General features: G+C 60.2%; 102 protein-coding genes and 1 tRNA gene (1 of these 103 running past the window's edge). 50 read left to right on the top strand and 53 right to left on the bottom strand.

Features of this window, described 5'->3' with window-relative positions:
• The 9 genes from AC07S6_RS13495 to AC07S6_RS13455 all read left to right on the top strand — a co-directional run.
• Nucleotides 1-204 carry the end of a KdsC family phosphatase gene (locus tag AC07S6_RS13495; RefSeq protein WP_003188588.1) on the top strand. The gene continues 321 nt to the left of window position 1, outside the view, so only the last 204 of its 525 coding nucleotides appear in the window; its start codon lies beyond the left edge, outside the window; the stop codon is at nt 202-204.
• 8 nt (nt 205-212) lie between these two features.
• Complete coding sequence (gene lptC, locus AC07S6_RS13490) at nt 213-785, top strand: LPS export ABC transporter periplasmic protein LptC (protein WP_014716937.1); 573 nt, start codon at nt 213-215, stop codon at nt 783-785.
• Nucleotides 772-1,305: a lipopolysaccharide transport periplasmic protein LptA gene (gene lptA, locus AC07S6_RS13485; protein WP_032893554.1), complete on the top strand. Its 534-nt coding sequence runs from the start codon at nt 772-774 to the stop codon at nt 1,303-1,305. Before lptC ends, lptA begins: the two co-directional genes overlap by 14 nt.
• Nucleotides 1,305-2,030 (top strand): LPS export ABC transporter ATP-binding protein, encoded by a 726-nt coding sequence (gene lptB, locus AC07S6_RS13480; protein WP_003188582.1) that lies wholly within the window; start codon nt 1,305-1,307, stop codon nt 2,028-2,030. The genes lptA and lptB overlap by 1 nt, the downstream gene beginning before the upstream one ends.
• A 184-nt stretch (nt 2,031-2,214) precedes the next feature.
• Entirely contained in the window at nt 2,215-3,708 is a 1,494-nt protein-coding gene (locus AC07S6_RS13475; RefSeq protein ID WP_490614985.1) for an RNA polymerase factor sigma-54, read from the top strand.
• Between the two features lie 75 nt (nt 3,709-3,783).
• Nucleotides 3,784-4,089 (top strand): ribosome hibernation-promoting factor, HPF/YfiA family, encoded by a 306-nt coding sequence (gene hpf, locus AC07S6_RS13470; protein WP_003171804.1) that lies wholly within the window; start codon nt 3,784-3,786, stop codon nt 4,087-4,089.
• Between the two features lie 10 nt (nt 4,090-4,099).
• Nucleotides 4,100-4,564: a PTS IIA-like nitrogen regulatory protein PtsN gene (gene ptsN / locus AC07S6_RS13465; RefSeq protein WP_034126311.1), complete on the top strand. Its 465-nt coding sequence runs from the start codon at nt 4,100-4,102 to the stop codon at nt 4,562-4,564.
• Between the two features lie 2 nt (nt 4,565-4,566).
• Nucleotides 4,567-5,424, top strand: coding sequence for an RNase adapter RapZ (gene rapZ / locus AC07S6_RS13460; protein WP_019816957.1), 858 nt, complete (start codon nt 4,567-4,569; stop codon nt 5,422-5,424).
• Between the two features lie 16 nt (nt 5,425-5,440).
• Complete coding sequence (locus AC07S6_RS13455; protein ID WP_014716931.1) at nt 5,441-5,713, top strand: HPr family phosphocarrier protein; 273 nt, start codon at nt 5,441-5,443, stop codon at nt 5,711-5,713.
• 113 nt (nt 5,714-5,826) lie between these two features.
• Here AC07S6_RS13455 and AC07S6_RS13450 read toward each other — a convergent pair whose 3' ends face one another.
• The 6 genes from AC07S6_RS13450 to pmbA all read right to left on the bottom strand — a co-directional run bounded on the left by AC07S6_RS13450 (nt 5,827) and on the right by pmbA (nt 11,080).
• On the bottom strand, nt 5,827-6,720 hold the full coding sequence (locus AC07S6_RS13450) for a ZIP family metal transporter (RefSeq protein WP_014716930.1): 894 nt from the start codon (nt 6,718-6,720) through the stop codon (nt 5,827-5,829).
• A gap of 32 nt (nt 6,721-6,752) precedes the next feature.
• Nucleotides 6,753-7,364, bottom strand: coding sequence for a superoxide dismutase (locus AC07S6_RS13445; protein WP_490614986.1), 612 nt, complete (start codon nt 7,362-7,364; stop codon nt 6,753-6,755).
• Nucleotide 7,365: 1 nt separating this feature from the next.
• Complete coding sequence (locus tag AC07S6_RS13440) at nt 7,366-7,794, bottom strand: DUF2753 family protein (RefSeq protein ID WP_014716928.1); 429 nt, start codon at nt 7,792-7,794, stop codon at nt 7,366-7,368.
• A 27-nt stretch (nt 7,795-7,821) separates the two neighbouring features.
• Entirely contained in the window at nt 7,822-9,198 is a 1,377-nt protein-coding gene (locus AC07S6_RS13435) for a class II fumarate hydratase (RefSeq protein ID WP_495112474.1), read from the bottom strand.
• On the bottom strand, nt 9,191-9,586 hold the full coding sequence (locus AC07S6_RS13430; protein ID WP_003188570.1) for a hypothetical protein: 396 nt from the start codon (nt 9,584-9,586) through the stop codon (nt 9,191-9,193). The genes AC07S6_RS13435 and AC07S6_RS13430 overlap by 8 nt, the downstream gene beginning before the upstream one ends.
• A gap of 147 nt (nt 9,587-9,733) precedes the next feature.
• Nucleotides 9,734-11,080, bottom strand: a complete 1,347-nt coding sequence (pmbA, locus tag AC07S6_RS13425; protein ID WP_137270416.1) for a metalloprotease PmbA — start codon at nt 11,078-11,080, stop codon at nt 9,734-9,736.
• A 108-nt stretch (nt 11,081-11,188) separates the two neighbouring features.
• Here pmbA and yjgA point away from each other — a divergent pair, with 108 nt between their 5' ends.
• On the top strand, nt 11,189-11,710 hold the full coding sequence (gene yjgA / locus AC07S6_RS13420) for a ribosome biogenesis factor YjgA (RefSeq protein ID WP_003188568.1): 522 nt from the start codon (nt 11,189-11,191) through the stop codon (nt 11,708-11,710).
• Between the two features lie 45 nt (nt 11,711-11,755).
• Here the strand turns inward: yjgA and tldD are convergent, their stop codons facing one another.
• The 8 genes from tldD to mreB all read right to left on the bottom strand — a co-directional run bounded on the left by tldD (nt 11,756) and on the right by mreB (nt 22,913).
• Nucleotides 11,756-13,198, bottom strand: coding sequence for a metalloprotease TldD (tldD, locus tag AC07S6_RS13415; protein WP_197865228.1), 1,443 nt, complete (start codon nt 13,196-13,198; stop codon nt 11,756-11,758).
• Nucleotides 13,199-13,214: 16 nt separating this feature from the next.
• Nucleotides 13,215-14,063, bottom strand: a complete 849-nt coding sequence (locus AC07S6_RS13410; RefSeq protein WP_014716924.1) for a carbon-nitrogen hydrolase family protein — start codon at nt 14,061-14,063, stop codon at nt 13,215-13,217.
• Between the two features lie 48 nt (nt 14,064-14,111).
• The gene (locus tag AC07S6_RS13405; protein ID WP_495112473.1) at nt 14,112-17,927 is read right to left on the bottom strand and encodes a YhdP family protein; all 3,816 of its coding nucleotides are present in this window, start codon (nt 17,925-17,927) and stop codon (nt 14,112-14,114) included.
• 78 nt (nt 17,928-18,005) lie between these two features.
• On the bottom strand, nt 18,006-19,463 hold the full coding sequence (gene rng, locus AC07S6_RS13400) for a ribonuclease G (RefSeq protein WP_003188562.1): 1,458 nt from the start codon (nt 19,461-19,463) through the stop codon (nt 18,006-18,008).
• 70 nt (nt 19,464-19,533) lie between these two features.
• Entirely contained in the window at nt 19,534-20,130 is a 597-nt protein-coding gene (locus AC07S6_RS13395) for a Maf family protein (protein WP_259038636.1), read from the bottom strand.
• Nucleotides 20,131-20,180: 50 nt separating this feature from the next.
• Complete coding sequence (mreD, locus tag AC07S6_RS13390; protein ID WP_003188558.1) at nt 20,181-20,669, bottom strand: rod shape-determining protein MreD; 489 nt, start codon at nt 20,667-20,669, stop codon at nt 20,181-20,183.
• Nucleotides 20,669-21,736 (bottom strand): rod shape-determining protein MreC, encoded by a 1,068-nt coding sequence (gene mreC, locus AC07S6_RS13385; RefSeq protein ID WP_073451631.1) that lies wholly within the window; start codon nt 21,734-21,736, stop codon nt 20,669-20,671. The genes mreD and mreC overlap by 1 nt, the downstream gene beginning before the upstream one ends.
• Nucleotides 21,737-21,875: 139 nt before the next feature.
• Nucleotides 21,876-22,913, bottom strand: coding sequence for a rod shape-determining protein MreB (gene mreB / locus AC07S6_RS13380; RefSeq protein ID WP_002555108.1), 1,038 nt, complete (start codon nt 22,911-22,913; stop codon nt 21,876-21,878).
• A 210-nt stretch (nt 22,914-23,123) separates the two neighbouring features.
• Between mreB and gatC the strand changes: the two genes are divergently transcribed.
• Genes gatC through AC07S6_RS13350 form a run of 6 tightly spaced genes read left to right on the top strand, consistent with a single transcriptional unit; the run spans nt 23,124 to nt 28,247 of the window.
• Complete coding sequence (gene gatC, locus AC07S6_RS13375) at nt 23,124-23,411, top strand: Asp-tRNA(Asn)/Glu-tRNA(Gln) amidotransferase subunit GatC (protein ID WP_003188556.1); 288 nt, start codon at nt 23,124-23,126, stop codon at nt 23,409-23,411.
• Between the two features lie 16 nt (nt 23,412-23,427).
• Nucleotides 23,428-24,879 carry an Asp-tRNA(Asn)/Glu-tRNA(Gln) amidotransferase subunit GatA gene (gene gatA / locus AC07S6_RS13370; RefSeq protein ID WP_014716920.1) on the top strand — a complete coding sequence of 484 codons (1,452 nt, stop codon included), beginning with the start codon at nt 23,428-23,430 and terminating at the stop codon, nt 24,877-24,879.
• A gap of 10 nt (nt 24,880-24,889) precedes the next feature.
• Complete coding sequence (gatB, locus tag AC07S6_RS13365) at nt 24,890-26,335, top strand: Asp-tRNA(Asn)/Glu-tRNA(Gln) amidotransferase subunit GatB (RefSeq protein ID WP_495112472.1); 1,446 nt, start codon at nt 24,890-24,892, stop codon at nt 26,333-26,335.
• 54 nt (nt 26,336-26,389) lie between these two features.
• On the top strand, nt 26,390-26,761 hold the full coding sequence (locus AC07S6_RS13360; protein WP_034126298.1) for a septal ring lytic transglycosylase RlpA family protein: 372 nt from the start codon (nt 26,390-26,392) through the stop codon (nt 26,759-26,761).
• A 59-nt stretch (nt 26,762-26,820) separates the two neighbouring features.
• Nucleotides 26,821-27,867, top strand: coding sequence for a calcium/sodium antiporter (locus AC07S6_RS13355; RefSeq protein ID WP_186607427.1), 1,047 nt, complete (start codon nt 26,821-26,823; stop codon nt 27,865-27,867).
• Nucleotides 27,864-28,247, top strand: a complete 384-nt coding sequence (locus AC07S6_RS13350) for a carboxymuconolactone decarboxylase family protein (protein ID WP_034126296.1) — start codon at nt 27,864-27,866, stop codon at nt 28,245-28,247. The genes AC07S6_RS13355 and AC07S6_RS13350 overlap by 4 nt, the downstream gene beginning before the upstream one ends.
• Before the next feature lie 124 nt (nt 28,248-28,371).
• Here AC07S6_RS13350 and AC07S6_RS13345 read toward each other — a convergent pair whose 3' ends face one another.
• From AC07S6_RS13345 to kdgD, 5 genes are all read right to left on the bottom strand, one after another.
• Nucleotides 28,372-29,313: an AEC family transporter gene (locus tag AC07S6_RS13345; protein ID WP_034126295.1), complete on the bottom strand. Its 942-nt coding sequence runs from the start codon at nt 29,311-29,313 to the stop codon at nt 28,372-28,374.
• Between the two features lie 187 nt (nt 29,314-29,500).
• Nucleotides 29,501-31,054, bottom strand: a complete 1,554-nt coding sequence (gene garD, locus AC07S6_RS13340) for a galactarate dehydratase (protein WP_495112471.1) — start codon at nt 31,052-31,054, stop codon at nt 29,501-29,503.
• A 10-nt stretch (nt 31,055-31,064) separates the two neighbouring features.
• On the bottom strand, nt 31,065-32,429 hold the full coding sequence (locus AC07S6_RS13335) for an MFS transporter (RefSeq protein ID WP_003188541.1): 1,365 nt from the start codon (nt 32,427-32,429) through the stop codon (nt 31,065-31,067).
• 183 nt (nt 32,430-32,612) lie between these two features.
• Nucleotides 32,613-34,058, bottom strand: coding sequence for an aldehyde dehydrogenase family protein (locus tag AC07S6_RS13330; RefSeq protein WP_495112470.1), 1,446 nt, complete (start codon nt 34,056-34,058; stop codon nt 32,613-32,615).
• 54 nt (nt 34,059-34,112) lie between these two features.
• A complete protein-coding gene (gene kdgD, locus AC07S6_RS13325) occupies nt 34,113-35,024 on the bottom strand; it encodes a 5-dehydro-4-deoxyglucarate dehydratase (protein ID WP_003188537.1) in 912 nt (303 codons plus the stop codon).
• Nucleotides 35,025-35,257: 233 nt separating this feature from the next.
• Between kdgD and AC07S6_RS13320 the strand changes: the two genes are divergently transcribed.
• Nucleotides 35,258-36,415: a phospholipase gene (locus tag AC07S6_RS13320; protein WP_495112469.1), complete on the top strand. Its 1,158-nt coding sequence runs from the start codon at nt 35,258-35,260 to the stop codon at nt 36,413-36,415.
• A 141-nt stretch (nt 36,416-36,556) separates the two neighbouring features.
• Here AC07S6_RS13320 and AC07S6_RS13315 read toward each other — a convergent pair whose 3' ends face one another.
• From AC07S6_RS13315 to rplM, 8 genes are all read right to left on the bottom strand, one after another.
• Nucleotides 36,557-37,306, bottom strand: coding sequence for a FadR/GntR family transcriptional regulator (locus tag AC07S6_RS13315; RefSeq protein ID WP_003188534.1), 750 nt, complete (start codon nt 37,304-37,306; stop codon nt 36,557-36,559).
• A gap of 159 nt (nt 37,307-37,465) precedes the next feature.
• A complete protein-coding gene (locus tag AC07S6_RS13310; RefSeq protein ID WP_014716912.1) occupies nt 37,466-37,885 on the bottom strand; it encodes a ClpXP protease specificity-enhancing factor in 420 nt (139 codons plus the stop codon).
• Between the two features lie 17 nt (nt 37,886-37,902).
• A complete protein-coding gene (locus AC07S6_RS13305) occupies nt 37,903-38,520 on the bottom strand; it encodes a glutathione S-transferase N-terminal domain-containing protein (RefSeq protein ID WP_003188529.1) in 618 nt (205 codons plus the stop codon).
• Between the two features lie 148 nt (nt 38,521-38,668).
• Nucleotides 38,669-39,448: a cytochrome c1 gene (locus AC07S6_RS13300; RefSeq protein ID WP_014716911.1), complete on the bottom strand. Its 780-nt coding sequence runs from the start codon at nt 39,446-39,448 to the stop codon at nt 38,669-38,671.
• Nucleotides 39,448-40,659: a cytochrome b gene (locus tag AC07S6_RS13295; protein ID WP_003188526.1), complete on the bottom strand. Its 1,212-nt coding sequence runs from the start codon at nt 40,657-40,659 to the stop codon at nt 39,448-39,450. The genes AC07S6_RS13300 and AC07S6_RS13295 overlap by 1 nt, the downstream gene beginning before the upstream one ends.
• Nucleotides 40,659-41,252 carry a ubiquinol-cytochrome c reductase iron-sulfur subunit gene (gene petA / locus AC07S6_RS13290; RefSeq protein ID WP_003188524.1) on the bottom strand — a complete coding sequence of 198 codons (594 nt, stop codon included), beginning with the start codon at nt 41,250-41,252 and terminating at the stop codon, nt 40,659-40,661. Before petA ends, AC07S6_RS13295 begins: the two co-directional genes overlap by 1 nt.
• 266 nt (nt 41,253-41,518) lie before the next feature.
• Nucleotides 41,519-41,911, bottom strand: a complete 393-nt coding sequence (rpsI, locus tag AC07S6_RS13285) for a 30S ribosomal protein S9 (RefSeq protein ID WP_002555064.1) — start codon at nt 41,909-41,911, stop codon at nt 41,519-41,521.
• A gap of 14 nt (nt 41,912-41,925) precedes the next feature.
• On the bottom strand, nt 41,926-42,354 hold the full coding sequence (gene rplM, locus AC07S6_RS13280; RefSeq protein WP_003188508.1) for a 50S ribosomal protein L13: 429 nt from the start codon (nt 42,352-42,354) through the stop codon (nt 41,926-41,928).
• 250 nt (nt 42,355-42,604) lie between these two features.
• On the opposite strand from rplM, the gene AC07S6_RS13275 reads away from it, so the two are divergent.
• Complete coding sequence (locus AC07S6_RS13275) at nt 42,605-43,645, top strand: NADP(H)-dependent aldo-keto reductase (protein ID WP_495112468.1); 1,041 nt, start codon at nt 42,605-42,607, stop codon at nt 43,643-43,645.
• Between the two features lie 144 nt (nt 43,646-43,789).
• On the opposite strand, the gene AC07S6_RS13270 is transcribed toward AC07S6_RS13275, so the two are convergent.
• The gene (locus tag AC07S6_RS13270; protein WP_054897031.1) at nt 43,790-44,926 is read right to left on the bottom strand and encodes an acyl-CoA dehydrogenase family protein; all 1,137 of its coding nucleotides are present in this window, start codon (nt 44,924-44,926) and stop codon (nt 43,790-43,792) included.
• 220 nt (nt 44,927-45,146) lie between these two features.
• Between AC07S6_RS13270 and AC07S6_RS13265 the strand changes: the two genes are divergently transcribed.
• The gene (locus AC07S6_RS13265) at nt 45,147-46,067 is read left to right on the top strand and encodes a GlxA family transcriptional regulator (RefSeq protein WP_169918830.1); all 921 of its coding nucleotides are present in this window, start codon (nt 45,147-45,149) and stop codon (nt 46,065-46,067) included.
• Nucleotides 46,068-46,205: 138 nt separating this feature from the next.
• Here AC07S6_RS13265 and zapE read toward each other — a convergent pair whose 3' ends face one another.
• The 3 genes from zapE to AC07S6_RS13250 all read right to left on the bottom strand — a co-directional run bounded on the left by zapE (nt 46,206) and on the right by AC07S6_RS13250 (nt 49,381).
• Nucleotides 46,206-47,300 (bottom strand): cell division protein ZapE, encoded by a 1,095-nt coding sequence (zapE, locus tag AC07S6_RS13260; RefSeq protein ID WP_003188500.1) that lies wholly within the window; start codon nt 47,298-47,300, stop codon nt 46,206-46,208.
• Nucleotides 47,301-47,379: 79 nt separating this feature from the next.
• On the bottom strand, nt 47,380-48,735 hold the full coding sequence (locus tag AC07S6_RS13255; RefSeq protein ID WP_495112467.1) for a tryptophan--tRNA ligase: 1,356 nt from the start codon (nt 48,733-48,735) through the stop codon (nt 47,380-47,382).
• Between the two features lie 16 nt (nt 48,736-48,751).
• Nucleotides 48,752-49,381: an alpha/beta hydrolase gene (locus AC07S6_RS13250; protein ID WP_073843252.1), complete on the bottom strand. Its 630-nt coding sequence runs from the start codon at nt 49,379-49,381 to the stop codon at nt 48,752-48,754.
• A gap of 146 nt (nt 49,382-49,527) precedes the next feature.
• On the opposite strand from AC07S6_RS13250, the gene AC07S6_RS13245 reads away from it, so the two are divergent.
• Nucleotides 49,528-49,965: a Z-ring associated ZapG family protein gene (locus AC07S6_RS13245; RefSeq protein WP_003171734.1), complete on the top strand. Its 438-nt coding sequence runs from the start codon at nt 49,528-49,530 to the stop codon at nt 49,963-49,965.
• A gap of 196 nt (nt 49,966-50,161) precedes the next feature.
• Here AC07S6_RS13245 and AC07S6_RS13240 read toward each other — a convergent pair whose 3' ends face one another.
• From AC07S6_RS13240 to AC07S6_RS13230, 3 genes are all read right to left on the bottom strand, one after another.
• On the bottom strand, nt 50,162-51,886 hold the full coding sequence (locus tag AC07S6_RS13240; protein WP_495112466.1) for an ABC transporter ATP-binding protein/permease: 1,725 nt from the start codon (nt 51,884-51,886) through the stop codon (nt 50,162-50,164).
• A 99-nt stretch (nt 51,887-51,985) separates the two neighbouring features.
• On the bottom strand, nt 51,986-52,546 hold the full coding sequence (locus AC07S6_RS13235) for a response regulator transcription factor (RefSeq protein ID WP_134658702.1): 561 nt from the start codon (nt 52,544-52,546) through the stop codon (nt 51,986-51,988).
• Nucleotides 52,539-53,801 carry an ATP-binding protein gene (locus AC07S6_RS13230; protein ID WP_003188495.1) on the bottom strand — a complete coding sequence of 421 codons (1,263 nt, stop codon included), beginning with the start codon at nt 53,799-53,801 and terminating at the stop codon, nt 52,539-52,541. Before AC07S6_RS13230 ends, AC07S6_RS13235 begins: the two co-directional genes overlap by 8 nt.
• Before the next feature lie 214 nt (nt 53,802-54,015).
• On the opposite strand from AC07S6_RS13230, the gene AC07S6_RS13225 reads away from it, so the two are divergent.
• From AC07S6_RS13225 to AC07S6_RS13165, 13 genes are all read left to right on the top strand, one after another.
• Nucleotides 54,016-56,463 (top strand): dermonecrotic toxin domain-containing protein, encoded by a 2,448-nt coding sequence (locus tag AC07S6_RS13225; protein ID WP_495112465.1) that lies wholly within the window; start codon nt 54,016-54,018, stop codon nt 56,461-56,463.
• Nucleotides 56,464-56,588: 125 nt separating this feature from the next.
• A complete protein-coding gene (locus AC07S6_RS13220; protein WP_495112464.1) occupies nt 56,589-57,302 on the top strand; it encodes an SIMPL domain-containing protein in 714 nt (237 codons plus the stop codon).
• Nucleotides 57,303-57,487: 185 nt separating this feature from the next.
• Nucleotides 57,488-60,850 (top strand): dermonecrotic toxin domain-containing protein, encoded by a 3,363-nt coding sequence (locus AC07S6_RS13215; RefSeq protein ID WP_495112463.1) that lies wholly within the window; start codon nt 57,488-57,490, stop codon nt 60,848-60,850.
• A gap of 103 nt (nt 60,851-60,953) precedes the next feature.
• Entirely contained in the window at nt 60,954-62,555 is a 1,602-nt protein-coding gene (locus tag AC07S6_RS13210; protein WP_495112462.1) for an ABC transporter substrate-binding protein, read from the top strand.
• A gap of 258 nt (nt 62,556-62,813) precedes the next feature.
• Complete coding sequence (locus tag AC07S6_RS13205; protein WP_495112461.1) at nt 62,814-64,442, top strand: ABC transporter substrate-binding protein; 1,629 nt, start codon at nt 62,814-62,816, stop codon at nt 64,440-64,442.
• 356 nt (nt 64,443-64,798) lie between these two features.
• Nucleotides 64,799-66,352, top strand: coding sequence for an ABC transporter substrate-binding protein (locus AC07S6_RS13200; protein ID WP_371920470.1), 1,554 nt, complete (start codon nt 64,799-64,801; stop codon nt 66,350-66,352).
• Nucleotides 66,353-66,523: 171 nt separating this feature from the next.
• Nucleotides 66,524-67,918 (top strand): OprD family outer membrane porin, encoded by a 1,395-nt coding sequence (locus tag AC07S6_RS13195; RefSeq protein ID WP_003188488.1) that lies wholly within the window; start codon nt 66,524-66,526, stop codon nt 67,916-67,918.
• 80 nt (nt 67,919-67,998) lie between these two features.
• Nucleotides 67,999-69,597, top strand: coding sequence for an ABC transporter substrate-binding protein (locus AC07S6_RS13190; protein WP_032893592.1), 1,599 nt, complete (start codon nt 67,999-68,001; stop codon nt 69,595-69,597).
• A gap of 76 nt (nt 69,598-69,673) precedes the next feature.
• Nucleotides 69,674-70,684 carry an ABC transporter permease subunit gene (locus AC07S6_RS13185; RefSeq protein ID WP_003171721.1) on the top strand — a complete coding sequence of 337 codons (1,011 nt, stop codon included), beginning with the start codon at nt 69,674-69,676 and terminating at the stop codon, nt 70,682-70,684.
• Between the two features lie 10 nt (nt 70,685-70,694).
• Nucleotides 70,695-71,606, top strand: coding sequence for an ABC transporter permease subunit (locus AC07S6_RS13180; protein WP_003188486.1), 912 nt, complete (start codon nt 70,695-70,697; stop codon nt 71,604-71,606).
• A gap of 10 nt (nt 71,607-71,616) precedes the next feature.
• A complete protein-coding gene (locus AC07S6_RS13175; protein WP_034126279.1) occupies nt 71,617-72,585 on the top strand; it encodes an ABC transporter ATP-binding protein in 969 nt (322 codons plus the stop codon).
• Nucleotides 72,585-73,556 (top strand): peptide ABC transporter ATP-binding protein, encoded by a 972-nt coding sequence (locus tag AC07S6_RS13170; protein WP_003188483.1) that lies wholly within the window; start codon nt 72,585-72,587, stop codon nt 73,554-73,556. The genes AC07S6_RS13175 and AC07S6_RS13170 overlap by 1 nt, the downstream gene beginning before the upstream one ends.
• A 401-nt stretch (nt 73,557-73,957) precedes the next feature.
• A complete protein-coding gene (locus AC07S6_RS13165; RefSeq protein ID WP_495112460.1) occupies nt 73,958-76,216 on the top strand; it encodes a TonB-dependent siderophore receptor in 2,259 nt (752 codons plus the stop codon).
• Between the two features lie 79 nt (nt 76,217-76,295).
• Here the strand turns inward: AC07S6_RS13165 and AC07S6_RS13160 are convergent, their stop codons facing one another.
• From AC07S6_RS13160 to AC07S6_RS13150, 3 genes are all read right to left on the bottom strand, one after another.
• Nucleotides 76,296-76,550: a hypothetical protein gene (locus tag AC07S6_RS13160; protein ID WP_072447040.1), complete on the bottom strand. Its 255-nt coding sequence runs from the start codon at nt 76,548-76,550 to the stop codon at nt 76,296-76,298.
• 95 nt (nt 76,551-76,645) lie between these two features.
• Nucleotides 76,646-76,891, bottom strand: coding sequence for a hypothetical protein (locus tag AC07S6_RS13155; RefSeq protein WP_072447037.1), 246 nt, complete (start codon nt 76,889-76,891; stop codon nt 76,646-76,648).
• A gap of 153 nt (nt 76,892-77,044) precedes the next feature.
• Nucleotides 77,045-78,628: a peptide chain release factor 3 gene (locus AC07S6_RS13150; RefSeq protein ID WP_034126275.1), complete on the bottom strand. Its 1,584-nt coding sequence runs from the start codon at nt 78,626-78,628 to the stop codon at nt 77,045-77,047.
• 331 nt (nt 78,629-78,959) lie between these two features.
• Between AC07S6_RS13150 and AC07S6_RS13145 the strand changes: the two genes are divergently transcribed.
• The 5 genes from AC07S6_RS13145 (at nt 78,960) to AC07S6_RS13125 (ending at nt 84,018) form a co-directional block, all read left to right on the top strand.
• The gene (locus AC07S6_RS13145; protein ID WP_003188475.1) at nt 78,960-79,676 is read left to right on the top strand and encodes an ABC transporter permease; all 717 of its coding nucleotides are present in this window, start codon (nt 78,960-78,962) and stop codon (nt 79,674-79,676) included.
• Nucleotides 79,677-79,696: 20 nt separating this feature from the next.
• Nucleotides 79,697-80,590 carry a glycine betaine ABC transporter substrate-binding protein gene (locus AC07S6_RS13140; protein WP_495112459.1) on the top strand — a complete coding sequence of 298 codons (894 nt, stop codon included), beginning with the start codon at nt 79,697-79,699 and terminating at the stop codon, nt 80,588-80,590.
• A 12-nt stretch (nt 80,591-80,602) separates the two neighbouring features.
• A complete protein-coding gene (locus tag AC07S6_RS13135) occupies nt 80,603-81,256 on the top strand; it encodes an ABC transporter permease (RefSeq protein WP_003188473.1) in 654 nt (217 codons plus the stop codon).
• Nucleotides 81,253-82,410 (top strand): osmoprotectant ABC transporter ATP-binding protein OsmV, encoded by a 1,158-nt coding sequence (locus AC07S6_RS13130; protein WP_057726113.1) that lies wholly within the window; start codon nt 81,253-81,255, stop codon nt 82,408-82,410. The genes AC07S6_RS13135 and AC07S6_RS13130 overlap by 4 nt, the downstream gene beginning before the upstream one ends.
• Before the next feature lie 444 nt (nt 82,411-82,854).
• Nucleotides 82,855-84,018, top strand: coding sequence for a type III PLP-dependent enzyme (locus tag AC07S6_RS13125; RefSeq protein WP_014716890.1), 1,164 nt, complete (start codon nt 82,855-82,857; stop codon nt 84,016-84,018).
• Nucleotides 84,019-84,139: 121 nt separating this feature from the next.
• On the opposite strand, the gene AC07S6_RS13120 is transcribed toward AC07S6_RS13125, so the two are convergent.
• Together AC07S6_RS13120 and AC07S6_RS13115 are read right to left on the bottom strand one after the other, a co-directional pair.
• The gene (locus AC07S6_RS13120; protein WP_054919361.1) at nt 84,140-84,883 is read right to left on the bottom strand and encodes a tetratricopeptide repeat protein; all 744 of its coding nucleotides are present in this window, start codon (nt 84,881-84,883) and stop codon (nt 84,140-84,142) included.
• Between the two features lie 2 nt (nt 84,884-84,885).
• Nucleotides 84,886-85,566 (bottom strand): Fe2+-dependent dioxygenase, encoded by a 681-nt coding sequence (locus tag AC07S6_RS13115; protein ID WP_495112458.1) that lies wholly within the window; start codon nt 85,564-85,566, stop codon nt 84,886-84,888.
• Between the two features lie 205 nt (nt 85,567-85,771).
• On the opposite strand from AC07S6_RS13115, the gene AC07S6_RS13110 reads away from it, so the two are divergent.
• Nucleotides 85,772-88,057, top strand: coding sequence for a TonB-dependent receptor (locus AC07S6_RS13110; protein ID WP_495112457.1), 2,286 nt, complete (start codon nt 85,772-85,774; stop codon nt 88,055-88,057).
• Between the two features lie 123 nt (nt 88,058-88,180).
• Nucleotides 88,181-90,706 (top strand): PepSY domain-containing protein, encoded by a 2,526-nt coding sequence (locus tag AC07S6_RS13105; protein WP_495112456.1) that lies wholly within the window; start codon nt 88,181-88,183, stop codon nt 90,704-90,706.
• A gap of 116 nt (nt 90,707-90,822) precedes the next feature.
• Here the strand turns inward: AC07S6_RS13105 and AC07S6_RS13100 are convergent, their stop codons facing one another.
• From AC07S6_RS13100 to ptsP, 4 genes are all read right to left on the bottom strand, one after another.
• The gene (locus tag AC07S6_RS13100) at nt 90,823-92,364 is read right to left on the bottom strand and encodes an alkaline phosphatase D family protein (protein ID WP_495112455.1); all 1,542 of its coding nucleotides are present in this window, start codon (nt 92,362-92,364) and stop codon (nt 90,823-90,825) included.
• 190 nt (nt 92,365-92,554) lie between these two features.
• Nucleotides 92,555-94,264: a PTS fructose-like transporter subunit IIB gene (locus AC07S6_RS13095; RefSeq protein WP_073843081.1), complete on the bottom strand. Its 1,710-nt coding sequence runs from the start codon at nt 94,262-94,264 to the stop codon at nt 92,555-92,557.
• A gap of 11 nt (nt 94,265-94,275) precedes the next feature.
• Nucleotides 94,276-95,196, bottom strand: a complete 921-nt coding sequence (gene pfkB, locus AC07S6_RS13090) for a 1-phosphofructokinase (protein WP_490615500.1) — start codon at nt 95,194-95,196, stop codon at nt 94,276-94,278.
• Nucleotides 95,197-98,055: a phosphoenolpyruvate--protein phosphotransferase gene (gene ptsP, locus AC07S6_RS13085; RefSeq protein WP_495112454.1), complete on the bottom strand. Its 2,859-nt coding sequence runs from the start codon at nt 98,053-98,055 to the stop codon at nt 95,197-95,199. It lies immediately after the preceding gene.
• Between the two features lie 284 nt (nt 98,056-98,339).
• Between ptsP and cra the strand changes: the two genes are divergently transcribed.
• Complete coding sequence (gene cra / locus AC07S6_RS13080; protein WP_057976816.1) at nt 98,340-99,335, top strand: catabolite repressor/activator; 996 nt, start codon at nt 98,340-98,342, stop codon at nt 99,333-99,335.
• Nucleotides 99,336-99,337: 2 nt separating this feature from the next.
• Nucleotides 99,338-100,114, top strand: coding sequence for a TatD family hydrolase (locus tag AC07S6_RS13075; protein ID WP_197880110.1), 777 nt, complete (start codon nt 99,338-99,340; stop codon nt 100,112-100,114).
• On the opposite strand, the gene AC07S6_RS13070 is transcribed toward AC07S6_RS13075, so the two are convergent.
• From AC07S6_RS13070 to AC07S6_RS13050, 5 genes are all read right to left on the bottom strand, one after another.
• A complete protein-coding gene (locus tag AC07S6_RS13070; RefSeq protein ID WP_197880109.1) occupies nt 100,061-100,489 on the bottom strand; it encodes a hypothetical protein in 429 nt (142 codons plus the stop codon). The genes AC07S6_RS13075 and AC07S6_RS13070 overlap by 54 nt on opposite strands.
• A gap of 125 nt (nt 100,490-100,614) precedes the next feature.
• On the bottom strand, nt 100,615-101,319 hold the full coding sequence (locus tag AC07S6_RS13065; protein ID WP_371264140.1) for a methyl-accepting chemotaxis protein: 705 nt from the start codon (nt 101,317-101,319) through the stop codon (nt 100,615-100,617).
• Between the two features lie 1,476 nt (nt 101,320-102,795).
• Entirely contained in the window at nt 102,796-103,632 is an 837-nt protein-coding gene (gene ampE / locus AC07S6_RS13060; RefSeq protein WP_495112453.1) for a regulatory signaling modulator protein AmpE, read from the bottom strand.
• The gene (ampD, locus tag AC07S6_RS13055; protein ID WP_197880107.1) at nt 103,629-104,192 is read right to left on the bottom strand and encodes a 1,6-anhydro-N-acetylmuramyl-L-alanine amidase AmpD; all 564 of its coding nucleotides are present in this window, start codon (nt 104,190-104,192) and stop codon (nt 103,629-103,631) included. The genes ampE and ampD overlap by 4 nt, the downstream gene beginning before the upstream one ends.
• Before the next feature lie 61 nt (nt 104,193-104,253).
• Nucleotides 104,254-106,401 (bottom strand): DUF1631 domain-containing protein, encoded by a 2,148-nt coding sequence (locus AC07S6_RS13050; protein ID WP_495112452.1) that lies wholly within the window; start codon nt 106,399-106,401, stop codon nt 104,254-104,256.
• A gap of 245 nt (nt 106,402-106,646) precedes the next feature.
• On the opposite strand from AC07S6_RS13050, the gene nadC reads away from it, so the two are divergent.
• Nucleotides 106,647-107,495 (top strand): carboxylating nicotinate-nucleotide diphosphorylase, encoded by an 849-nt coding sequence (gene nadC, locus AC07S6_RS13045; protein ID WP_197880105.1) that lies wholly within the window; start codon nt 106,647-106,649, stop codon nt 107,493-107,495.
• Between the two features lie 170 nt (nt 107,496-107,665).
• On the opposite strand, the gene AC07S6_RS13040 is transcribed toward nadC, so the two are convergent.
• From AC07S6_RS13040 to AC07S6_RS13030, 3 genes are all read right to left on the bottom strand, one after another.
• Nucleotides 107,666-107,971: a DUF6388 family protein gene (locus tag AC07S6_RS13040; protein WP_034126255.1), complete on the bottom strand. Its 306-nt coding sequence runs from the start codon at nt 107,969-107,971 to the stop codon at nt 107,666-107,668.
• Between the two features lie 151 nt (nt 107,972-108,122).
• Nucleotides 108,123-108,198 (bottom strand) — tRNA-Thr (locus AC07S6_RS13035).
• A 64-nt stretch (nt 108,199-108,262) separates the two neighbouring features.
• Nucleotides 108,263-108,676, bottom strand: coding sequence for a pilin (locus AC07S6_RS13030; RefSeq protein ID WP_034126254.1), 414 nt, complete (start codon nt 108,674-108,676; stop codon nt 108,263-108,265).
• A gap of 201 nt (nt 108,677-108,877) precedes the next feature.
• Between AC07S6_RS13030 and AC07S6_RS13025 the strand changes: the two genes are divergently transcribed.
• From AC07S6_RS13025 to yacG, 4 genes are read left to right on the top strand one after another with little or no spacing between them, the layout of a single operon-like run.
• Nucleotides 108,878-110,086: a type II secretion system F family protein gene (locus AC07S6_RS13025; RefSeq protein WP_495112451.1), complete on the top strand. Its 1,209-nt coding sequence runs from the start codon at nt 108,878-108,880 to the stop codon at nt 110,084-110,086.
• Nucleotides 110,083-110,949 (top strand): prepilin peptidase, encoded by an 867-nt coding sequence (locus AC07S6_RS13020; protein WP_495112450.1) that lies wholly within the window; start codon nt 110,083-110,085, stop codon nt 110,947-110,949. The genes AC07S6_RS13025 and AC07S6_RS13020 overlap by 4 nt, the downstream gene beginning before the upstream one ends.
• Nucleotides 110,946-111,569 carry a dephospho-CoA kinase gene (gene coaE / locus AC07S6_RS13015; RefSeq protein WP_197880102.1) on the top strand — a complete coding sequence of 208 codons (624 nt, stop codon included), beginning with the start codon at nt 110,946-110,948 and terminating at the stop codon, nt 111,567-111,569. The genes AC07S6_RS13020 and coaE overlap by 4 nt, the downstream gene beginning before the upstream one ends.
• On the top strand, nt 111,566-111,766 hold the full coding sequence (gene yacG, locus AC07S6_RS13010; protein WP_003188437.1) for a DNA gyrase inhibitor YacG: 201 nt from the start codon (nt 111,566-111,568) through the stop codon (nt 111,764-111,766). The genes coaE and yacG overlap by 4 nt, the downstream gene beginning before the upstream one ends.
• Here yacG and AC07S6_RS13005 read toward each other — a convergent pair.
• The gene (locus tag AC07S6_RS13005) at nt 111,763-111,978 is read right to left on the bottom strand and encodes a hypothetical protein (protein ID WP_003171680.1); all 216 of its coding nucleotides are present in this window, start codon (nt 111,976-111,978) and stop codon (nt 111,763-111,765) included. The two genes, yacG and AC07S6_RS13005, sit on opposite strands and share 4 nt — an antisense overlap.
• Before the next feature lie 64 nt (nt 111,979-112,042).
• Nucleotides 112,043-112,732, bottom strand: coding sequence for an energy-coupling factor ABC transporter permease (locus tag AC07S6_RS13000; RefSeq protein WP_197880101.1), 690 nt, complete (start codon nt 112,730-112,732; stop codon nt 112,043-112,045).
• 129 nt (nt 112,733-112,861) lie between these two features.
• Between AC07S6_RS13000 and AC07S6_RS12995 the strand changes: the two genes are divergently transcribed.
• The 3 genes from AC07S6_RS12995 to AC07S6_RS12985 are packed head-to-tail and all read left to right on the top strand — an operon-like array spanning nt 112,862 to nt 115,078.
• Nucleotides 112,862-113,491: a DUF1780 domain-containing protein gene (locus tag AC07S6_RS12995; protein ID WP_003188431.1), complete on the top strand. Its 630-nt coding sequence runs from the start codon at nt 112,862-112,864 to the stop codon at nt 113,489-113,491.
• Between the two features lie 54 nt (nt 113,492-113,545).
• On the top strand, nt 113,546-113,719 hold the full coding sequence (locus AC07S6_RS12990; protein WP_034126248.1) for a DUF3094 family protein: 174 nt from the start codon (nt 113,546-113,548) through the stop codon (nt 113,717-113,719).
• A gap of 60 nt (nt 113,720-113,779) precedes the next feature.
• Nucleotides 113,780-115,078 carry an NAD(P)/FAD-dependent oxidoreductase gene (locus AC07S6_RS12985; RefSeq protein WP_032903990.1) on the top strand — a complete coding sequence of 433 codons (1,299 nt, stop codon included), beginning with the start codon at nt 113,780-113,782 and terminating at the stop codon, nt 115,076-115,078.
• Nucleotides 115,079-115,343 lie beyond the last annotated feature (265 nt).

Here is a 115,343-nt window from a genome sequence, read left to right as displayed (position 1 = left end):
TATCTGGGCGACGACCTGCCAGACCTGCCGGTGATTCGCCGGGTGGGCCTGGGCATGGCCGTCGCGAATGCCGCGGCGTTTGTCCGCGAACACGCCCATGGCATCACCACCGCCCGTGGCGGCGAAGGTGCCGCCCGCGAGTTCTGCGAGTTGATCCTGCGTGCCCAGGGCAGTCTTGAAGCGGCCCACGCCGCCTACCTATAGAGCGTTATATGCTGAGCAAAAAGATTCGCAACTTCCTGTTATTCGGGGTCATCGCCGCGCTGCTCCTGGCGGTGGGCTACTGGAATATCAGCCCGGAGCGCTTTCTCGACAAGCCTGTTGCGCAGGTTGACGAAGGCCTTATCGACTATTACGCCACCAATGCCTACAGCATTCAGTACCTGCCCGACGGCAAGGTGCAGTATGAGATGACATCGGACAAGGTCGAGCACTTGAAGGCTTCCGAAGTCAGCCTGCTGACCAATCCGGACCTGAACCTGTATCGCGGCACCGAATTCCCCTGGCACGTGACCAGCAAGCGTGGCGAAGTCAACCCTGACGGCACCGAAGTTGAACTGATCGACTCGGTTCGCGTCGCACGTACAGACGCGCAGAACCGCGACACCATCATTACCAGCAGTCGCATGACCGTATTCCCACAGAAGCAATATGCGCAGACCGAGCAAGACGTTAGAATCGACGGCGCTGGCGGTGTATCGACTGGCAAGGGAATGAAAGCGTATTTGAAAGAAAGCAGGATACACCTGCTATCGAACGTAAGAGGACAGTATGAGGCTCGTTAAAACTCTCCCTATTTTGCTCGGTCTGGGCGCAGCACTGGGAAGCGTGAGCGCCTGGGCTCTGCCGAACGATAGCCAGCAACCGATCCACATCTCGGCTGACGATGCGCAGCTCGATGACAAGCAAGGTGTCGCCACCTACACCGGCGGCGTGATCATCACCCAAGGCTCGATGAAGATTACCGGCAACACGGTGACCCTGACTCGTACCAAGACCGGCGATATCGATGTGGTGACTTCGGTCGGCAACCTGGCTTATTTCGAGCAGAAGCAGTCCGCTACCGATACAGGCCCCATGAAAGGCTACGGCAAGACTATCCAGTATCACGCCCAGCAGAACCGCATCGTACTGATTGATCAGGCCAAGGTGCTGAGCCCGGACGGCAACTCCACGGAAGGTGAAAAAATCACCTATGACACCGTGAAGCAGATCGCTAACGCCGGTCGCGCCAACGGCAACAAGGTCACCGCACCCCGCCCACGCATCGACATGGTTATCCAGCCGAAGAAGAAGGCCGAGTAATGGCAACCCTGAAAGCCCAGCATCTGGCCAAGGCCTATAAAAGCCGCCAGGTGGTACGCGACGTCAGCCTGTCGATCGACAGCGGCCAGATCGTCGGCCTGCTCGGCCCTAACGGTGCCGGCAAAACCACCTGCTTCTATATGATCGTCGGGCTGGTCCAGGCGGACCAGGGTCGCGTATTGATCGACGACCTGGACGTCAGCCACCAACCCATGCACGGTCGTGCACGGGCAGGTATCGGCTATCTTCCGCAGGAGGCGTCGATCTTCCGTAAACTGTCGGTAGCCGACAACATCATGGCGATCCTCGAGACCCGCAAGGAACTCGATCGCGATGGTCGCCGCCAGGAGCTGGAAAGCCTGCTGCAGGAATTCCACATCAACCATATTCGCGACAACCTCGGCATGAGCTTGTCCGGTGGTGAACGTCGTCGCGTGGAAATCGCCCGCGCCCTGGCGACCGCGCCGAAATTCATCCTGCTGGATGAACCCTTTGCCGGTGTCGACCCGATTTCAGTGGGCGACATCAAGCAGATCATCCATCACCTCAAGGCCAAGGGCATTGGCGTGCTGATCACCGATCACAACGTGCGCGAAACCCTCGATATCTGCGAAACCGCGTATATCGTCAACGATGGTCAGCTGATTGCCGAAGGCGATGCCGAAACCATCCTGGCCAACGAGCTGGTGAAGGAAGTGTACCTGGGTCACGAGTTCCGCCTGTAAACACAGGGGTATCGCGCTCTTACCTGGAGCGTGCGGGAGTCAATGGAAACCTCGGTTTTTTTATTGTTACCGCGCTCTAGGCAAAGGCCCCGAGATCAGGCATATAATTTGCTTATGTTTGGCGCTCACGCGCCCTGTCGTGGATGGCGCATTGCGCCGGCGAATAAGGTGTTAAGCCCCTGCCATGAAACCATCGCTAGTCCTGAGAATGGGCCAGCAGCTGACGATGACACCGCAGCTGCAACAGGCCATCCGCCTGCTCCAATTGTCGACCCTGGACCTGCAACAGGAAATCCAGGAGGCCCTGGAGTCCAATCCGATGCTCGAACGCCAGGAAGAAGGCGACGACTTCGATAATGCAGACCCGCTGGCCGACAACATCGAGCAAAAACCCAATCCCGACGTGCAGGAACCCTCCTATCAGGAAACCGCCCCGACGGTGGACAACCTGGAGGAAGGCGACTGGAACGAACGCATTCCCAACGAGCTTCCCGTGGACACCGCCTGGGAAGACGTCTACCAGACCAGCGCCAGCAGCCTGCCAAGCAGCGATGATGACGAGTGGGACTTCACCACCCGCACGTCGGCGGGCGAGAGCCTGCAGAGCCACTTGCTGTGGCAACTGAACCTGGCGCCGATGTCCGATACCGATCGCCTGATCGCGGTCACCCTGATCGATTGCATCAATAACCAGGGTTACCTGGACGAAACCCTCGACGAGATCCTCGAGGCCTTCGACCCGGAACTGGATATCGAACTGGACGAAATCGAAGCCGTCCTGCACCGCATCCAGCAGTTCGAGCCCGCCGGCATTGGTGCCCGCACACTCAGCGAGTGCCTGTTGCTGCAACTGCGCCAATTGCCGGCCAAGACCCCATGGCTCACCGAAGCGCAACGCCTGGTCAGCGACTACATCGACCTGTTGGGCAGTCGCGACTACAGCCAACTGATGCGCCGTATGAAGCTCAAGGAAGATGACTTGCGCCAGGTCATCGAGCTGGTGCAAAGCCTCAACCCGCGCCCAGGCTCGCAGATCGAATCCAGCGAAGCCGAATATGTGGTGCCCGACGTCATTGTGCGCAAGGACAACGAACGTTGGCTGGTGGAGCTGAATCAGGAGTCGGTACCGCGCCTGCGGGTCAACCCGCAATACGCAGGTTTTGTGCGCCGCGCCGACACCAGCGCCGATAACACCTTCATGCGCAACCAGTTGCAGGAAGCGCGGTGGTTCATCAAGAGCCTGCAAAGCCGCAACGAAACCCTGATGAAAGTCGCAACCCAGATCGTCGAACACCAGCGCGGTTTCCTGGAGTACGGCGACGAGGCCATGAAGCCTCTGGTGCTGCACGACATCGCCGAAGCCGTCGGCATGCATGAATCGACGATTTCCCGAGTTACCACGCAGAAATTCATGCATACCCCACGGGGTATTTATGAGCTGAAATACTTTTTCTCCAGCCACGTCAGCACCTCTGAAGGCGGTGAATGCTCGTCCACGGCGATCCGCGCGATCATCAAAAAACTGGTTGCCGCTGAAAATCAGAAAAAGCCGTTGAGTGACAGCAAGATCGCTGGTTTACTGGAGGCACAAGGCATTCAGGTCGCCCGTCGAACCGTCGCCAAGTACCGCGAGTCCCTAGGGATCGCGCCTTCCAGCGAGCGTAAGCGTTTGATGTGACGGGCGGGCCACAGCGTTCCAGTGGTGGGTATTCCTGCCCACCGCTTTATGCACTGGCAACGAAGGAGAAGCTGTATGCAAGTCAACATCAGTGGACACCAGCTGGAAGTCACCAAGCCCCTGCGTGAATACACCGAGAGCAAACTGAACAAGCTTGCGGGGCATTTTGACAAGATCACCAACGTGCAGGTCATCATGGAGGTCGATAAGCTCAAGCAGAAAATCGAGGCCACCCTGCACGTACCGAATGCCAAGCTCGTTGCCAATGCAGAACATGAAGACATGTATGCGGCAATTGACTCGCTCTACGACAAGCTCGACCGCCAACTCATAAAGCATAAGGAAAAGAATCTGCACCTGATGCAAGGTACAGGTCGTTAACTCTCCCCCCATGATCCGACTTGAAAACATCCTGACCCCCGGCCGTTCCCTCGTGAACGTGCCGGGCGGCAGTAAAAAGCGCGCCCTCGAACAAATTGCCAACCTGATCGCCCGGGAAATTCCGGATCTGGAGATGCAAGATGTCTTCGAAGCTCTGATTGCCCGTGAAAAACTCGGCTCCACCGGTTTTGGCAACGGCATCGCGATCCCTCACTGCCGCCTCAAAGGTTGTGATAAACCTGTGAGCGCGCTGATGCACCTGGACGCTCCGATTGATTTCGACGCCATCGACGGCGCCCCGGTCGACCTGCTGTTTGTGCTGCTGGTCCCGGAAGCCGCCACCGATGCGCACCTGGAACTGCTACGGCAGATCGCCAGCATGCTGGACCGCAAGGATGTACGCGACAAACTGCGCAGCGCCTCCAGCAATGAAGCGTTGTACCAAGTTGTCCTGGATGAACAAAACGGGCAGTAATCATGCGTTTGATCATCGTCAGCGGTCGCTCCGGGTCGGGTAAGAGCACCGCCCTCAATGTGCTTGAGGACAACGGCTTCTATTGCATCGACAACCTGCCCGCCGGCCTGCTGCCAGAGCTGGCGGAACGCGCACTGATCCATACCGAATTGGCGCAGCCGCTGGTAGCGGTCTCGATTGATGCGCGCAACCTGCCTAGCCACCTCTCGCGGTTCCCGGAACTGTTGGAAGAAGTGCGTGCCAAGCACATTCATTGCGATGTGCTGTACCTGGATGCCGACGAAGAGACCTTGCTCAAGCGGTTCTCCGAAACCCGTCGACGCCACCCCCTCAGCAGCGCCAACCGCTCCCTGGCCGAAGCCATCGAGGACGAGACCAAGCTGCTCGGGCCGATCATTGACCTGGCCGACCTGAAGATCAACACCACCAATCTGAACCTGTATCAGTTGCGCGACGCGATCAAGCTGCGCCTGCTGAACCAGCCTGAGCCGGGGACGGCGTTTCTGGTCGAGTCATTTGGCTTCAAGCGCGGCATGCCGGTAGATGCCGACCTTGTGTTCGATGTGCGCTGCCTGCCCAACCCTTACTGGAAACCGGAGTTGCGCGATCAGTCCGGGCTGGATCAGCCTGTGATCGACTACCTGGCCGCACAACCGGATGTGGAAGAGATGTTCCAGGACATCTCCAGCTACCTGCTCAAATGGTTGCCGCGCTTTGCCGCCAGCAATCGAGCCTATGTCACCATTGCCATTGGCTGCACCGGCGGCCACCACCGCTCGGTCTATTTGACTGAACGGCTGGGCCAGGTGCTGCAACAAACCCTCAAGAACGTCCAGGTTCGCCACCGCGACCTGAGTTGAAAGGAACACCTGCGCGATGCCTGCTCTGGAAATTGAAATCATCAACAAGCTGGGCTTGCACGCCCGGGCGTCGGCTAAATTCGTCGGCGTGGCCGGCCAGTTCCCCTGCCAGATCCGTGCTGGGCGTACGCCAGAGTCCATGGTCGATGGCAAAAGCATCATGGCGATGATGATGTTGGCGGCCGGCAAAGGCACCAAAATCCATCTGCGCACCGAAGGCGAGCAAGAAGACGAAGCAATGGCCGCACTGGTCGCGTTGATCAACAACTACTTCGACGAAGGCGAATAACCCTACTGTAGGAGCTTGCTCGCGAAAAACGTCAACGATAACGCGGGCATCCTGGTTAACGCAGTGCTCTCAGTTTTTTTTTCGAGCAAGCTCGCTCCCACAGGGAACCACCCTCAGCCTAACGCCGTATCCATCACCATCATCAGGCAAAACCCGAGGCACAGCCCAAGGCTGGCGAGATTTTCATGGCCATTGCGGCGTGACTCGGGGATGACTTCATGAGTCACGACCAGCAACATTGCCCCGGCGGCCAACGCCAAACCCAGCGGCAACAACACTTCGGCAAGGCTCACCAGCCATGCACAGAGCACCGCAAATACCGGCTCAACCAAGCCTGATGCAGCGCCAATCAAAAAGGCTTTGATCCGCGACATTCCCGCCCCAGCCAATACCAGCGCAATCACCAGCCCTTCAGGCACATCCTGCAGGGCAATGCCCATGGCGAGGCTGTCGGCATCCGCCATGCCTCCGCCCGCAGAAACCCCCACAGCCATGCCTTCCGGAATGTTGTGCGCAATGATGGCAAACACGAACAACCAAATACGCGGCGGGATAACCGGTTTATCCGGTGTACCCACCAGCATTTCCGGGCTGGCGCCAGAAACCTTGCGGTCTACGAGGTACAGGCCGAACGCCCCGAGCATGATGCCGAAGCTGATCAAGCCACTGGCGCCCCAAGGTGAAAGTCCCAGGCTTTCGGCGGCGGCGATACCCGGCACCACCAGAGAAAACGCAGTCGCCGCCAGCATCACACCGGCACCAAAGCCCAGCAGGGTGTCGCTAAGCGCCATCGGCATGCGCCGAATCACCAACACCGGCACCGCGCCCAGCGCCGTGCCAAGCGCGCAGATCGCCCCACCCTGCAAAGCACGCAGTATGCGCGGTTCCAGGTTCAACCAGGCCAGCCCATGGGCCACCAATAACGCAGTACCTGCCAACAGCAGCAGCGTGCCAAACGCATAACGAAACATTCGCACGCTACCGATCGCCAGTGTTTGAGTGCCCATAGTCGGCCTTAGATCTTGTTATGGAGTGAATGTCAGGCCAAAGCGGCCTGATAGCGCGCGGCAACCTCCGGCCAGTTGATGACGCTATAGAATGCATTGATGTACTCCGGTCGTCGGTTTTGATATTGCAGGTAGTAAGCGTGCTCCCAGACGTCCAGGCCCAGCACCGGCGTATTGCCGCTCATCAGCGGGCTGTCCTGGTTGCCGCTGCTTTCCACCACCAGCGTTTTTTGTGGCGTAACGCTCAGCCAGGCCCAACCGCTGCCGAATCGCGTCAAGGCCGCCTTGGTGAACGCCTCCTTGAAGCTGTCGAAACCACCCAATTGCTCGTCGATAGCCCTGCCCAGCGCGCCCTCGGGTTTGCCGCCCCCTGTCGGTGACATGACTGCCCAGAACAACGAGTGGTTCGCATGCCCGCCTCCTTGGTTGACCACAGCAGCGCGTAATTTCTCCGGCAATGTTTGGACGCTGGACACCAGCTTCTCCACCGGCCAGCCGGCGAACTCAGTACCCTCGACCGCAGCATTGAGGTTATTGATGTAGGTCTGGTGGTGCTTGGTGTAGTGAATTTCCATGGTTTGCGCGTCGATATGCGGCTCGAGGGCGTCGTAGGCGTAAGGCAAGGCCGGCAAGGTATAAGTCATATCAATGTGCTCCATAGTGGGACGTGGACGTTGGCGTCGCAGCACTGCCCAGCAGCCGATGAGTGCGTGGGTATTCGCCGTGATCGCTGATGAAATTCAGCAGCTCGACGTAGGTCTTGCTGCTTTGGCGCAGCGCGGCCTCGCGCAGTGACGGGCTGAGCCGCGGGTTCTGCATGGTCTGTAAGAGGCGCTGATGGATAGCGCAGAGGTATTCGGCGCTTTCCTCAGGCTGGTTCAGGCGCAAGTGCAGGTCCGCCAGGTTGTGATGGGAAATGACGCAAGCCGCCACTGCTTCGTCAGCATCCGCCCAGCGTTCGAACAACACTTGGGCCAGGGCCAGGGCTTGCAGATAGGCCTCGCGAGCGTCAACCAGCTCACCCGCCATAAAGCAGCGATTGGCCCGTTCGATCGTGCGTTTCCAGTGCTCCATGGTGAGCCTCCAAAGCAGGGTCGTTGATTACACGCCGCCGGCGGTGAGCTTTTCCGGGTCCAGCAGGACTTCCAGTTGGCTGCGAGACAGGTCGGTGTGTTCGAGGGCGACATCGATCACCGGGCGGCCTTGCTGATACGCCCTCTTGGCGATTTCAGCGGCTTTCTGGTAGCCGATGATCGGGTTAAGTGCGGTGACCAGGATCGGATTGCGCGACAGCGCTTCCTTGAGCTTGGGTTCGTTGACCTTGAAGCTGGCAATGGCCTTGTCCGCCAGCAACCGGCTGGCATTGGCCAGCAACTCCAGGCTGCTGAGCAGGTTTTGGGCGATGATCGGCAGCATCACATTCAGCTCGAAATTGCCCGATTGGCCGGCCACCGTGATCACTGTGTCATTGCCGATGACCTGGGCGGCCACCATGGCGGTCGCTTCCGGGATGACCGGGTTGACCTTGCCCGGCATGATCGACGAGCCCGGCTGCAGCGCCTCCAGTTCGATTTCACCCAGGCCGGCCAATGGCCCGGAGTTCATCCAGCGCAGGTCATTGGCGATCTTCATCAGCGACACCGCCGAGGCTTTCAACTGGCCAGAGACTGCAACGGCGGTGTCCTGGGAGCCAATCAGCGCAAACAGGTTCTTGCCGGGTGTGAACTTCACTCCGGTCAACAGGCTCAGTTGCTGGCTGAAACGCCCGGCAAACTCGGAGTGCGCATTGATCCCGGTACCGACCGCCGTGCCGCCCTGAGCCAATGCTTGCAGCGCCGGAAGCAGGTCCTGCAAGTGGCCGATATTGGCCTTGAGCTGCTGCGCCCAGCCGTTCAGCACCTGACTCATGCGCACCGGCATGGCGTCCATCAAATGCGTGCGGCCGGTCTTGATGAACGGGTGAACCGCCTCGGCTTTTTGCTCGATGACCTGCACCAGATGCAGCAGGGCCGGCAACGTTTGCTCGTGCAGCACCAACGCAGCACTGACGTGAATGGTGGTGGGGATGATGTCGTTGCTGCTCTGGCCGCAATTCACATGATCGTTGGGGTTGACCGCCTCGCCCAGCAAACGGCTGGCAAGGGTCGCGATCACTTCATTGGCGTTCATGTTGGAGCTGGTGCCGGAGCCGGTCTGGAAGATATCCACGGGGAAGTGCTGCATGTAGTCGCCTTCCAGCAAGCCTTGGGCAGCATCGACAATAGCCTTGCCCTGCCCTTCGCTGATTTGCTTGAGGTCGACGTTGACCTTGGCCGCGGCTGTCTTGGCCAGGATCAGCGCGCGGATGAATTGCGCCGGCATGGGTTGATGACTGATCGGAAAGTTGTTCACCGCACGCTGTGTTTGTGCGCCATACAAAGCTTCTTGCGGCACATGCAGTTCGCCCATGCTGTCGCGTTCGATACGGGTGTTACTCATCATTAGATCCTTGCACCAAGTCAGAAACGGAAATCGAAGGCAGTAATTCGCAGCTCGCCAATTGCCAGGCAAAGGTCTGCCAGCGCTTGAGGCGGCAGGCACAGTGGGAGAGTTTTTCCAGGTCGCGCAGTGGTCGCCAGGCCTGGTCCAGGCACAGGGAGCGCCAATGCCAGGGCAAGGCGACATCAGCGGCGGTGTCGATCAACAAACGAAATGAGGTTTCAGCGATGGTCCACGGATGGGTTGCGGTGCAACACGCCAGGTATCGACCTTCGTTCAGGTAATGCTCAATCAGGCGGGGTTCATTGGGATCCAGGCCACAGCGAATCTGGCGGCTCATCCAACGCCAGCTTTCCAGATAGGGATCCTCATGCAAGACAGAACTCATGAGACACACTCATTCGGTAATGATATTTATTATTAAATGATATTGAGAATCAAAACAAGAGTAGCCCATTAATCCTGTCAAAAGAGGCGCAATAAAAAAGGCGCGCCATCTTTGCGATGGCGCGCCTTTCAGAACGTGCGGGAGGGATTAGCTGCCAGCGACCGTCATGCGTTCAATAAGCACCGAACCCGTGCGGATATTGCTGCGCAGTTCAAGGTCGTTACCCACGGCAACGATCTGCTTGAACATATCGCGCATATTGCCCGCGATGGTCACTTCCTGGACGGCGAACTGAATCTCGCCATTCTCCACCCAGAAGCCCGCCGCACCCCGCGAGTAGTCACCGGTGACCATGTTCAGGCCATGGCCCATCAATTCAGTCACCAGCAACCCACGCCCCATCCGCCGCAACAACGCCGCCTGGTCTTCATCACCGTGGGTCACGAACAGGTTATGCACGCCGCCTGCGTTAGCGGTGCTTGGCAGGCCCAGCTTGCGACCGGCATAAGTGCCCAGCACATAGGACACCAGCTCACCTTGCTCGACAAACGGCTTGGCATAGGTCGCCAGGCCATCGCCGTCGAACGACGAACTGCCCATCGCGCGCATCAGATGCGGGCGCTCGTCGATGGTCAGCCACTCAGGGAACAGCTTCTGGCCGATGGCGCCTTCCAAGAACGAAGACTTGCGATACAGGTTGCCACCGGAAATCGCGCCGAGGAAGCTGCCGAATAAACCACCGGCCAGCTCTGCGGAAAACAGCACAGGCACTTCGCAGGTCGGCACCGGGCGCGCGCCCAGGCGGCTCGCAGCCCGTTGCGCCGCACGCAGGCCAATGCTTGCAGGGTCTGCCAGTAAATCGCCTTGGCGGTTTACGTCATACCAGTAATCACGCTGCATCTGCCCGTTGGCTTCGGCGATCATCACGCAACTGAGGCTGTGACGCGTGGACGCATAGCCACCGATAAAGCCATGGCTGTTGCCGTAGACGCGGCAACCCTGATGGGTACTCAAGGTGGTGCCGTCCGCATTCTTGATGCGGGCATCGGCATCGAAGGCTGCCGCTTCGCAGGTCAATGCCAGCTCGATAGCTTGTTCAGGGCTGATATCCCAGGCATGGAACAGGTCGAAATCCTGCACATCCTTGGCCATCAGCGCCTTGTCGGCCAGGCCCGAGCTTTCATCCTCGGACGTGTGCTTGGCAATCGCCAGTGCTGCGGCGACGGTCTCGCGAATCGCCTCAGGGCCACTGGCGGAAGTGCTGGCCGAGCCTTTGCGCTGGCCCGCATACAAGGTAATGCCAAACCCTTGGTCGCGATTGAATTCAACCGTTTCCACTTCCCGCTGGCGCACCGAAGTCGACAACCCTTGCTCCAGCGACACCGCCACTTCACAGGCGCTGGCCCCCTGGCGCTTGGCTTCGGCAAGGATCTGCTCGACTTGTTCCTGCAGGGCCGGTAACGCTTGTGGACCGACGCTTTGGGCTGCACTCATGGTTTTCTCCACTCAAATTCTGCTTTCGGTAATGGCCATCGAGCGACCGGGCCGGACAAGCGGCCCCCGACTGGTTATCATGGCGGCGTTTCTTTGCGGACTGCCACCATGGTTGATTCTTACGACGACTCCCTCGATGGGGAGAAAAGCAAAACCCAGGTCAAACGTGAGCTGCATGCTCTGGTTGACCTTGGCGAGCGCCTTACAACGCTCAAAAAAGATTTGGTTGCCAAACTGCCACTGACCGACGAAATGCGTCGGGCCCTGGCCGATGCGCCCAAGCACACCGCGAATATTGCGCGTAAACGGCACATCTCGTTTATCGGCAAACTGATGCGCGACCAAGACATTGACGCCATTCTGACTTTGCTCGATCAAACCGATGCCTCCACTCGCCAGTACAACGAACGCTTCCACAACCTGGAACGTTGGCGTGACCGCCTGATCTCGGGCGATGACGCGGTGCTGGAGAAATTCGTACTGGACTACCCGGACGCGGACCGCCAGCAATTGCGCTCCCTGATCCGTCAGGCCCAGCACGAGCTGGCGCATAACAAGGCGCCGGCCACCAGCCGTAAAATCTTCAAATACATCCGTGAGCTGGACGAGACTCAACGCGGCCTGCGCTGATCCTCTTCTCCGGGTGGCGGTCTTCGCCACCCGAAGCTTGCGTTCCTACGATCCCGTACCACCCACGGTGATCGCATCAATTTTCAAGGTTGGCTGGCCGACACCTACCGGCACCGACTGCCCATCCTTGCCGCACGTGCCCACCCCGCTGTCCAGCGACAGGTCGTTACCGACCATCGACACCTTGCTCATGGCTTCCGGGCCGTTACCAATCAGCGTCGCCCCTTTGACCGGCGCGGTAATCTTGCCGTCTTCGATCAGGTACGCCTCGCTGGTGGAGAACACGAACTTGCCGCTGGTGATGTCCACCTGGCCGCCGCCGAGGTTGGCGCAGTAGATACCGCGTTTTACCGAGGCAATGATTTCTGCCGGATCGCTTTGGCCACCGAGCATGTAGGTGTTGGTCATGCGCGGCATTGGTAGATGCGCATAGGATTCACGACGACCATTACCGGTGCGCGCCACGCCCATCAGGCGCGCGTTGAGCTTGTCTTGCATGTAGCCCTTGAGCACGCCGTTCTCGATCAGGGTGGTGCACTCGGTCGGCGTGCCTTCGTCATCGACACTTAGCGAACCACGGCGGCCGGCCAGGGTGCCGTCATCGACAATGGTGCACAGCTTGGACGCAACCATTTCGCCCATGCGCCCACTGTAGGCGGAACTGCCCTTGCGGTTGAAATCGCCTTCCAGGCCATGGCCCACGGCTTCGTGGAGCAACACGCCAGACCAACCCGAGCCCAGCACCACCGGCAAGGTGCCGGCGGGTGCCGGAATCGCTTCCAGGTTGACCAATGCCTGGCGCAGCGCCTCACGGGCATAGCCCATGGCACGGTCGTCAGTGAGGAAATAACGGTAGTCGGTGCGCCCGCCGCCGCCATGCCCACCGCGCTCGCGGCGCCCGTTCTGTTCGACGATCACACTCACATTGAAACGCACCAGCGGCCGTACGTCCGCCGCCAGCCCACCGTCGGTGGACGCCACGAGGATGCGCTCCCACACGCCAGCCATGCTCACGGTCACTTGCTGGATACGCGGGTCCAAGGCACGGGTAGCAGCGTCGATACGCTTGAGCAGCTCGACCTTTTCCGCACGGCTGATCACTTCCAAGGGGTTATCCGGCGCATACAACTGCGCCACGTCCTGGGTACTGAACGCCTGCACCGTGCCATTCTGCCCGGCACGGGAAATCGAACGGGCGGCACGCGCCGCCAGGCCCAGGGCCTCCAGGGTTATCGCATTGCTGTAGGCAAAGCCGGTTTTCTCACCCGATTGCGCGCGAACGCCTACGCCCTGGTCAAGGTTGAAACTGCCTTCCTTGACGATCCCATCTTCCAGCGCCCAGGACTCGGAAATCTGCCCCTGGAAATACAGGTCAGCCGCATCGATACCCGGCCCGGCCAGATCGCCGAGCACGGTTTGCAGGCTTTCGATGGTCACGCCACCGGGTGCCAGGAGGTGATCACTGACTGAGGACAACAACTCGCTCATAGGTTTGGCCTTAAATTCATCGTTCTGAAGCAGGCCGCTGCGCGCCCTGCGAGAAAAAGCGCCGGTGATTGGCCACCGGCATGCGCGCCCGTATCGACGCCTGTTCACTGCTATCGCGTTCGGCCAATAACACCGCCTCGCCTTGATCCTGTTGCGCCAGCACTCGGCCCCAAGGGTCGACAATCGCCGCGTGGCCAAAGGTTTCCCGTGGGCCGGGGTGCACACCGCCCTGGGCAGCTGCCAGCAGGTAGCACTGGGTTTCGATGGCACGTGCGCGAATCAGCACATCCCAATGCGCAGCCCCGGTCACCGCCGTGAAGGCCGAGGGCGCGGTAATCAGTTCAGCCCCCGCCGCACGTAACTCGCTGTACAGCTCGGGGAAACGCAGGTCGTAACACACCGTTAACCCCACACGGCCCACCGGCGTATCCGCCACCACCACCTGGTTACCGAAAGCATAGTCGTCAGATTCGCGATAACGACCGCGAGCATCCGCTACGTCCACATCAAACAGGTGGAGTTTGTCGTAGCGAGCGACGATTTCACCCTGATCGTTGATCAGCAGCGAGCAAGCATTGGGTTTGGCGTGGGGCTGGTCCTTGGGTGGCAGCGGCAAGGTGCCGGCCACTATCCATAAGGTGAGGTCGCGGGCGGCCTGTTTCAACCAGGGCAGCACAGGGCCTTGCCCCAACGCCTCGGCGCGGCCAATGTCGGCCACATCGCGGCGCCCCATGGCGGCGAAATTCTCTGGCAGCACCGCGAGTTTCGCGCCATCGGCCGCCGCCTGCTCCAGCAGGCGACGCGCCTGGGCGAGGTTGGCCAGCACGTCACTCTGGCTGACCATTTGAATTACCGCAAAGGACATGGGCCGACACTCCATACAGGGCATGGGGCCATGCTACTCCACAGGCTCTCAGTTTGGCTTTTCAAATGGCTTGTCGAAGGTGATTTTTGGATCCTTCCAGGGGCCTTGCACCTTGTATTGCACACTGGCGAAGCGCGAAACCCGGTCACCGATCAGCTTGTCGATCAAAAACAGCGCACCACCAATGGCCGGCGCACCGACAATCAGCGCCGCAATCGGCAGGTTGTTGGTCACAGGCAAGGTGACCAGCAATTTGGCGTCGACGCGATCGGCAACCAGATCCAGGGTGCCGTTAAGCTCCAGATTGGTGGAAGGCCCGGTCATGGTGATGGGCTCGCGGGTCACGAACACGCCATTACTGGCGGCCAACAAGCCTTTGACCCTATCGTAGCTCAAGCCCTTGCCGAACAAGTCGGAAAAGTCCAAACGCAAACGCCGGCCAATGGAGTTGAAGTTAAGCAGGCCAAACACTCGCAATGCCTGGGCCCCGCCCTCCACTTCGACGAACTGACCTTTACGGAACGCGGCATCCAGGCTGCCGGAAAACCGCTTGGGCCCGACCCAAGCAGGCGAGCCCGGCCAGCGGCCATCCACGTCCAGATGAAAGTCTTCGCTGGTCACCGTAGGCGCAAAACCCCAGCCCTTGAGCACGTCGGCAATGTTGCGCCCATCGAGGCGGCCCTTGTACCAACTGCTGCTGGCGCCTGGCGCACCTTCCCAACCCCCAGCGCCCTTGAGCAGCATGCCCTTGAGGCCAAGGTCGAGGTTATTGAAGGCCAGGCCCTTGGCGGTGGGGCGGATTCTCAGCGACCAGGCCCCGATCAGGTCCGAGCCCTGGAACAGCTGGTCGACGGCAATATCCAGTGCCGGAATGCTCTTGGGGTCGATATCGGCCAGCGGGTCCGGCGCGTTTTCGTCCGCCTGCGCGGTCGGGTCTGGCGCAGGCAATTTCACATACTTGAGGTTGACCGCAATCGGCGCGCCTTTGGCGTCCGGCAGGTTCACCGCGCCCTTGGCTTGCTGGCTATCGAGTTGCAGGCCCCAGGCCGCTGGTTTGCGATCGAGCTGCAAGCTGACCTGGTCAAACTGGGTACCAAACCCGGTCAGCTTGCCCACTTTGAAGTCCGCACCGCTGAGCAGTTGCTTGGCGTTGCCACCTGGATCATTGCCCGCGTAGCGATCCACAAGTTTCTTCCAGGGATCGATATCCAGTTCCGACAGCACGCCACGAATGCGCAGGCCCTTGGCACCGGGCAACACGGCATCACCGTCGCCGAGGAACAGTTCGCCACGGCCATCATTGAACTTGTCCGGCGGCGCAGCAAAGGTGAAGTTAGCCAACTCGCCGTAATCAAACCAGTAACGGCGTTCAGCGCCCTGCAAAGTCATGCGGAAGGTGCTGTCACGTCCCTGGCTGGCCGGCATGCCGAACGGTGCCGGCAGGTCCACCGCGACACCCTTGAGGTTGGAGTTGACCATCAACTGGCTGTCCGCGCCGTCCAGGATCACTTGCAACTGGTACGGAATATCGCCGGAGACCGGCAACTGCTGGCTGATTTTCAACCAGTCCGTAAGGCGCTTGACGGTGACCTGGCCATTGGCAGTCACCCGCGTGCTGATATTACCCGGTTTGCCTTCGGCAAAGATCTGCGCCGTGATGGGGCGGTCGAACGCCTGGGCCGAGATCTTCTGCCCGCTCAGGCCCTTGGCGCTGTCGAAGCGAAAATCACCCTTGAGCTGGGTCAGGTCCAGCGGCGGCTCGGCCAATTGCAGACGCGCCTTGTCGGTCTTGAAGTCCACCACGATCTTGGGCTCGGCGCCTTTGGCCAGCGGTACGTCCAGGTCCAGGCTACCTTGCAGGTCGCCCTCGCCTTTCCAGCCGGCGAACGTAGACGCCGTGCCGATAGGGGCTTCTTGAAGGATCTTCAGGCCGTCGCCCAAACCGCCAAAGAACCCGCCCGTAAGCAGCAGATGACTGTCCCCGCCCGCTGGGGCGTGGGGGATATTGACGTAGACATCCTTGACCTGGGTGTCGAGCAATTGGCCCTTGCTCGCCAGAATGCGTACCCCGCTCTCCTCGACGAACACTTCGCCATTGACCTTGTTCACATGAGGCCAGCCCGGCTGGAAGGCCAGTTCGGCATCATGCACCTTGAAGAACAGGCTGATATTGCGCGACGCGGGCAGTGCATTGTGGCTGAGCGAACCCTGGTACTGAAAGAAGCCTTCGTCCACCGCGCCTTTGAGGATCGCCGTGCGCAACCACTCATCCAGCGCCGGGCTCAACACGGCGGGCAGGTACTTGGGGGTGAAACGGCCATCGCCATCGACCATGCCGACCCGCAGGTCCATGTAGTCTTCCTGGCTGTGGTCGAAATGCAGGCGAATCAGGAAGTCCGCCGCCACCTTGCCTTCCTCGCCCAGTACCTTGATATATGGGGCGATCAGGGTGAAGCCTTGCTTGTCCAGCTTCCAGGTCAGACGTGCATTGGCCTGGATGTACTGCCACGGCTTGGCGAAGATCGGATACAGATGCAAGGAAAAGTCCTTGCTGTCCATGCGCAACTCGCCCTGGCCCAGGTCGCCACTGATGCTGCCGGACACATTGCGTGCGGCCGGCGCGCCAAAGTAGGCATCGAAGCCGACACGCTCCAGGTTGGCGGCAAAACTGAGTTTTCGGTCGGTGGTGTCTTGCGGTCGGAAGTCCACCAGCACATTGCGTAACAGGCCAGTGGCTTTGAGGTGTTCGACGGCCTTGGCGAAACCGTCCGGCAGCGGCGCCAAGGCGTTGAGCAGTGGGGTAATGGGGGTCAGGTCGAGACGGTCGGCCTGCAATTTCCACACCTCCTGTTCTTTGTCGGTCGCCAGGTTTTGCTGCAATTGCAGGCGCGATTCCCAGCGGGTTTCGCCAATGTTCATCGCCAGGGAATCAAACAGCACCTTGAGGCCAGTGTCACTGCGTTGCAGGTAGGCGGTCAGGGCCAGGTTTTCAAGGTGCACCGGCTTACGGTCGGCGTAGCTGCCCTTCACTTGGGGCGAATTGAGGCGTACCGCCGCGCTTTGCACCGTGCCTTTGGCCCAACTGAGCCAAAACTCGCCGCCGGCCTTCAATTGCGTCAGCTTCCATTGCTGGGTCAGCCTGGCGGGAATCCACTTGGCCCAGTCGCTTTGCGGCAGGCTCAAGTAGGCATCGACCTCAGCGTCTTGCCACTGGCTGGCACGAATGCGGCTACGCAGGCTGACCGCCAACGGTTGGCCATCGGGCAATGTCAGGCGAGCATCCAGACGCTGCTGGCTCATGCCGGTATGCAGGCTCAGGCCCACATAAGTCACGGTCACTGGTGCCTGGTCGAAGGGTTGCAGAGTCACCTGGCTGTCCAGCACCGACACGCGCTTGACCATTTGCATGCGCGTCAGCAGTTGTTGCGGGTCCAACGGCTGGTCGTCCTGCACCGGCAAGCCTTGCAGGGTCCAGCGGCCGTCCTGGTCTTCCTTGACACTCAGTTGCAAGCCACTGACTTGCAGATGGGCGATACGCACTTCGCGGGCCAACAGGCTGGCCCACATATCCGGCACCACTTGCACCTGGTCCAGGCGCAAGGCACTGCTGCCCTCGCCGACCATGACGTCGTGGGCCAGCAATACCGGGGCAAACCCGCTCCAGCGGCCTTCAAGGCTGCCGATATGCAGCGGCGTATCCAGCGCAGCCTGGGCCTTGGCCTCGACTTCGGCGCGGTATTCGGCCACGAGCGGGGTGAGTTCGCGCCCCAGGCTCACGTACACCGCCGCCAATACCAGCAACAACGCACACAGGCCCAGGCCCCAGCGGGTCAAAGCGGCAAAAAAGCGTATCAGACGCTCCATGTCAGGCGACCCTCAAAAAACGGTTAGCGGACGGCAGATCAAGGTCTGCCGGTCTCGAAGAAAGTGCACAGTTGGGGATCAGAGCAACACCACGTCGTATTGTTCCTGGGAATACATGGTTTCGACCTGGAAGCGAATCGTGCGACCGATAAAACTTTCCAGCTCGGCGACGTTACCGGACTCTTCGTCCAGCAGGCGATCCACCACCTTCTGATTGGCAAGCACTCTATAACCTTCGGCCTGATAGGCGCGTGCCTCCCGCAGGATCTCGCGGAAAATCTCGTAGCAAACCGTTTCCGGGGTCTTCAATTTGCCGCGCCCCTGGCAACTGCTGCACGGTTCGCACAGTACCTGTTCCAGGCTTTCGCGCGTGCGCTTGCGGGTCATCTGCACCAGGCCCAACTCAGTGATGCCGATGATGTTGGTCTTGGCGTGATCGCGCTCCAGTTGTTTTTCAAGCGTACGCAGCACCTGGCGCTGGTGCTCTTCATCTTCCATGTCGATGAAGTCGATGATGATGATGCCGCCCAGGTTACGCAGGCGCAGTTGACGAGCGATGGCCGTGGCCGCTTCGAGGTTGGTCTTGAAGATCGTCTCTTCAAGGTTGCGATGGCCCACGAAGGCACCGGTATTGACGTCGATGGTGGTCATGGCTTCTGCCGGGTCTACTACCAGGTAGCCGCCGGACTTGAGTGGCACCTTGCGCTCCAAGGCTTTCTGGATTTCGTCTTCGACGCCATACAGGTCGAAGATCGGCCGCTCGCCGGGGTAGTGTTCCAGGCGATCGGCAATTTCTGGCATCAACTCAGCGACAAATTGCGTGGTGCGCTGGAAGGTTTCCCGCGAGTCGATGCGGATTTTCTCGATCTTCGGGCTGACCAGGTCGCGCAGCGTGCGCAGCGCCAGGCCCAGGTCTTCATAGATGACGCTGGGCGCACCGATGGTTTTGATCTGTGCGTCGATCTGGTCCCACAGGCGCCGCAGGTAGCGAATATCCATGAGAATTTCGTCGGCACCGGCGCCTTCAGCGGCCGTACGCAGGATAAAACCGCCCGCTTCCTTGATGCCCTCGGCAGCCACGCAGTCGCTGACTACTTTTTTCAGGCGTTCGCGCTCGGCTTCGTCTTCGATCTTCAGGGAAATGCCGACATGGGCGGTGCGCGGCATGTACACCAGGTAGCGCGAGGGGATCGACAACTGGGTGGTCAAGCGTGCGCCTTTGGAACCGATTGGGTCCTTGGTGACTTGTACCACCAGGCTCTGCCCTTCGTGCACCAGGGCGCTGATGCTTTCTACCGCAGGGCCTTCACGCAGGGAAATTTCCGAAGCGTGGATAAACGCAGCGCGGTCCAGGCCGATATCGACGAATGCCGCCTGCATACCTGGCAGTACGCGCACCACCTTGCCTTTGTAGATATTGCCGACAATCCCGCGCTTCTGGGTGCGCTCGACATGCACTTCTTGCAGAACACCGTTCTCTACCACCGCCACGCGCGATTCCATCGGCGTGATATTGATCAGAATCTCTTCACTCATGGCTGGGTCTCGTTCAGGCGTTTTCACAATAGTGACCGGTCGCTTAAGGCTGGGCGCTGGAGGACGACGTTCAGCGCACGGTAAGGTTTTGCCAACAGGGTATGCCGAATTGCGCCAGGAGTTGCGCGGTTTCGCACACAGGCAGGCCCACCACCGCGGAATAACTGCCATTGAGCCCGGCAACGAACACCGAACCCAACCCCTGGATAGCATAGCCGCCGGCCTTGTCCTGCGGTTCACCACTGTGCCAGTAGGCGGTAGCCTCCTGAACAGAAACCTCGCGAAAACGTACACGACTGCTTACACATCGGGTTTCGCAACGCTGGCCGTCAGTCAGGGCGATGGCGGTGAGCACTTCATGTTCTCGACCGGAAAGCGCCATCAGCATCGCCAGCGCATCGGCCTGGTCAACGGGCTTGCCCAGGATCTGGCCATCCACGATCACAGCCGTATCGGCGCCCAATACACAGGCGCCCAGGGTTTGGCCAAGCGCAAAAAAACCCGCCGTCGCCTTGCCGCGCGCAAGACGCTCGACATAGGCAACGGCAGGCTCGTTGGCAAGAGGGGTTTCATCAATAGCGGCGCTGACCACGGTGAAGGGCACACCGATCTGGGTCAACAGTTCACGTCGCCGCGGGGAGCCCGAGGCCAGGTAAAGCGAATTCATTGCAGCCTCTCCCTGTTGAGTTCGATAACCAGGCAGAGCCTCGCAACCATTCAATTGATTTTATAGCGACGACGCAGCCCGCGCAGGCCAAAACTGATCCAGGGCCACAACAATGCACTGACCAGCGCCGGCAAGACCAACGCCAGCGTAGGCTGACGGTTGCCGGTCAAGGCGCTCAGCCACAGTTGCACCAACTGCGCCAGGCCGAAGATCACCAGGATCACCAGGCACTGCTGCCACATCGGGAACATGCGCAGGCGCTGTTGCAACGACAGCACCAGGAAGGTAATCAGTGTCAGGATCAACGCGTTCTGGCCCAGCAAGGTGCCATACAGCACATCTTCGGCCAACCCCAGGCACATGGCCGTGACCATGCCCACCTTGTGCGGCAGGTTCAATGACCAGAACGCCAGCAACAAGGCCAGCCAGAGCGGGCGCAGGATTTCCATGAACTGCGGCAGCGGCGAAACGCTGAGCAGCAAGCCGATGGCGAAGGTCAGCCAGACGATCCAGCCATTGCGTGAATGAGTACCCGCCATTAGTCCCCCCTCTGCGGTGTGGTGGCCGGAGCGGCGGTCGGTTTAGCCGGGCGCGCGTTATGCGCGGCAGGTTTGGCCGGCGTTGCCACAGGTGCTGCCGGTGCAGGTGACGTGGCTGGCGCGGGTGCAGGCGGACCAACAAAAGCAGGTTTTGGCACCGTGGCCGGCACGATAGGCGCGGTGCCATTCTGCTGGTCCTCCGCTTCCTGGGCCTGGGCAGCGTCGTTAGCGCGCTCTTCCGGGGTGCGGTTGTCGCTGAACACCAGCAGCAGGTAACGGCTGCGGTTCAGCGCGGCAGTCGGTACCGCCCGAACGATAGCGAACGGCTGGCCGGAATCGTGGATCACCTCTTTGACCGTCGCCACCGGATAACCCGCCGGGAAGCGCTGGCCCAGGCCAGAGCTGACCAACAGGTCGCCTTCCTTGATGTCAGCGGTGTCCGCCACATGGCGCAGCTCCAGGCGTTCCGGGTTACCGGTGCCGCTGGCAATTGCGCGCAAGCCGTTACGGTTGACCTGTACCGGAATGCTGTGGGTCGTATCCGTCAGCAACAGCACCCGCGAGGTGTAGGGCATCAACTCCACCACCTGACCCATCAGGCCACGGGCATCGAGCACCGGCTGGCCAAGCACCACACCGTCGCGCTCACCCTTGTTGATGATGATGCGGTGTGTAAAGGGGTTGGGGTCCATGCCGATCAGCTCGGCCACTTCGACCTTTTCGTTGACCAGCGCGGAAGAATTGAGCAACTCGCGCAGCCGAACGTTCTGCTCGGTGAGGGCCGCCAGCTTTTGCATGCGCCCCTGCAACAGCAGGTTTTCAGTCTTGAGTTTCTCGTTCTCGGCGACCAGTTCGGTGCGGCTGCCAAATTGGCTGGACACGCCCTGGAAGAGACGTTGCGGCAGGTCGGTGATCCAGTAGGTCTGCATCAACACCAGCGACATCTGGCTGCGCACCGGCTTGAGCAGTGCAAAGCGGGCATCGACCACCATCAGCGCGACCGAAAGCACGGTCAGCACCAATAAGCGCACACCCAATGAGGGGCCTTTGGCGAAAAGCGGTTTAATAAGCCGCTCCTCCCAGGCAAATGTTCTCTTTATTCATACGGCATCAAACCGGCCTGGATGCAGATTGAAGAAGATAAACGCCAACAGGCAGCACTGCAAAGTGCTGCCTGCCGACGAAGCATGAACCATCCAGGCAATCTTATTCGCTGGAGAGCAGGTCCATGGTGTGTTTATCCATCATTTCCAGCGCACGACCACCGCCACGGGCAACGCAGGTCAGCGGGTCTTCGGCGACGATCACTGGCAGGCCGGTTTCCTGGGCCAGCAACTTGTCGAGGTCGCGCAGCAAGGCGCCACCACCGGTCAGTACCAGGCCACGCTCGGCAATATCGGAAGCCAGCTCCGGCGGCGATTGCTCCAGGGCACTTTTCACCGCCTGAACGATGGTGGCCAGGGACTCTTGCAGAGCCTCCAGCACTTCATTGGAGTTCAGGGTGAAGGCACGTGGAACGCCTTCGGCCAGGTTGCGACCGCGCACATCGACTTCGCGCACTTCACCGCCTGGGTAAGCGGTGCCGATTTCCTGCTTGATGCGCTCGGCGGTGGATTCGCCGATCAGGCTGCCGTAGTTACGACGCACATAAGTGATGATCGCTTCGTCGAAGCGGTCGCCGCCCACGCGCACGGATTCGGCATACACCACACCGTTCAGGGAAATCAGGGCGATTTCGGTAGTACCACCACCGATATCCACCACCATCGAACCGCGCGCTTCTTCCACCGGCAGGCCGGCACCGATCGCAGCCGCCATTGGCTCTTCGATCAGGAATACTTCACGGGCACCGGCGCCAAGGGCCGATTCACGGATGGCGCGACGCTCCACCTGGGTAGACTTGCACGGAACGCAGATCAGCACGCGAGGGCTGGGCTGCAGGAAACTGTTTTCGTGAACTTTGTTGATGAAGTACTGCAGCATCTTTTCGCAGACGCTGAAATCGGCGATCACGCCATCCTTCATCGGACGAATGGCAGCAATATTGCCTGGTGTACGGCCGAGCATGCGCTTGGCCTCGGTGCCAACGGCAACGACACTTTTCTGATTACCATGGGTCCGAATGGCCACAACCGATGGCTCATTCAGAACGATACCGCGCTCGCGCACGTAAATAAGGGTGTTGGCAGTGCCCAGGTCAATGGAGAGATCGCTGGAAAACATGCCACGCAGTTTCTTGAACATGGGGAAAGGACCCTAGGCAACGCGTGGGTAAAAAAGTGCGGCAAACTCTAACAACGACAGGGATTTTGGGCAAGGCGCCAATGTGCTAAATTGGCCGACTTTCTGTGCACCAACCCCCACAATCGCGGCCTTATGACCGTAGAAATGCGGTAGTGTTCCGACAATCTAACACACGGACGCCCTCCGTTCTGTTTTCCACTGGAGAATCCCATGGCGCTTGAACGCTCCGACGTGGAAAAAATCGCACATTTGGCCTCGCTTGGCCTTAATGATGCCGATCTTCCACAGACCACCGCAGCCCTGAACAGCATTCTCGGGCTGGTCGACCAAATGCAGGCCGTGAATACCGACGGCATCGAGCCCCTGGCTCACCCACTGGAAGCCAGCCAGCGCCTGCGCGCAGACGTCGTGACCGAACGCAATAATCGCGAGGCCTACCAGTCCATCGCGCCAGCGGTCGAAAACGGCCTGTACCTGGTTCCGAAAGTCATCGACTAAAGGGAAAGAGCCTTTCATGCATCACATGACTCTGGCCGAGATCGCCCGCGGTCTCGCCGACAAATCGTTTTCTTCCGAAGAGCTGACCCAGACCTTGCTGGCGCGTATCGCCGCGCTCGATCCGAAGGTCAACAGCTTCATCAGCCTCACCGAGGAGCTGGCCCTGAGCCAGGCCAAGGCCGCCGACGCCCGTCGCGCCAACGGTGAGAACGGTGCGCTGCTCGGCGCACCGATCGCCCACAAGGACCTGTTCTGCACCCAGGGCATTCGCACCAGCTGCGGCTCGAAGATGCTCGACAACTTCAAGGCCCCCTACGACGCCACTGTGGTCGCCAAGCTGGCCGCCGCCGGCGCCGTGACCCTGGGCAAGACCAACATGGACGAATTCGCCATGGGTTCGGCCAACGAGTCCAGCTACTACGGCGCGGTGAAAAACCCGTGGAACCTGGAACACGTCCCGGGTGGTTCGTCCGGTGGTTCGGCGGCGGCCGTGGCCGCGCGCTTCCTGCCGGCCGCTACCGCCACCGATACCGGCGGTTCGATCCGCCAGCCAGCCGCCTTCACCAACCTCACCGGCCTGAAGCCGACCTACGGTCGCGTTTCCCGCTGGGGCATGATCGCCTACGCCTCAAGTCTCGATCAGGGCGGCCCCCTGGCACGCACGGCTGAAGACTGCGCAATATTGTTACAAGGCATGGCAGGCTTCGATAAACAGGACTCCACCAGCATCGACGAGCCAGTGCCGGACTACAGCGCCAGCCTGAACACCTCGATCAAGGGCCTGCGCATCGGCGTGCCGAAGGAATACTTCAGCGCCGGCCTCGACCCGCGTATCGCCGAACTGGTGCAAAACAGCATCAAAGAGCTCGAAAAGCTTGGCGCCGTGATCAAGGAAATCAGCCTGCCGAACAACCAGCACGCGATTCCCGCCTACTACGTGATCGCGCCAGCAGAGGCCTCTTCCAACCTGTCGCGTTTCGACGGCGTGCGCTTCGGCTACCGCTGCGAGAACCCGAAAGACCTCACCGACCTGTACAAACGCTCCCGCGGCGAAGGCTTCGGCAGTGAAGTGCAGCGCCGGATCATGGTCGGGGCCTACGCCCTGTCCGCCGGCTACTACGACGCGTACTACCTCAAGGCGCAAAAAATCCGTCGCCTGATCAAGAACGATTTCATGGCCGCCTTTGAAGAAGTCGATGTGATCCTCGGCCCGACCGCGCCAAACCTGGCGTGGAAGATCGGCGCCAAGACCGGCGACCCGATCGCCGAGTACCTGGAAGACCTCTACACCATCACCGCCAACCTCGCGGGCTTGCCGGGCTTGTCCATGCCCGCAGGTTTCGTCGATGGCCTGCCGGTGGGCGTGCAATTGCTCGCCCCATATTTCCAGGAAGGCCGCCTGCTCAATGTGGCGCACCAGTACCAGTTGAACACCGACTGGCACACCCGCACCCCTACCGGCTTCTGAGGAGAACACTATGCAATGGGAAGTTGTGATCGGGCTGGAGATTCATACCCAGCTCGCCACCCAATCGAAGATTTTCTCCGGTAGCGCCACCACGTTCGGCTCCGAGCCCAATACCCAGGCCAGCCTGGTCGACCTGGGCATGCCCGGCGTGCTGCCGGTGCTGAACCAGGAAGCGGTGCGCATGGCCGTGATGTTCGGCTTGGCGATTGACGCCGAAATCGGCCAGCACAACGTGTTTGCGCGCAAGAACTACTTCTACCCGGACCTGCCCAAGGGCTACCAGATCAGCCAGATGGAACTGCCGATTGTCGGCAAGGGCCACCTGGACATTCCCCTGGAAGACGGCACCATCAAGCGCGTCGGCGTCACCCGTGCACACCTGGAGGAAGACGCCGGCAAAAGCCTGCACGAAGAATTCCCGGGCGCTACCGGTATCGACCTGAACCGTGCTGGCACGCCGCTGCTGGAGATCGTGTCCGAGCCGGACATGCGCAGCGCCAAGGAAGCCGTGGCCTACGTCAAGACCATCCACGCGCTGGTGCGCTACCTGGGCATCTGCGACGGCAACATGGCCGAAGGCTCGCTGCGTTGCGACTGCAACGTGTCGATCCGCCCCAAGGGCCAGGTCGAGTTCGGCACCCGCTGCGAGATCAAGAACGTCAACTCGTTCCGCTTCATCGAGAAGGCGATCAACAGCGAAGTACGTCGCCAGATCGAGCTGATCGAGGACGGCGGCAAGGTGATCCAGCAAACGCGCCTGTACGATCCGAACAAAGACGAAACCCGCGCCATGCGCAGCAAAGAGGAAGCCAACGACTACCGTTACTTCCCCGACCCTGACCTGTTGCCAGTGGTGCTGGAGGATTCCTTCCTCAATGACATCCGCGCCACCCTGCCGGAACTGCCGCAGCAAAAACGCGAGCGCTTCCAGGAGCAGTTCGGCCTGTCGGTCTACGATGCCAGCGTCCTGGCCTCCAGCCGTGAACAAGCCAACTACTTCGAAAAAGTCGTGAGCATTGCCGGGGACGCCAAGCTGGCGGCCAACTGGGTGATGGTCGAGCTGGGCAGCCTGTTGAACAAACAGGGCCTGGAAATCGACGAAGCGCCGGTCACCGCCGAACAACTGGGTGGCATGCTGCTGCGCATCAAGGACAACACCATCTCCGGCAAAATTGCCAAGACCGTGTTCGAAGCGATGGCCGCCGGTGAAGGCAATGCCGACGAGATCATCGAGAAGCGTGGCCTCAAGCAAGTCACCGACAGCGGCGCGATCTCGGCCGTCCTCGATGAAATGCTCGCGGCTAATGCCGAACAGGTCGAGCAATACCGCGCCGCAGACGAAACCAAGCGCGGCAAGATGTTCGGCTTCTTTGTCGGCCAGGCGATGAAAGCCTCCAAGGGCAAAGCCAACCCGCAACAGGTGAACGAACTGCTCAAAAGCAAGCTCGAAGGCTGATCCATGATCGTTCCCACGCTCTGCGTGGGAACGATCCAACGGGGACATCTTGAAATGAAGCGTCTACTCGGCCTCCTGGCCCTGTCCTCCCTGCTGGCCGGTTGCGCCAGCGGCCTCATCGACCCCAACGGCTACGACGAAACCGGCACCGCGTCCTATTACGGCGCCAAGCACCATGGCAAGAAAACCGCCAGCGGTGAACCTTTCAACCAGAACGCCTTGACCGCCGCCCATCGGCGCCTGCCCTTCGGTACGCAGGTCAAGGTGACCAACCTCGACAACAACCGTTCTGTCGTGGTGCGTATCACTGATCGCGGCCCGCATACCCGTGGCCGCCTGATCGACGTTTCACGCAAAGCTGCCGAGCAGTTGCGCATGCTGCGCAGCGGTACCGCACGGGTACGCGTGCAAGCCCTGAACAACTGATCGAGGCAGCCTTGAGCATTTTCGGATTGAACGCCCTCTCACCCTGGAGCCTGCTCGAACTGGTGGGCGGCCTGATCTTGCTGATCATCGGCGCTGAAATCCTGGTACGCGCCGCAGTACGCCTGGCGGCGAGCCTCAAGGTGCGGCCACTGATCATCGGCTTGAGCATCGTCGCCTTCGGCAGCAGTGCGCCGCAGATGACCGTCAGCCTTCAGGCCACGCTGGCCGGCAACACGGATATCGCTGTGGGCAGTGTCATCGGCAGCAGTATCTTCAACATCCTCGTGACCCTGGGTTTGTCCGCACTGATCATTCCGTTGCGGGTCTCGCGGCAACTGGTGCGCGTAGATATCCCGGTGATGATCGTCGCCGGCCTGCTGGTATTTATCCTGGCGGCTAACGAAATGCTGACGCCCTTCGATGGCGCCGTGCTGCTGGTGGCGCTGGTGGCCTACCTAGGCGTATTGCACTACCAGACGCGTCATTCCCGCCGCCCGCGCACTCTGGACACCGTGGCGAAGGCGCCATGGCTGAGCAGTGTGCTGCTGATGCTCGGCGGTTTGCTGGTGCTGGTGCTGGCCGGGCATTTGTTGCTCGGCGCAGCGGTGGATGTAGCGGGCGATCTCGGATTGTCGGAGCGCGTCATCGGCCTCACGTTGATCGGCGTCGGCACCTCGCTGCCGTGCCTTGCCACGTCGCTGATCGCCGCGTTGCGTGGCGAACGGGAGATCGCCGTGGGCAACGTGATCGGCAGCAACCTGTTCAACCTGCTCGGCGTGCTGGGCTTCACCGCACTGGTGGCGCCGACGCCGCTGTCGGTCTCGCCCAACGCCCTGGACTTCGATTTACCGGTGATGCTCGGCGCCATCATCCTGTGCCTGCCGGTGTTCTATACCGGCTATCGGGTAACACGTATCGAAGGGCTGGTGCTGCTGGGGCTGTACCTGGCGTACGGTCTGCATGTCATGGCCTTCACCACTGGCATGCCGCTGGCCAACAAGCTTGAACAATTGATGCTGTATTACGTCCTGCCAGCGTTAGGGGCTCTGCTGTTGTTCACCTCACTGCGCGCCTGGCACCGCCAACACAAGAGGGAATCGCAATGACCGAACAGAAAAAACCCGGGGTTGAAGTACGTCGCCAGGTCATGGGCGATGCGTTCGTCGACCGCGCCCTGGGTAATGCCACGGCGTTCACCCAACCGCTGCAGGACTTCGTCAATGAGCACGCGTGGGGCAGCGTCTGGAACCGCGAAGGGTTACCGCTCAAGACCCGCAGCCTGATCACCCTCGCCGCCCTCACCGCCCTCAAGTGCCCGCAGGAACTCAAGGGCCATGTGCGCGGTGCGCTGAATAATGGCTGTACGGTGGAGGAGATCCGCGAAGCGCTGCTGCATTGCGCGGTGTATGCAGGGGTGCCGGCGGCGATTGATGCGTTTCGGGCGGCGCAGGAAGTGATTGAGGCGTATCAGGCCGATCAGCAGTGACTGTCCTGTAGCTATCGCAGGCAAGCCAGCTCCCACACTTGAGGGTATTCACACGTCCACATGTGGGAGCTGGCTTGTCGGGTCGCCGCATCGCTGCGATAGGGCCTCAAGCTGCCCGCCGATTTCAGATCCAACCACCCGCCTGCAACACAAAAATCCCGATATTCGTGGTCACCGCCGCCATCAACGTGGTGATCACGATAATCGCGGCCGCCAGCTCATGATTACCCTGCGCCGCCCGAGCCATCACAAAGCTTGCGGCGGCGGTCGGCGCGCCGAAATACAGAAACAGAATCCCCAACTCCGGCCCTCGGAACCCCAGCAACCAAGCGCCCAACGTGGCGATCACTGGTAGCCAGATCATCTTCATCAGGCTCGCGCTCAATGCCATGTTGCCGCTCTTGCGCAGCGCGGCCATGGACAAGGTGCCACCGATGCAAATCAACGCCAGCGGCAACGTGGTATCGGACAGGTACTGCAAGGATTTCTCAAGCCAGCCGGGCACGCCGATCTGGAAGTACGCGAACGGCGTGGCGACGATCACGCTGATAATCAGCGGGTTGGCCAATACACTTTTGAAGATGCTCCACGGGTCGGACTTGATCACCGGGCTATAGACCGCTAGCACAATGGTCGACAGCGTGTTGTAAAAGAGGATCACCAGCGCGGCGAGGATCGCGCCCAGCGATATACCGTAGTCGCCGTACATACTGGCCGCCAGTGCCAGGCCGATGACCCCGTTATTGCCACGAAACGCGCCTTGGGCGTAGATGCCTCGGTCTTCGCGCTTGCAGCGAAAGATCGCCCAACCCCAGGCCACGGCAAAGCTCACCAGGGTGGCGACGCAGAAGTAGATGAGCAGGCCCGGCTTGAGCGCCGAGTGCAGGTCGGCATGCAGAATGCCAAGGAACAGCAGCGCCGGCATGGCCACGTTGAACACCAGGGACGATGCGGTGTGGATAAAGTTGTCATTGATCCAGTTGATGCGCTTTAGAAACACGCCCAGGAACAGCATGGCAAACACCGGCGCGGTGATGGTGAGGGTGGTGAGGAAGATTGCCAGCATGCCGGGGAGAACCTTGGTGGGCGTCGTTAGTTGGCTAATGATAAGCCAGTCCGAGCGGGTTCGTGTGGGCAACGCCATTCAAATGTGGGAGCTGGCTTGCCTGCGATGGCGATATGTCAGCCGATGCACTCATAATTGATGCACCGCTATCGCAGGCAAGCCAGCTCCCACAGGTTAGCGCCTGGTTTCAGGTAATCGGCGCCGGGTTGAACAGCGTGATGTCGTTATGCAGCTTATGCCGCTCTGCCCAGGTCTGCTTCTTGCCGCTGGCCACATCCAGATAGAAGTGGAACAGCTCCCAACCCAGCTCCTCGATACTCGCCCGACCCGTCGCAATGCGCCCGGCGTCGATATCGATCAGGTCCGGCCAACGCTGGGCCAGTTCGGTGCGGGTGGAGACCTTCACCACCGGCGCCATCGCCAGCCCGTACGGCGTGCCGCGCCCGGTGGTGAACACGTGCAGGTTCATCCCCGCCGCCAGTTGCAAGGTGCCGCAGACAAAATCACTGGCCGGTGTGGCGCAAAAGATCAGGCCCTTTTCCTTGAAGCGCTCGCCAGGGCCAAGCACGCCGTTGATGGCACTGCTGCCGGATTTGACGATGGAGCCCAACGACTTCTCGACAATATTCGACAGCCCGCCCTTCTTGTTACCCGGGGTGGTATTGGCGCTGCGGTCTGCCTCGCCCTTGGCCAGATAACGGTCGTACCAGTCCATTTCCCTGACCAGCTCGCGGGCGACGTCCTGGTTCTGCGCGCGTGAGGTCAGCAGGTAAATCGCGTCACGTACTTCAGTCACTTCGGAAAACATCACCGTCGCGCCAGCGCGCAGTAACAGATCCGAGGCATACCCCAGCGCCGGGTTGGCAGTGATCCCGGAAAACGCATCGCTGCCGCCGCACTGCATGCCCAGGATCAACTCGGAGGCCGGCACGGTTTCGCGGCGGCGCTGGTCGAGTTTCTTCAAGCGCACGTCGGCCAGGGCCATGATCTGCTCGATCATTTCAGTAAAGCCGTGGCTGGAATCCTGCAAGCGATACAGCCATGGCTCGCTGAGGTCCACGGAGCTGTCGTTATCGTGCATCACCTGCCCTGCCTGAAGCTTTTCGCAGCCCAGGCTGATCACCAAGGCCTCGCCGCCCAGGTTGGGGTTGCGCGCCAGGTTGCGCACGGTGCGGATGGGGATATAGGCATCCGTCGCCGTAATCGCCACGCCGCAGCCGTAGCTGTGGGTCAGCGCCACCACGTCATCGACATGCGGGTAGTTGGGCAGCAACTCGTCCTTGATGCGCTTGACCGCATGGTCCAGCACGCCGGTCACGCATTGCACGGTGGTGGTAATGCCGAGGATATTGCGCGTGCCCACGGTGCCGTCCGCATTGCGATAGCCCTCGAAGGTAAACCCCTCCAGGGGCGCCTGGGTTTCAGGCACCTCGGTGGACAGCGGCAAGCTGTCCAGCGGCGGTGCGGTGGGCATGCGCAACTGGTCCTCCTGCACCCAACTGCCGCGAGGAATCGGCGCCAGGGCATAACCGATGGTCTGGCCGTAGCGAATAATCTGGCCGCCCTCGGGGATGTCTTCCAGCGTCACCTTGTGGCTCTGCGGGATGAAATCCACGGTGACCAGGCCGTCGGGAAACTCGGTACCGGCGGGTACCCCTTGATCGTTCACCACGATCACCACATTGTCGCGCTCGTGCAAACGTATCGAGCGCGGCGAGTCGGCATGTTCAATCAACTGCATCACACGAACCTCAGGAATGCGCTTGAGAAAGGTTGGTCAACTCAGGGCCCTGGGTAGGCGGCTCCTTGAGCACCACGCGCTTGATCGGGCCGACAATCACCAGGTAACTGAACACCGCCACCAGCGCGTTGGCGCCGACGAACACCAGGGCCCATTTGAACGAGCCGGTGGTGCTGATGATGTAGCCAATCACAATCGGCGTGGTGATCGACGCCAGGTTACCGAAGGTGTTGAACAAGCCGCCACTGAGCCCGGCGATTTGTTTCGGCGAAGTGTCGGACACCACTGCCCAACCCAATGCGCCAACGCCTTTGCCGAAGAAGGCCAAGGCCATGAAGCCCACCACCATCCATTCGATGTCCACGTAATTGCACGCCACGATGCTGCTGGAAATCAGCAGGCCACCGATGATCGGCGCCTTGCGTGCGAAGGTCAGCGAATGGCCTTTGCGCAGCAGGTAGTCGGAAATCACCCCGCCGAGCACCCCGCCGATAAAGCCGCAGATCGCCGGTAACGAGGCAATGAATCCGGCCTTGAGGATGGTCATGCCACGCTCCTGCACCAGGTACACCGGAAACCAGGTCAGGAAGAAGTAGGTGATGCCGTTGATGCAGTACTGGCCCAGGTAGACGCCGAGCATCATGCGGTTGGTCAGGAGCTGGCGGATGTAATCCCACTTCGGCCCGTCGGTTTTCTTACCCTTGCCCTTGTCCTGATCCATATCGACCATCGCGCCATTGGCGGCGATGTGATTGAACTCGGCCTCGTTGATCATCGGATGCTGGCGCGGGCTGTGGATAACTTTCAGCCAGATCAGCGAGAAAACAATGCCGATCACGCCCATCACGATAAACACGTGCTGCCAGCCAAAGCGATAGACGATCCAGCCCATCAACGGCGCGAACAACACCGTGGCGAAATACTGGGCCGAGTTGAAGATCGCCGACGCAGTGCCGCGTTCCGCCGTAGGAAACCACGCCGCAACAATACGGGCATTTCCCGGAAACGACGGCGCCTCGGCCAAGCCCACCATAAAGCGCAGCATGAACAGCGCGACCACCGCAGTGGAGACGCCAAACTCACCGACATAGCCTTGCAGCACGGTGAACAGCGACCAGGTGAAGATGCTCAGGGCATAGACTTTTTTCGAGCCGAAACGGTCGAGCAGCCAGCCACCGGGAATTTGCCCGGCCACGTAGGCCCAACCGAATGCAGAGAAGATATAACCGAGGGTGACCGCGTCGATGCCGAGGTCTTTTTGCAGGCTGGAGCCGGCGATAGCGATGGTGGCCCGGTCGGCGTAGTTGATCGTGGTCACCAGGAACAGCATGAGCAGGATCAAATAGCGGACATGGGTCGGCTTGGTCGCTTGCATGTAGAAGTACTCCCACTAATTATTTTTTTTGCGGGTAATCATTTTTTTTGCCCTGGAAACCGCACTATGTGGGAGCCGGGCTTGCCCGCGATGCAGGCACCTCGGTGTGTCAGCGAGACCGAGGTGAGGCTATCGCAGGCAAGCCAGCTCCCACCTGGAGCCGGTGCCACGGGGTGCTGCGTGTTACGAACCGATGTAGCTGGTTTTCACCACGGTGTAGAACTCTTGCGCATAGCGACCTTGCTCACGCGAACCGTAGGATGAGCCCTTACGGCCACCAAATGGAACGTGGTAATCCACCCCCGCCGTCGGCAGGTTGACCATCACCATCCCAGCCTGGGAGTGGCGCTTGAAGTGGTTGGCATATTTGAGCGAGGTGGTGGCGATGCCGGCCGACAAGCCGAACTCGGTGTCATTGGCCATGGCCAGCGCCGCCTCGTAGTCCGCCACGCGCACCACGTTGGCCACCGGGCCGAAGATCTCTTCACGGCTGATGCGCATCGCCGCTTCACTGTCGGCAAACAGTGTGGGCGCCAGGTAATAGCCTTCGGTGTCGCAGGTGACCAGGCCGCCACCGCTCACCAGCCGGGCGCCTTCGCTCTGGCCGATGTCGATGTATTTCATGTCCTGATCCAACTGGGCCTGGGACACCACCGGGCCAATGTCGGTACCACTATGCAAAGCGTGGCCGACCTTGATCGACTTCATGCGCTCGGCCATGGCGGCGACAAACTGGTCGTGGATCCCCGCGGTGACAATCAAGCGGCTCGACGCGGTGCAACGCTGGCCGGTGGAGTAGAACGCACTCTGTACCGACAGCTCGACGGCCTGCTTGAGGTCGGCATCGTCGAGAATGATCTGCGGGTTCTTGCCACCCATCTCCAACTGCACCTTGGCCTGGCGCGATACACAGCTGACGGCGATCTGACGCCCAACACCTACAGACCCGGTGAAACTGATGCCATCGACTTTCGGGCTGTTGACCAGCACGTCGCCGACCACACGGCCACTGCCCATCACCAGGTTGAACACACCGGTGGGGAAACCGGCGCGGGAGATGATTTCGGCCAAGGCCCAGGCGCAGCCCGGCACCAGCTCGGCAGGCTTGATCACCACGCAGTTGCCGTAGGCCAGGGCCGGGGCGATTTTCCACGCGGGGATGGCGATCGGGAAGTTCCACGGGGTGATCAGGCCCACCACACCTAGGGCTTCGCGGGTCACTTCAACGTTGACGCCCGGGCGCACCGAAGGCACGTAATCGCCCGACAGGCGCAGGCACTCACCGGCGAAGAATTTGAAAATATTGCCGGCGCGGGTCACTTCACCAATGGCTTCGGGGAGGGTCTTGCCCTCTTCGCGGGCCAGCAGGGTGCCGAGTTCTTCACGACGGGCGAGAATCTCGCTGCCGACTTTATCCAGCGCATCGTGACGCGCCTGGATACCGGAGGTGGACCACGCCGGGAACGCGGCGCGGGCAGCGTCGATGGCCGCGTTGACTTGGGCCACGTCGGCTTTGGCATATTCGCCAATGGCGTCGGACACATCCGAGGGGTTGATGTTGGTGCAGTAGTCGGCGCCGGTTACCCATTCACCATTGATGTAGTTCTCAAAACGCTTTGCTTGGGACACGAATCTTCTCCTGACGCAAAAGGCCGCTGATTGCTCAGCGGCCTTGTGGATAATTTATTGCGCGCCTTGCTTGTCAATCAGCGCGGCGAGGGCTTCGTACTCTTCCGGCAGCAGGTCGGTCAGTGGCGTGCGCACGGGGCCGGCGTCATAACCGACGATTTTCGCACCGGCCTTGACGATGCTCACCGCGTAACCGGCCTTGCGATTACGGATATCCAGGTACGGCAGGAAGAAGTCGTCGATGATCTTGCCGACGGTGGCGTGATCTTCGCGGGCAATGGCATGGTAGAAATCCATCGCCGTCTTGGGGATGAAGTTGAACACCGCCGAGGAGTACACCGGCACGCCAAGGGCCTTGTAGGCCGCGGCGTAAACCTCTGCGGTCGGCAAGCCACCGAGGTAGCTGAAACGGTCGCCCAGGCGACGGCGGATCGACACCATCAGCTCGATATCACCCAGGCCATCCTTGTAGCCGATCAGGTTCGGGCAACGCTCGGCCAGGCGCTCCAGCAGCGGTGCGGTCAGGCGGCAGACATTGCGGTTGTACACCACCACGCCGATCTTGACCGACTTGCACACGGCTTCAACGTGGGCGGCAACCCCGTCCTGGCTGGCTTCGGTGAGGTAGTGCGGCAGCAGCAGCAACCCTTTGGCGCCGAGGCGTTCGGCCTCTTGGGCGTACTCGATGGCTTGGCGGGTAGCACCGCCCACACCGGCCAGGATCGGCACGCTGGACGCGCAGGTATCCACGGCGGTTTTCACCACCTGGGAATATTCGCTGGCCGCCAGGGAGAAAAACTCACCTGTGCCGCCTGCGGCGAACAAGGCGCTGGCGCCATAAGGGGCCAGCCATTCCAGGCGCTTGATGTAACCCGCCTGGTGGAAATCACCCTGGGCGTTGAAATCGGTCACCGGGAAAGACAGCAGACCGTGGGAGAGGATGGACTTCAGTTCTTGTGGATTCATTATTCGAACACCCTGGGCGAAGACTTTCTAACGAAAGGTTGTTGTTGGTTTTGATGATGTCGTACGTCATCGTACAACTATAAATAAATTCGTCAACTGCAATTCATCCGGCGTACTCCTGCGAAGGCTTAAGACGCGGCTCTTGACGTAGGAAATTTCTCACCTATGATTCTGATAACTGTATGAATATACAGTTATCACCGAAGATTCCTACGACATAGCAAGGAGCTAACATGTCAGGTCTTGAACTCGCAGCACCCGAAAAAAACCCGCCTACCCTGCGTTTCGAAGGCGGTGAACACACCGCCATCGGCGATGACACCCTGCTTCGCTTCAGCAAGGACGCCCCGGCCATCCCTGCGCGCCAAGTCGAACTGCACCTGCCCAACGGGCTCGCGCTGACCTATGGTCAAGTAATCGCCCTGGGCGGCGACTTCTATGGCATCCCCGGCCAACCGATCAGCGATGGCAACTCCCCGTCCGAGCGCGTGCAACGCTTCACCGCCGCTTTCAACTCTCTCGCCGTGTTGCCCGCTTCACGGCAAGAAGCGCAGAAGATCCTGGTGGTGATGCAAAAGGAGATCAACGCCGTCAACCAGGCGATCAAGGACGGCAAACAGCCGCACGAAGCCTACGACGCCCTGGGTGATACGTTGTCCGAAGAGTGGAACCGCATCACCGGCGGCGGCAGCGCTGTTTCGGCCCTCGTGCCACTGGGCCGCTACTTGAAACTGGCAGCGGACAACGCCGACCACTTCGGTGAGTGGGCCTTGTCGGCCTACATGGCCGGCCATACGGCAGCACTGCAACAGGCAGTGGTGGCCCATCAGACCGGCACCGACCAGGCGCTGGAATTGGCTTACGCCATGAACAGCTTTGCCGATCACTTTTTGACCGATCTGTTTTCCGCCGGCCACCTGCGGGTACCGCGTAAACAACTGGCGGCAGTGGTGACGCCAGGAGAACTCGGCTCGCTGATCAGCCGCTTCATGCACGATGAAGACAGTAAATTCGGGCTCAAGGTGCGCAATGCCATGGGCGCTCAGTGGCATGCCTACGGCGACAAGCGCTACTTCGACAACATTGACGCCGACAATCGCGTGCAGGTCAAACGGGCAGTACAGGCCTCGGCAGATGAAATCTTCGAAACCTTCATCAGCGGCATCGCGCCCTCCCCGGCTGAATTCAAGGCACCGCTGTATGTGCCCGACCTGAACGCCGCGCAAAACCCGGCGAATAACTTCTCGCCGCTGTTCAAGATGGAGGGGGACAAGGTGCTGCGGCGCAAGGACGTCAACGATTTGAACGACAAGCACTGGACCAATGATTGGTGGGGGTGGAGTACGTATTTGCTGCTTAAAGACTACAAGCCAAACCAACCCGCCAACTAACGGCTGGCATGATCGTTCCCACGCTCTGCGTGGGAATACAGCCTATGACGCTCCGCGTCACCCTGCGAGGGCTTGAGAAATTCACGCGCATCGGGACGCGGAGCGTCCATAGAGGCGTTACCACGCAGAGCGTGGGAACGATCAGCCCCGCTGCGCCTCTGCCTCTTCATGGGCATGGCGCAGTCGCTCGCGACTGTTGGTCAAATGCAAGCGCATCGCCGCCCGTGCCGCATCCGAATCCTGGCGGGCAATCGCCTCGTAGATCTCTTCGTGTTCGCGGCTCAAGCGGCTCATGTAGTGCTGTTGGTCATCATGGGCCAGGCGCGCCGAATTCAGGCGGGTACGCGGAATGATGCTGGTGCCCAGGTGGGTCATGATGTCGGTGAAGTAGCGGTTGCCGGTAGACAGCGCAATTTCCAGGTGGAAGGCAAAGTCCGACGCCACCGCATCGCCGGCGTGGGCCGCACTTTCATTCAAGGCATCAAGGGCCGCACGCATGGCCGCCAGTTGCTCATCGCTGCGACGCAGCGCCGCGAGGCCCGCAGACTCCACTTCCAGGCTGATACGCAACTCCAGAATCGCCAGCACATCACGCAAGGTCACCACGGTGGCCGGGTCTATGCGAAAACCGCTGGGGCTTGGCGTGTCCAGCACGAAGGTGCCGATACCATGGCGAGTCTCGACCTGCCCCGCCGCCTGCAGGCGCGAGATGGCTTCACGCACCACCGTCCGGCTGACGCCATGGGCGTCCATGATCGCCGACTCGGTGGGCAACTTGTCGCCGCGTTTGAGCTGGCCATCGCGGATCTGCTCGGACAACACCGTGACCAATTCCTGGGCAAGGCTGCGGCGCTTGCGGGGAAGACGTGGGGCGGCGCTGGCGTTTTCCATGATGAACCATCTTTCTCGACGAACTAAAGACCGCATCATAGCCCATGGTGGTTGTACGATCACCGTTCTGGCGCGACTTTCATCCATATCCTTCACGCAAAAAAAATGCCCCGACAGACGTCGGGGCATTTTTCAGATGGGTCTGTAAGCGAAATCCGCCTACTTCACCACTTTCAAGCTTGGCCGACCGCTAGGGCGCGGCGGCTCGGTATCCGGTGGCGGTACATCATCACCGTCTTCGCCTTCGATCGTTTCGTCATCCTCTAAAGGCGACTCCAGATCGAACACCATGCCCTGGCCATTTTCCCGGGCGTAGATCCCGAGGATGGCACCGATGGGCACGAACAGCGTATGGGGCACACCACCGAAACGCCCTTCGAAGCTCACCGCTTCGTTGTCCATGTGCAGGTGGCGCACGGCACTGGGCGATACATTCAGCACAATTTGCCCGTCACTGGCAAAACCCTGGGGTACCTGAACCGCAGGAAATTCGGAATTGACCAGCATGTGCGGGGTGCAATCGTTGTCCACAATCCACTCATAGAGCGCGCGGACCAGGTAAGGTCGACTGGAGTTCATCAACGGCTCCTTAAGCCTTAGCGCATATCGCGTTCGGCGCCAGACAGACTCGCCTGGAAAGCCTCACGCGCAAACTGGCGCTCCATGTAATCAAGCAACGGCTTGGCCGGCCGTGGCAGTTCAATGCCCAGAATCGGCAAGCGCCAGAGTATGGGTAATAGGCAGCAATCCACCAAGCTTTGTTCCTCACTGAGGAAAAAAGGTTTATCGGCGAACAACGGCGAAACGCCGGTGAGGCTCTCACGCAATTCCTTGCGCGCCTGCACCCGAGCGGCTTCTTTGGAACGCGAATCCAGAATCACATCCACCAGCCCGCACCAGTCACGCTGGATCCGATGGATCAGCAGGCGGCTGTTGGCACGCGCCACCGGGTACACCGGCAGCAAAGGCGGATGAGGGTAACGCTCATCCAAGTATTCCATCACCACGGTCGACTCCCACAACGCCAGGTCACGATCGACCAGGGTGGGCAAGCTGCCGTAAGGGTTCACTTCGATCAGCTTCGGCGGCTGACGGCCCGCCTCCACACTGATGATCTCGGCGCTGACACCCTTCTCTGCGAGCACGATGCGTACTCGGTGGGAATAGTGGTCGGCGGGGTCGGAGTAACAGGCCAACCGGTTGGTCACGCCCATGGCGGTCCTCCTCGCTTGTTGAAATTATCGAAAGCTCAAAAACGAGCGCGCCCAGAAAGCATCCCTGTAACGACCGGTTCAAACCGGCGCTACGTGTTCAGAGATGCCGCTGGGCGCGCAAGATTAACAGCAATTGCTTACGGTTGGATCAATGCACATCCTTCCAGTATTCACGCTTGAGCAAATAAGCGAATACGAAGAAGAAAGCCAGGTACAGCAAGACGTAGGTACCGATGCGCTGATGCTGCAGTTTGACCGGGTTGGCCGAGTAGGCCAGGAAGGTCACCAGGTTCTTGACCTTCTCGTCGAACTGCTCTTCGTTCAGCGTACCGGTCTTGGGCACGATGGTCAGTTGATCGCACGCTTCATGGGTCAACGGCGTGCCGGTCAACGGATCATATTGCTTCTTGCCGTCTTCAACGACCTGAACCTGCTTGCATCCTACCACTTGGCGCCCCTGCAGGCCGACCAGAACGTTCGGCATGCCGACGTTCGGGAAGACTTTGTTGTTCACGCCATAGGGGCGTGCAGGGTCTTCGTAGAAGGACTTGAGGTAACCGTAGAGCCAGTCGGTACCGCGTACACGGGCCACCAGGGTAAGGTCGGGCGGTGCGGCGCCGAACCAGGTCTTGGCGTCGGCCGGTTGCATGCCGATGTTCATGTGGTCGCCGATCTTGGCGCCTGTGAACACCGCGTGGCTGAGCATCACTTCATGGGGAATGCCCAGGTCATCGGCAACGCGCTCGTACCGTTGGAACTTGGCGCTGTGGCACCCCATGCAGTAGTTGGTGAATGTACGCAGCCCATCCTGCATGGCGGCTTTGTCAGACACATCGATATCGACTTTTTCCAGCTGCGCACCATGTTCGGCAGCGAAGGACAGTAGCGGCAGTGCCGCAAGCACGAATGCAACGAGTAATTTTTTCATCAGCCAGTCACCCTTTCCGGAACCGGTTTGGTCTTCTCGAGCCGGGTATAGAACGGCATCAGAATAAAGTAGGCGAAGTACAGGAAGGTGCAGACCTGCGACAGCAACGTCCGCTCAGGGGTGGGCGCCAATACACCCAACACACCCAGGATCACGAACGAAATGCAGAACACCCACAGCCAGATCTTGCTCAGCCAGCCTTTGTAGCGCATTGACTTGACCGGGCTACGGTCGAGCCACGGCAGCACGAACAGCACCGCGATGGCCGCGCCCATGGCGATCACGCCCATGAGTTTGTCGGGGATCGCGCGCAAGATCGCGTAGAACGGCGTGAAGTACCAGACCGGGGCAATGTGCTCAGGTGTCTTGAAGGCGTTGGCCTGTTCGAAGTTAGGCTTCTCCAGGAAATAACCACCCATCTCCGGGAAAAAGAACACGATCGAGCAGAACACAAACAGGAACACGACCACGCCGACAATGTCTTTCACGGTGTAGTACGGGTGGAACGGAATGCCATCCAGCGGGATGCCGTTCTCGTCCTTGTGCTTCTTGATGTCCACGCCATCCGGGTTGTTGGAACCCACTTCGTGCAGCGCCAGGATATGCAAGACCACCAGGCCCAGGATCACGATCGGCAAGGCAACCACGTGCAGGGCGAAGAAGCGGTTCAGGGTAATGCCGGAGATCAGGTAGTCACCACGAATCCACTGGGTCAGGTCGTTGCCGATCACCGGGATTGCGCCGAACAGCGAGATGATCACCTGGGCGCCCCAGTACGACATCTGGCCCCAAGGTAGCAGGTAGCCCATAAAGGCTTCGGCCATCAGTGCCAGATAGATCAACATGCCGAAGACCCACACCAGCTCACGAGGCTTCTGGTACGAGCCGTAGAGCAGGCCGCGGAACATGTGCAGGTAGACGACGATAAAGAACGCCGACGCACCGGTGGAGTGCAGCAGGCGCAGGATCGAGCCGTACTCGACATCACGCATGATGTATTCAACAGAGGCAAACGCCTCTTCCGCCGACGGCGTGTAGCTCATCGTCAACCACACGCCGGTGACGATCTGGTTGACCAGCACCAACAAGGCCAGGGAGCCGAAGAAGTAGAAGAAGTTGAAGTTTTTCGGCGCGTAATATTTGCTGAGATGGTCTTCCCACATTTTAGTGGCGGGGAAGCGCGCATCCACCCAATCCATGAACTTGCTCATCACGCGTTCTCCTTGTCGAGGCCAATGACAATGATGTCGTCAGATTCGTAATTGTGAGGAGGAACCGGCAGGTTCAGGGGCGCGGGCTGGGATTTGTAGACGCGGCCGGCGAGGTCATAGTGGGAACCGTGGCACGGGCAGAAATAACCGCCGACCCAGTCTTTGCCCAAGTCGACAGGCGCCACTTCCGGGCGGAAGGTAGGTGAACAACCCAAGTGGGTACACAGACCAACCAGCAGCAGAATCTCTGGCTTGATCGAACGCGCTTCGTTCTTGGCGTAGGCGGGCTGGTCGGACTTTTCGGACGTCGGGTCAGACAGCTGGCCTTCGATCTTCTTCAGATTCCCCAGGATTTCCTCGGTACGACGAACAATGAAAACCGGCTGGCCGCGCCACTCAGCAATCATCTGCTGGCCTGGCTCGATCTTGCTGACATTCACCTTCACCGGTGCACCTGCGGCTTTCGCCTTGGCACTGGGAAACCATGACCCCACGAACGGGACCGCAGCCCCCACCGCTCCTGCAGCACCCACCACGGATGTGGCTGCTACCAAGAAGCGACGCCGGCCTGCATTCACGCCGTCATTGCTCATTCAGTCCTCTCCCATCAGCTTTTTGGCCTGTTAAATCAGGCGTCTACTAAGTGTTGAATCTTTACTTATAAAAATTTTGACGGATGGTAATGAAAAGCCCCACGTATGACAAGGGAATTGCCCGGGGCTCCGCCTCCAGGCCTTGTAGTATAGGGGGTCTACGGATGTGGCAAGTTGTCACGGCGAAAAATGTGCATAAATCGCAGGCAATAAAAAACGCCCAGCTCCGTGAGGAGGCTGGGCGTTTTTGTGGAACGTAAAGCGAATTAACGCTTCGAGTACTGCGGACGCTTACGCGCTTTACGCAGACCGACTTTCTTACGTTCAACTTCACGAGCATCGCGAGTCACGAAGCCAGCTTTGCGCAGAGCGCCACGCAGGGTTTCGTCGTACTGCATCAGAGCGCGAGTGATACCGTGGCGGATTGCGCCAGCTTGACCACTTACACCGCCACCGATAACGGTGACGTAGATGTCGAACTTTTCAACGGTCTCGGTCAATTCCAGCGGCTGACGAACTACCATGCGGGCAGTTTCGCGACCGAAGAAGTTGTCCAGGGAGCGGTTGTTGATCGAGATGTTACCAGTGCCCGGACGCAGGAAAACGCGTGCGGTTGCGGTTTTGCGACGGCCAGTGCCGTAATTTTGAGTCGCCGACATAATGAACTATTCCGTTAAAACTTCAGTTCTTGGGGCTGCTGAGCAGCATGAGGGTGTACAGCGCCCGCATAGACTTTCAGCTTGCGAAACATATCGCGACCCAGTGGGCCCTTAGGCAGCATGCCTTTGACCGCGATTTCGATCGGGGCTTCAGGCTTCTTGGCAATCAGGCCTTCGAAGTTGGAAGACTTGATACCGCCTGGGAAACCGGAGTGACGGTAGTACATTTTGTCGCTTGCTTTGTTGCCGGTTACACGAACCTGCTCAGCGTTGATGATGACGATGTAGTCGCCGGTATCAACGTGCGGGGTGTATTCAGGCTTGTGCTTGCCACGCAGACGGCTGGCGACTTCAGTGGCCAGACGACCCAGGGTCTGACCAGCGGCGTCGACGACAAACCAGTCGCGCTGAACTGTTTCCGGTTTTGCAGTAAAAGTTGTCATTCTTTAATAGCCTCAGGGGCCGCCTGTAAATTTAGACGGCGGATCTTACTGAATAGTGCGTACTTTGACAAGGTCAAAGGCAGCCGGATACAGACGCTATCGGGGGCTCGGGTCGGCGCGTCCGTTCAACGGCAAGATTCTTCGGCAGGCGGCGCATCACTTCCACTGCAGAAAGAGGTGGGCAATTATGCAGATTGCGAAAAAAAATTCAACCTGCTTTTATGATTGTTTTACCCCGAAGGAGTACCCGATGGATTACCGACAGCTGGGCCGCACCGATCTGAATGTCAGCGCGATCGCGTTGGGCACCATGACCTGGGGCGAGCAGAACAGCGAGGCAGAGGCCTTCGCGCAGATCGAACGGGCCAAGGCCGCGGGGATCAACTTCCTCGACACTGCAGAAATGTACCCGGTGCCGCCCAAGGCCGACACCTACGCCACCACCGAGCGCTACATCGGCAACTACTTCAAAAGCCGTGGTGACCGCGCCGACTGGATCCTTGCCAGCAAAATCGCCGGCCCCGGCAACACCATCGACTATATCCGCGATGGCCACCTGCGCCACAACCGCAAGCACATTGGCGCAGCCCTCGACGCCAGCCTCAAGCGCCTGCAGACCGAGTGGATCGACCTCTACCAACTGCACTGGCCGGAGCGCAGCACCAACTTCTTCGGCCAGTTGAGCTACAAGCACAAGGACGAAGACGACCTCACCCCACTGGAGGAAACGCTCGAAGCCCTGGATGAACAGGTAAAGGCCGGCAAGATCCGCCACATTGGCCTGTCCAACGAAACGCCGTGGGGCACCATGAAGTTCCTCGCCCTGGCCGAAGCCCGCGGCTGGCCACGTGCAGTGTCGATCCAGAACCCCTACAACCTGCTCAACCGCAGCTTTGAAGTGGGCCTGGCGGAGGTTGCCATTCGTGAGCAGTGCGGCTTGCTGGCCTATTCGCCTTTGGCGTTCGGCATGCTCAGTGGCAAGTACGAAAATGGCGCTCGCCCGGCCAAGGCGCGCCTGACCGAGTACAGCCGCTTCAGCCGCTACTTCAACCCGCAATCGGAAGCGGCGTGCAGCCGGTATGTGGCGTTGGCGCGCGAGCATGGCCTGGACCCGGCGCAGATGGCGCTGGCGTTTGTGACACAGCAGCCGTTTGTGACCAGCAATATCATTGGGGCCACATCACTGGAACAACTGGACAGCAACATCGCCAGTGCCGAACTGAAATTGTCGAAAGAGGTGCTGGAAGGGATTGAGGCGATTCAGAAGGATCATCCGAATCCAGCACCTTGATTGATCCGCACTGATCGTTCCCACGCTCTGCGTGGGAATGCCGCCTCGGACGCTCTGCGTCCGCTTTCAGAGTCGTGACGCGGAGCGTCACATGAGGCGTTCCCACGCGGAGCGTGGGAACGATCAATCAAGAGCACCTAACAATCAAAGCGCCCGCGCAATGATCTCTTTCATGATCTCATTGGTCCCCGCATAAATGCGCTGCACCCGCGCATCCGCCCAGGCCCGGGCAATCGGGTATTCCCACATGAAGCCGTAGCCGCCATGCAACTGCACGCACTCATCGAGCACCTTGCATTGCAGGTCCGTGGCCCAGTACTTGGCCATCGCCGCTGTGGGCACGTCCAGCTTGCCTTCCAGATGCAAGGCCATGCACTGATCGACAAACACGCGGCCAATCTGAATCTCGGTGGCCATCTCCGCCAGCTTGAACCGGGTGTTCTGGAAATCGGCAATCGCCTTGCCGAACGCCTTGCGCTCTCGCGTGTACTCGAGGGTCCATTGCAACGCCGCTTCGGCTGAAGACAGCGCGCCAATCGCCACGGTCAGGCGTTCTTGTGGCAGTTCCTGCATCAGGTAGGCAAAGCCCATGCCCGCCTGGCCCAGCAGGTTTTCCTTGGGCACGCGCACATCCTGGAAGAACAGCTCCGAGGTGTCCTGCGCCTTCATGCCGACTTTCTCAAGGCGCTTGCCCTTGTCGAAGCCCGGCGTGTCGGCTTCCACCAGGAACAGGCTGGTGCCCTTGGCGCCCGCCTTGGGATCGGTCTTGGCGACGACAATCACCAGATCAGCCAGGTAGCCGTTGGTGATAAAGGTCTTGGAGCCGTTGATCACATACTCATCGCCGTCCAGCACTGCGCTGGTCTTGACCCCTTGCAGGTCAGAACCGGCGCCCGGCTCGGTCATGGCAATGGCCGTGACCATCTCCCCGGAGATCAACTTGGGCAGGTACTTGTGCTTCAGTGCTTCACTGCCGTAATGCAGGATGTAAGGCGCGACGATATCCGAGTGCAGGGAAAAGCCGATGCCGGTCAAACCCAGGCGGCTGACTTCTTCGATCACCACCGCGCTGTAGAGAAAATCCGCGCCCAGCCCGCCATATTCCTCTGGCAGGTGGGAACACAACATGCCCGCCTCCCCCGCCTGGTTCCACAGGTTACGTTCGATATAGCCCTGCTTTTCCCATTGCCCATGGAAGGGCACGGCGTGCTTTTCGAGAAAGGTGCGCACGCTCTCACGGAAGAGTTCGTGCTCCGAGCTGAACAAGGTTCTGGGGATCATGGGTCACCTGCGTGGATTGTCGGACAAGGACGAGCCCACAGAGCCTATGCCCCGAAGGCGTCACGGGACACTGGACACATGCGACAAAAAATAAGACGATCCAGCCGTCTGGTGACCACTTTCCCCTATAAGAATAAATGAAATTATGTCTAACCAAATCTCCACGCCGTTGCGGCGCGTCAGCATTTTGGCCATTGATCGGGTATTCGCTTCAACCCTCATGCAAGCCAAGGATTTCTTCCATCTCGCCAGCCTGCGCCATGGCAAACAGCAAGGCCTGGGCCTGACTCCAGGGTTCGAAACGCGCCTGGTCAGCCCCGACGGCCAGTCCGTGCGCAGCTTCAGCGATGTGATCATGCCGGTGGACGGCGGCCTCGAAGACGCCGACATCATTGTGCTGCCAGCTTTCTGGGACGACTTCGATGCCCTGTGCTCGCGCTACCCGCAAGTGCTGCCGTGGCTGCGCGAACAGCACGCCCGCGGCGCCGTACTCTGCGGCGAGGCCACCGGGGTGTTCTGGCTGGCCGAAGCCGGGCTGCTCGATGGCAAGGAGGCGACCACCTACTGGCGCTTCTTCAATGCCTTCAGCGAGCGTTTCCCCAAGGTGCAGCTCAATCAGGACAAGCACCTCACGGATGCCGATAACCTGTATTGCGCCGGTGGCACCACGTCGGCCTGCGACCTTTATATCTACCTGATCGAACGCTTCTGCGGCGCCAACATCGCCCAGGCGGTGGCCCGCGACATTCTCTATGAGGTGCAGCGCAACTATTCACCGGGGCGGATCGGGTTTGGCGGGCAGAAGCTGCATCAGGACGTGATCATCCTGCAGATCCAGCATTGGCTTGAAGAGCACTTTGCCGACAAATTCCGCTTTGAAGACGTCGCCCGGGAACACGGCATGAGCATCCGCAACTTCATGCGCCGCTTCCAGACCGCGACCGGTGACAAGCCGCTGCATTACCTGCAACGCCTGCGCATCGAGACCGCCAAGGGCCTGCTCTCGGGCAGCCGCAAGAGCATCAAGACCATCAGCTACGAGGTGGGTTACGACGATGCGAGTTTCTTTGCGCGGTTGTTCAGGCAGCACACGGAGTTGTCGCCGAACCAGTACAGGCAGCAATTCCAGCAAGCCGCCTGACCTCAGACCAACACAAACCATTGTGGGAGCTGGCTTGCCTGCGATGACGGTGTATCAGCCAGCCTATAGTTGGCTGATACACCCCCATCGCGGGCAAGCCCGGCTCCCACATTAGATCTCCATTGAGCCGGAGATTGATTAAGGCTTGTGCCCGCGCGACAGGAACTCGTGGGACTGCATTTCCAGCAAACGGCTCAGGGTGCGCTGGAATTCGAAATTCAAGCGGCCGCCGGTATAGAGGTCCTTGAGTTCGACTTCCGCCGAGATGATCAGCTTGACGTTACGGTCGTAGAACTCATCGACCATGTTGATGAACCGTCGGGCGATATCGTCGGTGGTCACGCCCATCTGTTCCACACCACTCAAGATCACGGCGTGGAAGATCTTGCCCAGCTCGATGTAATCGTTCTGGCTGCGTGGCCCGTCGCACAGTTGGCGGAACTCGAACCAGGCCACGTCATCGCAGGTGCGCAGCGCGATGATTTCGCGGTTCTCGATCATCAGCTTGTCGTTTTCCACCGCTTGCGTGCATTCCGGCGTCAGCGCACGGAAGCTTTTCTTCAGGCTTTCGTGCGCCGCTTCGTTGAGCGGGAAGTGGAACAGCTCGGCTTGCTCCAGGTGACGCAAGCGGTAGTCGACGCCGCTGTCGACGTTGACGATATCGGTGTTCTGCTTGATCAGCGCAATGGCCGGCAGGAAGCGCGCACGTTGCAGGCCGTCCTTGTACAGGCCATCGGGCACGATGTTCGACGTGGCCACCAGGGTCACACCGTTCTTGAACAGTTCTTCCATCAGCGTGCCAAGGATCATGGCGTCGGTGATGTCGGAGACGAAGAATTCATCGAAGCAGATCACCCGGGCCTCTTGGGAGAAACGCTTGGCGATGATGGTCAGCGGGTTTTTCTCGCCCGGCAGGGTCTTCATCTCTTCGTGCACGCGCTTCATGAAGCGGTGGAAGTGCGTACGCACCTTTTCCTTGAACGGCAGCGCTTCAAAGAAGGTGTCTACCAGGTAAGTCTTGCCACGGCCCACGCCGCCCCAGAAATACAGGCCCTTGACCGGCGTGTGGTCTTTCTTGCCAAACAGCTTGCTGAACATCCCTGGCTTGCTTTGCGACGCGGCCACGAGGTCCTCGTACAGGCGCTGCAAATGACGCACGGCATTTTCCTGGGCCGCGTCGTGGAAGAACTCGGGGCGTTTCAGATCAGCTTGATATCGTTCTAGGGGCGTCATAATTTCGTTAGCAAGGCAACAAAAACGGGCCGACACTGTAACGACGGCCCTGGATAATGGCAATCAACCCTTGGTCGGGTTAATCCTCGATTGGGGTTAACGCAGCGCGCAAGGCTTCGATGGCCGCGTCACGCGATGCTTGATCGGCGTACTCGGCGCTGTCAGCGACTGCGGCGCCGTCCAGCCATACGCTGAAGCCCAGGGCCTCGGCGCGCACGTCCAGCGCATCACCACTTTGCAGTTGCTTGGTCACCGCGCCGGCTGCTTTGCCATCGGCAAAGTTGCGCGACAGCAGCAGTTGCTCGCCATCAGCGGCCAGCAGGCGGAAGCGGAAGCTGCCATCGTCTTCACGGAAGCTCACAAACCGTGCAGCCCTCGCTGCTTTTTTCTTGGTGGCGACCGGCGCCGCCGCCTGGTTGACGAACGAACGCAGGCCCACCGCTTCACGCAGCTCGGCCAGGAACGGTGCCGCCACAGCGCGGGCCTTCTTGGCGCCGACCTGCAGCAGGTCCTCCATGTCCGATGGGCGCGCCATCAGTTGATGGTAACGCTCGCGCGCTTCGCCGAGCTGGCCGTCGAGCAGTTGGAACAGACGGTTCTTCGCCTCGCCCCAGCCCAGGCCTTCTAGCAACTGACCACGGAATTCGGCTTCCTGGGCCTTGGTCGCGAACGCCTGGTACAGGGTGAACAGGTGCGAATTGTCCGGGTCCTTGGCTTCGCCTGGCGCGCGCGAGTCGGTGACGATCCGCGAGATCGCGTCCTTCATGTCCTTGGCGCTGGTGAACAACGGGATGGTGTTGTCGTAGCTCTTGGACATCTTGCGACCATCCAGGCCTGGCAAGGTGGCCACGCTTTCTTCGATCAACGCCTCGGGCATGGTGAAGAATTCTTTACCGTTGCCGAACAGGTGGTTGAAGCGCTGGCCGATGTCGCGGGCCATTTCCACGTGCTGGATCTGGTCGCGGCCCACCGGCACCTTGTGCGCGTTGAACATCAGGATGTCCGCTGCCATCAGCACCGGGTAGCTGTACAGGCCCATGCTGATCCCCGCATCCGGGTCTTCGCCGTTCTCCACGTTCTTGTCCACCGAGGCCTTGTAGGCATGGGCGCGGTTGAGCAGGCCCTTGGCGGCAACGCAGGTCAGCAGCCAGGTCAGCTCCGGAATTTCCGGGATGTCCGACTGGCGGTAGAAGGTCACCCGGTTCACATCCAGGCCACCGGCCAGCCAGGTCGCGGCGATTTCCATACGCGAGCGCTGGATGCGCTGCGGGTCATCGCATTTGATCAGGGCGTGGTAGTCGGCCAGGAAGTAGAAGGAATCGGCATTCGCGTCTTCGCTGGCGAGGATCGCCGGGCGAATCGCACCGGCGTAGTTGCCCAGGTGCGGCGTGCCGGTGGTGGTGATGCCGGTGAGGATACGGGTACGGGTCGTCATGGGTGATCGCTTGTCATCAATTCGAAAGGCGTGGCAGCACCAGATCCTTGAGATCGGTCAGCTTGCCGTGGAAAAAGTGTCCGCATTCTGCCACTTTCAGCAACTCATGGGGGCGTTTGAGGGCGGCGGACCAGTCGTACACCAGCTGCGGGTCAACCACTTCGTCGCTTTCCGGTTGGATCAGGGTCAACGGGCAGCCCAGCGGTAACGCGTCGGTATCGCGCAGGCGCATCACCGCAGCGGCAATCATGAACAGGTGTGCGAGCTTTTCACCTTTGGCTTCCAGGCGGCCGCCGAGGCTGGCGGCCACATACCCACCGAAAGAAAAACCCAGCAAGGTGATCGGCAGGTCCGGGTGTTTTTCCCGCAGCCAGGTGGCGGCCGCTTCAGCATCGTCGACCTCACCGGTGGCCATATCGTGAGTACCGGCGCTGGCACCCACACCACGGTAATTGAAACGCAAAGTAATCAAACCCGCATCGCGGGCAGTGCGTTGCAGGGTCGAGACGACTTTATTGAGCATGGTCCCACCCTGCACGGGGTTAGGGTGGCAAACCAGCGCCAGGCCACGTGGTTCGGGGTGATCCAGGTACAAGGCTTCCAATTGGCCCACCGGGCCATCGATCAAAACGGGGGTTTCACGCATGAGCAAGGATGAACTCCGTGACCTCTCAAGGGGTCGACTCGTCTAGCTAAAAGTCTGTGCATGGCATCATTGCGAGCTTAATCGCGGTATACAGCGCAGGTTTGAGCCGTTAACGTAAAGCAAAGCCGTTTATAGAGGAAGGACTCGTGGAACACTCGCTCTTAGTTTGGTTGTTGCCGACTCTTGCCCTGGTTGCCGGTGTCGCCATTGGTTTCCTGGTTGCCCGCCTGCTGCCGAATGCCGCGCCTAACCGCACGCAGCGTCAGCTGGATGACATTCAGGAACGTTTTGACAGTTATCAGAACGAGGTTGTTACCCACTTCAACAGCACCGCGACCCTGGTCAAGAAGCTCACCCAGAGCTACCAGGAAGTACAGGATCACCTCGCCGATGGCGCTAACCGCCTGGCCCTCGACGACATCACCCGCCAGCGCCTGCTGGCCGCGCTGCATTCCGATGCACCGCAAACCCCACGGGAACGCCTGACCCCGCCTCGGGAAAACCAGGAGCCACCACGGGACTACGCGCCAAAGACGCCGAACGCTCCAGGCATGTTGGATGAGCATTACGGCTTGAAGAAGTAAGTCATCTTCGGGCAATAAAAAAGCCCGGCTGATCGATGATCAGCCGGGCTTTTTGTTGGGTGCCTGAACCATCAGACAACACCATGCCCCTGTGGGAGCTGGCTTGCCTGCGATAGCGGTGTGCCCGTTGACACACCTGCCTCAGACACTCCGCCATCGCGGGCAAGCCCGGCTCCCACATTGAGCGAGCAGGCGCTCAAGTAAGTTGTTGTTCCTGCAACCGCCCACCGTCAATGCGCACATGTCGCCCATGAAAGCGCTTGAGGCTGCTGCGGTGGCCGACGCTGACGATGCTCAACCCCGGCAACTCATCGATCAACGCCTGGTACAAGGTTGCTTCGTCTTCTTCATCCATGGCCGAGGTTGCCTCATCCATGTACAGCCATCGCGGTGCAAACAACAGCGCACGGGCAAAGGCCAGGCGCTGTTGCTCACCCGGCGAGAGCATGCGTTGCCAGTGGTTGGCTTCATCCAGGCGATTGACCAGGTGCGGCAGGCGGCAAGTCTCCAGGACCTGTGCATAACGTTCTACCGGATAGACGCTGTCGTCCTGTGGATAACTCAACACGGCCTTGAGCGTACCAATCGGCAAGTAAGGCTTCTGTGGCAGGAACAGATAGCGCGTCGCCGGTAAGCGAATGCTGCCATGACCGGCAGGCCACAGATGCCCCATCGCCCGCAGCAAAGTGCTCTTGCCGCTGCCGGAACGCCCGCTGAGCATGACGCGCTCGCCAGGCTCCACGGTCATGTCGGCATCGGTGAGCAGGTGACGGCCGTCGGCCAGGTCCATGCCCAAGTCCTTGATCACCAGGCGCTCGCCTTCAGGGCGCACGTCGATCGCCGGCGTACGTTGCTCGTTGTCGCTCATGGCCTGCTGGAAACTCAGCAGACGGTCGCTGGTGGCGCGCCATGTCGCCAGTTCCGAATAGGCGTTGATAAACCAACTGAAGTTCTCTTGCACGTTGCCGAACGCCGAGTTGATTTGCATCAGCTCGCCCAGCTCGATCTTGCCAGTGAAGTAGCGCGGCGCGGCGACGATAAAGGGGAAGATGATCGCGATCTGGCTGTAGCCGGCCGTGAAAAAGGTTAGGCGCTTGGATACTTTCATGATGTCCCAGAAGTTCTGCCAGACCTTGCCGAAGCGCGAACTCAGGCGCTGCCTTTCATTCGGCTCGCCGTTGTACAGGGCAATACTTTCGGCATTCTCGCGCACCCGAACCATGGAAAAACGCAGGTCCGCTTCGAAGCGTTGCTGTTGATTGCTGAGGCTGATCAAGCGCCGGCCGATCAAGTGCGTCAGCCAACTGCCCACCGCGGCGTACAGCAGTGCACACCAGAACATGTAACCGGGGATGGTGACGCCGAACACTTCGATGCTACCCGAGACGCCCCACAGGATGATCGAGAATGACACCAGGCTGACCACGTTACGCAGCAACCCAAGGCCCAGGCTCAAGGTACCGGACGTGAAGTTGTTGAGGTCTTCGGAAATCCGCTGGTCCGGGTTATCGGTGTAGCCGCCCTGCTCCAGCTGGTAATAATTCTTGTGGGCCAGCCAACGGCTGAAGTGTTTTTCGGTGAGCCAGGCGCGCCAGCGGATCGTCAGCATCTGGGTCAGGTAAAGGCGGTACACCGCGCCGAGTATCGCCACCGCCGCGATCCCGCCGAAATAGCCAATCAGTTGCCAGAAGGCCGCGGTGTCTTTCTTCTCCAGGGCGTTGTAGAAGTCTTTGTACCAGTGGTTGATCCACACGGAGATCGCCACGCTGAACAGCGACAGGCCAATCACTGCGGCCAGCAGCAGCCAGGCCCTGCCCTTCTCTTCACTGCGCCAATAGGGTGTGATCATCGCCCAGGTTCGGCGGAAGAATTGCCCACGCACCGCATCGTTGACCGCGCGGTATTCAGCGTTCTGATTCATCGTTCAGGCTCGGTAGGAAAAAGTGACAGGCGTTTGAACCGATCATAGGTGATCGGTTCGTGCGTCCGTGCAGCCTGAAGCGGGTTGTTCAGTCGCCGTTCAGCGTCGTACCGGGCGCTTTTGCAGCTTGCGCTGCAAGGTGCGGCGGTGCATGCCCAAAGCGCGGGCGGTGGCGGAGATGTTGCCTTCGTGTTCGGTCAGCACGCGCTGGATGTGTTCCCACTGCAGGCGGTCCACCGACATCGGGTTTTCCGGCACCAGGGTGTCGAGGTCGGCATGCTCGGACAGCAAGGCGGCCAGCACGTCGTCGGCATCCGCGGGTTTGCACAGGTAATTGCAGGCGCCGCGCTTGATCGCCTCGACGGCGGTGGCGATGCTGGAGTAACCGGTGAGGATCACCACGCGCATTTCCGGGTCGAGTTCCAGCAGCTTGGGCAGCAGTACCAGGCCCGAGTCGCCGTCCATTTTCAGGTCTAGGGCGGCGTAGTCCGGCAGGTCGGACTGGGCGATGGTCAGACCTTCTTCGGCAGAACCTGCGGTGCTGACGCGAAAACCGCGCCGGCTCATGGCGCGCGCCATCACGCGGGTAAAGGTCGCGTCGTCATCTACCAGCAACAGGTGCGGCAGTTCTTCGCCTTCGACTTGGATCTCGTCACTCATCGATATCTCCTCGTGCGACACGGGGCAGGCGCAGCTCGGTGAGCGTGCCGCCTTCCTCATGACTATAGAGCTTCACTGAGCCGCCCGCGCGGGTCACGCTGGCCTTGCTCAAAAACAGGCCCAGGCCGAAGCCTTTGCCCTTGGTGGTAAAGAAGGGTTTGCCGATCTGCTCGGCAATGGCCAACGGCACGCCCGCGCCGTGGTCACGAATGCTGATGGTGACGTTTTCCGCGTCCCAGTCCAACTGCACGCCGAGGCCTTCAGGGCAAGCGTCGGCTGCATTGTTCAGCAAGTTGAGCAGCGCCTGGGTCAGGTCCGGCGGTGGCGCCATGCGCGGCACGCTTCCTTGGCCCAGCAGGTTGAAACGGTAACTGGCTTCGGGACGCATCAGGTGCCAGCGGTTGAGCGCCTCATCGAGCCACTGGGTGACGTCCTGCATTTCGACCGCCAGACGGCGATTGGCTTCGGCGGCGCGCACCAGTTGCTGCAACGTCAGCTTGCACTGCTTGACCTGTTCCTGCAGCACGCTCAAATCGTCCTGCAGGGCCGGGTCGTGATGGTCTTGGGTCATTTCCTTGAGCAGCACGCTCATGGTCGCCAGCGGCGTGCCCAACTCATGGGCAGCGCCTGCGGCCTGGGTGGCGACAGCCAGCAACTGCTGGTCACGCAGGCCTTCTTCACGGCGAATAGCGCGCAGTTCTTCCTGGCGGCGCAGTTCTTCGGCCATGCGCGCGGCAAAGAAGGTGATGACTGCCGCAGACAGGGCGAAGCTCAACCACATCCCGTAGATCTGCAGGTTTTCCCGGGCGATGGGGAACGTCTGCAAGGGGTAGAACTGCGCCAACAGCAGGGTGTACAGCGTCAGTGCAATGCCCGACAGCACCACCGAATAGCGCCACGGCAGGGTGACGGCGGCGATGGTCAGGGGCACCAGGTAATACGAGACGAAGGGGTTGGTGGAGCCGCCGGAGAAGTACAGCAACACGCTGTGGATAAACAGGTCACAGGCCAGTTGCAGGGCGTATTCCAACTCGGTCACCGGCCAAGTGGTACGCAATCGAATGGCGGTGAACACACACAATACGGTGGAAAAACCCAGGGTCACGGCCAGTTGCAGCCAGGGCAGCGGCAGCAGGTCGAACCAATAGGCAAGCCCGACGGAACCGGCCTGTGCGGCCAGTACCAGGGTGCGAATGAACGTCAGGCGCCAAAGGTTCTGGCGAGTGGCGGAAGTCAGTTTTACGGCGGCGAGCATGAGCTCTCCTGATGAGCGCTGCGGGTATATCGCACCGAGTATAACCAAGACACGAGGATGACAGGGCTTATGCGGCAAACCGCCACAGCGCTGCCTTCTCCTGCCTAAATAATTTGGCGCATTACTTACAGGAACCAAGGTGAGCATCGGACCACCCAGAGGCCTACCTCCCACCGATGGGCATTATCATGCCTCGCCACTCAGGAACGCTTTCATGCAGATGAATAACGCACTCCCCACTCAAAGGCCCTACACCGCTGAACCGCCATCAGGTGCCACTCTTAGCCGCCAGCGACGTGCGATAGACCAGAGCCCGAACAACGAGCAATACCTCGTGGAAAGCGTGCGCAGGGATTTATCCAATAACGGTGGTGACGGTTACGAACTCGTCAGCGTGAACCACGATCCCGGCAAGACGGTGGGAGCCCATGACAAAACAATTGTACCCGTGGATGTGGGGATCAATATCGACAGCGCCAGCAATGCCGAGAACCTGGCCTTGGCCTTCAAGTCGGTAACGCAAGATGCCGCGCAGACGGTCAAGCAACTGTTCAAAGACAAGTGGAACCTGGACATCGACCCGGACAGAACGTATCTGACGACGTTCAATTACAACACTACCGGCAAGCCGCCCTACCCAGCCAAGCTGGTCGAACAGATTACGCTGACGGACGCCCTGGTAAAAAACAGCCAGACCACGCCCGAAGGAAGAGGGGCGCTGGTTCCTCATTATGTCGGCGGCCCAGCAGTGAGGCTGGTCGATGACCTGCCCCATATTGCACCAGGCGTATTCGACGTCGCCGACCGATTCAACCCCAATCGCGAGTCGGCCCACATTACCCACACCTACCAAGGCATTTATACCGCCTCCACGCCCGGCACCCCGCAGGTCTATGCGCCTTCAACCCAGCTGTCAGTATCGCCAAAGGACTTCAAGGAGCAAGTCTGGGCCACTGACTTCCAGCGCCCCTACATCGAGTTCCTTAACGACTTCTGGGACAAGCACGACCGTCAATACCCTATCGTGGTCAAGGCAGCACTCGTCAAAGCTGCACACTCGCAACATCAGGAGGGCAGCCTGACGCAGGAAGACAAACAACTGGTCCTGCGCGCAGCGGGGCTGCCTGGCAACACCCTGGCCTGGGCCGATACGCAGTTCAACGACCTCACACGCCCGACGCTGCCTGATCCTGGACTAGACGTAGGCCTGTTGAGCGTAGGGCAATACAAATCCACTGACCTGATGGTGATCACCGACAAAAACACCCGCCAGGGTGCCGATGGCAAACCGATCAACCGCACACTGCTGGTCATCCCGGGCAACTCTTCGCCAATCCACGCTTTTGACAGCGTAGAGCAAATGAAGCAGTGGTTGGCGAGCCAAGCCGCAGACCCGGAAAAACTCAAGGCACTGGAAGGACACTTCACCTTCAAGGACTTGAGCAGCGGCCCGTTCAAAAGCGGCGTGCGTGAAATGCTCAAAGGGATGGCCGTGTGGCCCAAATATGCGCACCACCGTACCTGGCCTCCTGCAACGACCTTGAGCCTCCAGCGCTTCAACGCCACCGGGCGTTCAAATACCGGCCCTGATATCGACGCCACCGCCGATGTCTTTCAACAGATCAGCCAACGCCAATATGATCGGTCGTTCAACGACGCCAAGTCGCAGATCACCACTGATGCCGACGTCACCAAAGCCAATATCCTGTCGGGCCTCAGCAAGGCAGCCATGATCGCGATGCTCTTTGCTCCGGTGGCCATCGCCGTGCCCGAAGTGGCGTTGGCGCTGGATGGGCTTTACATCGCCTCGGGTATCACCGAAGCAGGCATTGGCGCCGACGATTTGGCCAAAGACAAACCCGGCGGCGCCGGTCATTTGATTTTTGGCGTGCTCAATGCCGCGCTGCCTGTAGCCACACGCGTGCTGTCCCAGGCCGGTACAGTGGTGGAAGAAGGGGCCTCGGCCAGTTCGCAACGCCCCGTTGGGCAGCCAGTGACTGATGCCCATCTGGGCAAGCCCTCGGTCGACCTTAACGTCGACAATGACTTTGCCTCCTTACTCCCCGAATCGAAACCTGTGGCGCCGGTCACCGAAACACTGTCGACGGACGGTGAGTTGGTCACCCTCACGGGCACCAAGGAAAACCTGGTCAAAGTCGAAGACAACCTGCACGTTTTTACCGACATGAATAAAAAAGGCCTGGAGCATCGCCTCAACATCATAGGCCACGGCGATGGCACCTATATTTATTACAAAGGCGGCAAACACACCCCGCAGGGGTTGTACAACACGCTCAAGCGCAATGGCATCTTCCCGGAGAGCTATGACAATATTCGCATTCTGAGCTGTTACTCCGGGGCGCAGGGCGAGAATTCCTTCGCCGCTCAATTTCAGCGGCTCACCGGACGCCCAGTGAAAGGCTATATAGGTGAACTGACTGCCCGATACTCCCCCGAAGAGATCCTGGGAGATAACCAGACAATCTACGAAAGCGGCAAACCCCCTGTAACCTTCGATCATCCCAGTCCCGACGATGGCGTTTCGGGTAAAGAATTCAAGCCGGTGAAGACCAACCCGTATTCTATTTTCGATCATCCGTTCAAATGGTGGAATTTCAGCTACAAGCCTGTGACGTTTACTCCAAAAGGGGCCGCCCTGTAACAGGGTCCTCGCGTGGCGTGAGGGTAGCGCACGCCACGCTGAAATTTATTTGTATTGTGTAAACCCGACGAACCCCAAGGCTACGTCTACAGTCTTACCGAACACGAATATCCTGAGGAGCTTCCATGTCTCGTTTCACTCGCAGTGCAGTTGTTCTCACCCTCAGCGCCAGCGCCCTGGCCAGCCTGCCGGCCATGGCCGCCGATGCACTGAATTACAACCAGATCTCCCTGCGCGCCGAAGTCAGCCAGGAAGTGGCCCGCGACAAGATGATCGTCACCCTTTACACCGAATCGCAAAACGCCGACCCGGCCAAGCTCGCGGCCGAAATCACCACCACCCTGAACCAGGCCCTGGGCCAGGCTCGCGAAGTCAAAGGCGTGACCTTGCGCCAGGGCAGTCGCAACAGCTACCCGATCTACGACAACAAGAACCAGAAGATCACCGGCTGGCGTGAACGTGCAGAACTGCGTATGGAAAGCGCGGACTTCCCGGCCCTGTCCAAACTCACCGGCGAGCTGTTGAACACCCTGAAAATGGACAGCATGGACTTCGCCATCGCCGATGCCACGCGCAAGGCCAGCGAAGATGCGCTGCTCAAAGATGCCGTGGCTGCATTCAAGGCGCGTGCGCAACTGGCTACCGATGCACTCGGTGGCAAGGGCTACAAGATCGTCAACCTGAACTTCAACACCAATGGCTACCCGATGCCCTACGCCCGCAATGGCGGCATGATGATGAAAGCCGCCATGGCCGATTCAGCACCGACGCCTGAAGTGGAAGCCGGCACCAGCCAGGTCAACATGAGCGCCGACGGCGTGATCGAAGTTTTACAGTAACTTTTTTAGACAGGACAACGGCGCAACCCCATGGGGCTTGCGCCTTTTTTTTTGCGCGTTAGCGCCATGTCATATCCAGCAGTACATCTCGTAGGAATCAAGTGCCCGGCTTCTACGACTTATTACTGCCATAGCTACCAGGGAGGGATGTGCTGGCATTTATTCATACAACGAGAGCCGAATTTATGTCCCTGTCACTCAATCCAACCCACAGGTTATCGCTGCCACCCGTAGTGGCCAATTCGACGTCGACCATTCAAGCGCAGGCGACACCGCCCACTGCAAAAACCGCCCAACCCGACGAAACAGCACTGCTCAAGGCCTATCTCGAGGCCGCACAACGTAAGGTGTTACACGGCAATGCCGGGCTTATAACCGTGCCGCCCCAAAGCACTCTGGGCCAGTGGCTTGGGCTGTATCGCATGCATTTGGAAAACGCCGTAGTACAAGGCTGGCTGCACGAACAACACTTCGCCCCGGACACCTTGCTTTCAATCAACCCGTCTACAGGTACCTTGTCCGCCGAGGTCGAAGGCAAAACGAAAACCTTCCATCTCTCGGATACATCAGGCTGGGGACAAATTTCAGGACCCTTGCTGGACGCCGCAAAAGTTATCGCCCCTGGCAATAACGGTGATTTGCGTGTGAGGCTGGGTAAAGACGCCATACAGGTCAGCGCAAAGGTGGTGGCCAACTTTGAAGGTGTTTCCCTGCCGAAAACACTGTCCCAGGCCCGCGCACAAATAAGGCACCTGGAACACAAGGACACCTTCGACTCTATCCCCGCCGATGACCGCCTACGCCCTGCCAGCAGCCGCTCGGCACACGCCCTGCAAGTGCAAAGACACAACGCCGCCAACTACTACAGCACCGCACCACAAGCCTTGGCTTACAAGCGCCTGGCAGTTGACGTTGCCGACAACCTGCCCAATACGCGGGCAGAGGCCAAAAAGTGGGCGGATGACCTGCTGCTCAAACTCACGGGCAAACCTATCGACTCCGACACCGTGTACTTGAACCGTTTCAAAGGTGGCGAAAGCGCAGACACGGCGACTGGCTGGGAACACACCTTTCAAGAACCCTGGTCTTCGCTGCGATTGCCCGACGCCCTGCTGAAAAACTTCTCCGAGCACGATCGGGTGCCTGGCAACCTGGACCTCGAAGCGGGTTTGTATACCCAGCCTGCTGGCCAAAGCGAAAAAGGCGGCTACGGCAAGCATAATCAAATCGACCTCAAGCCCTCCCAAGTGATGCATGAAAGCTGGAAAACCGACTTTCAGACCCAAATGACCCAGAAGATCGACCATTTCTGGAGCACGCATAATGAGGAGTATGAGACGACGATCAAAGGTGAATTCATCTTCCAGGCCCGCAAGCAATTGAAAAGCGCCGAGGGCCGCCCCCCCCTTGAACGTTCCTTGCAAGCGCCCGAGCACCAGTTCACCCGTGACGACTACCGCTTGGTGATGGGTGCTGTGTCCAACCTTACGCTCGATGAAAACGCCCCGATTACCGTCAAACAACTCCAGGCCAAGGTGCCGGTAAACGGCAGCGTTCAAGCGCATGCCCTGAGCCTCCACGGGGTTACGTCCAGCGATATCGTGCGATTCAGCGCTGGGGACGGTGGCCGGCAAGTGCTCTATATACCGGGCGCCGAACCAGCATTCTTGCGCTTTGATTCTATGGAGAAGCTGGATCAGTGGCTGGTCGAGCAAGCCAAGGACCCTGCGAAACGCGAAGCACTGGCGGCTCACTTCCCGATGATCTATCGCCAGGACCAGACCAAGAGCTTTGTTGAACGCGCGGCAAAAGTACTGATGCCCATTCTGTGGTTCACCCATGTGGGCGAAAAGAAGGATGGCCTGGACACCCTCTTGGCGAAAATGGCCAGTGGTGAGTTGAAGGGGTCAGCGATTGACCGCAGCCACGCTGCCATAAAAGACGACGTTTTTTCCACATTGGCGACGGCCGCCAAAGAGCGGATGAACAGTGACGCCGATGTGGTCATCAAGTCCAACAGCGAGGTGATTCGCGATACTTGGCTGAACGACATCACCGTAGCCGCCGGCCTGCTGGCCAAACTCGCCCCCATCGCCGCGCCCGTAGCCGCCGCAGCGGTGGCGGCCGGGTTGACCGAGGTGGCGCTAGGGGCAGAAAAAGCCTCGTCTGGCGACACCGTGACAGAGCGGGATGAGGGCGCCTCCAAAGCGTTCGATGGCTTACTCAATACAGTGTTTTCCTACGGTGCCAGTGCTGTGCCGGAAGACCCTTTTGCACTGCCCCCAGAAAAAGAACTGCCGCGCCTTAAGCCCCAGCCTCTCCCCAGGGCAAACGCTCGCGAACCACAACCTGGGCCGTCCACAGGCACCCCTGTGGTTAGCGACTCCGTTAACGCCCCACTCCCCAGATCCCGTTCACTCATTCCAATGGCGCAATATGCCGTCCCGGAGGGTGAACAGCTGATAAAGAACGCGCCTCGCGACGCGTTGGGCGTTTATCGAATAACTGACGGCCAGGGAGCGTTGCGCCAGTTCGTGCGCCTTACCGATGAGACGGAGACGAGCAAGGTATTTGAGATATCGGGGCGTTACCGGACCGGCGATGCATTTGCCAAAGTCATCAACCCCGATAACGGCGCGGGGCTGATGGTCATCACACCCGGGCGTGATGGAGAGTGGGCCCGTGCACCGGGCGATGGCGGGATAAAATGGCCGTGGCCGCGCTCCGTATCACCGACGCAAAGCCCAGAACCCACCCCCTCGCCTACCTTCTCGAAGGATTTCGAAAACCTGGATGGGTCCAAGATGAAGGGGACGGAAAAGCTGGACAAGTACCTCAACGCTGAGGGGCATCAGTACACCTACGGTTTTGAACTGAACGAGGAAGGTGAAAGCCTGCCTCAATTATCCTGGACAACTGAGGAAAACCCAAAAAACGCCACGCTACCGCCAAACCTACCTACTGATAAATTCGGGACAAGCAATTATGAAAGTCAATTTATCGATGACTTATCCCGTAGTAAGTTCACATTTACAAAGCCAGACGGTAGCAAACTTGAGTTCGACATCGGCGCGGAACTGGACTCTTTCAAACGTTCAAACGGCAGGATCGCGTCAGAAGAAGAGGAGTTTTCAATCAAACAGGAAAACATCAATAAACTTGAAAGTTTCATTCCTGACCCGACACTAAGATTACGAATCTCTCAACTAGCCAATCAGTGGTTAGCAGCGCCAGTTGTAGAAGAGTTTCGAACATCTCGTTTCAAAAACGAAGTATTCGGCAGCGGAACCGACCCACACTATTACATCAACTACGACCCGGCTACTGCTGTCACAACCGTCGCATCAAAAGATAGCTACAACCTCACTCAATTGATCAAGGATCCTAATGACATCAACGCAATTCCCGATATCGAAGCTATTAAAGATCTAAATATAAAAGGATCGAAGACTATGACTATCCGCGCCAGCAATGAAATTGACGCTGACGGTTACATCATAGAAAAATACTCGCCTATACGTATAGAAATTACTCCTAAGCCAAGTTAAATAAGCACGCCTCCCCTATCAGCGGCCCCAGAACGGCGGTAACCTCGGTGACCGCCGTTTTCGTTTAGACAGCTTCGGTCTGCCTGCCATTTCAGGGGTCTCCATGGAAAGAATCGCCGTCAAGCCACTGCTCCTCGCCGCAAGCCTTCTGGCCTTTATGCCAATGACCCAAGCCGCCACCACCCTGGTCTACTGCTCCGAAGCCAGCCCCGCCGGCTTCGACCCCAGCCAGTACACCAGCGGCACCGATTTCGATGCGTCCGCCGAAACCGTGTTCAACCGCCTGACCCAGTTCAAGCGCGGCGGTACCGAAATCGAACCTGGCCTGGCCACCAGCTGGGATGTTTCCAAGGATGGCCTGACCTACACCTTTCACCTGCGTGAAGGCGTCAAGTTCCATACCACCGACTTCTTCACCCCGACTCGCGACTTCAACGCCGATGATGTGCTGTTCACTTTTAATCGCCTGCTCGATGCCGACAGCCCGTTTCGCAAGGCCTACCCCTCAGAGTCGCCCTACTTCACCGACATGGGCTTGAACACCACGATCAAGAACGTCGAAAAACTCGACGAGCACAGCGTGCGGTTCAACCTGAACAAGGTCGATGCTTCGTTCGTGCAAAACCTGGCCATGAGCTTCGCCTCTGTGCAATCGGCCGAATACGCCACCCAGTTGTTGAAAGAAGGCAAGGCGGAGCAGATCAACCAGCAACCGGTCGGCACCGGGCCGTTTGTGTTCAGGCGCTACCAGAAAGACTCGCAGATCCGTTATGTGGCCAATAAACAGTATTGGAAACCCGAGGATGTGAAGCTCGATAACCTGGTGTTCGCCATCACCCCGGACGCCGCCGCGCGCCTGCAGAAACTCAAGGCGGGCGAATGCCAGGTCAGCGGTTACCCGCGCCCCGCCGATATCGAGGTGATGAAGCAAGACCCCAACCTGCGCGTACTGCAACAAGCGGGCTTCAACCTGGGCTTCCTGGCCTATAACGTGACTCACCCGCCGCTGGATCAACTCAAGGTTCGCCAGGCACTGGACATGGCCATCGACAAGCCCGCAATCATCAAGGCCGTGTACCAGGGCGCCGGGCAATTGGCGCAGAACGCACTGCCTCCCGCGCAGTGGTCTTATGACCCGAAAATCCAGGACGCCCCCTACGACCCGACCAAGGCAAGGTTGCTACTAAAAGAAGCAGGGGTTGCACCAGGTACCACCATCAACCTGTGGGCAATGACCGTACAACGCGCCTCTAACCCGAATGCGCGGATGTCTGCACAAATGATTCAACAGGATTGGGCCAAGGTCGGCATAAAGGCCAACATCGTCAGCTATGAGTGGGGCGAATACATCAAGCGCGCCAAAAATGGCGAACACGATGCAATGATTTATGGCTGGACCGGCGACAACGGCGACCCCGATAACTGGCTGGGCGTGCTCTACAGTTGTGCTGCGGTCAAGGGCAGTAACTACGCCAAATGGTGTAACCCGGCCTATGACAAGCTGGTGCAGCAAGCCAAGGTCAGCAGCGACCGCGAGCAGCGCATCAAGTGGTATCAGCAGGCACAGAAAATCCTTAAGGAACAAGTACCTATAACGCCTATTGCGAATTCGACGGTTTTCCAGCCTATGCGCAAGCAAGTGCGTGACTTCAAGATCAGCCCGTTTGGGCTAACGCCGTTCTATGGTGTGGGTCTAGATAAGTAACAGCCGCGCCCCAACCGAGTGCGCTAGACGCCTCGGCTGGGCTTTTTTGGTGCGCCATTTGCACCGAAAAAACCCTCCAAACAGGCACTTTTGTGTCGAAACTTTCATAATTGCGACATTCCTGTACGTTCGTACCACAGTTTTCCCTTTGCAACCGCTCTGCATCTTGCATTGGGTATGGCGCCTGCATAAGTATCCGCAGGCCGACTCACGAGGTCGCCCTCACCACCAAAAATGACAACAAATCATGAGGCCAACATGCTTAAACACGCAGTCCTTCCGTTATTAGTGAGCGCTGGCCTTATGGCCGCAGCCCCCGTAGCCCTTGCGGCAACTAACCTGGTGTTCTGCTCCGAAGGGAGCCCGGCCGGTTTTGATCCAGGCCAGTACACCACCGGAACAGACTTCGATGCCTCGGCCGAAACCATGTTCAACCGTCTGAGCCAGTTCGAACGTGGCGGCACCGCCGTCGTTCCTGGCCTGGCCACTAGCTGGGACGTGTCCCCGGATGGCCTGACGTACACCTTCCACCTTCGCGAAGGCGTCAAGTTCCATACCACCCCGTACTTCAAGCCAACTCGTGAATTTTCGGCTGACGACGTACTGTTTACCTTCAACCGGATGATCAATAAAGACGATCCATTCCGTAAGGCCTACCCCACCGAGTTCCCGTACTTCACGGACATGGGGATGGACACCAACATCAAGAACATCGAAAAAATCGATGACCACACCGTCAAGTTCACCCTTGGCACCGTGGACGCCGCGTTCATCCAGAACCTGGCCATGAGCTTCGCCTCGATCCAGTCCGCCGAATACGCTGCGCAGTTGTTGAAGGAAGGCAAGCCTGCCGACATCAACCAGAAGCCGGTCGGCACTGGCCCGTTCGTGTTCAAGAGCTACCAGAAAGACTCGAACATTCGCTACACCGGCAACAAGGACTACTGGAAACCTGAAGACGTGAAGATCGATAACCTGATCTTCGCTATCACCACCGACCCGTCGGTGCGTATCCAGAAACTCAAGAAAAACGAATGCCAGATCACCCTGTTCCCACGTCCGGCCGACCTCAAGGCGCTGGGTGAGGACAAGGACCTGAAACTGCCGCACCAGGCCGGTTTCAACTTGGGCTACATCGCCTATAACGTCATGCCTGTACTCAAGGGCCAGACCGCCGCGAACCCGCTGGCTGACCTGCGCGTCCGTGAAGCCCTGGACATGTCGGTGAACAAGCAGCAGATCATCGACTCCGTGTACCAGGGTGCTGGCCAACTGGCGGTCAACGCCATGCCGCCGACCCAGTGGTCCTATGACACCACCATCGAGGATGCCAAGTACGATCCTGCCAAGGCCAAGGAATTGCTCAAGGCCGCTGGCGTCAAGGAAGGCACCGAGATCACCCTGTGGGCCATGCCGGTCCAGCGCCCCTACAACCCCAACGCCAAATTGATGGCCGAGATGCTGCAGAACGACTGGAAACAGATCGGCCTGAAGGTCAACATCGTCAGCTACGAGTGGGGCGAGTACATCAAGCGCTCCAAAGGCGGCGAGAACCAGGCCATGATCATTGGCTGGAGCGGCGACAATGGTGACCCGGACAACTGGCTGAACGTGCTGTTCGGCTGCGACTCGCTGTCGGGCAACAACTTCTCCAAATGGTGCGACAAGAAATTCGACGGCATCGTTAAAGAAGCCAAGGCCACATCGGATGTCGCCAAACGCACCGAGCTGTATAAGCAGGCGCAACATATCCTCAAAGATGCAGTCCCGATGACACCTATCGCGCACTCGACGGTGTATCAACCCATGCGTAATACCGTGCAGGATTTCAAGATCAGCCCGTTTGGCTTGAACTCCTTCTACGGCGTTAGCGTCAGCGGCAAGTAAGGATCAATAACGGCGACGTTTCATAACGTCGCCGTTATTCCATCCGCCTGGACCTTCGGAAACAGACTACGTTTGCAAGCGTTGCCGTCTTACAGCAATGAACTGCGACCCGTGCCTCCGTTGCCTACAAGGTCAGTCAGAATTGACGCATTTACTGCAAGGTCAGCGCCCCATAAGGTCGTAGGACAGCAGAGGCATCACTCTGGGAAGGGCACTTGCTGTGTGTGGGATCAGTGAGGTCTGCCTGGCTGCACGCCAGCAGGTAGGCTCGCTGTTGATAACTACAAACAAGGACCGGGATCGTCATGCGCCATACCACCGTTGTATCCGCTCTGTTTGCCACCAGCCTGCTGGCCATGGCCACCATGGGCCAAGCCGCCGAGAAAAAGAGCCTGGTGTTCTGCTCCGAAGGCAGCCCGGCAGGGTTTGACACTGCGCAATACACCACCGCTACCGACAATGATGCGGCGGAGCCATTGTATAATCGTTTGGTGGAGTTCGAAAAAGGCGCGACGGACGTCGTCCCTGGGCTGGCAACCAAGTGGGATATTTCCCCGGATGGCCTGACCTACACCTTCCACCTACGTGAAGGGGTGAAGTTCCACAGCAACAAGGAATTCAAGCCGACGCGAGACTTCAACGCCGACGACGTGCTGTTCACCTTCAACCGCATGCTTGACCCCGAACACCCGTTCCGCAAGGCCTACCCCACCGAGTTTCCATACTTCAACGGGATGAGCCTGAACAAGAACATCGCCAAGGTCGAGAAAACCGACCCGTACACCGTGGTGATGACGCTGAACACGGTCGACGCCGCGTTCGTGCAGAACATCGCCATGAGCTTTGCCGCGATCCTTTCGGCGGAATACGCCGAGCAGTTGCTCAAGCAAGGCCGGCCCAGCGACATCAACCAGAAGCCGATCGGGACTGGCCCGTTCGTGTTCCAGCGCTATCAGAAAGACTCGCAGATCCGCTACGTGGGCAACAAACAGTACTGGGACCCGAGCCGCGTCAAGCTGGACCAACTGATCTTCGCCATCAACACCGACGCCTCGGTACGCGTACAGAAGCTCAAGGCCGGCGAATGCCAGGTGACCTTGCATCCACGCCCTGCCGATGTCGAGGCCCTCAAGGCCGACCCGAACCTGCAACTGCTGACCAAGCCGGGCTTTAACCTGGGCTATATCTCCTACAACGTGCGCCACAAGCCATTCGATCAGCTTGAAGTACGCCAGGCGCTGGACATGGCGGTGAACAAGCAGAGCATCCTCAATGCTGTGTACCAGGGCGCCGGGCAACTGGCGGTCAACGCCATGCCGCCGACGCAGTGGTCCTACGACGACAGCATCAAGGACGCCGCTTACGACCCGGAAAAAGCCAAGCAGTTGCTCAAGGCCGCCGGGGTCAAGGAAGGCACCGAGATCACCCTGTGGGCCATGCCAGTGCAACGCCCGTACAACCCCAACGCCAAGCTGATGGCGGAAATGCTGCAGAACGACTGGGCCAAGATCGGCCTTAAGGTCAAGATCGTCAGCTATGAATGGGGCGAGTACATCAAGCGCACCAAGAATGGTGAGCACGATGTCAGCCTGATCGGTTGGACCGGCGACAACGGTGACCCGGACAACTGGCTCGGCACCCTCTACAGCTGCGACGCCATCGGCGGGAACAACTACTCCATGTGGTGCGACCCGGCGTACGACAAGCTGATCAAGCAAGCCAAGGTCGTGACCGACCGTGAACAAAGGACTGTTCTGTACAAACAGGCGCAGCAGCTGCTCAAGCAGCAGGTGCCGATCACGCCCATCGCCCACTCGACGGTCAACCAGCCGTTAAGCGCCAAAGTCGAAGGCTTCAAGGTAAGCCCCTTCGGCCGCAACGTGTTCTCGGGCGTCAGCATCAACCCATAAGAAAATAACCGGATGGCGGGAAGCGAAATACGCTTCTCGGCAAACGTGCAGGCTTTTGTTGGGAAATTTCCTACGCCAAACGTTTGCAATAGCTTGAACGAGTTCCACACCCAATAGCCGGATCACCCAAAAAGACCGGCATTAAAAAAGAGAACCAAAGGAGCTTCACCCATGAAACTGAGCAGCAAAGCGCTTCTGGCCTTGGCCATCAGCAGCATCACGGCCACCGCCTACGCTGAAACGCAAAGCCAGGACTTCGTTCCTACCACCCTGGCCGGCACCAGCGCCCAAAGCGAGGCCAAAGGCTTTATCGAAGATTTCAGCCTGGGCGGCACCACGCGTAACTGGTACTCCCATGAAAGCAAATACCGTGGGGGCACCTTCTCGTACCAGAAGCACGGCCAGACCCTGACCGATCGCAACCGTACCAACTGGGTGCAGGGCACCATCCTCAACGCCAGCTCGGGTTTCACCCAGGGCACCGTAGGGGTCAAGACTGAAGTGGCGGTGTACAACGCCCTGGTGCTGGATCGCAGCAAGCGTGATATCAAAGGCGGCTCCAACCGTACCCTGGCCGACTCCAACGGTGACGCCGTAGACCAGTGGAGCAAACTGGGCCTGGCCAACGTGCAATTCCGCGTGTCCAACACCACACTGACCGCCGGTCGCCAGAACTTCAGCAGCGGCATCGTCGACACCATCGGCAACCGTGCTCTGCCTTCGAGCTTCCAGGGCGTGAGCTTCAACAGCGAAGAATTCAGCAACCTGTCGTTCCAGGGCGGCGTGTTCGACCGCGTTTCGCCACGTAGCGAGCAAAGCCTGTCGAAATTCCGTAGCGAATACGGCAATGGCGCAGAAACCGACAAAGTGTCGACCCTGGGTGTGAACTACCAGCCGCTGAAAAGCCTGAAAACCAGCTTCTTCGCCGCCAACGTGAAGGACTTCTGGAACCAGTACTACTTCGGCGCCACCCACGAGCTGGGCGACGCGCAGCAGTTGGGCCTGACCACCGGCTTCAACTACTACAAGACTGTCGATGAAGGCAAAAAAGAGATGGGGGAAATCGACAACGATACCTTCTCCCTCTCCCTGGGCCTGACTCACCAGGCACACAGCCTGACCTTCGGCTACCAGCAAGTGAACGGTAACGAGTACTTCGACTACCTGCACGAAACCAACGGTATCTACCTGGCCAACTCCCTGACGTCTGACTTCAACGGCCCGAACGAGAAGTCCTTCCAGATCGCCTATGCCATCAACATGGCTGAGTACGGCGTACCCGGCCTGAAGTTCAACGCCTACTCGGCACGCGGCTGGGGCATCGACGGTACCCACTACACCGGCAACAATGGCCGGGCCAAGTTTGCCTATGACGGCATCCAGTCCCAGGACGGCGAGAAGCACCAGGAATACGGTGTAGGCGCCTCTTACGCGCTGCAGAGCGGCCCGCTCAAAGCCACCACCGTGCGCGCAACCTATGTTGAGCACCGTGGCAGCGAGTTCCAGTCCGACGGCAGCATCAAAGAGTTCCGTCTGGTTACCACCATCCCGTTCAACATCCTTTAATTAGCGCCAGGCAGGCGGCGAGCTCAGGACGAGCCCGCCGCCTACGCTTTTCTGGCTCCATCGATTGCAGAGGGCTCTGAATGAAAATGCTCCCACTACAAGCCGCCATGGCCGCTGCGCTGTTGAGCGTGGCGATCGGCGTTTCGGCCAAACCGCTGGTGGTCTGCACCGAAGCCAGCCCGGAAGGTTTCGACCCGGTCCTGTACACCACTGCAGTGACTGCTGACGCCGCCGCTGAAACCATGTTCAACCGCCTGGTGGACTTCAAGCCCGGCACCACTGAAGTGGTCCCTGCCCTGGCCAAAGACCTGCCGGAAATCAGCGCCGATGGCCTGACCTACACCTTCCATCTGCGTGACGACATCAAGTTCCACACCACCGACTATTTCAAACCCACGCGCAACCTGAATGCCGATGATGTGCTTTGGAGCTTCCAGCGCCAGCTGGACCCGAATCACCCATGGCATAACAAGTCCCTCGTGGGCTACCCGTACTTCGAAAGCATGGGGTTCAAGGAACTGCTCAAGAGCGTAGAAAAGACCGACGATCACACCGTCGTCTTTACCTTGACCCGCCCGGAAGCTCCGTTTCTGGCCGACCTGGGTATGGCATTCTCTTCAATCCACTCGAAGGAATACGCCGACCAGTTGCTCAAGTCCGGTAAAACTGAAGACCTCAACGCCAAGCCTATCGGCACTGGCCCATTCGTCTTCAATCGTTATCAGAAAGATGCCCAGGCGCGCTTCAAGGCCAACCCGGACTACTTCCGCGGCAAGCCGGCGGTCGACCCGCTGATTCTGGCGATCACCACCGATAACAACGTGCGCCTGCAAAAGCTCAAGGCCAACGAATGTCAGATCGCGTTGTTCCCCAAGCCGGATGACATTCCAAGCATCAAGAAAGACCCGAACCTGAAGGTCGATGAACTGGCGGCGATGACCACCAGCTACACCGCATTGAACACCACTCGCAAATACATGAGCGATGCCCGAGTACGTCACGCGATCAACATCGCGTTCGACAAGGCCGGTTATACCGAAGCGCTGTTCGGCAAGGGCAATGCAGTCGTGGGCACCGGCCCGTATCCGCCGACCTTGCTGGGTTTCAGTGAAAAGCTGAAAAACCCACCGCGCGACCTGGATAAGGCGCGCGCCCTGCTCAAGGAAGCCGGCGTGCCGGAAGGCACCGAGTTCACGCTGTTCACCCGTAACGGCGGCGGCCCGACAAACCCTAACCCGATGCTCGGCGCCCAGCGTATGCAGGCGGATCTGGCGCAGGTTGGCCTGAAGGTCAATATCAAAGTCATGGAATGGGGCGAAATGCTCAAACGCGCTAAAAACGGCGAGCACGACATGGTGTCGGCAGGCTGGGTCGGTGATAACGGCGACCCGGATAACTTCCTCACCCCGAACCTGAGTTGCGATGCGGCGAAAAACGGCGAAAACTACGCGCGCTGGTGTAACAAAGAGTTTCAGGACTTGATCGACAAGGCTCGTGCGGAAAAGGAACCGGCCTTACGGGCTGCGCTCTATGAACAAGCACAAGATGTCTTCGAGAAGGACCAGCCATGGCTTCCAATGGCTTACCCGAAACTGTTCACCGCAATGCGCAAGAACGTAGAAGGCTTTACCCAAAGCCCTCTGGGTACAAATAACTTCGCCACCACCCAGGTGAAGTAAATAAGAAAAACGCTCGGCACCGTCGACACTGACGGTGCCGGACCTGCCTAACCGGCTGATTGAGGTACACACCAAGATGTTTAGTTTTATTGCCCGCCGACTGGGGTTATTGATCCCCACGTTCTTCGGCATCACGTTGCTGACCTTTGCGTTGATTCGCATGATTCCTGGCGACCCCGTAGAAGTCATGATGGGCGAGCGACGGGTTGACCCCGAAATGCACGCACAGGCAATGGAGCGCCTTGGCCTTAACAAGCCGCTGTATGCGCAATACCTGGACTATGTCGGCAAGCTCGCCCAGGGCGACCTTGGCGAATCGCTGCGCACACGCACCAGCGTGTGGACCGAATTCACCGCTCTCTTCCCCGCGACCCTGGAGCTGTCCATGGCCGCGCTGTTGTTCGCCGGTATCCTGGGCCTGTTGGCCGGGGTGATCGCGGCACTTAAGCGAGGATCCCTGTTCGACCATGGGGTGATGGGCATCTCCCTGGCGGGGTATTCGATGCCGATCTTCTGGTGGGGCCTGATCCTGATCATGTTCTTCTCGGTAAGCCTGGGCTGGACCCCGGTATCCGGGCGTATCGACCTGCTCTATGACATCGAACCGCGCACCGGCTTCATGCTGATCGACACCCTGCTGGCCGACGAGCCGGACGCGTTCTGGGATGCATTGCACCACCTGATCCTGCCGGCCATCGTGCTCGGCACCATCCCGCTGGCGGTGATCGCGCGCATGACCCGTTCGTCGATGCTCGAAGTGCTGCGTGAGGACTACATCCGTACCGCCAAGGCCAAGGGCCTGTCGCCGGCGCGCGTGGTATTCGTGCATGGCCTGCGTAACGCACTGATCCCGGTGCTCACCGTGGTCGGCCTACAAGTCGGCACGCTGCTGGCCGGTGCGGTACTGACCGAAACCATCTTCTCGTGGCCCGGCATCGGCAAATGGCTGATCGAAGCCATTGGCGCGCGGGACTACCCGGTGGTGCAGAACGGCATTCTGCTGATCGCCTGCCTGGTGATCCTGGTGAACTTCGTGGTGGATATCCTCTACGGCTTCGCCAACCCACGCATCCGTCACCAGCGCTGAGATCATGACCATGACCACACCTACTCAAGTGTCAGCAGTCGATCAGAGCCTGCTGTACCCGTCCCCGTACAAAGAATTCTGGCAAGCCTTCTCCAAGAACAAAGGCGCGGTCGCCGGCCTGCTGTTCATGTTGCTGATCGTGTTCTGCGCGATCTTCGCCCCGTGGGTTGCACCGCATAACCCCAGCGAGCAATACCGTGACTTCCTGCTCACACCACCGGCCTGGCTGGAAGGCGGGCAGATGCAGTTCCTGCTGGGCACCGACGAACTGGGCCGTGACTTGCTCTCGCGCCTGATCCAGGGCTCGCGCCTGTCGTTGCTGATCGGTTTGTCGTCGGTGGTGATGTCGCTGATCCCGGGTATCCTGCTGGGTCTGTTCGCGGGGTTCTTCCCGCGCTTGCTGGGCCCCACCATCATGCGCCTGATGGACATCATGCTGGCCCTGCCATCGCTGCTGCTGGCCGTGGCGATTGTCGCCATCCTCGGCCCTGGCCTGATCAACACCGTGATTGCCATCGCCATCGTGTCGTTACCATCCTATGTGCGCCTGACCCGCGCCGCCGTGATGGGCGAACTGAACCGCGACTACGTGACTGCCGCCCGCCTCGCTGGCGCCGGCCTGCCACGCCTGATGTTCATCACCGTGCTGCCTAACTGCATGGCGCCGCTGATCGTACAAGCGACCTTGAGCTTTTCCTCGGCGATTCTCGATGCCGCGGCCCTGGGCTTCCTCGGCCTTGGCGTACAACCGCCAACCCCTGAGTGGGGCACCATGCTGGCTTCGGCCCGAGACTACATCGAACGCGCCTGGTGGGTCGTGAGCCTGCCTGGCTTGACCATTTTGCTCAGCGTGCTGGCAATCAACTTGATGGGTGACGGCCTGCGCGACGCGCTGGACCCGAAACTCAAGAACGCCGCCTGAGGAGATTCCCATGTCACTGTTAGAAATCAAGAATCTCAACGTGCGCTTCGGCGACAAGACCGCCGTGCCGGTGGTCGATGGCCTCGACATTTCGGTCGACAAAGGCGAAGTCCTGGCGATCGTTGGCGAGTCGGGCTCGGGTAAATCCGTGACCATGATGGCGCTGATGGGCCTGATCGAGCATCCCGGCATCGTTACCGCCGATGCGCTGAACTTCGACGGCAAGGACATGCTCAAGTTGAGCAACCGCCAGCGCCGCCAGATCGTCGGCAAAGACCTGGCGATGGTGTTCCAGGACCCGATGACCGCGTTGAACCCCAGCTACACCGTGGGTTTCCAGATCGAAGAAGTGCTGCGCCTGCATTTGAAAATGTCCGGCAAACAAGCACGCAAACGCGCCATCGAGCTGCTGGAAAAGGTCGAGATCCCAGGCGCTGCCAGCCGTATGGATGCCTACCCGCACCAATTGTCCGGCGGTATGAGCCAACGCGTGGCAATCGCCATGGCGATTGCCGGCGAGCCCAAGTTGCTGATCGCCGATGAGCCGACCACTGCGTTGGACGTAACCATCCAGGCGCAGATCATGGAACTGCTGCTGGCCCTGCAAAAAGAGCAGAACATGGGCCTGGTGCTGATCACTCACGACCTCGCGGTGGTTGCCGAAACCGCCCAGCGCGTGTGCGTGATGTACGCAGGCCAGGCGGTGGAAGTCGGCCAGGTGCCGCAGCTGTTCGACATTCCGGCGCACCCGTACAGCGAAGCATTGCTCAAGGCCATTCCCGAGCACAGCCTCGGTGCTACGCGCCTGGCCACGTTGCCGGGCATCGTGCCCGGCCGCTACGACCGTCCGCAGGGTTGCCTGCTGTCGCCGCGCTGCCCGTACGTGCAGGACTCCTGCCGCGCCCAGCGGCCGGGCCTTGATCCGAAAAGCCACAGCCTTGCCCGCTGCTTCTACCCGCTGAACCAGGAGGTGGCGTAATGGCCGTCGTACTTACCGCCCGCGACCTCACCCGTCACTACGAAGTGTCCCGTGGCCTGTTCAAGGGTCATGCCACCGTGCGTGCCCTCAATGGTGTGTCTTTTGAGCTGGAAGCCGGCAAAACCCTCGCCGTGGTAGGCGAGTCGGGCTGTGGCAAATCCACCCTGGCCCGCGCCCTCACGCTGATTGAAGAGCCGTCGTCGGGCTCGTTGAAAATCGCCGGGCAAGAAGTGGCCGGCGCCGACAAGGCCCAGCGCAAGCAATTGCGCAAAGACGTGCAGATGGTGTTCCAGAGCCCCTATGCCTCGCTGAACCCACGCCAGAAAGTCGGTGATCAACTGGCCGAACCGCTGCTGATCAACACCAACCTGTCCGCCGCCGAACGCCGCGAGAAAGTGCAGGCGATGATGAAGCAAGTGGGCCTGCGCCCTGAGCATTATCAGCGCTACCCGCACATGTTCTCCGGCGGCCAGCGCCAGCGCATCGCGTTGGCCCGCGCCATGATGCTGCAACCCAAAGTGCTGGTGGCGGATGAACCGACCTCGGCGCTGGACGTGTCGATCCAGGCGCAGGTGCTCAACCTGTTCATGGATTTGCAGCAGGAATTCAACACCGCCTACGTGTTCATCTCCCACAACCTCGCGGTGGTGCAGCACGTGGCTGACGATGTGATGGTGATGTACCTCGGCCGCCCAGTGGAAGTGGGGCCCAAGGAAGACATCTACGCACGCCCGCTGCACCCTTACACCCAGGCGCTGCTGTCGGCCACGCCGACCATTCACCCGGACCCGAGCAAGCCGAAGATCAAGATCGTCGGCGAACTGCCCAACCCACTGAACCCGCCGCCTGGCTGCGCGTTCCACAAGCGTTGCCCGTATGCGACGGCGCGTTGCAGCAGTGAAGAGCCGCTGTTGCGTCCTTTGGATAACCGGCAGGTGGCTTGCCACTACGCGGAGCAATTCGTGGCCTGAAGCAACATTGTTTCCCTCTGTGGGAGCGGGCTTGCTCGCGAATGCGTGGGTTCAGCTACAGATGGGTTGCTGACACACCGTCTTCGCGAGCAAGCCCGCTCCCACAGGGGTAATGCGTGATATCGAGTTCCATCGCCCTTCCCGCCAGATTGCGCATCAGTCTGGCCGGAGGGGCTTTTTTTGCGCGTTTGTAACAAAGAACATACTGATTAAACCGCGCCCTTCACTGTCGACAGCCTTGAAAACATTGAGCCAGAGCCTTAAGGAAAGTGTATAGATTGTAAATGCAATTTACTTCTGTTTGAGAATAAATACCATTACGGCGCTAAGAGGGCGCTGAATGCACGAAAAAATTTCAGACGACTCTCGATCAATCGCCCCTCCTAAAGGACTTTGTGGACATGTCGTCTCAATTCAGGCTCAGCCATCTATCGCTGGCGTTTATCGCTACCCTTTCGTCCCCCGCGCTGCTGGCGCAGAGTGTGGAAAAAGAACGCGACAAGGTGCCGATCGAAGCGACAGACCTGCCTGTGGACGGCACGCCCCAAGCCCTGGTGCTGGGCGAGACGCGCGTGCTGGGCACCGCCGCCGAAGAACTCAAGCAAGCGCCCGGCGTGTCGATTATCACTGCCGAAGACATCAAGAAGCGCCCGCCCACCAACGACCTGTCGGAGATCATCCGTCGCGAGCCGGGCGTGAACCTGACCGGCAACAGTTCCAGCGGCAGCCGTGGCAATAACCGTCAGATCGACCTGCGGGGCATGGGCCCGGAAAACACCCTGATTTTGATCGATGGCAAACCGTCGACCTCGCGCAACGCCGTGCGTTATGGCTGGAGTGGCGACCGTGATACCCGTGGCGAAACCAACTGGGTACCGGCTGAAGAAGTCGAACGCATTGAAATCCTGCGCGGCCCGGCTGCTGCCCGTTATGGCTCCGGCGCCATGGGCGGGGTGATCAACATCATCACCAAACGCCCCACCGACCAACTGCACGGCTCGCTGACCGCCTACACCGCCTTCCCCGAAAACGATGCCGAAGGCGCGAGCAAACGCACCAACTTCAACCTCAGCGGCCCGTTGACCGACACCCTGGCGTTCCGCGTCTATGGCGGCCTGAACAAGACCGATGCCGATGACGCCGACATCAACCGCGCAGCGCAGGCGACCCCGGACTCGCTGGTGGCCGGCCGCGAAGGCGTGCGCAATAAAGATGTGAATGGTTTGCTGAGCTGGCAGTTCACTCCTGAGCAAACCCTCGACCTGGAGGCCAGCTACAGCCGCCAGGGCAATATTTTCGCCGGTGACACCATGCTCAACGGCGGTGGCGCATTCGTGGAAAGCCTGGTGGGCAAGGAAACCAGTGTGATTCAGCGCAGCAGCTTTTCAGCCACGCACCGCGGCGAGTTCGATTGGGGTTCGACCCTGGCCTCGTTGACCCACGACCTGACTCGCAACGAACGTCTCAACGAAGGCCTGGCCGGTTCCGGCGAAGGCGCGCCCTCCGCCAGCGCTGGTCGTTTCGAGTCGCGATTGCGCAACACCCGGGCCACTGCCGAGGTCAACCTGCCCCTGAGCGTCGGTGCCGAACAGGTGCTGACCCTGGGCAGCGAATACCTCTACGAGTCGATGAACGACCCAGGCTCGTTGCGCCCGCAAAGCTATGACCCGGGCACCGGCGGCGTACCCGCCATCCCGGGCGTCAGCCGCAACAGCACCAAGACCACCGCCTCGAGCTACGCCTTGTTTGCCGAGAACAACATCGAGTTGGGCAGCAAAACCGTCATCACGCCTGGCTTGCGCTTCGACGATCATGAGGAATACGGCGGCAACTGGAGCCCCAGCTTCAATGCCTCGCACCAGTTGACCAACGAACTGAGCATCAAGGGCGGCATTGCCCGCGCCTACAAAACCCCCAACCTGTACCAGTCCAACCCGAACTATTTGCTGTACAGCCGTGGTAATGGCTGCAACGCCAGCGAAGCCAACATGGGCGGTTGCTATCTGGTGGGCAACCGGGACCTGAAGCCGGAAATCAGCGTCAACAAGGAAATCGGCCTGGCTTTCGACAAGGGCACCTGGCGCACCAGTGCGACGTATTTCCGTAATGACTACAAGAACAAGATCAACGCCAGTAACGAGGCGGCGTTCCGTCTGGGCAACGGTCGACGTGTATTGGAGTGGGAAAACAGCGGCCCAGCCTTGGTACAGGGCGTTGAAGGCAACCTGTTCGTCAGCCTGCGCGATGACTTGGACTTGAACACCAACCTGACCTATATGATCGACTCCAAGGACAAAGACACCGGCGAACCCTTGAGCATCATCCCCAAGTACACCATCAACACCACGCTGGACTGGCAAGCCACTGACAAGCTGTCATTTCAGGTCAGCGGCACCTATTACGGCAAACAAGAAGCACCGACGCTCAACTCACGCAGCGCCAGCAGTTACGATCGCAGCGCCCAGCAGGACGTCGACCCGTACGGGTTGATGGGTCTGAGCAGCGGCTACGCGTTCAGCAAAAACCTGAGCGTACGGGTGGGCATCAATAACCTGCTGGACAAGCGCCTGTCGCGCAAAGGCAACGCCGAGGATGCGGGCGCGCAGACTTACAATGAGCCGGGCCGTGCTTACTTCGCCTCGGTGACCACTTCGTTCTGAAGAAAAGGGCGGCCAATAAAAATGCCTTGGGGGTCCCTTCCAAGGCATTGATTGTTTGAAACGCTCCCCCTTGGCGAGCCTACGTCTGGCTATCGCCTTCGTCTGCGTCGTCGCTGTCAGGCTCGTCGGTGGTCGAGTCGTCATCGTCTTCGCTGCCACCCTGGCCTTTATCGCCGGGCTCCGCTTCGGACTTGGCCAACTGCAAGTCCGAAATCTGGCTACTCGCCACCATCTCTGGGCCATGCACCGGGGCGTGCGCCCAGGCCGTCGACATCCCCAACGACAACAGCACCAGCACCTTCATCAATAGCACTACGCGTTGAACAATACCCATGGTCGATTCCGTCCAGTCAATAGATGAATTCTGCCGGCAATAACTTGCCGCCACCCGCGTAGACGCTAGTCGCGATTCTGGATTTACGCCAGGCCTCAGGTCTCGCCGTCGTCATAGGTTTCACTGGCTTCCCCTTCGTTATAGGGGTTCTCCTGATCCTCCTTGGGCGCCGGTTGGACCTGGGGCTGCCAACTGCCGGAGTTGACCTCATTGGCCTTTTTCTTGCTGACCGGACCGGTGTCTTTCCATTGGGGCGCGCCGGTATCGGCAAAAGTCGGAAAGGTCGTCGCTCCCAGGCTTGCCAGCAACACCAGATGGATGGCGAATCGAACATTTCGCACGGTGCTCTCCTTCACAGTCACTGTGTGAAAGCTAGACCCAATGCAGGGTTATCGCCAATTTCCAACCTTATAGAGACCAGACCCAGGGTAGTTGAAGCCAATAAAAAGGGGCGAAGCCATCACAGCTTCGCCCCTCTTTCACCCGCCCAGACCTTAGTGGTGTTCGCGGGTCGCGCGGAATTTCACATCCGGCCAACGCTCTTCCATCAGCGCCAGGTTGACCCGGGTCGGGGCCAGGTAGGTCAGGTGACCACCGCCGTCGATCGCCAGGTTTTCCACGGCCTTGTTGGAGAACTCTTCCAACTTCTTCTTATCGCTGCAATCAATCCAGCGCGCCGAATACACGGTGATCGGCTCGTAGGAGCACTCCACCTTGTATTCCTCTTTCAAGCGGCTGGCGACCACGTCGAACTGCAGCACACCCACCGCGCCGAGGATGATGTCGTTGCTGCGCTCGGGGAAGAACACCTGGGTGGCGCCCTCTTCGGCCAATTGCTGCAAGCCCTGGCGCAGTTGCTTGGATTTGAGCGGATCACGCAGGCGCACGCGGCGGAACAGTTCCGGGGCGAAGTGCGGGATACCGGTGAAGCCCAGCGCTTCGCCTTCGGTGAAGGTGTCGCCGATCTGGATGGTGCCGTGGTTATGCAAACCGATGATGTCGCCGGCGTAGGCTTCTTCGAGCTGTTCACGCTCGGAGGAGAAGAACGTCAGGGCGTCGCCGATGCGTACGTCCTTGCCGGTGCGCACGTGGCGCATCTTCATGCCTTTTTCGTAGCGGCCGGAGCAGATACGCATGAAGGCGATACGGTCGCGGTGCTTGGGGTCCATGTTCGCCTGGATCTTGAATACGAAGCCGGTGAATTTCTCTTCCACCGGCTCCACGGTGCGCTCGTTGGCGACGCGGGCCAGCGGGCGCGGAGCCCAGTCCACGACGGCGTCCAGTACGTGGTCGACGCCGAAGTTGCCCAGGGCGGTACCGAAGAACACCGGGGTCAACTGGCCGTCGAGGAACTCCTGCTGGTTGAACTCATGGCAGGCGCCCTGCACCAGTTCCAGTTGGTCGACGAAACGGTCGTACTCGTCACCCAAGTGGGCGCGGGCTTCGTCGGAGTCTAGCTTTTCAATGATCTTGGTTTCGGTGCGTTCATGGCCGTGGCCGGCGGTGTAGACAATGATGTAGTCGTCGGCCAGGTGGTACACGCCCTTGAAGTCGCGGTAGCAACCAATCGGCCAGGTGATCGGCGCGGCCTTGATCTTCAGGACGGCTTCGATTTCATCCAGCAGCTCGATGGGGTCGCGGATATCGCGGTCGAGTTTGTTGATGAAACTGACAATCGGCGTGTCACGCAGACGGCACACGTCCATCAGCGCGATGGTACGTGGCTCGACGCCTTTACCGCCGTCGAGGACCATCAGCGCCGAGTCCACCGCGGTGAGGGTGCGGTAGGTATCTTCGGAGAAGTCTTCGTGCCCTGGGGTGTCGAGCAGGTTGATCATGTGCTCGCGATAGGGGAACTGCATTACCGACGTGGTAATGGAAATACCCCGTTGCTTTTCCATTTCCATCCAGTCGGAGGTGGCATGGCGGTCGGATTTGCGCGATTTCACCGTGCCGGCTACCGCGATCGCCTTGCCCATCAGCAACAGCTTTTCGGTGATGGTGGTTTTACCGGCATCGGGGTGGGAAATAATGGCGAAAGTGCGGCGTTTCGCGACTTCGGCGGCCTGGTGGGTCATGGGAAATCGCCTGGCAGGTGAGTCAAAAAAGGGCGGCGAGTATAGCGCAAACGCGAGGGTACGGACCACCGTTGAGCCCATTGGGGGTGGCTAAATGCGCCCAAGTGTGGAACCTTTTAAAAGGTCGAGACGTCCACTCCCCTGCTACCGCACTCGGAACAGGGGCTGAAAAATCAGCAAGTTAGCCTGACGAGGCTGCGCTTATGGCTCGATCGCATACTGCATTGCCAGTATCGGCGAGCTGCTTTTCGCGAACTCATCAGAGGCAGCCAGGAATGGCATTGCCGCTCGGAAATGTGTTCGCCGACAAAAGAAAAAAAGGAGTCCGCCTGTGGCTATTCGCTATGGCAAAGGGCTGATAGGAGCAGTGGTTGTCGTCGCTCTCCTGGCCCTGCTGGTCCACTGGATCGGCATCAACACGATCGAACTGTACCGCGACGATTTGTTGTTTTACCTGCAAGCTCATCTGATTCTGGTTTTAGTCTCCATGCTGGCGGCCCTGATTGTGGGCATCCCCGCCGGTATCCTGCTCAGCCGACCCAACATGGTCGGGCGCGCAGAACGTTTCATGCAGATCTTCAACATCGGCAACACCGTCCCTCCCCTGGCCGTACTGGCCATCGCCCTCGGCGTCCTCGGCATCGGCAGCGGCCCGGCCATCTTCGCGCTGTTCCTCGCCTCGCTCCTGCCCATCGTACGTAACACCTACGAAGGCCTGAAAAACGTTCAGGGCTCCCTCAAGGAAGCCGCCACCGGCATCGGCATGACCCCGCGCCAGGTGCTGTTTCGCGTGGAGCTGCCCAACGCCGTGCCGATCATCATCGGCGGTGTGCGCGTGGCCCTGGCGATCAACGTCGGTACCGCACCGCTGGCGTTCCTGATTGGCGCCAACAGCCTGGGCAGCCTGATTTTCCCTGGCATCGCCCTGAACAACCAGCCGCAACTGTTGCTCGGCGCCGCGTGTACCGCGCTGCTGGCATTGCTGCTTGATGGCCTGGTGACCATGGCCAGCCGCCTCTGGCTGGAACGCGGGTTGCGCCCGTCTTAAGGCCCGGTAAAGGAATTCACATGAAAAAACTGAGCTTGATATTAGGCTGCGCCCTGCTGTTTGCAGGTATTGCGCAAGCCGCTGAAAAACCTGTGATCCGCATTGGCGCCAGGGTGTTCACCGAGCAGACCCTGCTCGCCGAAATCACCTCCCAGTACCTGCGCACCAAGGGCTACGACGCCCGTGTGACCGGCGGACTGGGCAGCAACCTGGCGCGTAGCGCCCAGGAAAGCGGGCAACTGGATCTGATCTGGGAATACACCGGCGTGTCGCTGGTGGCCTACAACCATATCGACGAGAAACTCGACAGCGAACAGTCCTACGCTCGGGTCAAAGAACTCGATGCGAAAAAAGGCTTGGTCTGGCTGTCGCCGTCGCGTTTCAGCAACACCTACGCCCTGGCACTGCCGGAGAAAGTTGCTGAGGAACATCCCGAGATCAACAGCATCAGCGATCTCACCAAAGCCATGGCCGAGGACATCAAGGAACAGCGCCTGGTCGCCCTGGACACCGAGTTCGCCAACCGCTCCGACGGCCTGGCGGGCATGGTCAAGCTGTACGACATGAACCTGACGCGCAAAAACACCCGGCAGATGGACGCGGGCCTGGTCTACACCGCCCTGCGTAATGGCCAGGTGTTTGCCGGACTGGTCTACACCACCGACGGGCGCCTCAACGCCTTTAAGTTGAAGCTGCTCGAAGACGACAAGCACTACTTCCCGGATTACACCGCAGCCCCGGTGATCCGCCAGGAATACCTCGACAAACACCCGCAACTGGCCGCCGAACTCAGGCCTTTGGCCAACCTGTTCGACGATGAAACCATGCGTCAGCTCAATGCACGGGTCGACGTCGACCATGAAAGCCCGTCCGCCGTTGCCGCCGATTTCCTGCGCCAACATCCAATCAACTAAAAAGGAGAAGACATGGAATTTTTGAACGCCTTTTCCCATCTTGATTGGGCCCAGGTCCTGCACCTGACCTGGCAGCACATCACCCTGGTCGGCATCGCCGTGATCCTCGCGATCTTCATCGGCGTGCCCCTGGGCATTCTGATGACGCGCTTCCCGACCCTGGCCGGCCCGTTGCAAGCCAGCGCCACAGTGTTGCTGACCGTGCCATCCATCGCACTGTTCGGCCTGCTGCTGCCGTTCTACTCCAAGTTCGGCCAGGGCCTGGGGCCAATGCCGGCGATCACCGCCGTGTTCCTTTACTCCCTGCTGCCAATCATGCGTAACACCTACCTGGCCCTCACCGGCGTTGAGCCAGGCATTCGCGAAGCCGCACGCGGCATCGGCATGACCTTCGGCCAGCGCCTGCGCATGGTCGAACTGCCGATTGCGGTGCCGGTGATTCTCGCTGGCGTGCGTACCGCCGTGGTGATGAATATCGGTGTGATGACCATCGCCGCCACCATCGGTGCCGGTGGCCTGGGTGTACTTATTCTGGCTTCCATCAGCCGCAGCGATATGTCGATGCTGATCGTCGGCGCCGTGCTGGTCAGTCTCCTGGCCATCTTCGCCGACCTGCTTCTGCAATGGCTGCAACGCTCGCTGACTCCAAAAGGATTGCTCAAATGATCGAACTTCAAAACCTGTCCAAGACTTTTCAAAGCAACGGCAAGACGGTCACCGCCGTCAACGATGTGAGCCTGACCGTCAACGAAGGCGAGATTTGCGTGTTCCTGGGGCCCTCGGGCTGCGGTAAGAGCACTACGCTGAAAATGATCAACCGACTGATCAAGCCCTCCTCGGGCAAGATTTTGATCAACGGCGAAGACACCACCGACCTCGACGAGGTGACCTTGCGTCGCAACATCGGCTACGTGATCCAGCAGATCGGCCTGTTCCCCAACATGACCATCGAAGAGAACATCGTGGTGGTGCCCAAGCTGCTCGGCTGGGACAAGCAGAAATGCCACGACCGCGCCCGCGAGTTGATGAGCATGATCAAGCTGGAGCCCAAGCAGTACCTGCATCGCTACCCGCGTGAATTGTCGGGTGGGCAGCAACAGCGCATCGGAGTGATCCGCGCCCTGGCGGCGGATGCGCCGCTGCTACTGATGGACGAGCCGTTCGGCGCGGTCGACCCGATCAACCGCGAGATGATCCAGAACGAATTCTTCGAGATGCAGCGCGCGCTGAACAAGACCGTGATCATGGTCAGCCATGACATCGACGAAGCCATCAAGCTGGGTGACAAGATCGCCATCTTCCGCGCCGGCAAGCTGCTGCAGATCGACCACCCGGACACGCTGCTGGCGCACCCGGCCGACGAGTTCGTCAGCAATTTCGTGGGCCAGGACAGCACCCTCAAGCGCCTGCTGCTGGTAAAAGCCGAAGACGCGGCGGACAACGCCCCGTCGGTGAGCCCGGAAACACCCGTGGCCGATGCGCTGGAATTGATGGACGAGCATGACCGCCGCTACGTGGTGGTCACCTGCGCCGAAAACAAGGCGCTGGGGTATGTACGCCGCCGCGACCTGCACCGCCAGGCCGGCACCTGCGGCCAGTACCTGCGCGAGTTCAACGCCACGGCGGCGTACGACGAGCATTTACGCATCCTGCTGTCGCGCATGTACGAGTTCAACCGTTCGTGGTTGCCGGTGATGGATGCCGAGCGCGTGTTCCTGGGTGAAGTGACCCAGGAGTCGATTGCCGAGTACCTGAGTTCCGGTAAATCCCGTGGCGGCAAGACCAGCATTGTCTCGCCTGCCGAAACTGCTTTGGCTTGATAGATCGCTATCGCAGGCAAGCCAGCTCCCACAGGGGAATGCATTCCAGCATAAGAATGCAGTTCAAATGTGGGAGCTGGCTTGCCTGCGATGAATACACCGCAAATCCATCTGATTGGCCCCATCCGGGGAACATCAATCCGTCACACCGGTCGGTTACATAAGTAGCTTTACGCGGCCGCGCGACGAACGCGTGCAAAAACGCGACATTTTTAGTTGATCCCACGCCCGCCAAGCCCTAAAGTTCGCGCCGAACGTCCATGCTGGAAACGATCCATCCGGCTCAAGTACTGACGACGAGACAGCAAGGCCAAGGGCAGCTTACCCCATGGCCTTTTTGCTTTCGGCGACATGCCTTGGGAAGTAGGCGAACCAAAGTGGGGATACGGAGGACGTTCATTTGCACCCATTGATCAAATTAGTTTGCCCTTAGGAGTTCCCAGCATGTCGATCAACGTCGAAGATTATTTCGCGCGCGCCACTTTTGACAAAATGAAGGCGTTCGCCGACAAGCAAGAAACCCCGTTCGTGGTGATCGACACCGCGATGATCAGCCAGGCCTACGACGACCTGCGCGCCGGTTTCGAATTCGCCAAGGTGTATTACGCCGTCAAGGCCAACCCGGCCGTTGAGATCATCGACCTGTTGAAAGACAAGGGTTCGAGCTTCGACATCGCCTCGATCTATGAGCTGGACAAGGTCATGGACCGCGGCGTCAGCGCCGACCGTATCAGCTACGGCAACACCATCAAGAAATCCAAGGACATCCGCTATTTCTATGAGAAGGGCGTGCGCCTGTTCTCCACCGACTCCGAAGCCGACCTGCGCAACATCGCCAAGGCTGCGCCGGGTTCGAAAGTGTATGTGCGTATCCTCACCGAAGGCTCGACCACTGCTGACTGGCCGTTGTCGCGTAAATTCGGCTGCCAGACCGACATGGCCATGGACCTGCTGATCCTCGCCCGCGACCTGGGCCTGGTGCCTTACGGCATCTCGTTCCACGTCGGCTCGCAACAGCGCGACATCAGCGTGTGGGACGCAGCCATCGCCAAGGTCAAGGTGATCTTCGAACGCCTCAAAGAAGAAGACGGCATCCACCTGAAGCTGATCAACATGGGCGGCGGCTTCCCGGCCAACTACATCACCCGCACCAACAGCCTGGAAACCTACGCCGAAGAAATCATCCGTTTCCTTAAAGAAGACTTCGGTGACGACCTGCCGGAAATCATCCTGGAACCTGGCCGTTCGTTGATCGCCAACGCCGGTATCCTGGTCAGCGAAGTGGTGCTGGTGGCGCGCAAGTCCCGTACCGCCGTCGAGCGCTGGGTGTACACGGATGTGGGCAAGTTCTCCGGCCTGATCGAAACCATGGACGAAGCCATCAAGTTCCCGATCTGGACCGAGAAGAAAGGCGAGATGGAAGAAGTGGTCATCGCCGGCCCGACCTGCGACAGCGCCGATATCATGTACGAAAACTACAAGTACGGCCTGCCGTTGAACCTGGCCATTGGTGATCGTCTGTACTGGTTGTCGACCGGTGCCTACACCACCAGCTACAGCGCGGTGGAGTTCAATGGGTTCCCGCCGCTAAAATCCTTCTACGTTTAACCCCACCCCCGATCGTTCCCACGCTCTGCGTGGGAACGCCTCCTGTGACGCTCTGCGTTACGCGCTCAAGTGCGGACGCGGAGCGTCCAGGGCGGCATTCCCACGCGGAGCGTGGGAACGATCAGCTCGTAGCTCGTTGCCGGTACAACTCGGCCATGGCGCGAATTCGCGGGTCATCCGCCCGTGCCAGCGCCTTGTGTGCCGTTTGCAGAAACTTGAGATTCCCGCCTGCCAGCGCCTTGTGCAACCATTCCAGCGCCGCGTCGATCTGGCCGCTGTCGGCCAGCACCGCCGCATGGCTGAACTGCCCACGAAAATCACCTGCCTCGGCTGAGCGGCGGTACCACTCAACGGCCGCCTCAACATCCTTGGGGCAATGCTGCCCGTCTTCCAGGTAACGCCCGAGCAGGTTCATCGACTTGGCATGGCCCTGTTCGGCAGCCTGGCGATACAGCGCCAGTGCTTGCGCCTGGTCTTCAACAACGCCACGGCCGGTAGCCAAGAGGTTGGCGTAGTTGTACTGCCCCCAATCCAACCCGGCGTGTGCCGCCAGGCGATATTCCCGTGCTGCGGCGGCTTCATCGACAGCGCAGCCCCAACCATGCTCCCGGCAACGCCCGATCATATTGCGCGCCATCAGGTGCCCGCCCTGCGCGGCAATCTGGAACCAGCGCAGCGCCAGGGCCTCATCGCGGGCAATGCCGCGCCCTTCCAGCAAGATTTGCCCGAGCAGGGCCTGGGCCTCGACCACACCGGCCTTGGCGGCGATCAGGATGGCCTGGGCGGCGCGCACCGGGGAGTCATCGAGCATGCTCTGCAATTGTTCGACATTGAGCACTTCTTCGCGGCGCAATAAAAAACCCATGCTCAGACCTCGACCCAGCGGCGCAACAGGTTGTGGTAGGTGCCGGTGAGCTGGATCAGCGCAGGGTGGTCGGGGACGTCGCGGGTCAGTTGCTGGATCGCGCCGTCCATTTCAAACAGCAAGGTGCGCTGGCTGTCTTCGCGCACCAGGCTTTGGGTCCAGAAGAACGAGGCATAGCGCGCGCCACGGGTCACCGCGTTGACTTTGTGCAGGCTGGAGCCGGGGTACAGCACCATGTCGCCGGCGGGTAGCTTGACCCGCTGCAGGCCGAACGTATCCTGAATCTCCAGTTCGCCGCCGTCGTACTCGTCGGGATCGCTGAAGAACAGCGTGGACGACAGGTCGGTGCGCACGCGCTCGTGGCTGCCTTTGGGCTGGCGCACCGCATTGTCGATATGAAAGTCAAAACTGCCGCCAGCGGTGTAGCAGTTGAGCAGTGGCGGGAAGACTTTATGCGGCAGCGCGGCCGACATAAACAGCGGGTTGCACCACAACCGCTCCAGCATGGCTGCGCCAATTTCCTTGGCCAACGGGTGACCTTCAGGCAATTGCAGGTTGTGCTTGGCCTTGGCCGACTGGTGACCGGCGGTGATTTTGCCGTCAGCCCATTCGGTCTCTTCCAGGGCCTGGCGAATGCGCAGCACCTCCTCGCGAGAGAACAGGCCGGGAATGTGCAGCAACATGGGGCAATACCTGCGATCAGAGAGGTGTCAATGGTATTGATTCTTATCCTCTCTGTAAAATACAGGGACGAACGAGAGCGCAAAATCCGTAACAAAAAAGTGTAAAGAATGTAAATTTGATGCGAATAGCAATATCTCGCAATTGATACAAAGTCTTGTTGGCCCTATATTCCGCGGCCTCACATCCTTGGGGAAGGGACACGTCATGTCGCGCACTATTCTAAAAATACCGGCCAGTTCGCCACGCATGCTGGCCTCCGCCATTGGCGTTGCCCTGAGTGCCGGCTCCGCCGCCCACCTGGCACAGGCCGCTGAAAATACCGAGCCAACAGGCGAGCGCAACCCTATCTCCCTCGGCGCCACCAACATCACCGGCCAAGAGCCGGACAACACCTCCTACCAGGTGGAGAAAGCCTCGTCGCAGAAGTACACCGCGCCGCTGGTGGACACGCCGCGCTCGGTCACTGTGGTGCCGCAACAAGTACTCAAGGACACCGCCGCCACCTCGCTGCAGGACGCCTTGCGCACCGTACCGGGTATCACCTTCGGCGCCGGTGAAGGTGGCAACCCTCAGGGCGACCGCCCGTTCATCCGTGGTTTCGACGCCCAGGGCGATACCTACCTCGATGGCGTACGCGATACCGGTGGCCAGAGCCGCGAGATCTTCGACATCGAATCCATCGAAGTCAGCAAAGGCCCGAACTCCTCGTTCGGCGGCCGTGGCTCGGCCGGTGGCAGCCTCAACCTGGTGAGCAAGACCCCGCAAGCGCGGGACTTCACTAACGGCGGCTTTACCTACGGCTCCGATCAGACCCGCCGCTACGTGCTCGACGTGAACCGCCAGTTCCTGGACGACAGCGCGGCATTCCGCCTGAACCTGATGAGCCATGAACAAAACGTGGCTGGCCGCGATGCGGTGAATTACGACCGTTGGGGCGTGGCGCCGTCGCTGACTTTCGGCTTGGGCACGCCAACCCGTGTCAACCTCAGCTACTACCATATGGAAAGTGATGACCTGCCGGATTCGGGGATTCCCTACGGCTACGGTTCGTCGACCGCCACAGCCCACGTGCATGACAAACCCAACGACGGTGGCGACAGCAACAACTTCTACGGTTTGAAAAGCCGTGACTTCCGCAAGACCCGTGCGGACATCAGCACGTTCTCCATCGAACACGACTTGAACGACAACATGACGCTCAAGAACACCCTGCGCCACGGCAGCACCGGCCAGGACTATGTGCTCACTCAGCCGGATGACAGCAAGTTCAACGTCAACCGCTACGGCACCGTCTGGCGTCGCGCCAACAGCCGTGTCTCGACCACGACCACAACCACCAACCAGACCGATCTGTTTGGCAGCTTCCAGGCCTTGGGCTTCAAGCACACTTACTCCACCGGCCTGGAATTTACCGGCGAAGAAACCCGTGTCAGCGGCTACACCGTCAGCCCTAACGCCAACCCGGTGTGCACAACGGCCAAGGGCAGCCTGGGCGGCCAGTGCACCTCACTGAGCAACCCGAACCCCGACGACGCCTGGAACGGCAGCATCGCGCGCAACTACAACGGTACCAACACCAAGGCCACCAGCCGCGCCGCGTACGTGTTCGACACCATCGAGCTCGATCCTAAATGGCTGCTGAACGTGGGGTTGCGCTACGACACCTTTGACACCGAAGCCAACACCAACGCCGTCGCTGGGCGCACCAAGATCAAGGACGACAGTCAGTTCTTCAACTGGCAGGCCGGCCTGGTGTGGAAGCCGGTGGAGAACGCCAGCATCTACGCCTCTTACGCCACATCGGCCACGCCAGCCGGTGGCCTGGTAGGCGAAGGATCCGACGGCAACCCGCTGTCTGCCGGTGCCGCCACCAGCGACTTGCAGCCAGAAGAAACCGTCAACTACGAACTGGGCACCAAGTGGGACCTGTTCCACGACCGCCTGTCCCTGACCGCAGCCGTGTTCCGCACCGAGAAGAAAAACACCCGCATCCTGGTGGATGCGCTCACCTACCAGAACGCCGGGGAATCTCAGGTCGACGGCATCGAGTTGTCTGCCAGCGGCAAAATCACCGAACAATGGCAGGTGTTTGCGGGCTACAGCTATCTGGACAGCGAACTGGTCAAATCCGGCCTCAACGGGCGTAACGGCGTAGTCAGTGCCGGCTCCAACAAAGGCAACCAAATGCCCAACACGCCGAAGAACTCCTTCAGCCTGTGGACCACCTACGAGATCACGCCCAAGCTGACCATCGGCGGCGGCGCCTTCTACGTCGATGAGGTTTACGGTGATGTCGGCAACACGGTGTATGTACCCTCCTACACCCGCTACGACGCCATGGCCAGCTACAAGCTGACCAAGAACGTCGACCTGCAATTGAACGTGCAGAACCTTACCGACAAGACCTACTACGACAAGGCCTTCTCCACGCATTTCGCCAACCAGGCGGCCGGTCGTACGGCGTTGTTGACCACCAGCTTCCACTTCTAAAAGCGGTCAAGGTTCAGCCAGGAGCCCCACACATCGGATGCGTGGGGCTTTTGCGTGTTTCCCGGCAACTCACGGCATAATGCGCGCCGTGATCAGATATCCAGCTAAGCGAGGCGCTCCGACGTGTTGAAGAAAACCCTGTTCCAGTTGCATTGGTTCTTCGGCATCACGGCCGGGCTGGTGCTGGCCTTGATGGGGGTCACCGGGGCCGCGTACTCGTTCCAGGACGAGATCCTGCGGGCGCTCAACCCCACCGTGTTGAGCGTGCAGAAACGCGAGGCCGGTGTACTGCCGCCCGCCGAGCTGGTACGCAAATTGGAAGCGGCCGAAGGCAAGACCGTGGCCATGCTGTGGGTAGAAAGCGAGAGCGGCAACGCCGGCCGCGTGTCCTTCACACCGCCACCGGGCGAGCGCCGTGGCCAGATGCGCTACTTTGACCCGTACACCGGCGACTACCTGGGCGACGCGGTCGGCCAGGACCTGTTCGGTTTTATCCTGCAACTGCACCGCTTCCTCGCCATCGGCGATACCGGGCGCAATATCACCGGCGCCTGCACCCTGATCCTGCTGTTCTTCTGCCTCTCCGGCCTGTACCTGCGCTGGCCGCGCCAGGTGAAAAGCTGGCGTGTCTGGCTGACCCTGGACTGGCGCAAAAAGGGCCGCAGCTTCAATTGGGACCTGCACTCGGTATTCGGCACCTGGTGCCTGCTGTTTTATCTGTTGGCAGCGCTGACCGGGCTGTATTGGTCCTACGACTGGTACAACCGTGGCGTGACCAAACTGCTGTCCGACGCGCCGCAGAACGAACGCATGCGCAAGCGCGGCCCAGCCCCCACCGGCCCGGCTCCGGTGGCCAACTATGACGCAATCTGGAGCAGCATCTACAGCAACGCCGGCCCCGACTTGAGCGCCTACAACATTCGGATGCCCGCGGTCGCCGGGCAACCGGCCACCGTGTATTACCTGCTCACTTCATCGCCCCATGACCGTGCGCTGAACCAGATCAACCTGGACCCGGCCACCGGCGAGGTCAAATCCCACGAGCGCTACGCCAGCAAAAGCCTCAAGGCGCAGTTGCTGACCAGTGTGTATGCGCTGCACACCGGCAGCTATTTCGGCCTGGTCGGGCGCATCGTCCTCACCGTCAGCTCACTGCTTATGCCGCTGTTTTTCATCACGGGCTGGCTGCTGTACCTCGACCGACGCCGCAAAAAGCGCCAGGTTCGCGATGCCCGCAAAGGTTTGACAGATAACCACAGCAATGCCCCGGCCTGGCTGATCGGCTTCGCCAGCCAGAGCGGCTTTGCCGAACAACTGGCCTGGCAAACGGCCGGGCAACTGCAGGCTGCGGGCCTGGCGGTGAAGGTGCAGCCCCTGGGCAGTGTCAGCCGCGACGACCTCAGCCAATCACAGAACGCGCTGTTTGTGGTCAGTACCTTTGGCGACGGCGAAGCCCCCGACAGCGCCCGCGGGTTCGAGCGCAGCGTGCTCGGCCAAGCGCTGCCCCTCACAGGCTTGAACTACTCGGTGCTGGCCCTGGGTGACCGGCAGTACGAACATTTTTGCGGCTTTGCCCGGCGCCTGCATTTCTGGCTGACCAACCAGGGCGGCACCCCGCTGTTTGCCCCGGTGGAAGTCGACAGCGGCGATACACTGGCGCTGCAGACCTGGCAACAGCAACTGGGCCAGCTCACCGGGCATGCGCCGGCAGCGGCCTGGCCGACGGCCCAGTACGAAAACTGGACCCTGAGCCAACGCACCCTGCTCAACCCCGACAGTGTCGGCTCGCCCGTCTACCTGCTGGGCCTCACATCCACGTCTGCGCACAGCTGGCTGGCCGGCGACCTGGTGGAAGTCCTGCCGCGCAATTGCCCCTGGGCCATCGAACACTTCCTGGCCGGCCTGGGCTTGGTCGGCAGCGACGGTGTGGTGATCGACGGCGTGGCCCACACCCTTGATCAAGCCCTGGCCACGCGCCAACTGCCGGAAAACCGCACGCACCTGGTCGGCCTGCACGCCCAGGCATTGGTGGACGCGCTGGTCCCCCTGGGCATGCGCGAATACTCCATCGCCTCGATTGCCAGCGACGGCGTGCTGGAGTTGATTGTGCGCCAGGAACGCCACCCCGACGGCAGCCTGGGGCTTGGCTCCGGCTGGCTGACTGAACACGCCGCCCTCGGCTCGGCCATCAGCCTGCGCCTGCGGCGCAACAGCGGCTTCCATTTGCCCGACGCGCCTGTGCCACTGATTCTGCTGGGCAACGGCACCGGGCTTGCGGGCCTGCGCAGCTTGCTCAAAGCACGCATTGCCGACGGCCAGCAGCGAAACTGGCTGCTGTTCGGCGAGCGCAATATCGCCCACGACTACCTGTGCCAGGACGAACTGCAAGGCTGGCTCGCCAGTGGAGACCTGGCCCTGCTGGACCTGGCATTTTCCCGCGATCAAGAGGAGAAGATCTACGTACAGGATCGCCTGCGCGAGTCAGCGGATGTGCTGCGCAAATGGCTCGCGGACGGCGCAGCGATTTATGTGTGTGGCAGCTTGCAGGGGATGGCGACGGGGGTGGATCAGGCACTGAAAGACATCTTGGGCAATGAGGCGCTGGAGCGCCTGATCGAACAGGGTCGCTATCGCAGGGATGTCTATTGATATTTGATCGTTCCCACGCTCCGCGTGGGAATGCCGCCCTGGACGCTCCGCGTCCGCTCTTGACGGCGTGACGCGGAGCGTCACAGGATGCGTTCCCACGCAGAGCGTGGGAACGATCAGGCCGGTTGCAGTTTTTGCTCGAACACTGAAACCCCGTCCAAGTCCCGCAGCATCACCGTCAACTCCGCCGTCTGCCCATCTATCTGCACTTCACCAAAAAACTGAAAGCCCGCAAACGGCGAGGTATTCTGCGCCGGTGGCGCCTTCTGGAACACCACGTGCGGGCCAAAGGTTTTATCCAGTGGGTTGGGCCCGAAACTCCCAGCATTCAACGGCCCTGCCACAAACTCCCAGAACGGCTCGAAATCCTGGAACGTCGCACGGTCAGGGTGATAGTGATGCGCTGCACAGTAATGCACATCGGCCGTCAGCCACACGTGGTTGCGCACCTTGTGCTCATGCAGGAACCCCAGCAGTTCGGCGATCTCCAGCTCACGCCCTTGCGCCGGGCCAGGGTCGCCATTGGCGATCGCTTCCCAACGCGCCACGCCGGGGCTGACTTCACCGTCGGGCACGCCCAGACCGATGGGCATGTCGGCGGCGACCACCTTCCACTGCGCTTGCGAGGCCTTGAGCCCGCGTTTGAGCCAGTCCAACTGTTCCCGCCCGAGAAAGGGTTTTTCCGCGCCCAGGTTGTCATCATTCGGCCCACGATTGCTGCGCATATCCAACACAAACACATCCAGCAGCGGCCCATAACTGAGCTTGCGATAAATGCGCCCGCCACCGTCGGCGCTCTGTCGGCGCATGGGTGAATATTCCAGCCAGGCCTGGCGGGCACGGCCCACCAAGGTATTGATGTCGCGGGTCTGGTAACGCTCATCCAACTGCTTGCTCGATGACCAGTTGTTGATCACCTCGTGATCGTCCCACTGCCAGATCTGCGGTACCTCGGCATTGAAGCGGCGCACGTTTTCATCCAGCAGGTTGTAGCGGTAATTACCGCGATATTCATCGAGGGTTTCCGCGACTTTGCTTTTGGCTTCAGTGGTAATGTTGCGCCAGATGCGCCCGCCTTCAGTGGTGAGCTGCGCGGGGACCGGGCCGTCGGCATAGATGGTGTCGCCGCTGTGGATAAAAAAGTCCGGCAGACGCAAGCGCATGGCTTCATAGATGCGCATTCCACCGATGTCAGGGTTGATGCCGAAGCCTTGGCCGACGGTGTCGCCGCTCCACACAAAACGGATATCACGCCGCTGTAGCGGCACGCTACGCAAGTGGCCGAACCAGGGTTCACTGGCAATGCCGGTCTGGGCGTCTTCGAAATGCACGCGGTAGAAAATCGCCTGGTCGACCGGCAGCCCGGTGAGCTCGACACGGGCGGTAAAGTCGGTGCGGCTGTCGGCCAGGGGCGAGACGAATCGGCGCGGGTTGCTGAACACGCTGCGGGTATCCCACTCCACCACCATCTTCGCCGGACGGTCACTGCGGCTCCAGATCATTGCGCGATCGCCCTGCAGGTCGCCCGATTGCACGCCGTCAGTGAGTTGCGGTCGGTCCTTCACCGAAGCGATCACCGCCGGCGCCAGGCCCGGCAACAACAGGCCAGCGCCCACGGCTTGCATCACACGGCGGCGACCGAGATCGAAGTGGCTCATGCAGGTGCCCTCTTGAGTATCAAAAGGGCCACTAAAGCATGATGGGATGAAGCGCATGTGACACCGATTAGCAGAACGGTCGAGTTCACCTGTGGGAGCTGGCTTGCCTGCGATGCAAACACCTCGGTGTATCAGGCAAACCCCGTCGAGGCTATCGCAGGCAAGCCAGCTCCCACATTTTCTGCCAGTGTCAGGCAGTCACGGCCAGTTCGGCCGCTTCCGGTCGCTTGAGCACGGCATACACCAAACCGGTCAACACACTGCCCGCCACAATCGCCAACAAGTACAACAACGCATGGTTCATCGCATTCGGAATCACCAGCACAAACAACCCGCCATGGGGCGCGGCGAGTTTGCAGCCGAAGTACATCGACAGCGCACCGGTCAACGCGCCACCGGCGATGCTGGCCGGAATGACGCGCAGCGGGTCTTTGGCGGCGAAGGGAATCGCGCCTTCAGAGATAAAGCACAGCCCCAGGATCATCGCCGCCTTGCCGGCCTCGCGCTCGGTCTGGGCGAACTTGCGCCGGGCCAGCAACGTGGCGATGCCCATGCCAATCGGCGGCACCATGCCGGCGGCCATGGTCGCGGCCATCGGCGCGCCGCTCGACGCGGCCAGCAGGCCAACCGAGAACGCATAGGCCGCCTTGTTGATCGGCCCACCCAAGTCCACGCACATCATGCCGCCGAGCAGAATGCCCAGGAGCACCGCGTTGGTGGTGCCCATGGTGCTGAGGAAATCCGTCAGGCCCGTGAGCAAGCGGGCGACCGGTGGGCCCACCAGGTAGATCATCACCAAGCCGGTAAACAGGCTCGCCAATAACGGGATGATCAGGATCGGCTTGAGCGCTTCCAGGCTCTGAGGCAGTTGCACCGTGCGGCTGATCAGCTTGACGCAATACCCGGCGACGAAACCGGCCAGGATGCCGCCGATAAACCCAGCCCCCAGCGTCCCCGCCAGCAGCCCGCCGATCATGCCGGGCGCAAGGCCAGGACGGTCGGCAATCGAGTAGGCGATGTAGCCCGCCAGCAGCGGCACCATCAACAGGAACGCCTGGTCACCCACGGATTTGAGCGCCGCCGCCAAGGTGCCGGGCTGCTCGAAAGCATGGATGCCGAACACAAACGACAAGGCGATCAGCAAGCCCCCCGCCACCACCATCGGCAACATATACGACACGCCGGTAAGCAGGTGTTTGTAGACGCCGGTTTTCTCCGCCTTGGCCGGTGCACCGCCGGCCGCGCTTTCCACCGCGCCTTCGGCCAGGGCTTTGTTGAGGATGGCTTCGGATTGCTTGAGGGCAATGCCGGTGCCACAGCGGTAAATCTTCTTGCCGGCGAAACGCTCGGTGGCCACTTCGATATCCGCCGCGAGCAACACCACATCGGCATCGGCAATCGCTTGCGAGCTCAACGGGGTGCGGGCGCCCACCGAGCCCTGGGTCTCGACCTGCAGGTCATAACCCAGGCGCTGAGCAGTCTGCTGCAAGGCTTCGGCGGCCATGAACGTGTGGGCCACACCGGTGGGGCACGCGGTAATCGCGACGATACGCGGCGCAGCCTTGGCCGCCACCGGGGCGGCGTCGGCGACATACACCTGGGCTTCTTCGGCGCCCCGGCGCAGTACGCCTTCGACATCCGCCAACGCCTGGGCCGGCGTGCTCTGGAACACACGCTTGCCGACAAACCGCTGCATATCCACCGGGGTACTGCTGACCAACAGCACCCACTCGGCATCATCAATCGTCGCCTGGGACAACTGGCGCTCCGGACGCTGCACATCGACGACTTCAACACTGGTGTGCAAGCCCATGCGCTGGGCGGCGGCGTCCAACAAGCGGGCGCACAGCACACTGGTGACCATGCCGTTCGGGCAGGCGGTAACAATGGCTAACTTCATCACAAACCCTCTTATTGTTCTGTCAGCGTGCGCACATCGACGCCGCTTTCAAGATGCGCCAACTGCGCGTCATCGCTGATGCCAAAACCGATCTGTGTCACCGCCATTGCGGCAATCGCCGTGGCCCGGCGCAAGGTGTGCTCCGGCGTGTCGCCACTGAGCAAACCGTGGAGCATCCCGGCCAGCAGCGAGTCACCGGCACCCACGGTACTGGCCACTACCACCTTGGGCGGCGTGGCGTGCAGCACCGCACCCGGGCGGTACCAGGTCACGCCTGCGGCCCCGTCGGAGACCACCACATGTTCGACGCCTTGCTGATGCAGGCGGCTGATGGCATCGGTGGCGTTACCCAAGGCCTCGGCCAACTCTTCGGTATTGGGTTTGACCAGCCACGGGCCAACCTCCAACCCCAGGCGCAGCGCTTCGCCGCTGGTGTCCAGGGCGACTTTCAAACCGAGGTCCTTCAACGCCTCCAGCAGACCTTTAAACCACTGCGGGCTGACGCCGCGCGGCAAGCTACCGGCCACCACGACCGCATCGAACTCCGGGCCAATGATCGCGACCATCTTGAGCAGCGCTTTTAGCGCCTCTTCAGTCACCAGCGGCCCCGGTGCATTGATGTCGGTGACACGCCCATCCTGTTCGGCAATCTTGATGTTGCTCCGGGTTTCGCCGGGAACCCGGATGAAGGCATCGCCAAACCCACGGCGCTTGATCAGCGCATTGAAAGCCTGGGGGTTGGCGCTGCCGAGGAACCCGCCCACGCTGACGTAATGGCCCAGGTCAGCCAGCACTTGCGCCACATTCACGCCCTTGCCGGCCGCGTGGGTGAGCATCGCTTCACTGCGATTGACCTCACCGGGTTGCAGGTGCGCCAGGCGTACCGTGAGGTCCAACGCCGGGTTCAGCGTCAGGGTCAGAATATTCGCCATCTACACGGCCTCCACTAGGGCACGCACTTCGGCGGGCGAACCCACCGCCAGTGCTTGTTGCGCCAGGCCCTGGGCCTCGCTCAGACTGAATTCACGCACCCGCGCCTTCACTTCAGGAATGCTGCGGGCCGACACGCTCAACTCATCCACGCCCAGGCCGACCAGCACCGGCACCGCCAGCGGGTCCGCCGCCAACTCGCCGCACACGCCTACCCATTTGCCGTGGGCATGGGCGGCGCGCACGGTGATGTCGATCAGTTGCAGGACTGCAGGGTGCAAGCCATCGGCCTGGGCCGACAGGGTCGGGTGGCCGCGGTCGATGGCCAGGGTGTATTGGGTCAGGTCGTTGGTGCCGACGCTGAAGAAGTCGACTTCCTTGGCGAGGACCGGCGCCAGCAGCGCGGCTGAGGGCACTTCGATCATGATCCCCAGTTGCAGGTCTGCCACTGGGATCTCCAGGCGCAGGCGCTCGGTCATGTCCCGGGCGGCGCGCCACTCATCCACGCTGCCGACCATGGGGAACATGATGCGCAGCGGGCGGTTGTCTGCTGCACGCAGCAATGCGCGCAGTTGCGCTTCCATGATCTGCGGGCGTTGCAACGTCAGGCGAATGCCGCGCACACCCAGAAAGGGGTTTTCCTCTTCGGCGATCGGCCAATAGGGCAAAGGCTTGTCGCCGCCCACATCCAGGGTGCGCACCACCAACGGGCGACCGTTGAGGCCGTCGAGTACGCGACGGTATTCGGCCTCCTGAGTGGCCTCGTCCGGCGCCTGGGGGTGGGCCATGAAAATCAGTTCGGTGCGCAGCAGGCCAATGCCTTCGGCGCCCTGCTCCACTGCGCTGGCCACCCCGGCGCTTTCGCCAATGTTGGCGAACACTTCCACGGCGTGGCCGTCACGGGTCAGCGCCGCTTCATGGCGCTGGGCCGATGCGGCTTGCAAGCGCTGTTCGCGGCTGTCGCGCTCCACGGTGGCCCGTTGCAGGGCGGCGGCGTCGGGGTCCACATGCAGGCGGCCGCGCTGGCCATCGAGCAACAGCGGCGTGCCCGCGTTGAGCAATAACACCGCAGCGCCAGCGCCGACCAAGGCCGGAATGCCCAGGGCGCGGGCGACAATGGCGCTGTGAGCGGTGGCGCCGCCCCGGGCGGTGAGAATGCCGGCAACGCGGGCCGGGTCCAGGCGCGCCACGTCCGAAGGGCCGACCTCTTCCATCACCAGGATGTAGGGCTCGCTCGGTTCCTGCACGCTCTGGACGCCGCACAACTGGGCCAGCACGCGGCGGCCGATGTCGCGCAAGTCGGCAGCACGCTCGGCCAGCAAGGCATCCTGCAAGGCTTCCTGTTGCTTGGCGGCGGCTTCGATCACGCTCATCCAGGCGGCTTCGGCGCTTTCGCCCTGCTTGAGGCGGGTGTCGACTTCGTCGGTCAGTTCCGGGTCGTCGAGCATTTCCTGGTGGGTGATGAAAATCTCGCGGATGGCCTTGGCCTGGCTACGCTCGATCAAGCCCTGGATATCCGTGCGCACGTCGCTCAAAGCGGTGTGCAGGCGCTGGCGTTCGGCGGCGGCGGATTCACCCCGTAGCGGGTAATCGAACACCTGCGGCACCTGGATATGAGCCGGGCCGATCGCGATACCCGGCGCGGCGGCAATGGCCTGGAGTTGGCTACCGCTCAGTGGCGCGCTGAGCACCGGTTCGATATCGACCTGTGCGGGCTGGGCGCTCACCGTGGGCAAGGGCTCGACCTCTTCGCCAAGGCCCTCTTGCACGGCGGCCAAGAGGGCGGGCAGTGCATCGCCGGCCACCGTCGGCTCGGCCACAAACTCCAGCACCTGGCCACGACGTGCGCCGAGGCTGAGCAACTTGCTCAGGCTTTTGACCGACACGGCGCCCACCGCGCCATCGACGATGCGCACGCGGATATCGCCATCAAAACTTTTCGCCAATTGCGCCAGGATCTTGGCCGGGCGCGCGTGCAGGCCGTGGGCGTTGGCCAGGGTAATACGGGCGCTGGGCCAGTCCGGCGGCAGTTCACCGCCCAGCACTTCCAGCACCGCGCGGCTGCTGGTGGCGCGTCCCAACTCCTGGCCGCGCCCTTCAATCAGCAAGGCACACAGGCGTTCAAGCAGGGTCTGGTGCGCTTCACCGAGGCTCGCCAGGCAGAACAGGCCGTGCAAGGGCTGGCCGAGGTAACGCATGGGTTTGTCCGGCGTCACAAAGGCCAGGCCCGGACGCTTGACCGTCTGCTCGCTGTGCAACCACCACAGGCCATCGCCCAGGGGCAGCGCGTCGACCTGCTGCAATACGGCGGCAAAGCCATTGCTCACGCAGTCGGCCTGGCGCAGCAGGCGCGCACCGCGCCACACCAACTCTTCAAAATCATCGGCCGACACGCCCAGGCTGATCATCTGCGCATCCAGCGCCAGTTCCTGCGGCGCGCCTTGCAACAGTTTCAACAGCGCTTCGGCACTGCCGGCACGGCGCAACGCCTGGCCCAGGTCGGTTTCACCGAGGGCACGGGTGAGCAGTTGCAACAGGCGCAGGTGTTCATCGGATTTAGCCGCGATGCCAATCGCCAGATAGACGATCTGGCCATCGCCCCAGTCCACCCCTTCGGGGAACTGCAGCAGGCGCACACCGGTGGAAAACACCTGGTCGCGGGTTTCTGGCGTGCCATGGGGGATAGCAATGCCTTGGCCGAGAAAGGTCGAACCTTGGGCTTCACGGGCTTGCAGGCCACTGAGATAACCTTCGGCAACCAGGCCATCGGCCACCAGTTTGTCAGCGAGCAGGTGCAAGGCAGCAGATTTATCCACAGCCACCTGGCCCATGGATATCTGCTCTACAGTGAGCTCAAGCATGCCGTTCTCCTAGTTAGTGCGGCGGGCGCACTAGGTATTGTTGTAGGTAAATAGGTTCGAAATTAACTGACTGAGCGGTCAATTGGCAGTGGTCACTCAGTGGCGAACATCGTAAAAATACGCTTGCTGAAACGTTTAATCTAGAATTTATGGCAGATTACGCGTTAATTGCGCAAGCTTGAAGGGCCACTCGGCGCTTGCTGTGGCACATTGGTCGAATGCTGGAATCGGTTACGATTGGACAAAATGTCGGGGCGAGCGCCAAAAAACAAGGAAATCCCGGTTTGAAACTCAGTGATATCGCACGTCTGGCCGGTGTGTCCGTTACCACCGCCAGCTATGTCATCAACGGCAAGGCCGAACAGCAGCGCATCAGCAACGCCACCGTTGAGCGTGTGCGTGCCGTGGTCCAAGCCCATGGCTTTACCCCCAACCCTCAAGCCGCGGGGCTGCGCAGCCGGCATACGCGGACCTTGGGGTTCATCCTGCCAGACCTGGAAAACCCCAGCTACGCACGCATCGCCAAACTGCTGGAACAAGGTGCGCGGGCGCGGGGATATCAGTTACTGATCGCCAGCTCCGATGACGAAGCGGAGAGCGAGCGCCAACTGCTGCAACTGTTCCGGGCGCGGCGTTGCGATGCGTTGTTCGTCGCCAGTTGCCTGCCGGCCAGCGATGACAGCTATCGCGAGCTGCAGGCCAAGGGGCTGCCGGTGATTGCCATTGACCGGGAGATGGAGCCGAACCAGTTCTGCTCCGTGGTCAGCGACGACCACCAGGCCTGCCAGCAACTCACTAGCAGCCTGCTGCAACCGTTGCCCAAGCAGATCGCGCTGATCGGCGCACGGCCCGAGCTGAGCATCAGCCAGGCACGTACCGCCGGTTTCCGTGATGCGCTGCAAGGCTTTACGGGCGAAGTGATCATCGAACAGGGCGAAGCCTTCAGTCGTGACTGCGGCAGAGAGCTGATGGAGCAACTGCTGCAACGCCTGGGGCATTTGCCGGACGCGCTGGTAACCACCTCCTACGTACTGCTGCAAGGCGTGTTTGATGCGCTGCATGACTTCCCCCTCAAGTCACGTCCCCTGCGCCTGGGCACCTTCGGCGATACCCAGTTGCTGGATTTCCTCCCGCTGCCGGTCAACGCCATGGCCCAGCAACATCAGTTGATTGCCGAGACCGCCCTGCGCCTGGCCCTGGCCGCCGTTGAAGAAGAACAGTACCAACCCGGCGTGCATGCGATTGGCCGGACCTTCAAGCAGCGTATCCACGAGGCCTGAGCGTGGAGCTGATCGACACCCACACGCACCTGGACTTCGAGGACTTCGACCAGGATCGCACGCACGTCCTCGACCACAGCCGTGAACTCGGCGTGCGGCGCCTGGTGGTGCTGGGGGTGTACCAGAAAAATTGGCAGCGGCTATGGGACTTGGTGCAACAGGACGAAGGCTTGTTCGCCGCCTTCGGCTTGCACCCGGTGTATCTCGATGAGCATCGCCCCGCCGACCTGCTGGAGCTGGGTGACTGGTTGACGCGCCTGCATGGCCACCGGCAACTGTGCGCCGTGGGCGAAATTGGCCTGGATTACTTTCTGGAACAGTTGGACCACGAGCGCCAGCAACCGCTATTTGAAACCCAGCTGAAACTCGCGGTGGATTTCCAACTGCCGGCCTTGCTCCACGTTCGCCGCAGCCACGCCGCGGTAATTGCCACCTTAAAGCGTATCCGCCTGCCCAGAGGCGGCATCATCCATGCGTTCGCCGGCAGCGTTGAAGAGGCACGCGAGTACATCAAGCTCGGGTTCAAACTGGGCCTGGGTGGCGCTGCCACCTGGCCCCAGGCGAAGCGCATGCACAGGGTACTGACCCAGTTGCCACTCGACGCCGTGGTGCTGGAAACCGACTCGCCGGATATGGCCCCGGCCATGTACCCCAACCAGCGCAATAGCCCGCAGCACCTGCCAGACATCTGCACGGCCCTGGCCGAGCGCATGGGTATCAGCCCTCTATTGCTGGCTGAGGCGAGCACACGCAATGCGTGCGAGCTGTTCAACTGGTAGCGCACTGATGGCCTGCAAGTTCAAGGTCATTGTCTGACGATGACGGGCGTAGCGCACCACCAGCAAATGGATCAACACCGCGACCAGTGAAATGTTGAACTGTGCGTTGACACTGAGCAGCCCCAGCCACTCGGCGACCAAGGCCACCAGCAAGGTCGCGCACGTCAGCATGATCATGCTCGGCCGCACCAGCGCCCATTGGTCCACGGCCCTGAACTGGCGCAACTGCTTGGCGCAGCACAACTGCAACCCGCAGTGGCAATACGTACAGTCAAACGGCACATCGATGGCAATGGCGTTCAGTTGCCAAGGCTTGAGTTCAAACGTCATGTTGCACTGGGCGCAATGCCCCCTGATACCGATTGCGGCGGCCATCGTTTTGTCCCCTCGTGACCGTGACGGATGACATAAATTTTCACCTATTCACGCCCCGATAAAACACGCATCGGTAAATCAAGACATGGGCCACAGGCCCCGTGGTTCAGCCCTTCAGAACCGACCTACACCCGAAACGCACCAATCAATTGCTTCAACTCAACCACCTGGGTTGCCAGTTGTCGACTGGCCGCTTCCGTGTGCTGGGCGCCTTGCGCTGCATGCTCGCCAGCACGGTTGATTTCGACAATGTTCTGGTCGATGTCGTGGGCGACCGCCGTTTGCTGCTCCACGGCAGCGGCGATTTGCTGGTTCTGATCGACGATCATCCCAACTGCCCCCAGGATATTTTCCAAGGCTTGCTGGACTTTTTCCGACTGCCCCACCGTGCCATTCGCCATTTCATGGCTGCTGCCCATGGCCTTCACCGCCGCGCCCACGCCGCTGTGCAAGCGGCTGATCATCTGCTCGATTTCCTCGGTGGAGTGCTGGGTGCGCCGAGCCAGGGTGCGCACCTCGTCGGCCACCACCGCAAAACCACGCCCTTGGTCACCGGCGCGCGCGGCTTCGATGGCCGCGTTGAGCGCCAGCAGGTTGGTCTGCTCGGCAATGCTCTTGATCACTTCCAGGACGCTGCTGATGGACTGGCTGTCGGCAGCCAGTTGGTTGATCACCCGCACCGATTCGTCAATCTCCGCCGCCAGGCGGGCGATGCCGCCTTGCTGGGATTGCACCAGCGCACGCCCGGTGACCGTTTCATCATTGACGCTCTGGGCACTACTGACCGCCGCCGCCGCGCTGCGCGCCACCTCTTGGGCAGTGGCGGACATCTGGTTCATCGCGGTCGCCACTTGTTCGATCTGGCTGCGCTGGCCGGACACCGCCTGGTTACTCTGTGCCGACACCGCCTGCACCTGGCCGGCCTGCAACTCCACCTGGCTGACCGTATGCCCAACGCGCTCGATGAGGTCATGAATCTTGGCCACGGTGCCATTGAACACCTGGCCCAAGTCGCCCAGCTCGTCGCGGCTTTGGGCAACGAAGGTGACCGTCATGTCACCTGCCGCCACTTTGTCCATCATCGCCCCCAGGCGGCGCAAGGTGGTGCGAGTGGAGACAAAGAAACCGGCATAGAGATAGAAAATCAACGCAAACACCGCCGCCAGGGCCGTGACCAGCAACACCATGTGCAGGCGGTTTTGCGCCAGGCGTTGCTGCAACTGCTGCCCGAGGAACGCCAGGATGGCGTCATCCAATTGATAGGTCTTGGCCATCAACTGGCTGACGCCGTCATAAAAACCCTGCCAAGACGTATCGAGGGTCTCGGCCATCACCACCTGCTCTTCAAAAAACTCGCTGCCTTGCTTGAGGCTGGCCCGGCTGGCTTGCGCCGAAACGTCGAGGGCTGCATGCGCGGCCTGGCTGGCGCCCAACGCGTCCTGCAGCTTCAAGCCATATTCCCCGTGGAGTTTTTCCAGCTGCTGCAGCAGTTCGTCAAAACGGGTGCTGGAGGATGAATTGATGAAGCCCTGCCCCAGAGAGTACGCGCCCATCGCACGGCCTTCGCCCAAGGCCTGGGTGACTTGAGGGGTGACGGTGGTGACCAGGTCGCTGAGCTGGCGCAGATCACTTTGCGGATCACGGCTCAAGCCGGCTTGGCTGGCAATGATCTGGCTGAACATCTGGGCCTGGTTGAGTAACTTGCCGATCAACGCCGCTTTGTTGAGCAACGAAGTTTCCTGTTGCTGGGCCTTGAACGCAGCGATCAGCTCATCGCGCTTACTGTCGAAGACGGCAACTTGCTCGGGCTGGGTCGCGATGGCGCGCAAGCCTTGCAAGCGCTCCACCACACTGGCTTCCAAGGCGCTGATCCTAGTCTCCAGGTCTGCTGCTTTTCCGGACTGGCCGAGGGTGGCATTGATTTCTACCTGATTGTTGAGGGTTTCCAGATCGCGGCGCAACGCCAGGCTGCTGCCGAGCAGGTCGAGGCTCTGCAGTTCGACCCGGGTGCCCTGGTATTCACGCCACGAGTCGCGCACCAGGTAATAGTTGGTCGCCAGCATCGGCAGCAGGAACAGCACGCTGATCAGGCTGAACTTCATGCCGAAGCTCAGGCGGTTCATCAGCGCGACGGCGGGATAGAGCAAGCTCTTCACAGGTGACCTCCCCTTCTTTTATTTTTATTGAGGCGCAGGGCGGCGGCAGATAGCCACTATTGGGCGCGCTATCTGTATAGCTCAATTCGAAAGGGAGTTTTGTAACGTAAGGTTAACGGCGGGAGCGATGGATACCCCCGCCGCTATCACTCAGGGCAGCACCGTCCAGATGGCAAACCCGGCATACCACAGCACCGCCGCACGCAGCAGCAGTTCCCACAGGCGATCCAGGCTGTTGATGCCATCGACCCCCACCACTGGCGCAGGAATTTCCGCGGCGGCCAAGCCGACTTTTTCCACCAACTGTGCCGCGCTGATGTCCCAGCTCAACAGTTCGTGGAGCATCACCCGGCTGACCCCGACGAAATTGCCCACCAAGGCAAAGCTGGCCGCCAGCAGGCGTACCGGCAACCAGTCAAACGCGTGGCGCAATTGCGCGGCGCGCTCGGCCACCAACGGGTTCTGGCTGTTTTCGCTGGCCAGCGCCAACAGGCGGTAGGCCAGGGCGGCCACTGGGCCCAGTAGGAAATACCAGAAAATCACCGCGAAAAAGCTTTGATACGCCTGCCACAGCAGGTAACCCTGGACGCGCTCCAGCAATTGCTCGCCACTGTCGGCGCCAAGTTTGAGGTCGCGTTCGGCCACATGCTCGGCCGCTTGCAGGTCACCGCGCCGCCAGGCGTCGCGAAACGGCCCCAGCCCCGCCAATAGATCGCCACGGCCCAGGCTGTAGATCACCACCAGCAAGTGCACCGGCAATGCCAACAGGCCATAGGCCACCGGCTCCAGGACCAGCAACAACAACGCCAGCAATGCCACCGGCAGCAGCACCAATATCAGCAGGATCACCCAGGGTCGCTTGCCCATGCGCGGGCTCGATTCCAGCTTGGCCAGCTCACGCAGCCATCCACCGTCGCGCTGCAACCGCAGGCGCAAGGCCGAGAACTTCTCGATCCACACGGCCAGCACCAACACCAGGAAACTCATCGTTCGTGTCCTCCATCCTGCAGGGCGCTGCGAAAGCGCGCCCAATCAAAAGCGGGGCCCGGGTCGGTCTTGCGCCCCGGAGCGATGTCGCTGTGACCACAAATACGTTGGCGGGTGATGTCTGGGTATGCGACCAGCAGTTGGCGTGTCAGGTCGATCAGCGCCGCATACTGGGCATTGGTAAACGGTAGGTCATCCGTGCCTTCCAGCTCGATTCCCAGAGAAAAATCGTTGCAGACCTCGCGCCCTTCAAAGACGGAAATACCGGCATGCCAGGCACGGTCGCGGCACGAAACAAATTGCGTCACAGTGCCGTCACGCTCAATCAGAAAATGCGCAGACACTCGTAGGCTCGCAATCCCTTCAAAATAGGGATGTTCTGAGATATCCAGGCGGTTCTGGAAAAATTCCTGCACCTTGCCGGTGTTGAACTGCGCCGGGGGCAAACTGATGTTATGCACCACCAACAGCGAGATTTCGCCTTCAGGGCGCTCGTTGAAGTTGGGCGAAGGGCAATGACGAATGCCCTGGCACCAACCGCTGGCGGGGTCCAACTGCATACAGGCTCCTTGAATGATAAGAGGTGTGACCAGTATGCCGCGTTCCACCCTGCGGTTGCGATCACTTGCCGCGATTGAGTTGCCGCAGGTTGTCCACCACCGCTGCCAGCGCACGCTCGAACAGCGGGCCATCATCCAAGGCGTGCAGGACGCCCTGCTTGAACGCCAGCGCTAACTGGCCCGCGCTTTTCTCCAGCACCTTGAGGCCGGCGCGACTGACAAAAACATAGGTATCGGCGGGCGGCATGATGGCGGTCAATTTGCAGCGCAGGGTACCAGCTTCATGTTGCTGCAGCGCTACCCAGGTACCGGCTCGCAACTGCTTGGCTTTGAGCAGGTCGGGGTCATCATGGGGCAGTATCTCGTCGGCACCTGGCGGGCCAGCCTCCAGGATAAAAGGCTCACGGACTTCAACCAGCACCTCGCCGTCGAGCGGCTGAACATGCATGGCCTGCAACCGCAGGAAGAACTCGCGGGTACTGAAAGGATCGAAGGCCGCACCGGCCAACCCGTCACGCAAGGCCTTGAGCAGCCCGGGTAATTGCTCGAGCAAACGCCGGCCCGCTTCGGTGTCTTCACGCAGGCCAACGCTCCAGATCAATTCATCCATGGTGCGCAGTGCCGCCTGCCACTGCAGCGATTGTTCACCGTGCTTGAGAACGGCCACTAACAGCACCTGGCTCCAGGCCTGCTGTACAAATTGCAGCACCGATTGCGGCAAGGTTTTGCCCACGAGCCGCCGATTGAGCACGTGCACCACACGCTGGCGCGCCACCTCGACCTGCAGGCGCTCTTGCTCGGCGTCACGGGTATGTCGCTCAAGTCGCTCGCTGCGCTTGCGCTCCTGGGCTATGAATGCGCTGAACGTGGTGAGCAACTGGGAGAAAATCGCCGGGTCTTCGACGAACTCATTCAGCACACGCTGTACGAGTTGCTCGATACACAGATAGAGGTTGTCCCGTGGGTGGTCATGGGGCGGGCTCCAGCCGATGACGGCGCTCGCCATGTCATTGAGCAAGCGCCGCGCCGGATGCTCCGCGCAACTGAACAGGCTCTTGTCCAGCACCGCCACTTTCAGCAGCGGGATCTGCAAGCGAGCGATCAGCGCCTTGAAAGCGTCCGGCACACCGCTGTCATCGAACACGAACTCGAACAGCATGGCGACCAGATTGATCACATCTTCGTCTGCCTCTTCTAACACCCTCGACTTGCCGCTTTTGACGCTGCCCCGGGTCAGCAACTGTTCCAACTGGTTGCGCAGGTCGAAATCGTCCTCGCCACCGGGCTCCGGGACATATTGCTGCAAGTGCGACAACAGCCGTAGCAGGTCGCGGGTGGCAATCGGCTGCGGCTCGGCACTGGCTTCAAGGGTCGGGGCCACGCTGCCACGCACGGCTACCAGTAACTTTTGCAAGGCACTGAACGCTTGCTGGCCGCTTTTGTCCAGCGGCGGGTCGGCCACCGCTTGGCTGGTGTAATGCTGGTGCTCCCGGGCCTCGCGCCCGCCAGCTCGACGGGACGGGACAGTCTTGAGTTGCGGCAATACGCCGGTGGCGATCAGCAATTGATTGGCCTCGCCATACAGCAGGTCGGCATCACTGAGCACGTATTTCTCAAACAGCTTGAGCATGACCAGCTTGACGCGAATCTCCACCCCCAGGCTGCGCCCTGCTTGCAGGAAAAACTCACAAAGCCGCGCAGGGCCCAAGGGGTTTTCAGGGTCCTCCAGGCGCCTGCCGAGCAGTTCACTCAAGCGTGCGTTCAACTGCCCCAGGGCCAAGCCATCACGATGCCGCACCCGACCGAGCATCGCCTCCAGGGCCACGGCTTTTTCCACGTCATCGGCACCGGTGCCGGGTGCCGCCTCATAAGACACCAGCGGCACCAGGTGTGCACCGCTGCACCGGGCCTGGCCCAGGTTGGCGAACGCCACAAACAGCTGCTCCATGAACACGCGCTCGAAGTTCTTGCGCTTGAGGCGCAGGTCGCGCATGGCCTCGAAAAAAATATGATGGTCGACGGTGCTACGGGCCTTTTCGGCCATTTCGAACAGGGTGTCGTCGGCGTTATCGAACAGTTCCTGCAAGCCTTGTTGCAGCTGTTGCGCAGCCTTGTCACGCACCTGCAGCAATACCACCGGCAGGCGCGCGAGCGGCGATGGCGTGGCCTGTGCCCTGTTGATAGGCACCACCTTCCCGTCATTGTGCATCCTGGCCTCCTGAAACGGCGGTTTTGAGCGGTGGAGAGACGGAGCGCAGGCCCGGCAGGCACTGCAAACACCCGATCACCACTAGGACGTCAAAGCTATGACGCCAATTGCAAGGCGCGAGATTATCTTGCAAACGAGGGCAGTTGCGCCAGCACACTCTGACTTTGTGCGGTAAATGAGTGGCGAGCCTGGGTTAGAACGCACGCTGGCCCTATAATCGAGGCACTTTGTTTGTGGAGCCTGTTATGCCGAACCTCCGTCTTGCCGACCTCACCGCCGAAATCGAAGCCAACGTGCGCCGCGCACTGCTGGAAGACATCGGCAGTGGCGACATCACCGCGCAGTTGATCCCGGCCGAACGGCTGGCCAAGGCCACGATCATTACCCGTGAGGCGGCTGTTATCGCCGGCACGGCGTGGGTGGATGCGGTGTTTCGTCAACTGGACCCACGGGTTGCTGTGCACTGGCAGGTGGCTGATGGTGAACGAGTGAGCCCCAACCAGGCGTTGTTCCACCTTGAGGGCCCGGCCCGCTCGCTGCTCAGTGGTGAACGTAGCGCGTTGAATTTTCTGCAATTGCTGTCAGGGGTTGCCACCCGTGCGCAATTTTTGGCGGACTTTGTCGCCAGCACCCAGGTCAAGCTGCTGGACACCCGCAAGACATTGCCCGGCCTGCGTTTAGCGCAGAAATATGCGGTGACCTGCGGCGGTTGCCACAACCACCGTATCGGGCTGTATGACGCGTTCCTGATCAAGGAAAACCACATCGCCGCCTGCGGTGGTATTGCCCAAGCGATCACCGCCGCCCACAAGATTGCCCCGGGCAAGCCGGTGGAAATCGAAGTGGAAAGCCTGGGGGAATTACGCGAGGCCCTGACGGCGGGTGCCGACATCATCATGCTGGATGAACTGAGCCTGGAAGACATGCGCGAAGCCGTGCGCCTGAACGCAGGCAAGGCCAAGCTGGAAGCCAGCGGCGGGATCAATGAAACCACCTTGCTGCCTATCGCTGAAACCGGCGTGGACTACATCTCCATCGGCGCGATGACCAAGGATGTGAAGGCGGTGGATCTGTCGATGCGCCTGAGCATCTGAGAAGCCATGCAGGGCCGGGCGATTGTGGCGAGGGAGCTTGCTCCCGCTGGAGTGCGCAGCGCTCCCAAACCGTTCATCGACGTACACCTGATGTATTTCGATCACCCAATTTGGGGCTGCTTCGCAGCCCTGCGGGAGCAAGCTCCCTCGCCACCACAAGCCCGCCGTGCCTAGACCACCAGATTATTCATCTCGCAGTACTCGTCCCAATCGACACCCAGCACCTCGGCCGCCTCTTTATGCAAGGCCAACCGCGCGGCTTCGAACTCTTCGGGTGTCGAGGTGTACTTGAGGGTCAGCTCCCAAGGCTGGTAGCCCTGACTCTCGGCCTCATCTTCGAATGCCCACTGAATCTGGTCGCGCTGATCGTCGGCACTCAGGTCCTTGATCTCTTCTTTAAGCTGCGGCGTCGCTTCAAGGTAATGCTTGAGCGCTTGTTCGTGCCGTGCTTCCTGGGTCATCTCAGTCGTGGTCATGTTGTTCTCTTAGATCGAGGAATGGGAATGCATCTGGGTCTTCAAGGTTGCGCAGATACAAAAGAGCGGGGGGCAAATGCCCGGCTCACCTGGCCTTCAGAACCATTCTGGGATCATCTGAAAAACATTGCCGTTGAAACAGTGGTGCCTGTGGTGCCCGAGACAGGAATCGAACCTGCGACCTTCGCGTTACGAGTGCGCTGCTCTACCGGCTGAGCTACACGGGCGGTGGGCTAAAGCTAGCACTGCATTGGGCATGCAGCAACCAACTCGCTCACCGCCCAGCGACTGTCACGCGCCGTTGGCGCCGCAGCCCTTGGCAGCATACTGAGCCTCTACCGTGGTGGCACAGCTCCAGCCGGTGGTGGCGCTGCGGGTCAAGGTGATGGTCTTGCCCAGCACGGGCGCGGGTGCATCAAGGATTTCACAACGCAAGGTACCTGCGCCCGAGGCCACATCGCCTGTCACTTCGATGGTGCAGTTGGCGGTAGGGCTTGTGCCCCCGATGAGGGCCAGGGTTGGCACGGTGCCCTGGTTGATGGCGTCCTCGTAGCCGGCCTTTAGCGCGCTGATTTCAGCCAACCCCGCCGTGAACTTGGCCTTGGCCTGGTGCTTGGTGTACATGGGCAGACCGATGGTGGCCAAAATGCCGATGATTGCCACGACGATCAATAATTCGATCAAGGTAAAACCTTTTTGACGCATCTCTTTCACTCTCCAGAATAGAACCATGACAAGGCGCATCCTGCGCCCCGTAGTGTGCAACGGCGCCAGTGTACTCATCCCCACGCAGTCCATCGCCTGCAAGACGCACAATCTGACATTTTATCGCCCAGCGCCAGCCTGCCCGAATTCGCCACCTGACTAAGCTATAAATTCTTCACGACCTGGGTGCGCCAACCTCACATGAACGACACTCCAACAATCTATGCCTGGGAAGGCATCAACCGCAAAGGCCGACGGGTTTGCGGGCAAATCGCCGGGCATAACCTTGCGCTGATCAAGGTACAACTGCGCCAGCAAGGGATCTGCCCTGAACGTGTGCGCAAGAAATCTTACGGTTTACACATCTTCAAGACGCGAATAACGCCCGCAGATATTGCCTTGTTCACTCGCCAGTTAGCCACCTTGCTCAAAGCCGGCATCCCGCTGCTGCAAGCCTTCGACATCATCAGCGAAGGCGTCGAAAACCTACAGCTGCGCGAACTGGTGAAGGCGTTGAAACAGCATATTGCCAGCGGCCACCCCTTGGCCGCTGCCCTGCGTCAATATCCCCGCTACTTCGATGAGTTGTATTGCAATCTGGTAGCAGCCGGCGAAATAGCCGGCGCCCTGGAAACCTTGCTCGAGCGCGTGGCGATTCATCTGGAAAAAAGCCAACGGCTCAAAACCAGGGTCAAGAAAGCCATGACCTACCCTGTCGCGGTACTGGTAATTGCCACAGGGGTGAGCACAGTGCTGTTGATTCACGTTGTGCCGCAGTTCCAGAACTTGTTCGCCGGGGTCAACGGCCAATTGCCGGGGTTTACCCTGGCGGTCATTGCACTGTCGGAACTGTTGCAACAAGCGTGGTGGATGCTGGCGCTGGGCGTGGGCGCCATAATGGTCGCTGGGCATCACGCCCATCGAACTTACCCGGGCTTTCGCCATTGGTTGGCGGCGGGTTTGTTGAAAGTGCCCGTGGCAGGCAAACTGCTGCACAAATCTGCGGTTGCTCGCTACGCTCGCACACTTTCCACCACCTTTGCGGCGGGCGTCCCTCTGGTACAGGCATTGGGTTCGGTGGCCGGCGCCGTCGGCAATGGGCCCTTCAAACAGGCAATCGAGCGTATGCGCCACGATGTATCCACAGGCATGCAGCTGAATCAATCGATGCGTAACAGCGGCCTGTTCCCAGGCATGGCGATCCAGATGACCGCAATCGGGGAGGAGTCCGGCACCCTGGACCGCATGCTGGAAAAAGTCGCGAACCACTACGAGTCAGACGTGGATACCTTGGTCGACAACCTCACCAGCCTGATGGAGCCGCTGATCATGGTCGTATTGGGGGGGATTGTCGGCGCGCTGGTAGTCGCCATGTACCTGCCGGTGTTTCAATTGGGGACGGCGTTTTGAGCCTGCTGCTGAGCGAACATCCCTGGGCGTTTGTTGGCCTGGCGCTGGTGTTGGGCCTGATCGTCGGCAGCTTCCTCAATGTGCTGGCGTGGCGCCTGCCCAAAATGCTCGAGCGGGAATGGCGTACCCAGGCCCATGAGATTCTCGACTTGCCAGCCGAGCCCGGTGGGCCGGCCTATAACCTGATGCACCCGAACTCCTGCTGCCCGCACTGCAATCAACCGATTCGGCCTTGGGAAAATATTCCGGTGCTCAGCTACCTGCTACTCCGGGGGCGTTGTGCCCACTGCCGCGAGCCCATCGGCCTGCGTTACCCCCTCACCGAACTCGCGTGCGCGCTGATCTCAACCGCTGTCGCCTGGCACTTCGGCTTCGGCTGGCAAGCCGGCGCGGTGATGCTGTTGAGTTGGGGCTTGCTGGGCATGAGCCTGATTGATCTGGACCACCAACTGCTGCCGGATGTGCTGGTGCTGCCGCTGCTATGGCTGGGGCTGATCCTCAACAGTGCTGACCTGCTGACGCCACTGCCCGATGCAGTGTGGGGCGCGGTCATCGGCTACATGAGCTTGTGGTGCCTGTTCTGGCTGTTCAAGCTGGCCACCGGCAAAGACGGCATGGGCCATGGCGACTTCAAGTTATTGGCCTTGCTGGGAGCCTGGGGCGGCTGGCAGATTCTGCCGATGACCCTGCTGATGGCCTCGCTGCTGGGCGTGTTTGCCGGGCTGATCCTGCTGCGTTTGCGTAAGGCCCAGGTGTCAGCGCCAATGCCGTTTGGCCCCTGCCTGGCAATTGCCGGCTGGATTGCATTGCTCTGGGGTGGTCAAATAACCGACTTCTATTTGCAGTCTGTCGGTTTCAGATGACCACTTCTGTTGCAATACCCTGGATTCTTGGGCTCACGGGCGGCATTGGCAGCGGCAAAAGCGCTGCGGCCGAGCACTTTATCAAGCTGGGCATCGACCTGGTGGATGCCGATCATGCCGCGCGCTGGGTGGTCGAGCCTGGCCGCCCTGCCCTGGCACGCATCGCCGAACATTTCGGCGCCAGCGTGCTGCAACCCGACGGCCAGCTGGACCGTGCCGCGCTGCGCAAACTGATCTTTGAGGTCCCACAAGAACGCCTGTGGCTGGAAGCCTTGCTGCACCCGCTGATCGCCGAGGAAATTCGCAGCCACCTGGCACGCGCCCAATCGCCCTACGCGATCCTGGTGTCGCCGCTGCTGATCGAGTCCGGACAGTACAGCATGACCCAGCGCATCCTGGTGATCGACGTGCCGCAATCGCTGCAGATTCAGCGTACCCTGCAGCGCGACGGCATCAGCGAACAACAGGTGCAGGCGATTCTCAAGGCCCAGTCCAGCCGCGAAGACCGCCTGAACCATGCCGATGACGTGCTGGTCAACGATAAGGACCTCGCCTGGCTGCACGGCGAGGTCGAGCGACTGCACCACTTTTACCTTACTTTGCGTGGAGGCCGATCATGAGCCAACCCTTGACCGTCGACTGCCCAACCTGCGGTGCACCCGTGGAATGGAAAGCGACCAACCTCAACCGTCCGTTCTGCTCGGACCGTTGCAAGCTTATCGACCTGGGCGCCTGGGCCGCTGAAGAACACAAGATTCCCGTGGCCCCCGACGCCGAAGATGAACTGTTTTCCGAAGACCTGCCGCCGCGCCACTAAGGCCGCATAAAGGCATATTCCTGCTGGTCGTCGAGGTTTTCTGCAAGGTATTGCAACTCGTCGGCCAGGTCTTCAAAACTGCGTACACCCTTGCTTTGCTGCACCACCGCACTGAGCATGGCGCGCAAGGTCAACCCGGGGTCAAAACCGATTTCCTGCGCTGCATCCTGGCTTCTGCGCAACTCCTGCCGTGCCCACTCGTACACACTCATGATCCGTGCTCCTGAAAATTTTGCAGAGCATGGACCCGCGCCGCTGCCTGGCATTTGACCTGGATCAACGCCGCGAATCGTCGTCCTTCCACGGCGCCGAGAGGTAGCGGGTACGGTTGAACGTCTCCAGCCATTCCGGGCAAAACACCACCAGCGCGCTGATGACCATCCCGTTGATGAAGGCTTCGGGAAAGATGATCAGCCATAGGTAACCGACAAAATCTTCCAACCACTCAGGCATCGCAAAAAGACCGTCTAACCACAACAGGCCCAGGCCGGCCAACAGGCACAGCAATGCCGACAGTGCGGCAGCAAAAAAGCCCGAACAGAAGATATACACAAAGGGGTTTCTCGGCTGCGCCCGTTCTACCAGCAGCGCGCACCCTTCGGTGACCAGCACTGGCAGCACGATCAGCAGCAGGCCATTGATGCCAAGCGCGGCCAGGTCCTGGCGCCCCAGCAACATCAAGCCAAGCTGGGCGGCAAAGCCACCGACGATTGCCAGCGGCCAATCCAGCAGCAAGGTCACGGCGGTCATGCCGATAAAGTGGTAGGACACGCCGGTATCGAAATCCCGCCGCACCAACCACAGCATGAACAGCGCGAACACCGTGCCGAACAGCAAGTGCTGGCGTCGGCGGTCGGCAAACAGCTCCACCCATGGCGAGCGCAGCATCGCCCACATCAACACGGGCGCATACACCAGCCAGCCGAGGCCGAGCGTCTGGGGTGCCAGAACCGCTGCACTGATCACGGATGCTCTGCCTTTACCAAAAACCTCATCACACACCTCGTCCCTGGGCCTGCTCCACATCAGCATTCTACACCCGCCTTTTTAAGGCAAGACTTCCTGTGGTCATCATTTGAACGCTAAGCTGCGACTATGGATGACTCAGATTATTTGCGCCTGCTCACCGTAGCAGCCGAACAAGCCAATGCGTTTCTGTCCAATGCCCGCAAGTGGGAGCGTGAGCGTTGGGTCTGTCAGCGCCTGTTACAAGGCTTGAATGTGCCCTACCGTGTCGAAGAATTCCACGCAGCGGGCCAGGAGCCGCCCGACGTGCTGTTTCGCGACGCCAGCTTCGAGGTCTTTTTTGTGTTGGATGAGGGCCGCCGCCTGAATGACGAGTGGCGCGATGAGTTACTGCGCAGGCGCAGTGCTTTCTCCTTGAGCCAACTGGTACGGCGCGAAGCCAAGCCACGGCGAATCCCCGCCCATGAATTCCTGCTGCGCCTGGCCCCCACACTGCGTAAAAAAGCCCACAACTATAAAGAGCGCGGGATGGACTTGGGGGAGTTGGACCTCATTGCGTTTACCAGCCTCAAGCGCGAAGTACTGGACCTCAACAGCCATTTTCCGCCGCCGACCGAATACCTGCGCCAGGGCTGGCGCTCGCTGTCACTGGTGGGTCCAACCTTCGCCCGGGTGTTGTTCGCGCACCCGGACGCACCGGATTTCTTGCGCAACAACCTGGGCCGCAGCATAGTGTTTGATGTCGGCATCAGCCTTTGATGCCCCTGGCTGTAACGTGGCGCCCCTTTGCAACGTCTACCTGACGAGGCCTTTATGACCAGCCGCCTGAAACCCGATGACCAAGAGCGTGTCGAAGAGTACCTGCGACTTTCCCAGCACAGAGTCGAGCGCAAGCCTTTCCGGCCGTGGCTGCTCCTCTGCGTGGTGCTGGTCGTGGTAATCGGGCTCGGTGCGCTGAGCCGCCTATTGAGTTACCTGACGCTATGAGCCGCCTGGCGCTCGCGAGGGTAACTGCTCCGATTTATTTTAGCCTTGCGAGATATCCCCATGACCCATCGTATTATCATCGTCGGCGGCGGTGCCGGCGGCCTGGAGTTGGCTACCCGCCTGGGTAAGACTCTGGGCAAGCGTGGCAAGGCCAGCATCACGCTGGTCGACACCAACCTGACCCACATCTGGAAGCCGTTACTGCACGAAGTCGCTGCCGGCTCGCTGAATTCCTCGGAAGACGAACTCAACTATGTCGCCCAAGCCAAATGGAACCACTTCGAGTTCCAGCTGGGCCGTATGAGCGGGCTTGATCGTGAGCAGAAGAAAATCCAGCTGGCCGCCACCCTCGACGAAGAAGGCCGCGAACTGGTGCCTGCCCGCGTGCTGGGCTATGACAGCCTGGTGATTGCGGTAGGCAGCACTACCAACGACTTCGGCACTGAGGGCGCAGCGCAACACTGCCTGTTCCTCGATACCCGCAAGCAGGCCGAGCGCTTCCATCAGCAACTGCTCAACCACTACCTGCGCGCCCATGCCGGGCAGACCGACGCCGTTGAACAGATTAGCGTCGCGATCGTGGGTGCCGGTGCCACCGGGGTCGAGCTGGCCGCCGAGCTGCATAACGCCGCCCATGAACTGGCCGCCTATGGCCTGGATCGTATCAAGCCGGAAAACATGCACATCACCCTGATCGAAGCCGGCCCGCGGGTATTGCCTGCACTGCCGGAGCGGATCGGTGGGCCAGTGCACAAGACCCTGGAAAAACTAGGGGTGACGGTACTGACCAACTCGGCGGTCAGTGAAGTAACTGCCGATGCCTTGATCACCAGCAGCGGCCAGGTGATTCCGGCCAGCCTCAAGGTCTGGGCGGCCGGTATCCGCGCACCCGGCTTCCTCAAGGACATCGACGGTCTGGAAACCAACCGCATCAACCAACTGCAAGTCCTGCAAACTCTGCAAACCACCCGCGACGAAAATATCTTCGCCTTTGGTGATTGCGCCGCCTGCCCGCAACCGGGCACCGACCGCAATGTGCCGCCACGTGCCCAAGCGGCTCATCAACAGGCCTCATTGCTCGCCAAGTCGCTGAAGCTACGAATCGAAGGCAAGGAGCTGCCGACCTACACGTACACCGACTACGGCTCGCTGATCTCGCTGTCGCGCTTTTCCGCGGTGGGTAACCTGATGGGCAATTTGACGGGCAGTGTGATGCTGGAAGGCTGGCTGGCGCGGATGTTCTACGTGTCGCTGTACCGCATGCACCAGATGGCGCTGTATGGGTTCTTCCGCACGGCGATGCTGATGCTGGGCAGCAAGATCGGCCGCGGCACCGAGCCACGCCTTAAATTGCATTAACAACCTGGTCTCGACGGAGGCCTGGCAAATGTGGGAGCGGGCTTGCTCGCGAATGCGGTGGTTCAGTCACAGATGCACTGACTGACACTGCGCATTCGCGAGCAAGCCCGCTCCCACTTTATTTTGCGGTGAATTCAGAATTTGCGAGCACAAAAAAAATCCCCGTATCTTTCGATACGAGGATTTTTAATATGGTCGGGGTAGGGGGATTCGAACTCCCGACATCCTGCTCCCAAAGCAGGCGCGCTACCGGACTGCGCTATAC

The sequence above is a fragment of the Pseudomonas sp. GW821-FHT07B01 genome (assembly GCF_059419065.1).
The sequence above is the reverse complement of the archived record's forward strand: the minus strand, read 5'-3'. Positions and strand labels throughout refer to the sequence as shown.

Excerpts from the sequence above, each read along its gene's own strand:
- AC07S6_RS13235 (WP_134658702.1), bottom strand. The coding sequence starts at position 52,546 with ATGAGTGACGAGATCCAAGTCGAAGGCGAAGAACTGCCGCACCTGTTG.
- lptA (WP_032893554.1), top strand. The coding sequence starts at position 772 with ATGAGGCTCGTTAAAACTCTCCCTATTTTGCTCGGTCTGGGCGCAGCA.
- AC07S6_RS12985 (WP_032903990.1), top strand. The coding sequence starts at position 113,780 with ATGACCCATCGTATTATCATCGTCGGCGGCGGTGCCGGCGGCCTGGAG.
- petA (WP_003188524.1), bottom strand. The coding sequence starts at position 41,252 with ATGAGCAATGACGGCGTGAATGCAGGCCGGCGTCGCTTCTTGGTAGCA.
- AC07S6_RS13200 (WP_371920470.1), top strand. The coding sequence starts at position 64,799 with ATGGCCACCATGGGCCAAGCCGCCGAGAAAAAGAGCCTGGTGTTCTGC.
- AC07S6_RS13115 (WP_495112458.1), bottom strand. The coding sequence starts at position 85,566 with ATGTTGCTGCACATTCCCGGCCTGTTCTCTCGCGAGGAGGTGCTGCGC.
- rapZ (WP_019816957.1), top strand. The coding sequence starts at position 4,567 with ATGCGTTTGATCATCGTCAGCGGTCGCTCCGGGTCGGGTAAGAGCACC.
- AC07S6_RS13240 (WP_495112466.1), bottom strand. The coding sequence starts at position 51,886 with ATGAATCAGAACGCTGAATACCGCGCGGTCAACGATGCGGTGCGTGGG.
- garD (WP_495112471.1), bottom strand. The coding sequence starts at position 31,054 with ATGCAGTTGATTGAACATGCCGACTCGCCGCGCTCGATACGTTTGCAC.
- AC07S6_RS13185 (WP_003171721.1), top strand. The coding sequence starts at position 69,674 with ATGTTTAGTTTTATTGCCCGCCGACTGGGGTTATTGATCCCCACGTTC.
- rplM (WP_003188508.1), bottom strand. The coding sequence starts at position 42,354 with ATGACAACTTTTACTGCAAAACCGGAAACAGTTCAGCGCGACTGGTTT.
- AC07S6_RS13305 (WP_003188529.1), bottom strand. The coding sequence starts at position 38,520 with ATGGGCGTGACCAACCGGTTGGCCTGTTACTCCGACCCCGCCGACCAC.
- ptsN (WP_034126311.1), top strand. The coding sequence starts at position 4,100 with ATGATCCGACTTGAAAACATCCTGACCCCCGGCCGTTCCCTCGTGAAC.
- AC07S6_RS13255 (WP_495112467.1), bottom strand. The coding sequence starts at position 48,735 with ATGACGACCCGTACCCGTATCCTCACCGGCATCACCACCACCGGCACG.
- AC07S6_RS13475 (WP_490614985.1), top strand. The coding sequence starts at position 2,215 with ATGAAACCATCGCTAGTCCTGAGAATGGGCCAGCAGCTGACGATGACA.
- mreD (WP_003188558.1), bottom strand. The coding sequence starts at position 20,669 with ATGGCGGGTACTCATTCACGCAATGGCTGGATCGTCTGGCTGACCTTC.
- zapE (WP_003188500.1), bottom strand. The coding sequence starts at position 47,300 with ATGACGCCCCTAGAACGATATCAAGCTGATCTGAAACGCCCCGAGTTC.
- AC07S6_RS13455 (WP_014716931.1), top strand. The coding sequence starts at position 5,441 with ATGCCTGCTCTGGAAATTGAAATCATCAACAAGCTGGGCTTGCACGCC.
- AC07S6_RS13190 (WP_032893592.1), top strand. The coding sequence starts at position 67,999 with ATGAAAATGCTCCCACTACAAGCCGCCATGGCCGCTGCGCTGTTGAGC.
- AC07S6_RS13165 (WP_495112460.1), top strand. The coding sequence starts at position 73,958 with ATGTCGTCTCAATTCAGGCTCAGCCATCTATCGCTGGCGTTTATCGCT.
- AC07S6_RS13440 (WP_014716928.1), bottom strand. The coding sequence starts at position 7,794 with ATGGAGCACTGGAAACGCACGATCGAACGGGCCAATCGCTGCTTTATG.
- gatA (WP_014716920.1), top strand. The coding sequence starts at position 23,428 with ATGCATCACATGACTCTGGCCGAGATCGCCCGCGGTCTCGCCGACAAA.
- pfkB (WP_490615500.1), bottom strand. The coding sequence starts at position 95,196 with ATGGCGAATATTCTGACCCTGACGCTGAACCCGGCGTTGGACCTCACG.
- AC07S6_RS13150 (WP_034126275.1), bottom strand. The coding sequence starts at position 78,628 with ATGACCCACCAGGCCGCCGAAGTCGCGAAACGCCGCACTTTCGCCATT.
- AC07S6_RS13170 (WP_003188483.1), top strand. The coding sequence starts at position 72,585 with ATGGCCGTCGTACTTACCGCCCGCGACCTCACCCGTCACTACGAAGTG.
- AC07S6_RS12995 (WP_003188431.1), top strand. The coding sequence starts at position 112,862 with ATGGATGACTCAGATTATTTGCGCCTGCTCACCGTAGCAGCCGAACAA.
- AC07S6_RS13250 (WP_073843252.1), bottom strand. The coding sequence starts at position 49,381 with ATGCGTGAAACCCCCGTTTTGATCGATGGCCCGGTGGGCCAATTGGAA.
- yjgA (WP_003188568.1), top strand. The coding sequence starts at position 11,189 with ATGGTTGATTCTTACGACGACTCCCTCGATGGGGAGAAAAGCAAAACC.
- rng (WP_003188562.1), bottom strand. The coding sequence starts at position 19,463 with ATGAGTGAAGAGATTCTGATCAATATCACGCCGATGGAATCGCGCGTG.
- AC07S6_RS13345 (WP_034126295.1), bottom strand. The coding sequence starts at position 29,313 with ATGCTGGCAATCTTCCTCACCACCCTCACCATCACCGCGCCGGTGTTT.
- AC07S6_RS13295 (WP_003188526.1), bottom strand. The coding sequence starts at position 40,659 with ATGAGCAAGTTCATGGATTGGGTGGATGCGCGCTTCCCCGCCACTAAA.
- AC07S6_RS13140 (WP_495112459.1), top strand. The coding sequence starts at position 79,697 with ATGAAAAAACTGAGCTTGATATTAGGCTGCGCCCTGCTGTTTGCAGGT.
- AC07S6_RS13270 (WP_054897031.1), bottom strand. The coding sequence starts at position 44,926 with ATGATCCCCAGAACCTTGTTCAGCTCGGAGCACGAACTCTTCCGTGAG.
- AC07S6_RS13005 (WP_003171680.1), bottom strand. The coding sequence starts at position 111,978 with ATGAGTGTGTACGAGTGGGCACGGCAGGAGTTGCGCAGAAGCCAGGAT.
- AC07S6_RS13205 (WP_495112461.1), top strand. The coding sequence starts at position 62,814 with ATGCTTAAACACGCAGTCCTTCCGTTATTAGTGAGCGCTGGCCTTATG.
- hpf (WP_003171804.1), top strand. The coding sequence starts at position 3,784 with ATGCAAGTCAACATCAGTGGACACCAGCTGGAAGTCACCAAGCCCCTG.
- AC07S6_RS13350 (WP_034126296.1), top strand. The coding sequence starts at position 27,864 with ATGACCGAACAGAAAAAACCCGGGGTTGAAGTACGTCGCCAGGTCATG.
- AC07S6_RS13195 (WP_003188488.1), top strand. The coding sequence starts at position 66,524 with ATGAAACTGAGCAGCAAAGCGCTTCTGGCCTTGGCCATCAGCAGCATC.
- AC07S6_RS13430 (WP_003188570.1), bottom strand. The coding sequence starts at position 9,586 with ATGAGTTCTGTCTTGCATGAGGATCCCTATCTGGAAAGCTGGCGTTGG.
- ampD (WP_197880107.1), bottom strand. The coding sequence starts at position 104,192 with ATGCAGTTGGACCCCGCCAGCGGTTGGTGCCAGGGCATTCGTCATTGC.
- AC07S6_RS13180 (WP_003188486.1), top strand. The coding sequence starts at position 70,695 with ATGACCACACCTACTCAAGTGTCAGCAGTCGATCAGAGCCTGCTGTAC.
- AC07S6_RS13315 (WP_003188534.1), bottom strand. The coding sequence starts at position 37,306 with ATGGAAAACGCCAGCGCCGCCCCACGTCTTCCCCGCAAGCGCCGCAGC.
- rpsI (WP_002555064.1), bottom strand. The coding sequence starts at position 41,911 with ATGTCGGCGACTCAAAATTACGGCACTGGCCGTCGCAAAACCGCAACC.
- AC07S6_RS13320 (WP_495112469.1), top strand. The coding sequence starts at position 35,258 with ATGTCAGGTCTTGAACTCGCAGCACCCGAAAAAAACCCGCCTACCCTG.
- AC07S6_RS13160 (WP_072447040.1), bottom strand. The coding sequence starts at position 76,550 with ATGGGTATTGTTCAACGCGTAGTGCTATTGATGAAGGTGCTGGTGCTG.
- AC07S6_RS13050 (WP_495112452.1), bottom strand. The coding sequence starts at position 106,401 with ATGCACAATGACGGGAAGGTGGTGCCTATCAACAGGGCACAGGCCACG.
- AC07S6_RS13300 (WP_014716911.1), bottom strand. The coding sequence starts at position 39,448 with ATGAAAAAATTACTCGTTGCATTCGTGCTTGCGGCACTGCCGCTACTG.
- AC07S6_RS13265 (WP_169918830.1), top strand. The coding sequence starts at position 45,147 with ATGCAAGCCAAGGATTTCTTCCATCTCGCCAGCCTGCGCCATGGCAAA.
- ampE (WP_495112453.1), bottom strand. The coding sequence starts at position 103,632 with ATGAGTTTCCTGGTGTTGGTGCTGGCCGTGTGGATCGAGAAGTTCTCG.
- AC07S6_RS13435 (WP_495112474.1), bottom strand. The coding sequence starts at position 9,198 with ATGAGTAACACCCGTATCGAACGCGACAGCATGGGCGAACTGCATGTG.
- AC07S6_RS13210 (WP_495112462.1), top strand. The coding sequence starts at position 60,954 with ATGGAAAGAATCGCCGTCAAGCCACTGCTCCTCGCCGCAAGCCTTCTG.
- AC07S6_RS13450 (WP_014716930.1), bottom strand. The coding sequence starts at position 6,720 with ATGGGCACTCAAACACTGGCGATCGGTAGCGTGCGAATGTTTCGTTAT.
- AC07S6_RS13230 (WP_003188495.1), bottom strand. The coding sequence starts at position 53,801 with ATGCTCGCCGCCGTAAAACTGACTTCCGCCACTCGCCAGAACCTTTGG.
- kdgD (WP_003188537.1), bottom strand. The coding sequence starts at position 35,024 with ATGAATCCACAAGAACTGAAGTCCATCCTCTCCCACGGTCTGCTGTCT.
- pmbA (WP_137270416.1), bottom strand. The coding sequence starts at position 11,080 with ATGAGTGCAGCCCAAAGCGTCGGTCCACAAGCGTTACCGGCCCTGCAG.
- yacG (WP_003188437.1), top strand. The coding sequence starts at position 111,566 with ATGAGCCAACCCTTGACCGTCGACTGCCCAACCTGCGGTGCACCCGTG.
- ptsP (WP_495112454.1), bottom strand. The coding sequence starts at position 98,055 with ATGCTTGAGCTCACTGTAGAGCAGATATCCATGGGCCAGGTGGCTGTG.
- AC07S6_RS13120 (WP_054919361.1), bottom strand. The coding sequence starts at position 84,883 with ATGGGTTTTTTATTGCGCCGCGAAGAAGTGCTCAATGTCGAACAATTG.
- AC07S6_RS13125 (WP_014716890.1), top strand. The coding sequence starts at position 82,855 with ATGTCGATCAACGTCGAAGATTATTTCGCGCGCGCCACTTTTGACAAA.
- AC07S6_RS13225 (WP_495112465.1), top strand. The coding sequence starts at position 54,016 with ATGCAGATGAATAACGCACTCCCCACTCAAAGGCCCTACACCGCTGAA.
- AC07S6_RS13360 (WP_034126298.1), top strand. The coding sequence starts at position 26,390 with ATGAAGCGTCTACTCGGCCTCCTGGCCCTGTCCTCCCTGCTGGCCGGT.
- gatC (WP_003188556.1), top strand. The coding sequence starts at position 23,124 with ATGGCGCTTGAACGCTCCGACGTGGAAAAAATCGCACATTTGGCCTCG.
- AC07S6_RS13215 (WP_495112463.1), top strand. The coding sequence starts at position 57,488 with ATGTCCCTGTCACTCAATCCAACCCACAGGTTATCGCTGCCACCCGTA.
- AC07S6_RS13110 (WP_495112457.1), top strand. The coding sequence starts at position 85,772 with ATGTCGCGCACTATTCTAAAAATACCGGCCAGTTCGCCACGCATGCTG.
- nadC (WP_197880105.1), top strand. The coding sequence starts at position 106,647 with ATGCCGAACCTCCGTCTTGCCGACCTCACCGCCGAAATCGAAGCCAAC.
- lptB (WP_003188582.1), top strand. The coding sequence starts at position 1,305 with ATGGCAACCCTGAAAGCCCAGCATCTGGCCAAGGCCTATAAAAGCCGC.
- AC07S6_RS13070 (WP_197880109.1), bottom strand. The coding sequence starts at position 100,489 with ATGGCCGCCGCAATCGGTATCAGGGGGCATTGCGCCCAGTGCAACATG.
- AC07S6_RS13030 (WP_034126254.1), bottom strand. The coding sequence starts at position 108,676 with ATGCGTCAAAAAGGTTTTACCTTGATCGAATTATTGATCGTCGTGGCA.
- AC07S6_RS13395 (WP_259038636.1), bottom strand. The coding sequence starts at position 20,130 with ATGAATTCGCTTTACCTGGCCTCGGGCTCCCCGCGGCGACGTGAACTG.
- tldD (WP_197865228.1), bottom strand. The coding sequence starts at position 13,198 with ATGAGCGAGTTGTTGTCCTCAGTCAGTGATCACCTCCTGGCACCCGGT.
- AC07S6_RS13275 (WP_495112468.1), top strand. The coding sequence starts at position 42,605 with ATGGATTACCGACAGCTGGGCCGCACCGATCTGAATGTCAGCGCGATC.
- AC07S6_RS13445 (WP_490614986.1), bottom strand. The coding sequence starts at position 7,364 with ATGACTTATACCTTGCCGGCCTTGCCTTACGCCTACGACGCCCTCGAG.
- AC07S6_RS13335 (WP_003188541.1), bottom strand. The coding sequence starts at position 32,429 with ATGCAAGCGACCAAGCCGACCCATGTCCGCTATTTGATCCTGCTCATG.
- coaE (WP_197880102.1), top strand. The coding sequence starts at position 110,946 with ATGACCACTTCTGTTGCAATACCCTGGATTCTTGGGCTCACGGGCGGC.
- AC07S6_RS13175 (WP_034126279.1), top strand. The coding sequence starts at position 71,617 with ATGTCACTGTTAGAAATCAAGAATCTCAACGTGCGCTTCGGCGACAAG.
- AC07S6_RS13135 (WP_003188473.1), top strand. The coding sequence starts at position 80,603 with ATGGAATTTTTGAACGCCTTTTCCCATCTTGATTGGGCCCAGGTCCTG.
- mreB (WP_002555108.1), bottom strand. The coding sequence starts at position 22,913 with ATGTTCAAGAAACTGCGTGGCATGTTTTCCAGCGATCTCTCCATTGAC.
- AC07S6_RS13100 (WP_495112455.1), bottom strand. The coding sequence starts at position 92,364 with ATGAGCCACTTCGATCTCGGTCGCCGCCGTGTGATGCAAGCCGTGGGC.
- AC07S6_RS13025 (WP_495112451.1), top strand. The coding sequence starts at position 108,878 with ATGAACGACACTCCAACAATCTATGCCTGGGAAGGCATCAACCGCAAA.
- AC07S6_RS13095 (WP_073843081.1), bottom strand. The coding sequence starts at position 94,264 with ATGAAGTTAGCCATTGTTACCGCCTGCCCGAACGGCATGGTCACCAGT.
- AC07S6_RS13040 (WP_034126255.1), bottom strand. The coding sequence starts at position 107,971 with ATGACCACGACTGAGATGACCCAGGAAGCACGGCACGAACAAGCGCTC.
- AC07S6_RS13220 (WP_495112464.1), top strand. The coding sequence starts at position 56,589 with ATGTCTCGTTTCACTCGCAGTGCAGTTGTTCTCACCCTCAGCGCCAGC.
- lptC (WP_014716937.1), top strand. The coding sequence starts at position 213 with ATGCTGAGCAAAAAGATTCGCAACTTCCTGTTATTCGGGGTCATCGCC.
- AC07S6_RS13410 (WP_014716924.1), bottom strand. The coding sequence starts at position 14,063 with ATGTCCTTTGCGGTAATTCAAATGGTCAGCCAGAGTGACGTGCTGGCC.
- gatB (WP_495112472.1), top strand. The coding sequence starts at position 24,890 with ATGCAATGGGAAGTTGTGATCGGGCTGGAGATTCATACCCAGCTCGCC.
- AC07S6_RS13310 (WP_014716912.1), bottom strand. The coding sequence starts at position 37,885 with ATGAACTCCAGTCGACCTTACCTGGTCCGCGCGCTCTATGAGTGGATT.
- AC07S6_RS12990 (WP_034126248.1), top strand. The coding sequence starts at position 113,546 with ATGACCAGCCGCCTGAAACCCGATGACCAAGAGCGTGTCGAAGAGTAC.
- AC07S6_RS13065 (WP_371264140.1), bottom strand. The coding sequence starts at position 101,319 with ATGTCCGCCACTGCCCAAGAGGTGGCGCGCAGCGCGGCGGCGGCGGTC.
- AC07S6_RS13405 (WP_495112473.1), bottom strand. The coding sequence starts at position 17,927 with ATGGAGCGTCTGATACGCTTTTTTGCCGCTTTGACCCGCTGGGGCCTG.
- AC07S6_RS13130 (WP_057726113.1), top strand. The coding sequence starts at position 81,253 with ATGATCGAACTTCAAAACCTGTCCAAGACTTTTCAAAGCAACGGCAAG.